Raw genomic sequence first — 115,343 nt, 5'->3', positions numbered from 1 at the left:
GGACCTCGACCGTGACCTCCTGGCCGACCTCGACGACCTCGGAGGGGTGGTCGATGTGCTTCCAGGACAGCTCGGAGACGTGGACCAGGCCATCGACGCCGCCGAGGTCCACGAAGGCGCCGAAGTTGACGATGGAGGAGACGACGCCGGAGCGCACCTGGCCCTTCTGGAGGGTGGTGAGGAAGGTCTGGCGGACCTCGCTCTGGGTCTGCTCCAGCCAGGCACGACGGGAGAGGACCACGTTGTTGCGGTTCTTGTCCAGCTCGATGATCTTGGCCTCGAGCTCCTTGCCGACGTACGGCTGGAGATCGCGGACGCGGCGCATCTCGACCAGGGAAGCGGGGAGGAAGCCGCGGAGGCCGATGTCGAGGATGAGACCACCCTTGACGACCTCGATGACGGTACCGGTGACGATGCCGTCCTCTTCCTTGATCTTCTCGATGGTGCCCCAGGCGCGCTCGTACTGGGCACGCTTCTTCGAGAGGATCAGCCGCCCTTCCTTGTCCTCCTTCTGGAGGACGAGGGCCTCGATCTCGTCGCCGACGGCGACGACCTCGTTCGGGTCGACGTCGTGCTTGATCGACAGCTCGCGCGAGGGGATGACGCCCTCGGTCTTGTAGCCGATGTCGAGCAGGACCTCGTCCCGGTCGACCTTCACGATGACGCCGTCGACGATGTCGCCGTCGTTGAAGTACTTGATCGTCTCGTCGATCGCGGCGAGGAAGGCTTCCTCGGAACCGATGTCGTTAACCGCAACCTGCGGAGTGGTCACGGTGGCTTCGGTGCTGCTCGTCATGTGGAAAAGGGCTCCGGTACGGACATTGAGTCGTAGGTACTGCTACGCCGAGAGCCCGTATCGCACCGCATGCAAGCCAGCCGGACAGCCGAGGAAGAACCCGTGCACCGAGGGGACATACAACAGATGCGAGCGCAACCTGCTCCGTCTGAGGTGCGCAGGCCCGCAGCGCACCTTGTAGCATACGGGCGCCGCGGGGCATGGTCAATTGCGCGAAGGGGGCACCCACGACCTAACGGGCCAACCCGGCACGTCCTCGCGCGACCAGGGCGCATACCCCGTCACGGACTCCTCCGCGGACCGCCGCGGAGCACCGGACACCGGGTACGCACAGGACGACGGACCGACGGCGGGCACGATGATCCCGGAGGAAGAACCGGAGGCGACACGCCGCAGCACGGGCGCCGCCGAGAGCAACCGCGCCAGCCGCCACTGGTGGGACCGGAACGCCGACACCTACCAGAGCGAGCACGGCGGGTTCCTCGGCGACCGCGGATTCGTCTGGGGTCCCGAGGGGCTCGACGAGGCGGAGGCTCAGCTGCTGGGACCGGCACGGGCGCTGCGCGACCGCGCGGTGCTGGAGGTCGGCGCCGGCGCCGCCCAGTGCTCCCGCTGGCTGGCCGAACAGGGTGCGCGGCCGGTTGCCCTGGACCTGTCGCACCGGCAGCTCCAGCACGCGCTGCGGATCGGCCAGGAACCGGGCCAGGAGCTCGGCGCGCGGATTCCTCTCGTGCAGGGCGACGCCGCGGCGCTGCCGTTCGGCGACGCGACCTTCGACCTCGCCTGCTCGGCCTACGGGGCGCTGCCCTTCACCGCCGACCCGGCCGGCGTGCTGGGTGAGGTGCGACGGGTCCTGCGGCCCGGTGGACGGTTCGTGTTCTCCGTGACGCACCCGGTGCGCTGGGCGTTCCCCGACGAGCCGGGGCCGGAGGGCCTCACCGCCGTCGCCTCCTACTTCGACCGCACGCCGTACGTCGAGGAGGACGACGCGGGGCGGGCCGTGTACGTCGAGCACCACCGGACGGTCGGCGACCGGGTGCGCGACGTGGTGGCCGCCGGGTTCCGCCTGACCGATCTCGTCGAACCCGAGTGGCCGGCGTGGAACGACCGGGAGTGGGGCGGCTGGTCGCCGCTGCGCGGGCGCCTGCTCCCCGGCACCGCGATCTTCGTCTGCGACGTCCCGCATCCGCCGCGGAACGGGCCCCGGGTCCGGTGAAAGACTGGGACGGTGCTGCGAACCGACGCCCTGGAGCGCCTGCCCGTCCTCGGCTCCCTGCCCGCGCTCTCCCGCGCCCTCGACACGCGCGGCACCGCGGTGCTGTGCGCACCGCCGGGCACCGGCAAGACAACCCTGGTGCCGCTGCACCTCGCCGCCCTCACGGAGGCCGGCTCCGGGCCCCCGCGGCGGGTGCTGGTCGCCGAACCGCGTCGGTTGGCGGCGCGCTCCGCCGCGCGACGCATGGCGTGGCTGCTGGGCGAGGAGCCCGGCGACACGGTCGGTTTCTCGGTGCGCGGCGAGCGGCGCACCGGACCCCGCACCCGCGTCGAGGTGGTGACGACGGGCGTCCTGCTGCAGCGCCTCCAGCGCGACCAGGAACTGCCCGGCGTCGACGTCGTGATGCTGGACGAGTGCCACGAGCGGCACCTGGACGCCGACACGGCACTCGCCTTCCTGCTCGACGTGCGCGCCACGCTCCGCCCGGAGCTCCGGGTCGTCGCCGCGTCCGCCACCCAGGACAGCGACGCCTGGGCGCGTCTCCTCTCCCGTCACGACACCACCGACACTGCCGCGCCCGTGGTGCGCGGCAGCGGCAGCGCGTACGCGGTGGAGGTGCGGCACGCCCCGCCGCCCGGCGGCACGAGGCCGCCGCACGGCACCTGGGTCGATCCGGCACTGCTGCGGCACGTGGCGGACACGGTCCGGAAGGCCCTTGCGGAGGCGGCCGAGGGGGATGTGCTCTGCTTCCTGCCCGGAGCCGGCGAGATCAGCCGGGTGGCGGGCCTGCTGGACGGCTGCGGCGCGACGCTCCTGCAGCTCCACGGCCGGGCTCCGGCAGCCGTGCAGGAGGCGGTGCTCGGCGGGCCGCGGCCCGGTGAACGGCGCGTGGTCCTCAGCACCTCGGTCGCGGAGTCGAGCCTGACCGTGCCGGGGGTGCGCATCGTGGTGGACGCGGGTCTGGCGAGGGAACCCCGCACGGACCACGCCCGAGGACTGGGCTCACTGACCACCGTGAGCGTGTCCCGTGCGGCAGCGGCCCAGCGGCAGGGGCGCGCCGGACGTGAGGGACCGGGCGTCGTCCACCGCTGCTGGTCCCCCGCCGAGGACGGCGCGCGGCCGGCCTGGCCGTCTCCGGAGATCGCGGTGGCGGACCTGACACCGTTCGCCCTGCAGGTGGCAGCCTGGGGCGACCCGGAAGCCTCGGGACTGGCGCTGCTGGACCCGCCGCCCGCGGGAGCGATGGCGGCTGCGGGCGACACGCTGCGGGCGCTGGAGGCCGTCGACGCGCGGGGCCGTGTCACCGGCCGCGGCGGGCGGATGGCGCGGCTCGGACTGCATCCCCGTGCGGCGCGGGCGTTGCTCGACGCGGCGCCCGTCGTCGGTGACCGCCCGGCCGCCGAGGCGGTGGCACTGCTCAGCGAGGAGCCGCCGCGGGAGTTCGGCGACGACCTCGCGGACGCGCTGCGTGCGGCACGCCGCGGCAACGACGCCTACGGGGCGCGCTGGTCGCGGGAGGTGCGCCGGCTGCGGGCCGTCCTGCGGTCGGCGGGGCAGGCAGGGGATGCCGGTCCCGGCGCGGCTCCCCGCGGCGCGGCGGACGCCGTGGGGCTGGTCGCCGCGCTCGCGTATCCGGAGCGCGTGGCGCGCGGGCGCGGCGGGACGAACTGGCTGATGGTGAACGGCACCCGGGCCGCGGCCGGGGAGGCCTCACCGCTGCGGGACGCACCGTGGCTGGCCGTCGCGACCGCCGACCGGCCCGCCCGCTCGCCCGCGGCACGCATTCGGCAGGCAGCGGTCGTCGACGAGCGAACGGCCCTGGCTGCGGCCTCGGCCTTCCGCACCACGACGCGGGAGGTCCGCTGGGACACGGACCGGGGCGATGTCGTCACGGCGGAGTCGCAGCGGATCGGCGCCGTCGAACTGTCCTCGCGGCCCCTGGCGGACCCCGACCCGGACCTGGTGCGCGCGGCGGTGCTGGACGGGCTGCGCACCGAGGGCACGGGCCTGCTGCGCTGGACGCGGGACGCCGAGGCGCTGCGGGAGCGCCTCGCGTTCCTGCACCGGGAGTCGGGGGAGCCCTGGCCGGACGTGTCGGAGGACGCCCTGCTCGAGCGTGCGGAGGAATGGCTCGGTGGGGCACGGTGCCGGGCCGATCTGGCCGGCACGGACGCCGGAGAGGTGCTGCGCGGGCTGCTGCCCTGGGCCGCCGGTGAGGCGGCGAGGCTGGACGAACTGGCGCCGGAACGGGTGCGGGTGCCGTCGGGCTCGCGGATCCGGGTGGACTACGGCGGCGAGCAGCCGGTGCTCGCCGTGAAGCTGCAGGAACTGTTCGGCTGGGACCGTACCCCGCGGGTGGCCGACGGGCGGGTGCCGCTGCTGCTCCACCTGCTCTCCCCCGCCGGGCGTCCGGCAGCGGTCACGGCGGACCTGGCCGGTTTCTGGCAGGACGGCTACCGGGCCGTCCGCGCCGAGTTGCGCGGACGCTACCCGCGCCACCCGTGGCCCGAGGACCCGACGTCCGCGGAGCCCACCCGGCGCACGAACACGCGCCGGTGAGGCGGTGCTCCGGGCCCCGGCGCGGACCGTGGGCCCGGCCGGGCGCCGGTCAGGAGGCCGAGGGGGACGGAGAGGTCGTCGGCTCGGTGGTGGTGCTCTCCGACGAGGTGGCGGAGGGCGAGCTCGTGGACGCCGCGGAGGTCGTGCTCGTCGGCGACGGCTCGGTGGGGCTCGGTGAGGCCGTGGGGCTGGACGAGGTCACCGTCGGGCTGGGCGCGGGGCTGGACGAGGTCGCGGTCGGGCTGGGTGCGGGGCTGGATTCCGAGGTGCCCTCTTCGGCGACCTCGACGTCCAGCATCAGCTCCCCGCCGTCCTCGGTGGTCACGCGCAGCGTGTAGAAGCCGGTCCCGCTCCCCGCGTGCAGGTCGGGGAGGGCGGCCTCGCCGTTCTCCTGCGTAACGGTCTTGGCCTCGCGGGCGTGCGAGTCGTCCCTGCCCAGGAAGTACGGCCCGGTGCCCGGCTCCTCCAGGTGCTCGCCCTCCTCGTCGAGCACGGTCACCGTGACGGGGACGTCCTCGACGGTGAGGCCCTCGCTGCCGTACGCGGCACGGACCCGGATGCCGGAGAGCGTCCCTTCCTCGGGGACGGTGAGAGGTTCCTCTTCGTCGATGCGTTCGAGGGCCGCGCGGGCCGTCGTCACCGTGAAGTCGACGGCGGACACCTCCTGGTGGCCCGGCACGGTCGCCCGCACCGTGACCGTGGCCTCCCGCTCGCCGGCGAGCAGCTCCGGTGCGGTGGCCCTTCCGCCGGTTCCGGTCGTGACGACGGGCCGGGCCTCGTCGCCGGCGAAGCGGACCTCCGCGGCGTCGCCCGGGGCCAGCACCTCGTACCTGACCTCGGCTCCGGGCACCGCGGCGCCGGAGTCGGTCAGCACCTTCACGCCGAAACCGCCGTCGAGCGCGCCGCCGAGCGGGATCGCCACCGGTTCCTGTTGCGTGCGGTGCAGGGTGGCGGGGCCGGCTTCGGCAGGGTCGGACGTGTCCTCGTCGGAGGACGATTCGTCGTCCGAGGGGGTCGAACCGCCGTCGGAGGAGCCGTCGCCGTGTCCGCCGCTGTCGCCTCCCTTCGAACCGGACGGGTCACCGGTCCGCCCGGGACCGCCCGTGCCCGAGCTCCCGGCCGGGTCTCGGTGCCCCCCGCCCGGCCCGCCGGCCCCGGGGGACGTGGGCAACGCCCCGGTGCCGTCGGGCACCTCGTGGACGCCGTCTCGGTAGTACTCCAGCCACGCCAGGACGGTGTCGAGGTAGTCCTGCGAATGGTTGTAGCTGAGGACCGCCCGGTCGAGGTCGGCCTTGACCGCCAGGTTCCGTTCGCCGTGGCACAGGTAGGCACCGGCCGCGAGAGCAGCGTCGAAGACGTTGTTGGGATCCTTGCGCCCGTCGCCGTTGCCGTCGGCGCCCCAGTCGGCCCACGTGGAGGGGATGAACTGCATGGGGCCCACGGCTCGGTCGAAGCGGGTGTCCCCGTCGTACGCGCCGCCGTCGGTGTCACCGATGTGCGCGAATCCGTCGCCGTCCAGGACGGGTCCCAGGATCGGCGCGTGCGTCGTCCCGTTCGCGTCGACCGCGCCCCCACGAGCCTGGCCGGATTCCACCTTGCCGATTGCGGCGAGCAGTTCCCACGGCAGGTTGCAGCCCGGATCGGTCCGTGCCAGGGAGCTCTCCGCGTTCCTGTAGGCGGAGAGAACCGTCGCGGGGATGCCCGACTCGTCGCCGACGCCGCCGGCTCCGTTCCCGCCGCCGGGGGTGGGCGAACCCCTCCCGGGCGGGGCCGGGGTGCGCAGCGGGGGGAGTTCAGTGTGGTAGGAGTCGTCGCCGGGAGGAAGGTCCGGAAGCGATTCGGCCGAGCCCTCGTCCTCCCCGCCGGGCTGCACAATCTGGACGCCGGGAGCCTGGGAGGCGGTGAGGGCGGCCATCGCCGCCGCGGCGACGGCGGCGCTGCTGACGCCTCGACGCAGTCGCCCCGAGACGAACTCGGTGGTTCTGTCGGCTGCGTGCCGTCCGCGGTATCGCCCCATGATCCGGACTGCCCCTCTCCCGGCGCCTCACGTCGAGAGGTGACCATACGACATCCCCGCGCCCGAAGTCAGCGGGGTCCCGGCCACGTTCGGGCCCGTGGCGGAAGCCGGGCCCCGCCACGGGTTCGCCGACGAGCGATCAGTGGGCCGCGGACTCCCAGTCCGGTCCGGACCCGACGGAGACGGCCAGCGGGGCCCGCAGTTCGACGGCACCGGTCATCTCGCGCCGTACCAGCTCCTCGCAGGCGTCCCGTTCACCCGGTGCCACTTCGAGCACGATCTCGTCGTGCACCTGGAGCAGCATGCGCGAGGACAGTCCTTCCGTACGGAGCGCCCGGTCCACGCGCAGCATCGCCACTTTCACGATGTCCGCGGCGGTGCCCTGGATCGGCGCGTTGAGGGCCATCCGTTCCGCCATCTCGCGCCGTTGCCGGTTGTCGCTGGTCAGGTCCGGGAGGTACCGGCGCCGCCCCATGATCGTCTCCGTGTAGCCGGTGGCGCGTGCCTCGTCGACGACCCGGCGCAGGTAGTCGCGCACCCCGCCGAACCGTTCGAAGTAGTTGTCCATCAGCTTGCGTGCCTCGTCGGCGCCGATGCCCAGTTGCTGCGAGAGACCGAAGGCGGACAGGCCGTACGCCAGGCCGTACGACATGGCCTTGATCTTGCGGCGCATCTCCGGATCCACCTGTTCCGCCGGCACCGCGAACACGTGGGAGGCTACGGTGTCGTGGAGGTCCTCGCCGCCGGTGATCGCCTCGATGAGACCGTCGTCCTCCGACAGGTGGGCCATCACACGGAGCTCGATCTGGCTGTAGTCGGCCGTCAGCAGCGACTCGTACCCCTCACCGACGCGGAATCCCCGTCGGATGGCGCGGCCCTCGTCGGTCCGGACGGGGATGTTCTGCAGGTTGGGGTCGGTCGAGGAGAGCCGCCCCGTGGCGGCGACCGTCTGGTTGTAGGTGGTGTGGATGCGGCCGTCCGGCGAGATCGTCTTGATGAGGCCCTCGACGGTGCTGCGCAGCTTCTGCTGCTCGCGGTACCGCAGCATCTGCCCCGGGAGGTCGTGCTCGGTCTGGGTCGCGAGCCAGGCGAGGGCGTCGGCGTCCGTCGTCCAGCCGGTCTTGGTCTTCTTCGTCTTCGGCAGGCCGAGCTCTCCGAACAGGACCTCCTGGAGCTGCTTGGGCGAGCCGAGGTTGAACTCGTGCCCGACCGAGGCGTGCGCCTCGCGCACGGCCCGGTCCACGGCGTCGGCGAACTGCTGCTCCAGGTTCGAGAGCCAGGTGCGGTCGGCGCACACCCCGGCACGCTCCATGCGTGCCAGCAGTTCGGAGGTGGGCAGTTCGAGGTCGCGCAGCAGTTCGGCGGCGCCGACCTCGTCCAGCCGCTGCTGCAGTGCTTCGCCGAGGTCGAGGACGGTCCGCGCCGTGACCATGAGCACGTCGGCCTCGGCCTGCTCGTCCGCGCCGAAGGCGAGCTGACCGCCGTCCTCCGCCGCCGCGGGTTCCAGTTCCCGGCCCAGGTACTCGACCGAGAGGCCGTCCAGGGCGAACGAACGGCGCCCCGGGGTGACCAGGTATGCGGCCAGTTGGGTGTCCATGGTGACGCCGCGGATCGTCCAGCCGTGCTCGGCGAAGACCCGCATCGCCGACTTGGCGTCGTGGAGCACCTTGGGGCGCGAGGCGTCGGAGAGCCATGCCGCGAACGCCTTCTCGTCGCCCTCGTCCAGGCGTGCCGGGTCGAACCAGGCCGCCGGACCGTCCGAGGCGGCCAGCGCGATCTCGCCGACACTGCCCTGCCCCAGCTTCCAGACCGCGACGGTCGCGATGCCCAGCGGTGCGTCGGAGCCGTGCTCGGTGAGCCAGCCGGCCAGTTCGCCGTCGCCCAGCACCACGCCGTCGACCGACACGCCCTCGGCGGGGGCGGACTCCTCGACCGCGGCCCCCGGGTCCACGGCGAACAGCCGCTCGCGAAAATTGGGGTTGCGGAACTCCAGGGCGTCCAGCACGACCTGCAGGGCGTCACGGTCGTAGGGTTCGCGTGCCAGCTCGGCGGGGCCGTGGTCGAGGTCGACGTCGCGCACCATCTCCGTCAGTCGACGATTGCGCTTCACCGACTCCAGGTGGTCGCGGAGGTTCTGCCCGGCCTTGCCCTTCACCTCCCCCACCCGTTCGACGAGTTCCGCGAAGGAGCCGAACTGGTTGATCCACTTGGTGGCGGTCTTCTCGCCCACGCCGGGGATGCCCGGCAGGTTGTCGGACGGGTCGCCGCGCAGCGCTGCGAAGTCCGGGTACTGGCTGGGCGAGAGTCCGTACTTCTCCTGGACCTTCTCCGGCGTGAACCGCGTCAGCTCGGACACGCCCTTCGTGGGGTACAGCACCGTCACGTCGTCCGACACCAGTTGGAGGCAGTCCCGGTCCCCGGTGACGATGGAGACGCGGAAGCCCTCCTCGCGGGCGCGGGTCGCCAGTGTGGCGATCACGTCGTCGGCCTCGAAGCCGTCGACCGCGAAGCGTTTGACCCGCATCGCGTCCAGCAGCTCGCCGATCAGCTCGACCTGGCCCCGGAACTCGTCCGGCGTTTTGGAGCGGTTGGCCTTGTACTCCGCGAACTCCTCGGAACGCCAGGTCTTCCGCGAGACGTCGAAGGCGACCGCGAAGTGCGTGGGCGCCTCGTCGCGCAGCGTGTTCGCCAGCATCGAGGTGAATCCGTAGATCGCATTGGTCTGCTGGCCGGTGGTGGTGGAGAAGTTCTCCGCGGGCAGCGCGTAGAACGCGCGGTAGGCGAGCGAGTGCCCGTCCATGAGGAGCAGGCGCGGTGCGGTGTCTTCAGGTGCTGTCTTGGCCACGCCCCCGATCCTGCCACGCCGGGGCGACAGCCCACTCCGGACGTGCCGTGCCGCCCCGCTGTCACGGAGGCAGTCCCTCCCACCCCCGCAGCCCGGCCGGTGGCCACCGGTGATAGGAACGTGCGGTAAGCAGAGCGCGGCCGGCCGGACACGGAGCGGCCACGGGTGATCGGAGCCGTTGAACCATGGGCGAGCAGACCACGACGAAGTTCCCGCCGGAGATCATCGAGCAGTGGAGCGGTGTCGGCGTCGATCTGCCGTCCCTGTTCTCCGCGGGACACCTGGGCGAGCGCATGGGGCTGACGATCCTGGAGGCCGCCCCGGACAGGATCGTCGGCACGCTGCCCGTGGAGGGCAACACCCAGCCGTACGGCCTGCTGCACGGCGGGGCGTCGGCCGTGCTGGCCGAGACCCTCGGCTCGGTGGGCGCCATGCTGCACGGGGGCCCGGACAAGGTCGCGGTGGGTGTGGACCTGAACTGCACGCACCACCGGGGCGTGCGGTCCGGCGTCATCACCGGAACCGCGACACCCGTGCACCGTGGGCGGACCACCACCAGTTACGAGGTCGTCATCACCGAGGAGTCCGGCAAGCGGGTGTGCAGCGCACGTCTGACCTGCCTGCTGCGCGATGCGGAACCGTCCTCGTCCCACGGCTGAGCACCGGGGAGGCTTGACACCGCGTCACCTGCCGCGACTGCGGCCCCGGGCGAGCGCCCCGGCCCGGGACCGGCGGGGCTCGTCGCGACCGCCGCGCCCCGGCGGACCTCGACGGCACCTCCCCGGAGCCACCCCACCCGTTGTCACGGAGGGTGACCATCGGCACGGCGGCGGCCCGCCTCGCTGCCGCCCGTAGCACACCCGCCGCGGCCCGACGGAACCATCCCGCCGACTCGCCGGCCCCTACGCGCGACGGCCGCTCCGGACAGCCGGAGGATCAGCGCATTCATCGTCCCGGTCGCACCCGCCCCCCGCGAGACGGGCACGCGCAGCACACCGAACCACGCGCATCGTGACTCACGTCATAACAAGACAGTCACATCATCCTCGTGACCACTCCCCGGCCGCCGGACCGCGCCTTAGAGTCACGCCCAGTCACCGCGCCGCCGGGCGCGAACTGCCGACACGGATCGAGTACCACCCCAGTACGGCCCGGCGCGCTACACGGCCGCTCGCCTGAGCGCGCCGCGCCAGGGGAAAGGACTGATCGTGCGCCAGCGATCCTTGCTCATGCTCACCACTGCGGTCACCACCAGCGCTCTGATGCTGACCGCCTGCGGTTCCCGCGACGCCTCCGGCGGAGGCAGCGAGGGCGGCGGCGACCGGGTCGTGGAAATCGGCCTCGACGCCCCGCTCACCGGCAACCTGTCGGCCATCGGCATCGGCATCAAGAACTCCGCCGAGCTCGCGGTCAAGACCGCCAACAAGAAGAACGTCGTCGACGGCGTCACCTTCAAGCTCGTCTCCTCCGACGACAACGCACAGCCCGCACAGGGCCAGCAGAACGCCAGTGAGTTCATCGGCAACACGAACATGGTCGGCGCCGTCGGCCCGCTCAACTCCGACGTCGGCCAGTCCATGGCTCCCGTCTTCGACAAGGCGGACATGGTCCAGGTGTCCCCGGCCAACACCAACCCCTCGCTCACGCAGGGCGTCGACTGGCAGAAGGGCAAGAAGGAGCGCCCGAACCACACCTACTTCCGGACCTCCACGACCGATGCCGTGCAGGGCCCGTACGCAGCCGAGTACGCGTACAACGAGCTGAAGCTCAAGAAGGTCTACGTCATCGACGACAAGAAGACCTACGGCGCGGGCCTCGCCGGCACCTTCGAGGACCACTTCAAGAAGATCGGCGGCAAGGTCGCCGGAACCGACCACGTGAACCCGGAGGACAAGGACTTCACGGCGATCGCCACGAAGGTCTCCAACTCCGACGCCGAGTTCGTCTACTACGGCGGCGAGTACCCGGCAGGCGCTCCGCTGACCGACCAGATCAAGCGCGCCGGCGCGGACATCCCGGTCATCGGCGGCGACGCCCTCTTCAGCGCGGAGTACGTCAAGATCGCCGGCAAGAACGCGGAGGGCGACCTCGCCAGCTCCGTCGGCGCTCCCATCGAGGACCTCGACACCGCCAAGGAATTCATCGCGAACTACGACAAGGCGGGCTACAAGCAGGCCTACGGCCCGTACGGCGGCTACGCCTACGACAGCACCTGGGCGATCATCCTCGCGGTGAAGGCCGTCGCCGAGGACAACGACGGCACGTTCCCGGAGAACGTCGAAGACGCCCGTGGCCCCGTCACCGAGGCCATGCAGGACGTGTCCTTCGAGGGGGTCACCGGAGAGGTCGGCTTCGACGAGTTCGGTGACAACACCAACCGTCAGCTGTCCATCTACGAGGTGAAGGACGGCAAGCACGTCCCGGTGGAGACCGGCACCTTCGAGGGCTGATCACCGCCGCACCAGGGCGTCACCGCCCGTCCCTGCACACGTCCCACCTGGCTCCGCGGGGGCGCCACGCGCCCCCGCGGAGTCGTCTCTGACACCCCATCCCCTCCGGAGGCCCCGCGGTGAACGATCTGCCGCAGCAACTCGCCAACGGCCTGCTACTGGGCGGGCTGTACGGACTCATCGCAGTCGGTTACACGATGGTCTACGGCATCATCCAGCTCCTCAATTTCGCCCACGGCGAGATATTCATGATCGGCGGGTTCGGCGCACTCACCGCCTGGCTCTGGCTGCCCGAGGGCACGAGCCTGCTGATCGCACTCCCCATCATGCTCCTGGCCGCCATGGCCTGCTCCGTGCTCGTCGGTATCGGCGCCGAACGCTTCGCCTACCGGCCCCTCCGCGGCGGACCGCGCCTCTCCTACCTCATCACCGCGATCGGCCTGTCCATCGCGCTGCAGCAGGCCGTCTGGGCCTTCTACCCCGACGCCCAGAAGTCGCGGTCGTTCCCGCAGTTCGACGGCGGCTTCGAGGTCGCCGGCGTCAACTTCGGCGGCGCCGACGTCTACGTCCTCGTCGCGGCGCCGATCAGCATGGTCGCCCTCGGTCTCTTCGTCTCCAAGACCCGCAGCGGCCGAGCCATGCAGGCCACCTCGCAGGATCCCGACACGGCCAAGCTCATGGGCATCAACACCGACCGGATCATCGTCACCGCCTTCGCGATCGGTTCGGCGTTCGCGGCCATCGCCGCCATCGCACACGGCCTCAAGTACGGCGAAGTGAACTTCAAGATGGGCTTCATCGCCGGTCTGAAGGCCTTCACCGCGGCCGTCCTCGGAGGCATCGGCAACATCTACGGAGCCATGATCGGCGGCCTCGTCCTGGGCGTCGCCGAAGCACTGGCCACCGCCTACATCGAACTCCTCCCCGGCATGTCCTCGTTCGGCAGCGGCTGGAAGGACGTCTGGGCCTTCGTCCTGCTCATCCTCGTCCTGCTGCTCCGCCCCCAGGGTCTGCTGGGCGAACGCGTCGCGGATCGGGCGTGATCACCATGACGACCACCACACCTCCTCAGGCACCCCGCAAGGCCGACACCGGCGGGGCCACCACCGGCACCGTTCCCATGCCCGCGGGCACGGCCCGGATCATCACCGCCGCCGGCTCCGTGGCAACCCTCGCCAGCACCTTCCTGGCCTGGACCTGGACCCGGTCGTTCCCCGGGGACCTCACCGTCTACGGCTACCCCGGCGGCCTCCAGGTCCTCACGCTGACCGGGGCACTCCTCACCCTCGCCCTCCTCGTCTCCGGAGCAGGCGTCAAGGGCCTGCGCTGGCTCACCCCGGGCGGCAGGAACAGCGCCGTCCTGCTCCTGGCACTGGGAACCTTCGCCGTCACCTGGTACGCGGTCGGGGCGATCGCCGTCACCCTGGGCGGCCTGGTCAACCTGGAGCCGGGCGGCATGATCGCCGCCCTGGCCAGCCTGACCGCCCTGGTCGGTGCTCTCGGCCTCCCGGCGGACACGCCCCACGCCGGCGAGAAGGCCCCCACGCGTGCTCTCGACCGGCTGCTGCACAGCACGAAGGCTCCCGCACCCACCCCGGCGAAGCCGCTGCCTGCCTGGACGGAGATCCTCGCGATCTCCGGAGCCGTCGCCATCGGCCTGTGGGTCTTCTCCTACGGTGTCGCAACTCCCTACGGCGAACTCTTCGTCGGCTTCCTGCTGCTCGGGGCCGCCGGGATCGCCGCCGCCAACCGGGCAGGTCTGAACCGGCGACTCGCCGCCGTCACCGCGAAGCACCGCACCGTCACCGTGACGGCCGCCTTCGTCGCCGCGTTCGTCTTCCCCATGACACAGACCAGCGAGGCCTACACCACGCTCGGCGCCTACATTCTGATCTTCGCCACCGTCGCGCTCGGACTGAACATCGTCGTCGGGCTGGCGGGGCTCCTGGACCTCGGGTACGTGGCGTTCCTCGGCGTCGGCGCCTACGCGGCAGCGCTGGTGTCGGGCACTCCGTACTCACCGTTCGACGTGCACTTCCCGTTCTGGCTGGCCGTCCTCACCGGGATCACCGCATCCCTGGTCTTCGGCGTCCTCATCGGTGCGCCCACGCTCCGGCTGCGCGGCGACTACCTGGCGATCGTCACGCTCGGGTTCGGGGAGATCTTCCGTATCGGCATGCAGAACCTGGACGGCACCTCCGGCCCCGACATCACCAACGGGCCCTCCGGCATCCCCGCGATCCCGGACCTGGAGATCCTCGGCTTCAACCTCGGCGAGGAGCACACCTTCCTGGGATTCGAGTTCGGCCGGTTCTCCAACTACTACCTGCTGATGCTGATCTTCACGGTCATCGTCGTGATGGTCTTCAAGCGCTCCGACCACTCGCGCATCGGGCGGGCCTGGGTCGCCATCCGGGAGGACGAGACGGCGGCGAAGGCCATGGGCATCAACACCTTCCGCACCAAGCTGGTGGCCTTCGCGCTCGGTGCCGCCCTGGCGGGCATGGCCGGAACCGTGCAGGCGCACGTCACCTACACCGTCACTCCGACGCAGTACAAGTTCGTCGAGGCGGTACCGCCCAACTCCGCCTTCCTGCTCGCCGCCGTCATCCTCGGCGGCATGGGCACCGTGAGCGGTCCCCTCATCGGCGCGGCGCTCCTCTACCTCATCCCGGAGAAGCTCGCGTTCATGGCCGACTACCAGCTGCTGCTGTTCGGTCTGGCGCTCATTCTCCTCATGCGGTTCCGCCCCGAGGGCCTGGTCGCCGACCGGCGCAAGAAGCTCGAGTTCCACGACACCGGCCAGCTCGACATCCCGAAGCAGACCGGCCTCAGCAAGGCGGAGGCGACACCATGACCACCACCACGACCGCACCCCGGCCCGCCGACTCCGTCACCGGTGAAACCGTCCTCCACGCCTCCGGCGTCACCATGCGCTTCGGCGGCCTGACCGCTGTCCGCGACGTGGAGCTCACCGTGAACAGCGGCGAGATCGTGGGACTCATCGGCCCCAACGGCGCGGGGAAGACCACTTTCTTCAACTGCCTCACCGGGCTCTACATCCCGACCCAGGGCACCGTGTCCTACAAGGGGCGCGTGCTCCCGCCGAAGTCCCACCTGGTGACCAAGGCCGGGGTGGCGCGCACCTTCCAGAACATCCGCCTCTTCGCCAACATGACAGTGCTGGAGAACGTGCTCGTCGGCCGGCACACCCGCACCCGCGAAGGACTCTGGTCCGCCCTGCTGCGCGGGCCGGGTTTCCGGAAGGCGGAGCAGGAGTCCGAGGACCGTGCCATGGACCTCCTGGAGTTCACCGGACTCGCCGCCAAGCGCGATCATCTGGCACGCAACCTGTCCTACGGTGAGCAGCGCAAGCTCGAGATCGCACGCGCGCTGGCGTCCGAGCCGGGGCTGCTGCTCCTCGACGAGCCCACCGCGGGAATGAACCCGCAGGAGACGCAGGCGACCCAGGAGCTCGTCTTCGCCGTCCGCGACCAGGGGATCGCGGTGCTCGTCATCGAGCACGACATGCGGTTCATCTTCAACATGTGCGACCGCGTGGCCGTCCTCGTACAGGGAGAGAAACTCGTCGAGGGCACGCCGTCGCAGGTGCAGAGCGACGAGCGGGTCGTCGCCGCCTACCTCGGCACACCCTTCGAGGGCGAACCGGGCGAGGCGGAGGCACAGGAGGTCGCGGCCGCCGAGGAACACGCCCATTCGACCCCCGGGGACGCGGAACCGGACGCGGGTGCCGCGGACAGCTCCGGCCCGGCGCGGGAGGAGACCGCCGACGCCGCACAGGCGGAGACGGGCGCCGGCGACGGCGCTCAGGAGAAGGAAGAAGGTGGAACCGCGTGACCGCGCTCCTCGAGGTCGAGGACCTCCACGTCGCCTACGGAAAGATCGAAGCCGTCAAGGGCATCTCGTTCTCGGTCGAGGCCGGACAGGTGGTCACCCTGATCGGCACGAACGGGGCGGGCAAGACCACGACGCTGCGCACCCTGTCCGGGCTTCTCAAGCCCGCGGCCGGGAAGGTCCTCTTCGACGGAGAGGCCATCGACGGCGTGGGCGCGCACAAGATCGTCGCCAAGGGCATCGCCCACTCCCCCGAGGGGCGCCGGCTCTTCCCGCGGCTCACCATCGCCGAGAACCTGCAGCTCGGGGCGTTCCTGCGCCGGGACGGCGCGGCCGTCGAGAAGGACATGCAGCGGGTCTACGAGCTCTTCCCCATCCTGGGAGAGCGGCGCAGGCAGGCGTCGGGCACGCTGTCCGGCGGGGAGCAGCAGATGCTCGCCATGGGCCGCGCCCTGATGTCCCGGCCCAAACTGCTGATGCTCGACGAGCCCTCCATGGGGCTCTCGCCGATCATGATGCAGAAGATCATGGAGACCATCACCGAGCTCAAGAACGAGGGCACCACGATCCTGCTCGTGGAGCAGAACGCCCAGGCGGCCCTGTCGCTGGCCGACCACGGCCACGTGATGGAGGTCGGCTCGATCGTGCTCTCGGGCAGCGGCGAAACGCTCATGCACGACGAGTCGGTCCGCAAGGCCTACCTCGGCGAGGACTGACGGCGCAGCGGAACGGGAGGAGCCCGCCACCGGCTTCCGGTGGCGGGCTCCTCGCTACTCGGGGCTGCTACGGCTGCTGCCGCTTCCTCTCCTCGCCGTCCTCGATCACGGCTTCGGCCACCTGGCGCATCGAGAGGCGCCGATCCATCGACGTCTTCTGTATCCAGCGGAACGCTGCGGGCTCGGACAGTCCGTACTGCGTCTGCAGGACGCTCTTCGCACGGTCCACCAGCTTGCGCGTCTCCAGGCGTCCCTCGAGGTCGGCGACCTCCTTGCTCAGCACCCGCAGTTCCGTGAAGCGGGACACCGCCATCTCGATGGCCGGCACGATGTCGCTCTTGCTGAAGGGCTTGACCAGGTAGGCCATGGCGCCCGCGTCACGTGCCCGTTCGACCAGCTCGCGCTGGGAGAAGGCCGTGAGCATCAGCACCGGGGCGATGGTCTCCTCCGCGATCCTCTCCGCTGCGGAGATGCCGTCGAGGATCGGCATCTTCACGTCCAGGATGCACAGGTCCGGCCGGTGCTCGCGGGCCATGTCGACGGCCGTCTGCCCGTCTCCGGCCTCGCCGACGACCGTGTACCCCTCCTCCTCCAGCATTTCCTTGAGGTCCATCCGGATCAGCGCCTCGTCCTCCGCGATGACCACACGCGTCGTCTGCGGCGGCACGTGGGACTCGGCGTCGGCGGTGCCTGCGTTCTCGGGGTCGGTGGGCTCGGGGGCGTCCGCGGTGCTCACTGGGCTCCTCGTTTCCGCACGGTGGGGCCCCGAGCCTATCGGTGTCCTGTAGGGTAGGGGCACAGCGGGTGGGCAACACCCTTGCATTCGAAGGATGCCCCGGTAGCCCAGCGGTAGAGGCCATGGATTCAAAACCCATTCAGCGTCGGTTCGAATCCGACCCGGGGCACTTCTCCTTCCTTTCCAAGAAAGATCTTCACGTCGAGTGAGCGGCTCCGACCGCATCCGCCCCGTCCGGACCGGCGCATCGTGCCGCTCGCACACGACTCCGTGAACCCTTCCCCTCCCCGGCCCGGACCGCATTCGCCGGCACCGGGATTCTCCTTCACCCGTCCGGGGGCGGCGGAGTGCCTCGGGAAGGCCGCCGAGTGGCCGGAATGCGGAAACCTGGAATACTCCCGCCTCCATTCTCCACCGGGAGACCCGCAGACGTGACGGATTCCTTCACCGGCAGGGCGTGAAAACTGTTCGGAAGACTCCGGAAACCTGTTCGTGACACCACCGCGCGCGCCCTCGCCGCCCCCCGGTGAGCCCCCGCAGCACCCCCCGGCGCGCCCGGCGCGCCGACCGACCGTTTCCGGCCCCGCTGGCACCGGGTGTCACCAGGAGAAACACGCCCCGGAACGGGGTCGGCGAGGCCCTGCTCGACCCCCTCCGGAGCGCGGTTTCACCCGGGTGCCGAACCCACCCGCCTGACGCCTTGACAAGGCTGGAATCCCAGCCTCACAGTGGGCCGTGCGTACAGCGCACTCCACAGCGTTATATGCGAGTTCCCAAGATCCCGCAGTTTTCGCATGGGGCTCCCATGCGCCGTTTTTTCATCAGCCCGTCGAGGGCTCGTTCCGCGCGCCTCGACGAACGAGAAAGTCTCGCCTTTCCTTGCACAGCTCCGGCTCCCGAGGAAGGCACCACAGTAATTGACGGACAGGTGCATCCTGCGCGCCTGCTCCGCTATCGGTGACTGGAAAGGGTGAGTTCCGCATGACGCAGATTTCCGTTGAGCCTCCGCAGACTGCCGCCGGCCATGCACCTTTCATGCGGATCACCTGGAGCGATGATCGAACACCGGCACGCGGCTTCGTCGTGATCGACCGCCTGGTCACGGGCATCGCCACCGGAGGGCTGCGGATGCGCCCTGGCTGCACCGTCGACGAGGTCGGCGAGCTCGCACGGGAGATGACCCTGAAGATGGGCGCCTTCGGCATCCACGTCGGCGGCGCCAAGGGCGGCATCGACTTCGATCCGGCCGACCCGCGCGCCGGCGAGGTCCGGGAGCGCTTCGTCCAGGGAGTCCGGCCGCTGCTCGAGCGCTACTGGGTGACGGCCGGCGACCTGGGCACGCAGCAGGAACGACTGGACGAGGCCTTCGCCCGCGTAGGGCTCGGCGAGACCTCCTTCCACGCCGCCATGGTGCGCGCCCCCGACGAGGCGGAGACCCGTTCCCGCGTGCGCCGCGCGTTCACCGCGGAGACCGAAGGCCTGAAGCTGTCCGAACTGGTCGGCGGCTACGGAGTCGCGGAGGCCGCTCTTGCCGCCCTGGAGTACCGGGGGCTGCCCGCCGCCGAGTCGAGCGCGGTCGTCCAGGGATTCGGTGCGATGGGCGGCTCCACCGCGCTGTACCTCGCCCGGGCCGGTGTGAAGGTCGCCGGAGTGGCGGATGCCCGCGGGCTGATCACCAACACCACCCGCGGCCTCGACGTACAGGCGCTGCTGGCGGCGCGGACGGCATCGGGTGTCATCGACCGCTCCGTGCTGCGGGAGGACGACGAGGAGCGGCCGGGCGAGGACTGGCTGGCGCTGGACGTGGACGTGCTGGTGCCTGCGGCGGTGTCCTACACCATCACCGCGGCGAACTGCGACCGCATCCGCGGACGGTTCGTGGTGGAGGCGGCGAACGTGCCGACCACTCCCGAGGCGGAGGAGCGGCTGTGGGAGCGGGGCGTCACGGTCGTGCCCGACTTCATCGCCAACACGGGTGCCGCGGCCGGCGCCTGGTGGGTGATCCTCGGCGAGGTCGTGAGCCCCACAGGCGCCTGCAGCCGCCTGTCGTCGCAGATCCGCCCGCTGGTGCGCGACCTGCTGGCACGAGCGGCCGAGACGGGTGTCTCGATGCGTTCCGCGGCCGTCCGCTTCGCGCGGGAGAACGTGGAGCGGCTCTCGGTGGAGTACGGCGGCGTGGTCGCCACGCGGGACCTGTACCCCGTCGTCGGCGAGGACCATTTCGTCGACGAGGAGGTCGAGCCCGCCTGGGGGCTGGTGAGCGACGCGGAGCTGGTGCCGGTGCGCGCGTTCCCGCTGCCGGCCGGCGCCGACCTGGCCCCGGCGGAGCTGCCGGACACCAGCCCGGACGTACCGGGTGCCCCGGTCGGTCTCGCGGCGGAGCGGGTCGAGGTCACCGCTTCCCTCGCACCGGAGGCCGACCGTTCCGGCGAGCGCTGCCCCGCCTGCTCCGGCAGCAGCTACCGGGAGGCGCGGCCGGGCGGCATGGGCGAATCCTCCTGACGCCTGGACTGTATCCGCACGGCGCGGGCCACCCGAGGACCCCCGGGGGGCCCGCGCTGCGGCGCGCGGCGGCGGTCGTGCGGTGAAAGGTACGTGCACCGGGAACACCGGTTGCGGCAGCATGGCGACCATGTCCCCTTTGACGCGCGACGAGGCGCAGCACAGAGCCCGGTTCCTTCACGTGCACGAGTACACCGTCGACCTCGACCTCAGCGGCGGGGAGGAGGTGTTCGGCTCCTCGTCGACCGTGCGGTTCACGGCCAGGACCGGCGGTGACTCCTTCGTGGACGTGCGGCCGGTGAAGCTGCACCGGGCCGTGCTGGACGGCGTGGAGCTCGACGCCGGGGACCTGGTGGACGGCCGGCTGCCGCTGCGGGGGCTGGCAGCGGGCGAGCACGAGCTCCGGGTCGAGGCGGAGATGCCGTACTCGCGGGTCGGCGAGGGCATGCACCGGTTCACCGATCCGGCTGACGGCCGCACGTACCTGTACTCGCAGTGCTTCCTCGACGACGCGCCCCGGGTCTTCGCCTGCTTCGACCAGCCCGACCTCAAGGCCGTGTTCCGGGTGTCGGTGACGGCACCGGCGGACTGGACGGTACTGGGCAACGGCGTCGCCGAGCGGATCGGCGACGGACGCTGGGTGTGCGCGCCGACACCTCCGATCAGCACCTATCTCGTGGCGGTGGTCGCGGGGCCGTATCACTCGGTGCGGAGCGAGCACGCCGGACTGCCGTTCGGCCTTCACGTGCGCGCCTCCCTGGCGGAGCACCTGGACCGGGACGCCGAGGAACTGCTGGACGTCACCCGGCGGTGCTTCGACAGGTACCACGAGATCTTCGACGAGCCGTACCCGTTCGACTCCTACGACCAGGCGTTCGTGCCGGAGTTCAATGCCGGGGCGATGGAGAATCCGGGTCTGGTGACCCTGCGGGACGAGAAGATCTTCCGTTCGGCGGCCACGGAGACCGAGGTGCAGGACCGTGCGGTGACGGTGGCGCACGAGATGGCGCACATGTGGTTCGGGGACCTCGTCACGCTGCGCTGGTGGGACGACGTGTGGCTCAACGAGTCCTTCGCGGACTACATGGGCTACCAGGTGCTCTCCGAGGCGACCCGCCACGGCGAGGCGTGGACGGAGTTCACCTCCGCCCGCACCGGGTGGGGGTCGGACGCGGACCAGCGCGGCTCCACCCATCCCGTCGCTCCGGATGCGCACGCGGTACCGGACACCGCCACAGCGCTGCTCAACTTCGACGGCATCAGCTACGCCAAGGGCGCGTGCGCGCTGCGGCAACTGGTCGCGTGGCTCGGCGAGACGACCTTCCTGGCAGGGGTCAACGACCACTTCTCCCGTCACCGCTTCGGGAACGCCACGCTGGCGGACTTCGTGGACTCGCTCGCCCGGGCGTCCACCGACCGGGACGTTCACGGCTGGGCGGCGGCCTGGCTGCGGACCACCGGCCTGGACACCCTCTCGGCACGGGTGGCCGACGACGGGGCCGGCGGCTGGCTGGCCGAGGTGGAGCACCTGGGCTCGCGGCCCCACAGGATCGCGGTGGGGCTGTACGACCGGTCGCCGGAGGACCGGAACCGTCTGGTGCTCCGGGAGCGGCTCGACCGCGACCTGGCCGCCGACGGCGGCGGGCTGTCCCTGAAGGGGCAGGCTCCCCGCCCCGATCTGGTGCTGCTGAACGACGGCGCTCTCACCTACGCCAAGGTCCGGCTGGACGAGGTGTCCTGGGAAGCCGCGCGGGGCGCGCTGTCGGGCCTGCCGGACGGCCTCTCCCGCGCCGTGGCGTGGAACGCCGCACGCGAGATGGTGCGTGACGGGGAGCTGCCGCCCGAGGCGTACCTGGAGGCGGTGCGCGCGCATGTCCCGCTGGAGCGGGACGAATCGGTGGTGCAGGCCGTGCTGGCGTTCGCCCGCCGGCAGGTGGCGGACCGCTTCCTGTCGGGCAGGACACGGGCGGGCGCCCTGGAGGTGCTGGTGGGAGCCTGCCGGGCGCTGCTGGACCGCACCGACGGCGGAACGGAACCCGGGGTGCGGCTCACGGCCCTCCGGTGCCTGCTGGAGAGTTCCACCGACACCGACGAGCTGCTCGCCTGGCGGACGGGGACCGTACCCGGCGGCCCGGTGCTCGACGCCGAGCTGCGGTGGCTGCTGCTGCTGCGGCTGTCGGTGCTGGGCGCGGTCGGCGAGGACGCGATCGCCGAGGCGCTCGCCGAGGACCGCAGTGCCGCGGGCGAGCAGGGAGCCGCCCGGTGCCGGGCGGCGCTGCCGGACGCGGGGGCGAAGGAGCGTGCGTGGGAGGCGATGTTCGGCGACGCGGACACGCTGTCGAACCGGATCTTCGTCGCGACGGCACAGGGATTCTGGCAGCCGGAGCAGGAGGACCTGCTGGAGCCGTACGCGTCGCGGTTCTTCGACGCGGCGGTGCAGGTCTCCCGGCGCCGCGGGGCGGCCATCGCGCAGGGCACCGCCCGCTGGGCGTTCCCGCACGCAGTGGCGGGTTGCGCGGGCGACGAGGTGCTCACGCTCGGCGAACAGTGCCTGCAATCGGGGGCTCCGGTGCCCGCACTGGCCCGCGGCCTGGCCGACCAGCTGGACGACCTGCGCCGCGTGCTGGCCGTACGGGGCGCGGGCTGACCGCAGGACTCCCGCCTGCCGGGCCGCCGACGCGCGGCCCGGCACGGTCGTCCCTCCTTCGGGGGAAAGATCGCCCTCCGCTGTCGCGTGCTGACGCAGCGCGCATAGGTTAGGTCCACCTAACCCGCTGCTCCGAGGGAAAGAGTGCCTCCGATGCCCGTGCCTGTCGCCGACTCCAGCCTGCTCTCGGGCGGTTCCGGAGGGCCTGCCGCACTGCGCCCACTGGTGACCGCCGTGCTCGACGCGCTGGAACAGGGAGCGGGGGACCGCTCCGGCCCCCTGCCGCGAGGCGGCCCGGAAGCCGTCGCGGCCGGGTTGCGCGCGGCGGTGGGCGAGGTGCTGCCGGAGGAAGGCGCCGGGCCGCACGAAGCACTGACCACGGTCGTACGGGCGGTGGCCCGGGGCGGGGCGGACCCCGCCGACCCCCACTGCGCCGCACACCTCCACTGCCCGCCCCTGGCCGTGGCCGCCGCCGCGGATCTCGCGGCGAGCGCACTGAACCCTTCGATGGACTCCTGGGACCAGGCCCCGGCGGCCTCGGAGCTGGAGGCACTGGTGTGCGCCGGCATCGCCCGCACGGTCTTCGGGAACACCCGCGGGGTGCAGCCCGACGCCCTGGTGACCACCGGCGGCACCGAGTCGAACCAGCTGGGGCTGCTGACGGCACGGGAACGTCTCGGACCCGCCCTCCGGGTGGTCTGCGGAGAGAACGCCCACCACAGCGTGCACCGGTCCGCCTGGCTGCTGGGGCTTCCCGCGCCCGTCGTGGTGGCGGCACCGCGAGGAGTCCTCGACCCCCGGGCGGTCGCGGAGGAACTGGCACGCCCCGGCGCCCCGGCACTCCTGGTGGCAACTGCCGGGACCACCGACGCGGGCGCGGTGGACCCGCTTCCCGAGCTGGCCCCGGTGGCCGCCCGGTACGGCGCCCGGTTCCACGTCGACGCCGCCTACGGCGGGCCGCTGCTCTTCAGCGACAGGCTGCGTTCCCGACTCGCCGGCATCGAACGGGCCCACTCGGTGACGCTCGACCTGCACAAGCTCGGCTGGCAGCCGGTGGCGGCAGGACTGTTCGCGGTACCGGACGCCGCGGACCTCCGTGTCCTGGACCACCGGGCCGACTACCTCAACGCGGACGACGACGCCGAGGCCGGGCTGCCGGATCTGCTGGGGCGCTCGCTGCGCACCACGCGACGCCCGGACGTGCTGAAGGTGGCGGTGACGCTGCGGGCACTCGGTCGGCGCGGCGTCGCGGAGCTGGTGGAGCGCACCTGTGCGGCGGCCGGGATCCTGGCGGGACTGGTCCGGGAGGATCCCGCGCTGGAGCTGCGAGGCCGGCCGGAGTTGTCGACAGTGCTGTTCCGACCCGCCGGTGCGCCGGACAGGGCCGTCGCAGACGTGCGGAGACTGCTGCTCACCGAGGGCCGCGCGGTCCTGGGCCGGGCCGCACTGGACGGGCGGCTGTGGTGGAAGGTGACCCTGCTGAACCCGCACGTGGGAGGTGGCGAGATGGCCGCGCTGCTCAAGCTGGTGCGGGACACCGTGCCCCAGGTCTCGGTGCCGCAGGGCCGCACCGGAGCGGCCGCACCGCCGGCGGACGCGCACGACGGGGACGCGCAGGCATGACGGGACGGGAACGCGGGGCGGGGCCCGCGGAGCCGGCGAGTCCGCTCGATGTCGCGGGCGTGGGGATCGGGCCGTTCAACCTGTCGCTGGCGGCGCTTGCGGACAGCGTGCCGGGACTGCGGTGGGCGCACTTCGAGCAGCGTCCCGGATTTTCGTGGCACCCGGGGGTGATGGTGGAGGGAGCCACGCTCCAGGTGCCGTTCCTGGCGGACCTCGTCTCGCTGGCGGACCCGGCGAACCCCTGGTCGTTCCTGCGGTACCTGCGGGCGCACGAGCGGCTTTTCCCCTTCTACTTCGCGGAAAGGTTCCACATCGAGCGGGCGGAGTACGACCGCTACTGCCGCTGGGTGTGCGAAGGCCTCTCGGCGGACGGCGACGGCAGTGGACTCCGATTCGGGCACCAGGTGGACGTCGTCCGCTGGAACGCCGAACGGTCCCTCTTCGAGGTGGACTTCACCCGGCTGGACGAGGCGGGTGACGCCGTGGCCCTGGGGCGGGCGCTTGCGCGCCACGTGGTGCTCGGCATCGGAACCGCCCCCCACGTGCCCCAGCCGCTGCGGCCGTTGGCGGCGGCGCCGGCGGTGCCGGTGCTGCACTCCGCGGACTACCTGTCGCACCGTGAGGAACTGCTGGCGGCGGACCGGGTGACGGTGGTCGGCTCGGGCCAGTCCGGCGCCGAGGTGTTCCTCGACCTGCTGCGGAACCGGCCCGAGGGACGTGAGCGGCTGACCTGGCTGACCCGCTCCCCGGGGTTCGCCCCCATGGAGTACAGCAAGCTGGGCCTGGAGCACTTCACACCGGACTACGCCCGCTACTTCCACGACCTGTCCGAGCCGGTGCGCGACGCGCTGGTGCCGCGGCAGTGGCAGCTCCACAAGGCCGTCGACCACGAGACACTCGCGGCTGTGCACGACGAGTTGTACCGTCGCGCGGTGCGGACGGGCTGGCCGGACGTGGTACTCACTCCGGGGGTCGCGGTGCGGACTGCCGGGCGGCTCGGGTCCTCGCAACTGGAACTGCACCTGGAGCACGCGGAACAGGGCCGCAGATCCAGGCTGGTAACGGACGCCGTGGTGCTGGCTACGGGTTACCGGGAGCGCCCCTCGGAAGGACTGCTGGCCCCGCTCGAGCCGTACGTGCGCAGGGACGCCGCAGGGCGACCCCGGATCGACGCGGGCCACCGGATGGTGCTGGACCGCTCGGTCACCGGCAGGGTGTACGTGCAGAATGCCGAGCATCACGCGCTGGGTGTGGGGGCGCCGGACCTGGGCCTGGCGGCCCATCGCAGCGCAGCCATCCTCAACGACGTGACGGGGAAGGAGCCGTACCCCCTCCCGCAGCGCACGGCCTTCACCTCGTTCGGGCTGACCACCTCCGACCGGCGGACGGCGGAAGGAGGCGGAGTGCGGGAAGCCGGGGGCGTACCGGTCCCCTCGCCCGAGGAACCCGGGCAGGCCGGCGACCGTGCGGTCCGCCGGGTGCGCTAGGAGCGGGCGATGGTCTCGTGGTGGCGGATGACCTCGGCGATGATGAAGTTCAGCAGCTTCTCCGCGAACGCCGGGTCCAGCTTGGCGCTGCTCGCCAGCTCCCGCAGGCGTGCGATCTGGCGGGCCTCGCGCGCCGGGTCCGCGGGAGGAAGCTGATGGGCTGCCTTGAGCCGCCCGACGCGCTGGGTGCACTTGAAGCGCTCGGCGAGCATGTGCACCACGGCCGCGTCGATGTTGTCGATGCTGTCCCGCAACTCGGCCAGCTGTGCGGCCACGGACTCGTCGGTCGCGTCGGTCTCGTTCATGATCCCTCCAGCCTACGGCGGGGGCGCCCCCGCGCGCATGGAGTGCCCGCATGCCGGTCACCCGTGCCGGAGCAGGCCGACGGCGACCGCCGGTGGGACCATGGAGGAAGGGTGAGGGCATGGGAGCGCCGAAGGGCCGGGCCGCGGACCCGGTTGAGCACGGTTTTCCCCATCTGGCGACCGTGCGGGCCGCGATCACGGCCCTGTACAGGCGGCTCTCCCCCGACACCGTCGCCGGCTTCGAGGCGAGCGTGCTCCCGGTCGAGGTGGCGTTCGGAGAGGACGACGACCTGCATCTGGGAGCCCAGCGCGTGGCGGGTGCACTGGTGCGGCACCTGCGGCTGCCGGACGCGCGGATCGTGGTGAGCTTCCGTGCCATGGAGCACGCGGCGAGCGTGGAACTGGAGGCCGGCCCGGAGTACTTCGTCGAACTGAACGACCGCTTCCGCACCCACCGCAGGGACGTCGGTGCCGCGCTGGCGCACGAGATCATGCACGTCTACCTGCACCGCCTGGACCTGTCGTTCCCCGGCATCCCGGCGAACGAGGTGCTCACCGACACCGCGGCGGCGTATCTGGGGTCGGGCTGGCTGCTGCTGGACGCCTTCCGCCAGGACGGTGTGTCCTCGCAGAAGCTGGGGTACCTCACGCCCGAGGAGTTCGGCTATGTGCTGGCCGCGCGCGCCGAGGTGTTCGGGGAGGATCCGTCACCGTGGTTCACCAGCGCGCAGGCGTACGAGGCCTACCTGACGGGCAGGGAACGGGCCCGGCGCGACCGGGAGCAGCCGCCGCTGGCGGCCGCCGACCGTGCCGCGCGGCGCCGGTACGCGCGCGACCGGCGGTGGGCGGAACGGTGGCGGGAGACCGTCGGCGAGGAGGAGAACGGGCGGACCTATTCCCTCGAACCGGGGTCGGACGGGCTGCGGGTGTCGTTCCCGTGCCCGACGTGCCACCAGCGCATCCGGGTACCGGTGCGGGGGCGGGTCACCGTGCGCTGCGGTCTGTGCAGGTCGGAATGGGACTGCGACACCTGAGGCGGGCGCGCCGGGTGACGTCCGCCGGGCACCGGGCCCCTAGGCTCGCGGCATGACTCCTTCTGTGGCGACGAACACCCGTGTCGAACGCGACGAACTGCTGGAGTTCCTGCGGCCGAGGCACCGCGCTCTGCTGATCACCCGGCGGGCCGACGGAACCCCGCAGGCGTCTCCGGTCTCCTCCGGCGTGGACGACGCGGGCCGGATCGTGGTGTCGACCTACCCGGAGCGTGCGAAGACGCGCAATGCCCGGCGCGACCCCGCGGTGAGCGTGGTGGTGCTCTCGGACGACTGGAACGGCCCCTGGGTGCAGGTGGACGGCGACGCGGAGGTGATCGACGCACCGGACGCGGTCGAGCCGCTCGTGGAGTACTTCCGCAGCATCTCGGGCGAGCATCCGGACTGGGACGAGTACCGGGCCGCGATGCTGCGGCAGGGCAAGTCGCTGCTGCGGGTGACGCCGCGCCGCTGGGGCCCGGTGGCGACGGGCGGCTTCCCTGCCCGCTCGGCGGACTCCGCCGGCTGACTCGGGTCGTCGCGGCTGTGCCGCTGTGCCACCGGGCCGGGGGCAAGGGGAGAGGCGCCCGTCTCCCGGTCGGGGGTGGGAGACGGGCGCCCGGTGTCCGCACGACGCTGTGCGGGACAGACAGGGACGGGCCGTTACACCGTCAGGGCGCGGTCCGTCGGCTTGACGGGCGCCGGGAGGGCGCTCGCGGTGCCGGTGAGGTAGTGGTCGACGCCGCGGGCCGCGGAACGGCCCTCGGCGATGGCCCAGACGATCAGGGACTGCCCGCGCCCCGCGTCGCCGGCGACGAACACGCCGTCCACGTCGGTGGCGTAGTCCGCGTCGCGGGCGACGTTGCCCCGCTCGTCGAGGCCGACGCCGAACTGCTCGACCAGTCCGTTGGTGCGGTCGATGCCGGTGAAGCCCATCGCGAGGGTGACGAGTTGCGCCGGGATCCTGCGTTCCGTGCCCGGCTTCTGTTCGAGCTTTCCGTCCTTCATCTCCACTTCGACGAGATGCAGCCACTGGACGTTGCCGTCCGAGTCGCCCTCGAAGTGCGTGGTGGAGACGGAGTAGATCCGCTCGCCGCCCTCCTCATGGGCGGTGGTCACCTTGTACAGCATGGGGAAGGTGGGCCAGGGCTGGTGCGGGGCGCGCTCCTCGCCGGGCCGGGGCATGATCTCCAGCTGGGTGACGGAGGCGGCGCCCTGCCGGTGGGCGGTGCCGACGCAGTCCGCACCGGTGTCGCCGCCGCCGATGACGACGACGTGCTTGCCCTCGGCCGAGATCGGCGAGACCGTCAGGTCGCCCTCCTGCACCTTGTTCGCGAGGGGCAGGTACTCCATGGCCTGGTGGATGCCGTGGAGTTCGCGTCCGGGTACCGGCAGGTCCCGGGCGGTCGTGGAGCCGGCGGCGATGACGACGGCGTCGTACCGCTTGCGCAGTTTCGCGGCATCGATGTCGACACCGATCTCCGTCTCGGTGCGGAACTTGGTCCCCTCCGCGCGCATCTGCTCGATGCGGCGGTTGATGTGCCGCTTCTCCATCTTGAACTCGGGGATGCCGTACCGCAGCAGTCCGCCGATGCGGTCCGCGCGTTCGTAGACGGCGACGGTGTGGCCGGCGCGGGTCAGCTGCTGCGCGGCCGCCAGGCCCGCGGGGCCCGACCCGATGACGGCGACGGTCTTCCCGGACAGCCGCTCGGGCGGCTGCGGGGTGACGTCCCCGTTGTCCCAGGCCTTGTCGATGATCGAGACCTCGACGTTCTTGATGGTCACCGCCGGCTGGTTGATGGCCAGTACGCACGCCGACTCGCAGGGGGCGGGGCACAGCCTGCCGGTGAACTCGGGGAAGTTGTTCGTGGCGTGGAGGCGTTCGCTCGCGGCCTGCCAGTCCTCGCGGTAGGCGTAGTCGTTCCACTCGGGGATGAGGTTCCCCAGCGGGCAGCCGTTGTGGCAGAACGGGATGCCGCAGTCCATGCAGCGGCCCGCCTGCTTGCTGATGATCGGCAGCAGCGAGCCGGGGACGTAGACCTCGTTCCAGTCCTGCACGCGTTCCGGGACGGGGCGGGTCTCGGCACCCTCGCGGTCGGTGGTCAGGAAGCCCTTCGGGTCAGCCATGGGTCGCCGCCTCCATCATCTTCTCGTGGGTCTCGGACTCGGAGAGTCCCGCTCGCTCGGCGGCTTCCTTGGCGGCGAGCACTGCCTGGTACTGCGGGGGAACGATCTTGGTGAAGCGGGCTGCGGCCGCGCCCCAGTCGGCGAGGAGCTTCTCCGCGACGGTGGAGCCCGTCTCCTGCCGGTGACGCTGCACGACGTCGTGCAGCCACTCCCGGTCCGCGTCGTCGAGTTCCCGGATCGCCGACCGCAGCGCACCGTTGACCTGCTGCGGGTCGAGGTCGATCACGTAGGCGAAGCCGCCGGACATTCCGGCGCCGAAGTTCCGTCCGGTCTCCCCCAGGACGACGGCCGCTCCGCCCGTCATGTATTCGCAGCCGTGGTCGCCGACACCCTCGGAGACCACAGTGGCTCCGGAGTTGCGGACGCAGAAGCGTTCGCCGACGCGGCCGCGCAGGAACATCTCGCCGCCGGTCGCACCGTAGGCGAGCGTGTTCCCCGCGATGGTCGAGTACTCGGCCAGGTGGTCGGCGCCGCGTTCGGGGCGCACGACCACCCGCCCACCGGAAAGGCCCTTGGCGACGTAGTCGTTGGCGTCTCCCTCGAGCCGGAGAGTGACGCCGCGCGGCAGGAAGGCGCCGAAGGACTGGCCCGCGGAGCCGGTGAAGGTGATGTCGATGGTGTCCTCGGGCAGACCCGCGCCGCCGAACCTCCGGGTGACCTCGTGGCCGAGCATGGTGCCCACGGTCCGGTTGATGTTGCGGATCTCCAACTGCCCCCGGACGGGGCGGGCGTCCTCCGGTGATGCGGCGTTCAGAGCGTCGGAGGCGAGCTTGATCAGTTCGTTGTCCAGCGCCTTGCCGAGCCCGTGGTCCTGCTCGACGACCTGGTGCCGGGCGGCGTCCTGGGCCAGTTCGGGCACGTGCAGCAGCGGTCCGAGGTCCAGTCCTGCGGCCTTCCAGTGGTCCACGGCGCGGCTGACGTCGAGGAGTTCGGCATGGCCGATGGCCTCGTCCAGGCTGCGGAAGCCGAGTTCGGCGAGCAGCTCGCGGACCTCTTCGGCGATGAACTCGAAGAAGTTCACCACGAATTCGGCCTTGCCGTTGTAGCGCTCGCGCAGCAGCGGGTTCTGCGTCGCGATGCCCACCGGGCAGGTGTCGAGGTGGCAGACGCGCATCATCACGCAACCGGACACGACGAGCGGCGCGGTCGCGAAGCCGTACTCCTCGGCGCCGAGGAGGGCGGCGATCAGGACGTCGCGGCCGGTCTTCAGCTGTCCGTCGGTCTGCACCACGATGCGGTCGCGCAGGCCGTTGAGGAGCAGGGTCTGCTGCGTCTCCGCCAGGCCGAGCTCCCAGGGCCCGCCGGCGTGCTTGAGCGAGGTCAGCGGCGAGGCGCCGGTGCCGCCGTCGTGGCCGGAGATCAGCACCACGTCGGCATGGGCCTTGGAGACGCCCGCCGCCACCGTGCCGACGCCGACCTCGGAGACCAGCTTGACGTGGATGCGCGCCCCCGGGTTGGCGTTCTTGAGGTCGTGGATGAGCTGGGCGAGGTCCTCGATCGAGTAGATGTCGTGGTGGGGCGGCGGCGAGATGAGGCCCACCCCGGGCGTCGAGTGCCGGGTCCTGGCCACCCACGGGTACACCTTGTGGCCGGGCAGCTGGCCGCCCTCCCCCGGCTTCGCCCCCTGCGCCATCTTGATCTGGATGTCGTCGGCGTTGACCAGGTACTCGCTGGTCACGCCGAACCGGCCGGAGGCGACCTGCTTGATGGCGGAGCGGCGTTCGGGGTCGTACAGCCGCTCCGGGTCCTCACCGCCCTCGCCGGTGTTGGACTTGCCACCGAGCCGGTTCATGGCGACGGCGAGCGTCTCGTGGGCCTCCTGGGAGATCGAACCGTAGGACATGGCCCCGGTGGAGAAGCGCTTGACGATCTCGGACACCGGCTCGACCTCGTCGATCGGCACCGGCTGCCGCTCGCCCTCCTTGAGGCGGAAGAGGCCGCGCAGGGTCATCAGGCGTTCGGACTGCTCGTCGACGCGGTGCGTGTACTGCTTGAAGATGTCGTACCGGCGGGAGCGCGTGGAGTGCTGCAGCCGGAAGACGGTGTCGGGGTCGAAGAGGTGCGGTTCGCCCTCGCGGCGCCACTGGTACTCGCCGCCGATGTCGAGGGCGCGGTGCGCCGGGGCGATGCCGGAGGCCGGGTAGGCCTTGGCATGGCGGGCGGCGACCTCCTTGGCGACGACGTCCAGCCCTGCGCCGCCGATCTTGGTCGTGGTGCCGTGGAAGTAGGTGTCGACGAAGGACTCGTCGAGGCCGACGGCTTCGAAGACCTGCGCACCGCGGTAGGAGGCGACGGTGGAGATGCCCATCTTGGACATCACCTTCAGGACGCCCTTGCCCAGCGCCTTGATGAGGTTGCGGATCGCCTCCTCGGGGGCCAGTTCGTCCACCCCGGGCAGGAACGTTCCCGCGCGGACCAGGTCCTCCACCGACTCCATGGCCAGGTAGGGGTTGACCGCGGCGGCGCCGTAGCCGATCAGCAGGGCGACGTGGTGGACCTCGCGCACGTCCCCCGCCTCGACGAGCAGGCCGACCTGGGTGCGCTGCTTGGTGCGAATCAGGTGGTGGTGCACCGCGGAGGTCAGCAGCAGTGACGGGATCGGCGCGTGCTCGGCGTCGGAGTGCCGGTCGGAGAGCACGATGAGGCGGGCGCCGGAGGCGATCGCCGCGTCGGCCTCGTCGCAGATCTCCTTGATGCGCGCGGCCAGGCCCTCCGCCTCCTCGTGGACGCGGTACAGGCCGGAGAGCGTGGTGGCCTTGAAGCCGGGCAGGTCGCCGTCGGCATTGACATGGACGAGTTTGGCGAGCTCGTCGTTGTCGATCACCGGGAACGGGAGCGTCACGCTGCGGCAGGACGCCGCGGAGGGCTCCAGGAGGTTGCCCTGCGGCCCCAGCGGCGACCCGAGAGAGGTGACGAGCTCCTCACGGATCGCGTCCAGCGGCGGGTTGGTGACCTGCGCGAACAGCTGGGTGAAGTAGTCGAAGACGAGCCGCGGCCTGCTGGAGAGGGCGGCGATGGGCGAGTCGGTCCCCATCGAACCGATCGGCTCGGCCCCGGTCCGCGCCATCGGCGCGACCAGGACCCGCAGTTCCTCCTCGGTGTACCCGAAGGTCTGCTGACGCCGGGTCACCGAGGCGTGGGTGTGCACGACGTGCTCGCGCTCCGGCAGGTCGGCGAGTTCGATCAGGCCGGCCTCCAGCCATTCCTCGTACGGCTGCTCGGCTGCCAGCGAGGACTTGATCTCGTCGTCCTCGATGATGCGGTGCTCGGCGGTGTCGACGAGGAACATACGTCCCGGCCGCAGACGCCCCTTGCGCACCACGCGCGAGGGATCGATGTCGAGGACGCCCACCTCGGACCCCAGGACGACCAGGCCGTCGTCGGTGACCCAGTAGCGGCCGGGGCGCAGGCCGTTCCGGTCCAGGACGGCGCCGACCTGGGTGCCGTCGGTGAAGGTGACGCAGGCGGGGCCGTCCCAGGGCTCCATCATCGTCGAGTGGTACTGGTAGAAGGCGCGACGGGCCGGGTCCATGGAGTCGTGGTTCTCCCACGCCTCGGGCACCATCATCAGCACCGAGTGCGGCAGCGACCGCCCGCCGAGGTGCAGCAGTTCCAGTACCTCGTCGAAGGTGGCGGAGTCGGACGCGCCGGGGGTGCAGACGGGGAAGATCCGGTCGAGGGCCTGGTCCGGACCGCCCTCCCGCCCGGCGGCGGCGAACAGGTCGGAGGCCAGCTGCGACTCCCGGGCCCGCATCCAGTTCCGGTTGCCCTGCACGGTGTTGATCTCGCCGTTGTGGGCGACGAACCGGTAGGGGTGGGCCAGCGGCCAGGAGGGGAAGGTGTTCGTGGAGAACCGGGAGTGGACCAGCGCCACCGCGCTGACCAGTCCGCGGTCGGACAGGTCGGGGAAGAAGGGCTCCAGCTGACCGGTGGTGAGCATGCCCTTGTAGACCAGCGTCCGGGCGGACAGCGAAGGGAAGTAGACGCCCACCTCGCGCTCGACCCGCTTGCGCAGCACGAAGGCGAGCCGGTCGAGGTCGATGCCGGTGCGGCCACCGGCCTCGTCCGCGACGAACAACTGCTTGAAGGTCGGCATGGTGGCGCGGGCGCCCTCACCGAGCAGCTCGGGAGCGACCGGAACCTCGCGCCAGCCGAGGACGGTGAGCCCCTCCTCCTCGGCGAGCGCGGTGATGCGGTGCACCGCCTCGGCCTCCTCCTCGGCGTCGGCCGGGAGGAAGGCGAGCCCCACCGCGTAGGCACCGGCCGACGGCAGGTCGAAGGCGACGGTCTCGCGGAGGAAGGCGTCGGGCACCTGGAGGAGGATTCCGGCACCGTCGCCGGTGTCCGGGTCGGAACCGGTGGCACCCCGGTGTTCGAGGTTGCGCAGCACGGTAAGGGCCTGTTCGACCAGTTCGTGGCTGGGGACGCCGGTGAGTGTGGCTACGAAGCCGACACCGCAGGCATCGTGCTCGTACCTGGGGTCGTACATCCCCTGCTTCGCAGGGTGGGCCGCCTCGAGTGCCGCACGCATCGGCTCTCCCGTCGTCGTCGTGGCATGTGCAGGCGCCGAGGGACGACGTTGGCCCTGGCTGAACAAATTTTCGTGCAGGTTACAGGATGGCGCATCTTCCCAAGGGATGGATGCGCCGTTCCACCATGCGGACGCGCCTTCGGTGGCACCCGGCGCGCGGGAAGGGCCGCTGGGGCCGGGAACACGCAGGCCGACGCGGGCATCGTTGCTCGCGGGCTCCCCAGCTTGTGCCCCGAACGCCCCCTCCCGAAACCGCCGAGTAACACAAGGATGGGGAGGACTCGGGGAGCGGCTCAGGAGACCGCGACGCCGAAGACGGTGCCCAGGGCGTACGTCACCCCGGCCGCGGCACCGCCGAGCAGCATCTGCCGCAGCCCGCTGTACCACCAGGAGCGCGCGGTCACCTTCGCCACGACCGCGCCGCACAGGAAGAGCCCCAGCAGTGCCAGCACGACCGCGGGCCACAGGGCAGCCGCCCCCAGCAGGTACGGCAGCACGGGGACCGCGGCGCCGACGGAGAACGCCCCGAACGAGGAGACCGCGGCGACGGTGGGCGAGGGGAGGTCGCCCGGGTCGACCCCGAGCTCCTCGCGGGCGTGCGACTCCAGGGCCCGCTCGGGGTCCTTCGAGATCTGCCGCGCCACCTGGAGGGCCAGGCGCGGTTCCACTCCCCGCGCCTCGTAGATCGCGGCCAGTTCGCGCAGCTCGTCACCCGGGTTCCGCTGCAGTTCGCGCCGCTCGACCTCCAGCTCGGCCTGGACCAGTTCGCGCTGCGAGGCGACCGAGGTGTACTCCCCCGCAGCCATGGAGAAGGCCCCGGCCGCCAACCCGGCCAGTCCGGCGATCACGATCGTCTGCTGGGATGCGGAGCTCCCGGCGACGCCGGTCATCAGACCGAGGTTGGAGACGAGTCCGTCCATCGCACCGAACACGGCGGGACGCAACCATCCGCCGTTGACGTCGCGGTGGCTGTGGTGGGCCTCCGCACGGTGCTCGGCGTCGGACTCGACGGCGCTGGTCATGGATCGGGTGTCCCTTCCCTCGAAGCGGCATCTGCTTCGACGGTAGGCACGACAGCACGCCGTCCGCCAGCAAGGAAGGCCAAACTTACCTCGCTGACCAGGCACTTCGTGGAAGCGCGGGTGCGGTGGTGGGGGCGGAGTGCGTCAGGCGGGTCGCCCGGGGTCGTCCCCGGTGGCGGAGCGCGCGGAACCGGCAGCAGAGGAACGCTCGGCGGTGGCGGGCCCGTCCGTGCCTTCCGGGGCGCCTCCGTCGGTGTCACGGCCGTCGCCGGAGTCGCCGCCGGCCGCCGTGTCGTCGCCGCCGGAGTCGGACGCTCCGGGTTCGACGACCTCCTCACGGCCCGGCGAGACCCGCGAGGAGACGAGGATGTACAGGATCGCCAGCAGGAACACCCCGAGGGCGGTCCAGTCGTTCAGCCGCAGGCCGAGGACGTGGTGCGCGTCGTCGATGCGCAGGTACTCGATCCAGAACCGCCCCGCCGTGTAGGCCGCGACGTACAGCGCGAAGGCACGGCCGTGGCCCAGCGTGAAGCGGCGGTCCGCCCAGATGACAAGCAGCGCCACGCCCACGCACCACAGGGACTCGTACAGGAAGGTCGGGTGGTAGGTGCCCACGTCGAGGAACTCGACCGGCCGGTGGGCGCGGTCGATCTCGACCGCCCACGGCAGATCCGTCGGGCGGCCGAAGAGTTCCTGGTTGAACCAGTTCCCCCAGCGCCCGACGGCCTGCGCCAATGCGATGCCGGGTGCCACGGCGTCGGCGTAGGCGGGCATCGGGATGCCGCGCCTGCGGCATCCGATCCACGCTCCGAGCGCGCCCAGGGCGATCGCGCCCCAGATACCGAGGCCGCCGTCCCACACGCGGAAGGCGTCGACCCAGTTGCGTCCCTCACCGAAGTACAGCTGGTAGTCGGTGATGACGTGGTAGAGACGGCCGCCGAGCAGCCCGAACGGCACCGCCCAGACGGCGATGTCGGCGACCGTGCCCGGACGTCCGCCGCGGGCGACCCAACGCCGGTTTCCGAGCCAGACGGCCAGGAAGACGCCGATGATGATGCAGAAGGCATAGCCGCGCAGCGGTACCGGGCCGAGGTGGATCTCGCCGACCGAGGGGCTGGGGATGAAGGCAAGGGTGTTCATGGCTCCCCCGACGCTACCCTGTCGGCCGCCGGCAGGTGCCGACGCCCGCGACAACGGCTGCATAACGCCGGGCGACCGGGCGCGGAAGCGGCCGTGGCTGCCGCCGGCCGGGCGGGCCGGCGGCAGCCACGGGTGTCGGGAGAACGACCTGAGCGGTCAGGCCGCCTTCCGGGCGACCAGCTGCCGCAGCTTGTCCGGCGTCAGCGGGTCTGCGGGGTCGTCGAACGCCCGCTCGCCGTCGACCAGCACGGTCGGCGTCTGGTTGTACCCGGTCTCGAGGAAGGCCTGCTGCGACCGCTCGACCCGCTCGCCCTTCACGCCGTCCCGGACGCATGTCTCGAACGCATCGGTGGACAGGCCGTCCACCCGGCCGGCGAGCCGCAGCAGGTACCCGCGGTCGGCGAAGGCGTCCTTCTGCTCCGGCGGCTGGTTCCGGTACAGCAGGTCGTGGTACTCCACGAACTTCCCTGCGTCAGCCGCGCACAGCGCCGCCTCGGCGGCCCGGCGGGAGCCCTCCCCGGCGAGGTTGCCGTCGATCAGCGTGACGAGGTGGTACTCCACCCGCAGGTCCCCCGCCTCCCGCAGCTCGTTCACCGTCTCGCGGAAACCGTCCTCGAACGCCTTGCAGCCGGGGCACCGGAAGTCCTCGTACACGGTCATCGTGACGGGAGCGGCGGCGGATCCGGTCCCGACCGGACGGGCCCGGGCCGAGGCGTCCTCCTCTCCTCCCGCCGCCGAGACACCCACGGCGATCAGCGCGGCCACACCCAGTACGAGGACCACCGCGCCGGCCATCTTCAGCGTCCGCAGCCGGCGAACGCTGCGCTGCTCACGTTCCCGCTCCGCGCGCAGACGCTCCCGGGCTCGCCCGGTGCCCGAGCGGCGCCGCTCGTCGGTCAACACACTCTCGCGATCCATCTGACTCGTCACGCCCTGCCGCAACGAGACAATCCCGCCGGGGCGTGCGCCTCACGGCGGGATTTCACCCGAAGGGGTCCCCGCGGCCCGCGGGGACCCCTTCCGTCGACGTCAGGCGTCGCGGCGCACGCCGGCGGCGAGCTCGCCCGCCAGTGCCCGTACTCCGGCCGCTCCCGCCTCGGGGTCTTCCACCGAAGCGAGCAGTCGCTTGACGAACGCGGACCCCACGATCACCCCGTCCGCGAAGGCGGCGACCTCTGCGGCCTGCCGCGCGTCGGAGACACCGAGGCCGACGCACACCGGCAGTTCGGTGCCGGCACGGGTGCGGCGGACGAGGTCCCGCGCCTCCTCGCCGACGGACTCGCGGGTGCCGGTGACCCCCATGAGCGAGGCGGCGTAGACGAAGCCGCTGCCCGCCGCCGTGATCCGCGCCAGCCGCTCGTCCCTGCTGGAGGGAGCGACGACGAAGACGGTGGCCAGGGAATGCTGCTCGGCCGCCTTCCGCCAGGCTTCCGCCTCCTCGACCGGCAGGTCCGGAAGGATGCACCCCGCTCCGCCGGCCTCGGCGAGCTCCGCCGCGAAACGCTCCACGCCGTACCGATCGACGGGGTTCCAGTACGTCATGCACAGCACCGGAGCCCCCGTCGCGGCGTGTGCCTCGCGCACGGTGCGGATCACGTCGGCGATGCGGACCCCGCCGCGCAGCGCGATGTCGTCGGCGGTCTGGATCACGGGCCCGTCGAGCACGGGGTCGCTGTGCGGCAGCCCCACCTCCACGACGTCGCAGCCCCCCTCGATCAGCGCCGTGCACGCCCGGATGCCGCCCTCGACGGAGGGGAATCCGGCGGGAAGGTACCCGATCAGGGCCGCTCGGTTCTCGCTCCGTGCCCGGGCGAGCGTGACGTTCAGCAGTTCGATGTTCCCGCTCACCGGGCCGTCCTCTCGCTCTGTGCGTCCTGCTCGGGCTGCTCGGGCTGCTCGGGCTGCTCGGGCTGCTCGTCGTACAGCCCGAAGTAGCGGGCCGCGGTGTCCATGTCCTTGTCACCCCGGCCGGAGAGGTTCACCAGCACGAGACCGTCCGGCCCCAGTTCCCGTCCGACATCGAGCGCCCCGGCGAGTGCGTGGGCGCTCTCGATGGCCGGGATGATGCCCTCCGTCTCGGACAGCAGGCGGAGCGCCTGCATGGCCTCGTCGTCGGTCACCGGCCGGTATTCGCCGCGCCCGCTCTCCTTGAGGTACGCGTGCTCCGGGCCGATACCCGGATAGTCCAGACCCGCCGAAATCGAGTACGGCTCGGTGATCTGCCCCTCGTCGTCCTGGAGCAGGTAACTGCGGGACCCGTGCAGAATGCCGGGCTCGCCGGCGGAGAGCGTCGCGGCGTGCTCCCCGGAGGCGACCCCGTGACCGGCCGCCTCGCAGCCGACGAGCCGGACCGCGGTGTCGTCGAGGAAGGCGTGGAACAGCCCGATGGCGTTGGAGCCGCCGCCGACACAGGCCACGGCGGCATCGGGCAGGCGTCCGGTCCGTTCCCTCATCTGCCGCCGGGCCTCCACGCCGATGACCCGGTGGAAGTCCCTCACCAGTGCCGGGAAGGGATGGGGCCCGGCCGCGGTACCGAACAGGTAGTGGGTGCGGTCGACGTTGGCGACCCAGTCGCGGAACGCCTCGTTGATGGCGTCCTTGAGGGTACGGCTGCCGGAGGTCACCGGCACGACCTCGGCCCCGAGCATCCGCATGCGGGCCACGTTGAGCGCCTGACGGCGGGTGTCGACCTCCCCCATGTAGATCGTGCACTCGAGACCGAACAGCGCGCAGGCGGTCGCCGTGGCCACACCGTGCTGCCCGGCCCCCGTCTCGGCGATCACACGGGTCTTGCCCATCCGCTTGGTCAGCAGCGCCTGGCCGAGCACGTTGTTGATCTTGTGTGAACCGGTGTGGTTGAGGTCCTCGCGCTTGAGGAAGATCCGGGCGCCGCCGGCCCGCTCCGCGAAGCGCGGAACCTCCGTCAGCGCGCTGGGACGGCCGGTGTAGTGCACCAGCAGATCCTCGAGTTCGGCGGTGAAGGCCGGATCCGCCTTGGCCTTCTCGTACTCGGCGGCGACCTCGTCGACGGCGGCGACCAGCGCCTCCGGGATGAACTTGCCGCCGAAGCTCCCGAAGTACCCCTCGGGGGTGGGCACCCGGCCCTCGGGATCGGGGATGAAGAAGCGGGACATCGTACGTGCTCCTCGCGATGCGGTATGTGCTCTGCGGTCGTGCGCGATGGGGGCCTGCCTGCGGCGACGGCTCCGGAACGGGTGCAGCGGCCCCGGGCCCCAGCGTGCCGCCGCGGTCGGGTCGACCGCGGCGCGACGCGCCGCCGCTCCGGTGTCCGTGCCTCCCTCCCGTCCTCGCCTGCGGCGCACTCGCCGCGACCGCCGGAACGGCAGCGTGGACCGGTCACCGGCCGGACGCGTCCGGCCGGTGACCGGTCGGAAAACCGCCGCGCCGGGCAGTCACGGAGGCCGCGGGAACCACGGAGGAGGTGAGGAGAGGGGTCGGGATCAGGCCGCCGCCGGGGCGGCCTGCCATCGGCGGCCGTCGACCTGTCCGGGCTCGCAGCCGATGTGGTAGCGCACGCGCCGGCCGTGCACCCGCCTCGCGGGCGCGCGGCATCCGCGCGGTCGGCAGCCGCGGCGCAATGCCGCGTACGGATCGCGCGCAGCGCTGCCGGACACCGCGGGGAGCGGTGACTGGGCCTCGTGCGGTCGGGCCACGGGTCAGCCCCGGCCGTGCCGCAGCGCGGGGTGGGCCCCGGCGGCCACCAGGTCCGACACGGCGGTCCGGGGGTCCTTGCCGGTCACCAGGGACTCGCCGACGAGGACCGCGTCGGCGCCCTCGTTGGCGTAGGCGATCAGGTCGTGGGGCCCGCGCACACCGGACTCCGCCACCTTCACGACGTCGGCGGGGAGCCGCGGGGCGACCCGCTCGAAGTTGCCGCGGTCGACCTCGAGCGTCTTCAGGTTGCGGGCGTTCACGCCGACCACCCGCGCACCCGCGTCCAGCGCGCGCACCGCCTCCTCCTCGTCGTGCACCTCGACCAGGGGAGTGAGTCCCAGGGACTCGGCGCGTTCGACGAGCGACACCAGCGCGGGCTGCTCCAGCGCGGCCACGATCAGCAGCACGACGTCTGCGCCGTGGGCGCGAGCCTCCCACAGCTGGTAGGAGGTGACCACGAAGTCCTTGCGGAGCACCGGAACGTCGACCTTCGCCCGCACGGCCTCCAGGTCGGCCAGGGAACCGCCGAAGCGCCGCTGCTCGGTGAGCACGGAAATGACCGAGGCGCCTCCCGCCTCGTAATCGGCGGCGAGGCCTGCGGGGTCGGCGATGGCGGCCAGCGCTCCCTTGGAAGGGCTGGAACGCTTCACCTCGCAGATGACCCGGACACCGTCACCCTTGAGGGCGCTGAAGCCGTCCTTGGCCGGCGGGGCCGCTGCCGCGCGCTGCTTGAGGTCGTCGAGGCTGATCCGCGCCTGCCGCTCGGCCAGGTCTTCGCGGACGCCTTCGATGATCTCGTCGAGCACACTCACGCGGGCGGCTCCCTTTCGTGGTCGTCATGGCTGAAGGAATGCGGTGATCGAACACTGCGATGGTATCCGGAGACGTGCACGGGAACCGCACCGGTGGGCATCAAACGCGCATTCGGGGACGGAGGAGACCCGCTGTCAAGGGGCGAGCACCGCTCCGAACGGCAGGTTCCGGACAACCGTGAACGCCACCACCGGGGCGGCGAGGAACCACAGGTGGACGGTGCGCAGCGGCACGTTCACCGGGCGCGCCCGCATCACCCGGACGGTCCAGCCGACCCAGAGAACGGCGAAGGCGAGGGCACCGACCGGAACCAGCAGGTTGGACCCGAGGGCGGCCGGCAGGTCGCCGTGGACCAGGTCGTGTACCGCACGGAGGCCGCCGCAGCCCGGGCAGAACAGTCCCGTGAACGTCAGCAGCGGGCAGGCCGGATAGTGGCCCGGCCGGTGAGGATCGTGCACCCCCACATAGGCGGTGGCGACGACCACCGCGGCCATCGCGGCGAGGGGCGCGGCGAGGCGGGGCACCACGGAGGTGCGCAGTGCGCGGGCGCGGATCATCGTCCCAGCCTCCCCGCAACGACCCGGCACCGCCAGCAGGCCTCGCCCGGAGGGACGACCGCCGGCGCGGCGGTCGGTGCGCCACGCCGGTCGGGAGTGCGTGTCAGTGGGAGCCCTTCTCCTCGTGGCCGAACCCGGCCGCGCGCATCGCCATTCCCGCGACGCCGCCGAGGGCGACCACGACGAGCCCCGCCACGACGCCGAGCGGCTGGGCCATCACGGTGAAGGCTCCACCGACGCAGAAGCCGATGAACGCGATGATGACGCCGGTCCAGGCCGCCGGGCTGTTTCCGTGGTGGTAGTGCTTCGCCATTTGCTGCTGCTCCTCGTCTCTTCCCTCGATGGGCGGGCACGCCGCCCGGACCATTGTGGCCGTAGGCCCCCGTGCTCCTGTCAGGGGGTTCCGTGAGTGGGGTCCTCGCCCCGGTCGAGGGCCTTCCACAGGTCCTCCGGCCGGTCGGGGTCGACGGCAGGGCGAGCGGTGTCCCGGCGCGGGCCGCGCTGGTTGCGTTCGTACCTGCTGCCGGAGGCCATCGACGGCCAGTGCCGACCCTGCGCCAGGGCGAGAACGCCCGCGACCAGCAGCAGGAGGCCTCCCACCGCGGAGACGTACGGCCACGCGCTGACGTGCACGGCGTCCACGGCCCCGTCGGCGAGTCCGCCCGCGCGGGAGGCGCTCTCCCTCAGGGCGTCCCGGTCGCCGGCACCGGCCAGTGCTGCGACCAGGGTGCCGATGCCCGACAGGGCGAGCAGCGCCGCGACCACGGCCCGCAGTGTGCGCCGTACGGCGAAGACCGCCACCAGTGCGGCCAGGCCGACCAGGGCGAGGGCGCCGGGGAGCCCCGTGACCTCGCTGCCGGTGACCGACACCGGCAGGGTGCCGCCGGCGAAGGAGGTGGTGCCGTTGCTCCACACCTGTCCGGCGGCGACGAGGGCGAGAGCCGCGCCCACGGCGCCGCAGAGCAGAGCGAGCGCGAGGGCGCGCCGCGGCGCGCGGGCGGAGCGAGGAGGAGGCGCGGAAGTCACCCGACCACGCTACCTCCCCCGGATCCGCCGCCCTGTGCGGTGCCCCGCAGGTTTTCGGCGGTGTGGACCGCCCTCAGAACGGCTGCGGCCTTGTTCCGGCACTCGGTGTCCTCCGCCGCCGGGTCGGAGTCGGCGACGACGCCCGCTCCCGCCTGGACGTAGGCGGTGCCGTCCCGCAGCAGGGCGGTGCGGATGGCGATGGCGGTGTCGGCGTCCCCCGCGAAGTCGAGGTATCCGACGCACCCTCCGTACACCCCGCGGCGTGTGGGCTCCAGCTCCTCGATGATCCGCAGCGCGCGCGGCTTGGGGGCTCCGGAGAGGGTTCCGGCGGGGAAGCACGCGGTCAGCGCGTCGAAGGCCGTGCGGTCCTCGGCGAGCCGTCCGGTGACCGTGGAGACGATGTGCATGACGTGGCTGTAGCGCTCGACGGACATGAAGTCGACGACCTCGACGCTGCCCGGCTCGCAGACGCGTCCGAGGTCGTTGCGGCCGAGATCGACCAGCATGAGGTGCTCCGCGCGCTCCTTGGGGTCACCGAGGAGTTCCTCGGCGAGCGCCGCGTCCTCCTGGGGAGTGGCGCCCCGCGGGCGGGTCCCCGCGATGGGGTGCAGCATGGCCCGGCCGTCCTCGACCTTCACCAGGGCCTCCGGGCTGGACCCGACGACGTCGAACCCGGAGGAGTCCCCGTCGCCCTCGAACCGGAAGAGGTACATGTACGGGCTCGGGTTGGTGGTGCGCAGCGCCCGGTACACGTCGAGGCCCGTGGCGCCGCAGGGGGTCTCGAAGCGTTGCGACGGCACGACCTGGAAGGCCTCGCCGGAGCGGATGCGCTCCTTGATGTCCTCCACCGCCGCCCGGTAGGCCGCCCCGCCGGAACGGGCCACGTGGTCGGGGAGGACCGAGGGCGGGATGACGGACGCCGTGGAGGGCGCGGGCCGGTCCAGGTCGGCGGCCATCGCGTCGAGCCGGGCGACGGCGTCCTGGTGGGCCTCGTCGACGCCCGTCTCCAGGTCGTTGTGGTTGATGGCGTTGGCGATGAGCAGCACCGTGCCGTCGCGGTGGTCGAGCACCGCGAGGTCGGAGGCGAGCTGCATGGTGAGTTCGGGGAGCCGCAGGTCGTCCTCGGTGCTGTCGCCGATCCGCTCCAGCCGGCGCACGACGTCGTAGCCGAGGTAGCCGACCATGCCCCCGGTGAACGGCGGCAGTTCGCTGCTCTCGTGGAGGTCGCGCGGCGTGTGCAGGGCGTCCACGGTGGCGCGCAGCGCGGCCAGCGGGTCGCCGTCCACGGGGACCCCGGCCGGAGGGGTGCCGAGCCAGTGTGCCTGCCCGTCGCGGACGGTCAGGGTCGCGGCGCTGCGGACGCCGACGAAGGAGTACCGGGACCAGGTACGGCCGTTCTCGGCGGACTCCAGGAGGAAGGTGCCGGGGCGTTCGCCGGCGAGTTTCCGGTACAGCGCGATCGGCGTGTCGCCGTCCGCGAGGAGGCGGCGGGTGACCGGGATGACCCGCCGGTCCTTGGCGAGCCGGCGGAAGGTGTCGAGATCCGGAGTGGTCATGAGAGGTGGCCCTGGGTCCTGTTCCTGTGAGTCCGGTGCGTGCGGTACTGGCGGCGGCCCGGCGCGGCAGGCAGGGTGCCGGGACGGGGCGGGTGGGGCGGTGCGACGGTCAGTGGTCGCCGGTGAGGGGCAGCGGCGCGGCGTCGAAGCAGGTGCGGTCCCCGGTGTGGCAGGCGGCCCCGGTCTGGTCGACCTTCACCAGGACCGTGTCGCCGTCGCAGTCCAGCGCGACCGACTTGACGTGCTGGACGTGGCCGGAGGTGTCGCCCTTGACCCAGTACTCCCCGCGGCTGCGCGACCAGTAGGTGCAGCGGCCGCTGGTGAGGGTGCGGTGCAGCGCCTCGTCGTCCATCCAGCCGAGCATGAGCACCTCGCCGGTGTCGTACTGCTGGGCGATGGCGGGGACGAGTCCGTCGGCGTTGCGTCGCAGGCGGGCGGCGACCGCGGGGTCGAGGGCGGAGGGGGGAGTGCCGGTCATGTACCCATGATGCCGTCGCGCGGGCGGGCCGTGAAACCCGTACCCGGCGCGTCCCTCGTGCCGCGGCTCCCGGCCCGTTCGGCAACCTCCCCCGGCGGAGGGGGTGTCGGGTCGATGCGGCATCCTTGCGCCCATGACTCTTCCTCCACCGCCGCAGGATCCGAGGGAAGTCCACGGGGGAGGTTTCGGCCCGCCGCAGGGCTACGGTCCGCCGGGGCAGCCGACCGGGCCGACGGGCGGCTTCGGGCCTCCGGGGGGCGCTCCGGGAGGACCACCGCCGGAGGGGTTCGGTCCGGGCCCCTACGGCGCTCCGCCCGGGTATCCGGGAGGACCGGCGCCGTACCCGATGGGCCCTCCCCCGCCGGGAGGCGGCAACCGCGGCACCCGGGTGGCCGCGATCGTGGTGGGTTCCGTACTGGTCGCGGCTCTGGCTGTGGGGGGTGTGGTGCTCTGGGCCGGCGGGGGCGGCGGCGAGCGGGACACCGAGGCGGTGCCGGGAGGCTCCGCCGGGACCAGCCCGTCCCCGGACGCCGGGGACGGGAGTGCCGAGCCGAGCGGGGCCCCCGGGAGCGAGGAGGCCGTCCCCGAGGGGTCGCCGGACCCCGGTGAGGTGTCGCCGGCACCGTCGAGCGGGCGCAGGGTGCCGTACGTGGTGCTGGAACCCGGGGAGTGCTTCGACCATCCGGGACTGAGCAGCGACGTCACCGTGGTGGAGACGCGTTCCTGCGAGGTGCCGCACAACGGCGAGGTGATAGCGAACGAGACCCTCACGGGCTCCTTCGCCGACGCGTCCGAGCTGCGGACGAAGGTGCTCGCGCTGTGCAGGGACGACGCGAAGGACCGGCTGCGCTCGATGCCCCGGGACGGCAGGACGTACTACTACTACGCCATCTTCCCGTCGCTGACGACGTACCGGACGCGGGGCGACGACACGATCTCCTGCGCCCTGACCCTGAGCAACACCATGGACGGCACGAAACTCACCGCTCCGCTCCGGGACTGAGCGGCACCGTGGGACTACGCTGGCGACATGTCGACCCATGCCAAGCGCGAACGTCTGCTCCTCGCAGACATCCTGGAGAGCGCCGGACCGCAGGCCCCGACCCTGTGCGAGGGCTGGACCACGCGTGACCTGGCGGCGCACGTGGTGGTGCGCGAGCGCCGCGCGGACGCGGCGACGGGCGCCTGGATCAAACCGCTGGCGGCCCGTCTGGAGCGGGTGCAGGCGGAGTTCGCGGCGAAGCCGTACGAGGAACTCCTCCAGCTGATCCGTACCGGCCCGCCGAAGTTCTCACCGCTCTCCCTCAAGCAGGTGGACGAGGCGGCGAACACGGTCGAGTTCTACGTGCACACCGAGGACGTCCGCCGGGCCCGCCCCGACTGGACGCCGCGGGAACTCGACCCGGTGTTCTCGGATGCGCTGTGGCGGCGGCTGGACGGCATCGCCCGGCTCTGCGGCCGCCGCGCGCCGGTCGGGCTCGTGCTCCGACGGCCGAACGGGCAGACCGTGGTGGCCCACAAGGGCACCCCGGTCGTCACCGTGACGGGCGAGCCGTCGGAACTGCTGATGTTCGCCTACGGCAGGCAGGACGCAGCCCGGGTGGAGCTGGACGGCGACAAGGACGCGGTCACCCGCGTCCTGGGGGCGAAGCTGGGTCTGGGAGACTCCTGAGCGTGGACGACGCAGCAGGAATACCCCGGGTACTGGTGGTGCAGAACGGGCCGGACGGCGGTCCGGGCCGGTTCGGCGCATGGCTGGTCGAGGAGGGCCTCGCGCTGGACGTGGTGCACGGCTACGACGACTCCTCCCCGGGGGTCCCGGAGCGCCTCACCCATCAGGCCCTCCTGGTGCTGGGCGGCGGTTTCCTCCCCGACGAGGACGACCGCGCCCCCTGGCTGGCGCCGACCCGGAAGCTGGCTGCGCAGGCACTGGCGTCGGGCGTGCCGTACTTCGGGATCTGCCTGGGCGGGCAGTTGCTGGCGCATGTCGCGGGCGGCACGGTGCGGGGTGAGCACGGCGCCCCGGAGGTCGGCAGCACGACACTGTCGATGCGGGAGGAAGCCGCTTCGGACCACCTGTTCGGTGGGCTGCCCGAGCAGGTCACCGCCATCCAGAACCACGTCGACACGATCACTGCCCTGCCGTCCGGCTCGCCGTGGCTGATGCAGAGCGAACGGTGCCCCTACCAGGCGTTCCGGGTCGGGCAGCGCGCCTGGGGCGTGCAGTTCCACCCGGAGGCCGCCGCGGCGCAGACACGCCGCTGGACGGCGGAGCGGCTGCACCGGCTGGGCTTCGAGCCGCAGGAGGTGCACCGCCGGGCCGAGGCCGACGAGCCCGCGGCGGCGGCGGTGTGGCGGGAAGTCGCACGCCGCTTCGCCGGAGTCGTGCACGGGGCCGCCGGAGCGGCATAGGCGGAGCCGGGCGGGAGAGCGCCGGTCCTCGTCGCCGCGTCGAGCGGCACCTGTTCCACACTTTTCGATCCCCGGGCATCACTTGTGCGATCTCGGGCAGTTGAGGTGTGTCCGGCCTTGCGGGCATGCCCACGCCCCCGGGTGGACGAGGAACCGGATGCGGAACAGCACAACAGTGAGGACCGACCCGTGAAGCGTCACGCCCCGTTCTTCAGCAGCGCTCGGCTGCCCCACCGGGAGGAAACGGCGACGGGAGGCGGGACGACCGCCGCCCTTCCGGCGTTCCCTCCCGACCCCGGCGACAGGCGGGGGGCTCCCCGGCGGGCCGCACCCGGACCGCCGGCCGGGACCGTCGCCGCCCCTTCCGGCGCCTGAGCCGGGGAGGGCAGAAGATGACGTTCCCCGCCTTCCTCGCGGACAACTGGCCCACCGTCGTGGACGCCACCCTGGCCCACGCACTGCTGGTGCTGCAGGGCCTGGGCCTGGCGGTCCTGGTCGGGGTGCCGGTCGCGGTCCTCACCTACCGCAGCGGTCTTCCGCGCACCGTCGTGCTCGGCACCGCCGGTGTCCTGCTGACCATTCCTTCCTACGCTCTCTTCGGCCTGCTCATCACGCCGCTGGGACTCGGTGACGGGCCGTCGATCGTGGCCCTGACGCTGTACGCCCTGCTGCCGGTGATCCGCAACACCATCGTCGGCCTGCGCAGCCTGGACCCGGCCGTCGTGGAGTCCGCACGCGCGATGGGCATGGGCCGCTTCCATGCCCTCACCACCGTCGAACTGCCCCTGGCCTGGCCGGTGATGCTCTCCGGCCTGAGAGTCGCCACCCAGCTGCTGCTGGGCATCGCCGCCATCGCTGCGGCGGTCAACGGGCCGGGGCTGGGGAATCTGATCCTCGACGGTCTGGCCACGGCCGGTACGCCGTTCGCCGTCTACCTGACGCTGGAGGGGGCCCTGGGCATCGTGGTGCTCGCCGTCCTCTTCGACCTGACATACGCAGCCGTGAACCGGCTGACGACTCCCCGAGGGCTGGGTGCCTGACATGACCGACAACACCTCGCACACTTCCCGGACGCCGGCGACGCACGACCGGACGATGATCGAGCTGGACTCGGTGACCAAGAGGTATCCCGGCCAGCGTCAGGCGGCCGTGGACAACCTGAGCCTGGAGATACCGGCCGGACGCATCGTCACCTTCGTGGGCCCCTCCGGCTGCGGGAAGACCACGACGATGAAGCTGATCAATCGGCTCATCGAACCCACTTCGGGGCACATCCGCCTGGACGGGAACGACGTCACCGCGATGCCGCCGCACCTGCTGCGGCGGAGTATCGGCTACACCATCCAGCAGGGCGGCCTTTTCCCCCACCGCACGATCGCCGAGAACATCGCCACCGTCCCGAAACTGCTCGGCTGGGACAAGCAGCGCGTCGCGGCGCGGGTGGACGAACTGCTGGAGCTGGTCGGCCTGGACCCCGACACCTACCGCGCACGCCGGCCCAAGCAGCTCTCCGGCGGTCAGCAGCAGCGGGTGGGAGTGGCCCGGGCGCTGGGCGGCGATCCGGAGGTGATGCTCATGGACGAGCCCTTCGGCGCCATCGACCCGCTCAACCGGGAAGCCCTGCAGAACGAATTCCTGCGCATCCAGGCCGAGGTGCGCAAGACGATCGTCTTCGTCACCCACGACATCGACGAGGCCGTGAAGATGGGCGACCGCATCGCCCTCTTCGGCGACGGCGGAGTCGTGCACCAGTACGACACCCCGGAGCGGGTCCTGGCCGACCCCGCGGACGACTTCGTCGCCGACTTCATCGGGGCCGGAGCCTCGGTCCGACGCCTGTCCCTCTCCCGGCTGGGAGACCTCCCTGTCCCCGGCTGGCCCACCGTCCCCCGCGGTGCCGACGGCCGGGAACGTGCGGCTGCGGCCCGACGCAGCGACCGGAGCCACGTGCTGGTCCTGGACGACGAGCGGCGTCCCACCGGATGGCTGGAGGTCCGCGACGACCGCACTCCCGGCGAGGAGTTGCCGCTCGTCACCCCCCTGGGCCCGGCCGCGACGCTCTTCGAGGCACTCGACCACATGCTCACCGCCAACGCCACGGCCCTGGCCGTCGTCGACGCGGACGGCCGCCACCGGGGTGTGGTCGACATGGACGCGGTCCGGACGCTGATGAACGGCGTCCCCGCGGAGTCCGGCAGGAACGGAACCGACGCGCTGCAGGAGGTGTGAGGCTCCGTGCGTTCCCTGATCCGCTACGGCACCACACCCCTCGCGCTGGGTGCCGCGCTGCTGCTGCTGGCGCTGTACGTCTCCTCGCAGCCGCAGGACCTGATCGTGCAGCGCAGCCTCAACACCGGCTACCTGGTGAGCCGTACGGTCCAGCACCTGGAACTCCTGGGCGTGGTGACCGTGTTGATCCTGTGCATCGCCGTCCCGGCGGGCGTGCTGCTGACCCGGCCGCGGGCACGGCGCCTGACCGGCCCCGTCCTGGCGGTGGCGAACGTGGGGCAGGCTCTGCCGTCGCTCGGGCTGATCGTGCTGCTCGCCGTGACCTTCGTCAGCCTGGGCGTCGACCAGATCGCCGTGGCCGCCTTCGTCGCCTACGGCATTCTTCCGGTGCTGCGCAACACGATCACGGGACTGCAGCAGGTGGACCGCTCCGTGATCGAATCCGCCCTGGGAATGGGCATGACACCCCGGGCGGTGCTGTACCGCATCGAGTTGCCGCTGGCCGTGCCGGTGGTGCTCGCCGGAGTCCGCACGGCTCTGGTCATCACCGTCGGAACGGTCGCACTGGCCACCTTCATCGGCGCGGGCGGGCTCGGTGACGTCATCTCCAACGGCATCGCCTCCCAGCGCAACGTCGTGCTGGTCACCGGCAGCGTGCTCGTCGCCGTACTCGCTCTGGCCGTGGACTGGCTCGCCGGCATCGCCGAGGACCTGCTGCGCCCCCGCGGGCTGTGACCGCGCACTTCCCCTCACGAGAGAAAGGCAGATCACCCGTGCGACGCACCGCCCGCGCCACGCGTGGCGCGACCCGACCGCTCGCCGCACTCCTCGCTCTGGCCGCGCTCGCCCTCACGGGCTGCACGCAGTCCGCGGCGCAGGGAACGACCGTCGGTGAGAAGGAGCTGCGCGGCGGCTCTCTCGCCGCCGACTTCGACCTCTCGGGAGAGCAGTTCACCGTCGGATCGAAGGAGTTCACCGAGCAGAAGATCCTCGGCAGCATCACGCTGTACGCCCTCCGCGCCGCGGGGGCCCGCGTGAAGGACCAGACGGGCCTGAGCGGTTCCACGATCGTCCGCAGCGCGCTCGAGAACGACGAGATCGACATGTACTGGGAGTACTCCGGTACCGGCTGGACGCAGTACCTCGGACACGACCGGCCGGTGGAGGGGGCCCCGGAGCAGTTCCGCAGAACCTCCACCGAGGACCTGCGGAAGAACGGCGTCGCCTGGCTCGGTCCGGCACGGTTCGGCAACCAGTACGCGCTGGCACGCGCGGGCGACGCGGGCGGTGACCTGGCGGAGGTCGACACCCTCAGCGACCTGCGGAAGTACGGCGCCGAACACCCGGACCGCATGACGCTGTGCGGCGCCGCCGAGTTCCTGGACCGGGAACTGAAGCCGATCCAGCAGACGTACGGCATTGCGTTCCCGCCGCCGCAGGTCTACCAGAACGCCCTGGCGCTGAACTACGTCAATGTCGCCAAGGGCAGTCCGTGCACCTTCGCAGAGGTGTTCACCACCGACGCCCGCATCCGCTCGCTGGACCTGAAGGTCCTCGAGGACGACAAGTACCACTTCACCACCGAACTGGTGGCGCTGACGGTACGGGAGAAAACGTTGGCGGAGCATCCGGAACTCCGCGGGCTCGCGGAGAGCCTCGGCCGGAAACTCACCAGGAGGACCATGATCGAACTGAACGCCATGGTCGACCTCGAAGGACGCTCCGCCGAGGAGGCGGCGCGGTACTTCCTGCGGAAGAACGGCTTCATCGGCCGGTAGCGGCCTGCACCCCCCGCTGTTCGTCCTGGGCCGCGGCCATGCGGTCCAGGTACTCGTCCGCCGCGTCGTCGACGAGGTCCGATGCCTCGGTCAGGGTGAGCGTGACGGGGAACGGTTCCATCGCCAGTCCGGTGCGCTCCTCGATGACGGCCGCCAACTCGGTGAGGGACAGCGAGTCCATCTCGAGCTCGGCGAAGGTGGCGTCGGGGTGCAGGTTGCGCTTCGGCAGGCCGAAGATCTCCATGAGCACCTGCATCAGCAGGCTGAAGGCCACGGTCACGGCGTCCTCCCGGTGCCTTGAGACGACCGGTGCCCGGCCGTGGACGGCCGGGACCCTCCCCCCACACTGACGCCCGCCGCCCCGCACGGTGGGCATCGTCCTCGTCCCCGGCCGCCTGCTTCACCCTCGTGGGCCAGCGCCGACAGCGACGGGCCGGGGACCTGCGCATGGAACGGCTCCGGCGGGACACTCGTGCCTCCGTCGAGTCCAGCGAGGGAACGGAGGGCCGGACATGCGCATCGGCAGGCTGCCCGCCGACGTGGGAGTGGGGCTCGCGGCAGGGCTCGCCGGCACCGCGGCGATGACGGTGAGCAGCACCGCCGAGATGAAGCTGCGCCACCGCGGCGCGAGCGACGCCCCGGCCCGGGCGGCGGCGAAGGTGCTCGGCGTGGAGCCCGGTGGACAGAGGGAGGCGGCCCGGTTCGGTGCCCTGGTGCACTGGGCGTACGGCACGGGCTGGGGTGCGGCCCGCGGCGTGCTGGCGTTCCTCGGCCTGCGGGGTGCAGCTGCGGCCGGGGCGCACTTCGGCCTGGTGTGGGGCAGCGAGCAGGCGATGCTGCCCGCCCTGGGAGTGGCACCGCCGGCGACCGAGTGGGGCGCGGGAGAAGTGGCGATCGACGTCTGGCACCACTTGGTCTACGCGGCCGCGGCCGGCGCTGCGTACGGTTTCCTGGACGCCTCACGCTGATCGCGCCTCCGCGCCGTAGGAGGCGCCGTGGGGTGAGGCGCGGTTCTGCGGGACGACCTCTGGTTCGCCGCGGCCCGTCGTGCGAGGGTGTCGCGGTGACGACGACAGACCGTGCCCCCGCAGGCGAGCTCCCCTTCGACGCGGTGCTCTGCGACATCGACAACGTGATCCGCTTCTACGACCACACGGAGCTGACGCGCCGTGAGACGGCCGCCGGACTGCCCGCGGGCACGACGGCACGGGTCGCGTTCTCGGAGGGAGTGGACCCGGGCCTGCTGACCGGCCTGAAGAGCAGGCGGGAGTGGCTGGATGACGTCAGGCGCGACCTGTGTGCCCGGATGCCGGAGGAGACGGCCCGCCACCTCACCGAGGCGTTCGCGTCCTCGCCGACCCGTGCCGACGAGGACGTGCTGGAACTGCTGCTCGCGGCACAGCGGTGTGTGCCGGTGGTGCTGGTGACCAACGCCAGCACGGATCTGGACGCCGAACTGGAACCACTGGGGTTCGCCGAGCACTTCGCGGGACGCATCGTCAACAGTGCCCGCGTCGGGGTCGCCAAACCGGATCCGGAGATCTACACGCTGGCGGCCGGGGTCGCGGGAGTCGCGGCGGACCGCTGCCTGTTCGTCGACGACCGGCGGGAGAACGTCGACGCGGCCGTCGCGCTCGGTATGACGGGCGTCCACTACCGGGTGCCGGACGATCTGCGCACCGCGCTCACTCCGGTGCTCGACCCGGTGCGCCGCTGACGGCGCACCGGGTGCGCGCGCCGGAACGTCACCGCACGGGGTGGCCGGCCTCGCGCAGTGTGTCCTTGACCTGGGCGATGCGCAGGTCGCCGAAGTGGAAGACGGAGGCCGCCAGCACGGCGTCGGCACCCGCGTCGACCGCGGGCGCGAAGTGGTCGAGCCGCCCGGCGCCGCCGCTGGCGATGACGGGGACGGACACGTGCCGTCGTACCGCCTCGATCATCTCGGTGTCGTAGCCGTCCTTCGTGCCGTCGGCGTCCATGGAGTTGAGCAGGATCTCCCCCGCGCCGAGGTCGGCCGCACGGCTGGCCCACTCGACGGCGTCGACGCCCGTGCCGCGGCGGCCTCCGTGCGTGGTGACCTCGAAGCCCGAGCCCGTACCGTCGTCGTCCGTGCCGGTGCGGCGCGCGTCGACGGACAGTACGAGCACCTGACGGCCGAATCGTTCGGCGATCTCCCGGATCAGTTCCGGGCGCGCCAGGGCCGCGGTGTTGACACCCACCTTGTCGGCACCCGCGCGCAGCAGCCGGTCGACGTCCTCGGGGCTGCGGACCCCGCCTCCGACGGTGAGGGGGATGAAGACCTGTTCCGCGGTGCGGCGCACCACGTCGTAGGTGGTCCCGCGGTCCGAGGAGGACGCCGTGATGTCGAGGAAGGTGAGCTCGTCGGCGCCCTCGGCGTCGTAGATCTTCGCCATCTCCACGGGGTCGCCCGCGTCGCGGAGGTTCCGGAAGTTGACGCCCTTCACGACCCTTCCGGCGTCCACGTCCAGGCAGGGAATGACTCGTACGGCGAGGGTCATGCGGGTTCGTGCTCCATCATCGCGGGGTTCGCAGGGCTTCCACTTCGACTTCGACCAGCACCCGGGAATCGACGAACCCGGAGACGACGACCAGGGTCGCCGCCGGGCGGACCGCCCCGAACACCTCCCGGTGCGCGCGGCCGACGTCGTCCACGTCCCGTGCGTGGGTGAGGTACATCCGGGTCCGCAGGACGGCCTCCGGGCCGAGGTCGAACTCCGCCAGCGCGGCCAGGGCGTTGCCGAAGGCCGCCTTCGCCTGCTCGTACGGGTCGCCCTCACCCTGCAGGACGCCTCCGACCAGTGGCATGGTGCCGGACACCAGGACCCGGTCGCCGGCGGCGACGGCCCGCGCGAAACCGATGCTGTCCTCCCAGGGGCTGTCGGTCTGCACGCGCTCGACGCGCCGGCCGGTGCTCATGACGCAACCGCCTCCAGGGCCTCTTCCAGGGTGAAGGCCTTCGCGTAGAGGGCCTTCCCGACGATGGCGCCCTCCACGCCGTCCGGGACCAGGCCGGCGATCGCCCGCAGGTCGTCGAGGGAGGAGACGCCTCCGGAGGCGACGACCGGCCGGTCGGTGGCGCCGCAGACGTTGCGGAGCAGGTCCAGGTTGGGGCCCTGCAGGGTGCCGTCCTTGTTGATGTCGGTGACGACGTAGCGGGCGCAGCCCTCGGAGTCGAGGCGCTCCAGAGTCTCGTACAGGTCGCCGCCGTCGCGGGTCCAGCCCCGGCCCCGGAGGGTGGTGCCGCGGACGTCCAGTCCGACGGCGATGCGGTCGCCGTGCTCGGCGATGACCTTGGCGACCCATTCGGGTGCCTCCAGAGCGGCCGTGCCGAGGTTCACGCGGGTGCAGCCGGTGGCGAGGGCCGCGGCGAGGGTGTCGTCGTCCCGGATACCGCCGGACAGTTCGACCTTGAGATCCATCGCGCGGGTGACCTCGGCGATGCGGTCGCGGTTGTCGCCGGTACCGAAGGCGGCGTCGAGGTCGACCAGGTGCAGCCACTCGGCACCGGCACGCTGCCAGGAGAGTGCGGCTTCCAGCGGATCGCCGTAGGAGGTCTCGGAGCCGGATTCGCCGTGGACCAGGCGGACGGCCCGGCCGTCGCGGACGTCGACGGCGGGGAGGAGTTCGAGCTTCGGCGCGTCGGGCATCACAGGGTATCGATCCAGTTGGTGAGCAGGTGGGCTCCGGCGTCGCCGGACTTCTCGGGGTGGAACTGGGTGGCGCACAGCGGGCCGTTCTCCACGGCGGCGACGAACGGGCTGCCGTGGGTGGTCCAGCTGACGACCGGGGCGCGCACGGCGGCGTGCGTGACCCGCAACTCCCAGTCGTGCACCGCATAGGAGTGCACGAAGTAGTAGCGGGCGTCGGCATCCAGGCCGGCGAAGAGCCGGGAGCCGTCTCCGGCCTCCACCGTGTTCCATCCCATGTGGGGGACGGTGTGCTCGGCGTCGGCCTTCAGCGGTCCGACGGTGCCGGGCCACTCGTCCAGACCGTCGGCCTCCGTGCCGTGCTCGATGCCGCGGCCGAACAGGATCTGCATGCCCACGCAGATGCCGAGGACGGGCCGGCCGCCCGCCAGCCGGCGTTCGACGACCCAGTCGCCGCGTGCCTGCCGCAGGCCGGCCATGCAGGAGGCGAAGGCCCCGACTCCGGGGACGAGGAGGCCGTCGGCGTTCATCGCGGCGTCGTAGTCGCGGGTGATCTCCACCTCGGCACCGGCGCGCGCAACGGCACGTTCGGCGGACCGGACGTTGCCGAAACCGTAGTCGAAGACGACGACCTTCTTGGACGTCCTCGGAGCCCCGGATGCCGTGGGGGTTCCCTCCGGTGCGGCCGCCATCACAGCTCCAGTCGCAGGATTCCGGCGGCGAGCGCCAGGGCCGACCCCAGCCCGAGGACGATCACGACCCCCTTGGGCAGCCGCTGCCGCCAGAAGGAGATCGCGCCGCCGAGCAGGAAGAGCCCGAGGAAGATGAAGAGCGTGGACGTCCCGTTCACAGCGCGCCCTTCGTCGACGGGATCCCGTTCTGACGCGGGTCGATCCCGGACGCCGCCCGCAACGCGCGCGCGAGCGCCTTGAACTGGCACTCCACGATGTGGTGCGCGTTGCGCCCGTACGGCACGTGCACGTGGAGGGCGACCTGCGCCTGGGCCACGAACGACTCCAGGATGTGCCGCGTCATCGTGGTGTCGTAATCGGGGCCGATCATCGGCGCCATGCCCTCGGGTTCGCTGTGCACCAGGTAGGGGCGGCCGGACAGGTCGACGGTCACCCGGGCCAGCGACTCGTCCAGCGGCACGGCGGCGTCGGCGAAGCGCACGATGCCCCGCTTGTCGCCGAGGGCCTGCCGGAACGCCGCGCCGAGGGCGAGGGAGGTGTCCTCCATCGTGTGGTGGCTGTCGATGTGGAGGTCGCCCTCGGTCCTGACGCTCAGGTCGAACAGCCCGTGCCGGCCGAGCTGGTCGAGCATGTGGTCGTAGAAGCCCACGCCGGTCGAGACGTCGACGTCGCCGGTGCCGTCGAGGTCGATCTCGACGACGACCGTGGTCTCCTTGGTGGTGCGTTCCACTCGGCCGGTGCGGCCAGGGCGGGTCATCAGGCGTTCTCCTTCATCAGCTTGCGTACGGCGTCGAGGAACGCGTCGTTCTCGGCGGGCGTGCCCGCGGTGACCCGGAGGCGCCCGGGCACACCGTTGTCGCGGACCAGGACGCCCTCGTCCAGCAGGCGCCGCCAGAAGGCGTGCGCGTCCTCGAAGCGCCCGAACTGCACGAAGTTCGCATCCGAGTCGGTCACCTCGCAGCCGGCGGAGCGGAGCTCCGTCACCAGGCGGTCTCGTTCGGTCTTGAGCTGCTCCACGTACCCCAGCAGCGTATCCGTGTACTCCAGCGCGGCGAGCGCCGTGGCCTGGGTGACGGCCGAGAGGTGGTACGGCAGGCGCACGAGCTGCACCGCGTCGACCACGGCCGGATCGGCGGCCAGGTATCCCAGGCGGAGGCCCGCGGCACCGAAGGCCTTCGACATGGTGCGGGAGACGACGAGGTTCGGGCGGCCCTCGACGAGCGGAAGCAGCGACGGGCGGTGACTGAACTCCCCGTACGCCTCGTCGACGATCACCATGGACGGCTTGGCCGCTTGTGCGGCCTCGTACAGCGCGAGAACGGTGTCGGCGTCCACGGCGGTACCGGTGGGATTGTTCGGCGAGCAGACGAACACCACGTCGGGGCGGTGGGTCGCGATCGTCCCGACCGCCGCGTCCACGTCGATCCGGAAGTCCTCGGTGCGCGGACCGGCCAGCCAGTCGGTGCCGGTGCCGCGGGCGAGCAGGGCGTGCATGGAGTACGACGGTTCGAAGCCCAGCGCGGTGCGGCCCGGTCCTCCGAAGGTCTGGAGGAGCTGCTGCAGCACCTCGTTGGAGCCGTTGGCGGCCCACACCTGTGTGGAGTCGACCTCCAGCCCGCAGGTCCGGGTCAGATACCGCGCCAGCTCGGTACGCAGCTCGACCGCATCCCGGTCCGGGTAGCGGTTGAGATCGCGGGCCGCGGCGGCGACCCGCTCCGCGATTCGCCGGACCAGCGGCTCCGGCAGCGGATAGGGGTTCTCGTTCGTGTTGAGCCGGACCGGTACGTCGAGCTGCGGCGCCCCGTACGGGGACTTGCCGCGCAGCTCCTCGCGAACGGGCAGCGGGGGCCGGTCCGTGTCCTGGCCGCGGCCGGTGGTCTGACCGGTCACTTAGCTGGGTCCCTCTCGTCCGCCGGGCTGCGTTGCGTCCTCGTCCTCGAAGCGCGCCGTCACCGCCTCCCCGTGGGCAGGCAGGTCCTCGGCCTCCGCGAGGGCCACCACGTGCGGCGCGACGTCCGCCAGCGCCTCCCGCGAGTAGTCCACGACGTGGATGCCGCGCAGGAAGGACTGCACGGACAGTCCCGAGGAGTGGCACGCGCAGCCGCCGGTGGGCAGTACGTGGTTGGAGCCGGCGCAGTAGTCGCCGAGGGAGACCGGCGCGTAGGGGCCGACGAAGACCGCTCCGGCGTTGCGGACCCGTGCGGCCCACCGCGCGGCATCGGCGGTCTGGATCTCCAGGTGTTCGGCGGCGTAGGCGTCGACGACGGCGAGCCCGTGCGCGAGGTCGTCCACGAGCACGATGCCGGACTGCCTGCCCGCCAGCGCCTCCGTGATGCGTTCGCGGTGCCGGGTGGCCGCGACGCGGACCTTCAGTTCACGCTCCACGGCCTCGGCCAGCGTTTCCGAGGGCGTGACGAGGACAGCGGCGGCCACCACGTCGTGCTCGGCCTGCGAGATGAGGTCCACGGCGAGGTGCGCGGGATCCGCGGTGTCGTCGGCCAGGATCGCGATCTCGGTGGGACCGGCCTCCGAGTCGATGCCGATACGCCCCTTGAGCAGGCGCTTCGCGGCGGCGACGTAGATGTTGCCGGGGCCGGTGACCATCTGCGCGGGGCGGCACTCCTCGGTGCCGTGGGCGAACATGGCGACTGCCTGGGCGCCGCCCGCTGCGTGGACCTCGTCCACCCCGAGCAGGGCGCAGGCGGCGAGGATGGTGGGGTGCGGCAGTCCGCCGAACCCGGCCTGCGGCGGCGAGGCGACCGCGAGCGACTCGACGCCCGCCTCCTGGGCGGGCACCACGTTCATGACCACGGAGGACGGGTAGACAGCGCGGCCACCGGGGACGTACAGCCCGACCCGTTCGACCGGAACCCAGCGCTCGGTGACGCTGCCGCCGGGCACCACCTGCACGGTGGAGTCGGTGCGGCGCTGGTCGCGGTGGACCAGCCGGGCACGGCGGACGGCCTCCTCCAGGGCAGCACGGACGGCCGGGTCCAGCTCCTCCAGAGCTCTCGCCAGCGCCTCTGCGGGCACCCGGACCCGGTCCAGCGTGCAGCCGTCGAACCGCTGCGCGCAGTCGATCAGCGCAGCGGTACCGCGATGCTGCACGTCCTCGCAGAGCGGCCGCACCGTCTCCAGGGCGGCCTCGACGTCGAGCTCGGCACGGGGCAGCAGGCCGGGATCGATCCCGGAGCCGGGTGCACCGGTCGGGACGGATCCGCGCAGGTCGATTCGGGAGATCACGGGCCCATTCTCGCAGACGGCAGCCTCGGGAACGGCAACCGTACCGAGGCGTGATACACCTCGGCGGGTGCGCGTCGCACAGTGCGTCCGCGCCGTCACCAGGGGGTAGGTGTCGGGGTGACAGGGGGAAGGGGCAGGACCGATGAGTCAGCCTTCGGCCGGGGGCGAGCCGCCCGGCGATCTGACGGCGACCGAGATGTGGATGTGGCAGGCGTTCCGCAACGGCAGCGTTCTGGACCTTCGGCGCGGCGAACCGGAACTGGACGACCCCGACGGCGAGCACGACTGGGGACCCGAACGCACCGTGCGTGCCCGCGTGATCGCCCGTCTCCTGCTCGGGGACGAGGCGACGCCGCTGCCCGGCCGCGTCGCCTCCCTGCACCTCACCGGCGCGCACGTCACAGGCCTGCTGCGGCTGTCCGGCGGCGAGATCGACACCTTCGTGGAGCTGCGGGACTGCCGGTTCGACGAGGAGGTGCGGTTCACCGAGGCCCATCTGCGCACCGCCCGGCTGATCGGGTGCCGTCTGCCCCGCCTGGAAGCGGCGCGGGTGCACGTCGAGGGTGACCTCCACCTCGCACGATGCGTCGTCCCCGGAGGCATCCGGCTCACGGACGCCACGGTCGGCACGGACCTCCTCATGAACGAGGCACGCCTCGGCAGCGACGACCGTTCGCACGCCCTTGCCGCTGACGGCCTCTCCGTCTCGCAGGAGATGCAGGCCAGCCTGCTGACGGCGGACGGCGAGCTCGGCCTGCGCGGAGCACGGATCGGCGGGTCGCTGTTCATGTACGGCAGCGTGCTGAGCAACACCCACGGACGGTACGCCCTGCACGCCCCGCAGCTGCGCGTCGAGCAATCGGCGCACTTCGCGGACCCCAAACGGGAGAACGCGCGGCTGATCCGGGGCACGGCGACCCCGCCGCAGGGCACCATGGGCCCGTTCGACCACCCCCAAGCACCGCTCTCCCGGTCCCGGCCGCAGCACTTCACCTGCACCGGCGGGATGAAACTGGACGACGCCTGGTTCGGCGGTTCCCTGGTGCTCGACAACGTGCGCTTCACCCTGGAGCGGGACCAGGAGGTCTCGCTGCGGCGGATCACCACGCCCGAGCTGTGCTTCACCTCCCCGGCACCGGAACGCGGCCTGGTGGTGCTCTCGGGTGCGACGGTGGAGAACCTGGTCGACAAGGTGTCCAGCTGGCCGAGGGACGAGCGGCTGTGGATGGCCGGCTTCACCTACCAGCGCCTGATCCATCGCGGCCACTTCTCGCTGCAGCAACGCCTGGACTGGCTGGCGACGGCCACCCCCGAGTACTCCCCCGGCCCCTACGAGCAGCTGGCCTCGGTCTTCCGGGCCGGCGGCGAGGACGCGGACGCCCGGCTGGTGCTGCTGGAGAAGCAGCGACGCCGCAGGGAGACACTGCCGCTCGCGGGGAAGCTCTGGGGGCTGGTGCAGGACTGGACGGTCGCCTACGGATACCGGCCCGGCAGGGCGGCACTGTGGATGGCCGTCCTGTGGCTGGCAGGCTTCGCCCTGTTCGCCCGGCACCAGCCTCCGCCGTTGAAGCCGGAGGAGTCGCCGGCCTGGGACCCGGCGCTGTACACCCTGGACCTGCTGCTGCCGGTGATCAGCTTCGGCCAGGACCAGGCGTGGGCGCCCGAGGGCGGCTACCAGTGGGTGGCAGCGGCGATGATCCTCCTCGGGTGGATCCTGGCCACGACCGTCGCGGCCGGCGCGACCCGGCTGCTGCGGCGGCAGTGACGCCCTTCCGGACAGCGGCCGGAGACGCTTCCCGCCACGCGGAACGGGACGCGGGCGGCCTCCGGCACCGCCCTGCCAGGTCGTAGGCTTACCAGTCGTGACAACCCCGCTCCCGCTCTTCCCGCTCAACTCGGTGCTGTTTCCCGGCCTGGTACTGCCGCTGAACATCTTCGAGCCGCGGTACCGCGCGCTGATGCGCGACCTGCTGGCGGTTCCGGAGGACCAGCGGCGCTTCGGCGTCGTCGCCATCCGCGACGGCCGCGAGGTGGCCCCGACAGCACTCGGCATGCCCGAGGACGCTCCCCCGCCCGGCGCGGACCCCTCCGCCGGCTTCGGCCCGGACCCGCTCGCGTCCTTCCACGCCGTCGGATGCGTGGCCGACGCCACCACGATCCGCCGCCGGAATCCCGGCGGCGAGCAGGAGGAGGATGCCGACGGGGCGGCCGGGGACGACAGCGCCGGGTACGAGGTGCTGGCAACCGGCACCACCCGGTTCCGGCTGCTGTCGGTCGACACCGGCGGCCCGTACCTGACGGCGGAGGTCGAGGACCTCCCCGAGGAGGACGGCGAAGGTGCGGGCGCCCTCGCGTCCGGCGTGCTGCGCGCGTTCCGCACCTACCAGAAGAGACTGGCGGGCGCCCGGGAACGGACGTTGGCCGCGGACCAGGAACTCCCCGACGACCCGACGGTCGTGTCGTACCTCGTGGCAGCCGCGACCGTGCTGGACATCCCGGCCCGGCAGCGGCTGCTCCAGGCACCGGACACCGCGTCCCGGCTCGCCGAGGAACTGCGCGTGCTGCGCCGCGAATCGGCCGTCATCGGACACCTCCCCTCACTGCCCGCGGCGGATCTCACCCGCCGGCCGACCAGCTCCAACTGAGGCCATGGCGAAGAAGAAGCAGAAGGCCAAGCAGCAGTCCGGGGCAACCCCCGCCACGCTGGCGGCGGCCCGTGCCGGCGTCGCGTTCACGACCCACACCTACGACCACGACCCGGCTTCGCCCTCGTACGGCGAGGAAGCCGCGGAGGCGCTCGGCGTGGCCCCGGAGCGGGTGTTCAAGACCCTGGTCGCGGACGTCGACGGCACCCTGACGGTCGCCGTGGTGCCGGTGTCCGCGTCCCTGGACCTGAAGGCACTGGCCGCCGCGGTAGGCGGCAAACGCGCGGCGATGGCCGACCCGGCGGCGGCCGAACGGAGCACCGGATACGTACGGGGCGGCATCTCGCCGCTGGGGCAGCGCAAACGGCTGCCGACGGTCGTCGACGCCTCCGCGTCGGCGCACGCGACGGTGTGCGTGTCCGCCGGTCGCCGCGGGTGGGAGATCGAGCTCGCGCCGGCCGCGCTCGTGGAACTCACGGCCGCGACGACGGCCCCGCTCGCGCGGCAGGGCGCCTGACCTGCCTCACTGCGCGGGCCGGGAGCCCCCGGGAGCCGGGGGCTCGTGAGGTGCGGACCCGTGGGACGAGGTCTCGTCCGGCGGGGGCTCCGGGGCGTCCCGGGTGCCGAGCGAGGTGCACAGCAGGTGGGTCACCAAGGCTCCGAAGGGATAGGCGAGCAGGGCGCCCTTGGCCTTGAGTTCCAGCGGCCCGTCGAAGACGGCGCCCTTGCCCGCGGCGCGGGCGTGCGCGGCGAGATCGGACGTGGGGCCCAGCCAGACACCGATCCGCCAGGCGGCGAGCGCACCCAGCAGGCATCCCACGGTCAGGCCGACCACCAGGCCGACACCGCCCTTGCGGTGCAGCAGGAACACGACCAGGCCGACGAGGGCCCCGACGGCGAGGCCGAGCAGCACGAAGGTGCCGTCGGAACCGATGGCCTCCTCGCCCTCGGGACGGTCGAGGTAGACGGCGCTGCCATCCGACACCAGCGGCACACGCGGGGCCAGCCACAGCCAGGCAAGGCCCAGGACGACACCGAGCAGCACCGCGATTCCCGCGGCCGGCGCCCCCTCCCGCAGTTCCCTGGGATACGACATTGGTTCCTCGTCCGCCGCCTCCGGAATGTGCGTCCAAGCGCCCCCGCCCGAGGAGGCGCCGTCCGAACCGTCCGCCCGGGCAGCGGTTCCGGCGGGCGGTCGCGGTCCTGCCGACGGAGGAGTCGACCACGGGTCGTGGCGCGGGCGGTCGCTTCCGGAGGAGGGAGGTGTCGGTGCCGTCACACCGCCATCGTGCCAGGTGCCGGAGCCCCCGGACGCACGGGGACACTGCTCGGGGTGTCCCCCGCGTCCGGATCGTGGCCGACGCGTCAGCGCACCGCCGCCCGCCGGTACGCCCACGTCGCCGCGGTCAGCGAGAGCACGCCGACCGCGGCGCAGACACCGAGGTCGAGGAGGACGCCTCCCCAGCCGGGCCGGACGGCGAACGTGCCCGCGAGCGCCTCCACGCCGTAGGTGGACGGCAGCAGGTCACGCAGCCACTGCAGGGGGCCCGGGAGGCGTCCCGCGGGCAGGACCCCCAGCAGCAGCGCCGCCGACATGCCGAGCTGCCCGCACACCGTGGCGAGCTCCGCACGCGGTGCGAGCAGGCCCAGAGCCGCTCCCAGTCCTGCGAGGGCCGCCCCGGCCAGGGGGATCACCGCGGCCAGTACCCACAGGCCGCCCAGCGGAAGCCCGTACAGCAGGCACCCGGTGACGGCCGTGACGATCACCCCGGGAACCGTGAAGGACGCGTACGCCCCGGCCGCGCCGAGCACGACGGCCGCCGCGGGAACCGGGAGGGTCGCGTAGTGGTCGAGTCCGCCGCTGGCCCGCAACCGGCCGAAGTACTGCGCGAGAAGGTTGAGGGCCACGAAGGCGACGACCAGGACACTCGCCCCGGCGACGACGGCGCGGGCCTCTGCACCGCCCTCGACGACACCGCGCATCAGGACCATGATCCCCAGTGACTGGAAGGTGGCCACGAACAGCAACGGGATGCGCGCGACCCGTGCCCGCGACAGCTGGGCACGGTAGACCGCGACCAGGGCGGGCCAGGTGCGTGCCCGGGGGGCGAGCGGTGCCGGGCCGGCGGTGGAGGCCGGAGAGGCGGATGCGGCATCCGGCGACAGGGGCGCGGCGACGCCGCTGCGGGCTGCTGTGGTGCTCACCGGATGCTGCTCCTCGCCTCGCCGTACGCGCTCACGACTTCACCAGACCCTGGGTGCGCCCTCCGAGGGCCAGGTAGACATCCTCCAGGCTGGGAGTGGCCAGCGTGAAATCGTCGAGGGCCGCGAAGGCGGGACCGGTGGTGACGGCGGTGACCGCGGCCCGCGCGGCGGGCGGCGTCATGCGCAGCGTCCACCGGCGGCCGGAGACCGCGGCGTCGCGCTGCAGGGCCGCGACCTCCGGGACCGCCAGCGGGGGACGGTCCCGCCACACCAGTTCGAGCCGTACATCGTCGCCGACGAGAGCCTTCAACCCTCCCGGGGTGTCACAGGCGATCACGCGGCCCCGCTCCAGCACGGCCACCCGGTCCAGCACCGTCTCGGCCTCGATGACGTTGTGCGTGACGAGCACCACCGTGGTGCCGCGCTCGGCCCGGCGACGGTCCACCGCGGACCAGACGGCCCGGCGTGCCACCGGGTCCATGCCAGTGGTCGGTTCGTCGAGCACCAGGAGGGCACGCTCACCGATGAGGGCGGCCGCGACGCACGCCAGCCTGCGCTGGCCGCCGGACAACTTGCTCAGCGGCCTTCCGGCAAGCGGGCCGAGCCCCAACTCGTCCAGGACGGCGTCCCGGCTGCGGCGCGCCTGTACGGCGCCCATGCCGCGCAACCGTCCGGTGGTCTCCACCGCAAGGGCGACCGTCAGCTCGTCCAGGGCCGTGGAGTGCTGACTGAGGTAGGCGAGGAGCCGCGCCGCCCGCCCCGGATGGCGGACCAGGTCGTGTCCCAGCACCTCGACAACGCCGCCGTCGGGTCGCAGGAGCCCGGTCAGCTGACGGACCAGCGTGGACTTGCCGGCGCCGTTGGGGCCGAGGAGTCCGAAGATCTCGCCGCGTCCGACCGTGAGGTCGACGCCGTCGGTCGCCCGCACCTCGGGCGTCGCGGGCGCCCCGCGGCGCGCTCTGGCCGCGGGGTAGGTCTTGACCAGTCCGGTCGTCCGCACAGCAGGGGGTGCGCCGCCCGCCGTACTGCTCGTCGCCCGCTGGGTGCCCGATTCCACGAATCACGAGGGTACGCGCCTCCGCACCGGGTTCCCGAACCCCCCCTTCCCGAGAGCCCCGGGCGGCTCAGGTCTCCGGAGCTGCCGGCCTGTCCTCGGGATGGGGACGCTCGGTACCGGTCCGGGAGTCGATCTCCCGCCAGAAGCCGGCACGGATCGCGTAGCGGTCGTGCTCGTCGATCTGGTCGTCCTTGTGCGCCAGTAGGCCGAAGCGTGCCGCGTAGCGGAGGAGTTCGCCGTCGATGCGGTGCGGAATGCGGGGGTACTCCCCCGACAGCTGGTGCAGGTGGACGGTGGTGACCAGGCGCTCCGCCCAGCGGCGGGCGAAGACCTGCCCCACTTCGAAGGGGTCGCCGCTGACGGCGGTGATGTCCTCCTCGCGGTCGGCCCAGCGCTGTTCGGCGGTGGTGAGCTGCGCCAGCATCGGCAGCGCGGCGACCTCCGGCGGCTCGGCAGGCTGGCTGCCACGCTCGACCCACCCCCGGTCGGAGGTCCAGCGCAGCGTCGCATTGGCGGACTGTCCGGGAGGGGGTGCGGGGCGTCCGAGCCCCGCGAGGTCCTTGGGGGTGGGGATGCCCTTGCCCGAGCCCGTTGCGGCGGGGGGCGCGGCGGACGGTCTCTCCGGATGGTCGCGCTCCGGCTCGGGAGCCGGGGCGTTACGGGTACGGCCGGCCGACCCCTGTGCCGGACCACCGCCGTTCTTGGCGGAATCAGGAAGGGGCGCGGAAAGGATCGCGGCGATCTCGGGGCGGGGCGCCGCCGTCGGCGCGCAACCACCGGAGAGGTCCTTGGCCCGGACGGCCCGGGTGATCCAGGCCCGGTCCAGGACCCGGCGTTCGTCGGCCTCCGCGACGAGATCCTCGGACTGGTTGTAGTCGCCGTCGGCGGCCTGGACTGCCCAGAGATGGACGGCTACGCCGTGCTCCTTCGCGGACATGAGACCGGGCAGCAGGTCGCCGTCGCCGGTGACCAGAACGATGTCGGAACAGGCGCGGTTGCGGGCGAGTTCGGTGAGCTCGGCATGCATCGCAGCATCGACGCCCTTCTGCGCCCAGCGCCCCTCGCTGCGGGTGAGGGCGCCCAGGCGCACGGTCACCCGAGGCATGACCCGCAGGCGACGGTGCTCGGGCTGCGGAACGCGGTCGGGAGCGCCGTCGAACCAGTAGATGCGCAGCAGCGGCTGTTCGGTCTCGGTCTCTGCCCGTTCCCGCAACGCCTGGATCAGCGCAGCGTGGTCCACGGTGATGCGGGAACGCGTGGGCTCCCCCGCCAGGAGGCTCGCGGCCGCGCCCAGCAGGTACCCGGCGTCCACCAGGACGACGCAGCGATCCACGTTCCACCTTCTCTCGCAGCACGTTCACCCCCGAGTCTGCCCGACGCCGCAGATGTTGACAGCCCCGGCCGGATCATCGGCGTGGCGGGAGCGGGTATCGGACCCACTGCCCGTGATGACCCGACGTGCACGTTTCGTCCCCCCGTGCAACGCTGATTTCCGGCCTTACCCCACGGATCACCTGGAGGCGATCATGGCCAAGCAGAAGCGGCAGGACCGGAACCGGCAGAAGGCGGGCAGCGCCGAACGCGCCCAGGAGCAGCCCCGGAAGGACGCCCCGGAGGGGCGTGGCGGAACGGGCTCGCCGGCGGACGTGGCACGGAGGGGCAAGAAGCCCTCGTTCGGCCACAACTGACCGCTCCCGCGACACGGCCGGTCGCGCCGAGCACGGCAGGCGGAGGGCGCACCCGAGGAGGGTGCGCCCTCCCGTCGAGGAGCCGGCGCCCACTCCGCGTGCGGACCGGCGTCAGGATGCCCCGGGTTCGGCCCCGTCCGCTGCGCTCCGCCGTTCCGACATGCGCAGCAGCACCAGCCACAGGGGGACGGAGAGCAGCGTGACCACGGCGAGGATCAGCATCACGGTGGCGAACCCGTGGGACACCGCAGCGGCTGCGCCCTCCCGTACCGCTTCCTGCTGCGCGCTGCCCAGCCCCTCGTCGACCTCGGACAGCCGCTCGCCGACGCCGGTGAGCAGCCGGTCCACGTGGGCGTCGTCCTGCCGGGGAACGTCCGCCGCGTCCAGATGGGCGTTCAGCCGTCCGGTTCCGGAGGCGAGGAAGACCAGGGAGCCCAGGGACACCACCAGTGCGGCCGCCAGGTAGCGCACGACGTTGATGAGCCCCGCGCCCTCGCCCGCGTTGCCCGGCCGCAGCACCCGCAGTCCGGCTGCGGAGGGAGCCGACAGTGTGATGCCGACGCCCAGACCGATGACGGTCGTTCCCGGCCAGAGCGCCGCATAGCCCGAGGCCGCGTCGACGCGGGCCAGCAGGAGGGCCCCGATCCCGGCGCAGACGAGCCCGAGTGCCACGGGGCGGCGGAAGCCGATCCGGTCGCAGAGGGGTCCGACGAGCAGCGAGGTCGCGAACACCCCGGCACCGTAGGGCAGGAGCGCGATGCTCGCGGTGAGGGCGGAGTAGTCGAGGGTGGCCTGCGCCTGGGTGTAGATGTTGAAGAAGTACGAGAGACCGATCAGGAACAGCGCGTTGATTCCGGTCGCCAGGCAGGCGGCGACGAGCGCCGGTTCCAGGAGCAGCCGCAGGTGCAGCAGCGGGTTGCGACGGCGCGACTCGACGAGTACGAGCAGGACCAGTCCTGCCACCGCTGCCGCGAACGCACCGAGGACCGCCGCGGATCCGGCGCCCCACAGGGGGATCTGCTGGCAGGCCAGAACCAGGGCGAAAAGCCCCAGGGCGAGGAGCAGGATGCCCGGGACGTCGAGTCCGGTCCAGGGCTCCCGTCCGGGCAGTTCCCGGAGGGTGAACTGCGCGACGGCGGCGACCGCCAGGGCCCACACGAGGCTCGCCCACCACACCCAGCGCCAGGAGAGTTCGTCCGTCAGCAGCCCGCCGACGAGGGGGCCGACGGCGAAGGCCACACCCCCGACGGCACCCCAGATCCCCTGGGCGAAGCCCTGCCGTTCAGGTGGATACGCCAGCCGCAGCACCGCGGTCGTCGACGGCATGGTCAGCATGGCCCCCAGGCCCTGGACGAAGCGTCCGAGGAGCAGCAGGAAGGCCGAGTCCGCAACAGCGACGAGAGCGGCGCCGGCCGCGAAGGTGAGCAGTCCGGCGGTCATCACGGCCCGCTGCCCCAGCATGTCGCCCAGTCGCCCGCCGAGGACCACCAGGGCGGCCACCATCAGCATGTAGATGCCGACCGTCCATCCGAGCGCGGTGGCGCCGAGCCCCAGGTCGGCGGCGATGGCGGGCAGGGCGGAGTTCACCGCGGTCGTGTTGACGCCGAGCAGGAAGAGTGCCGCACACCCGGTACTCAGTACCGCCAGCGGCGGGACGGCGGTGGTGGAGGGCCGGTGTCCCCCGGGAGGGCTTCCGACGAGATGCGGCACGTGCAGCAGGCCCGCGCTGCGGACGCGTCCGACGTTCATGCAAGCCACGCTAGGTGGGTGGGGCCCGCTCCAGGCCGCCTTGCGCACCTGGGCGGTCCGCGCTCACCCTTGTGGCGCATGCGTGGAAGAGGGTTCCCGGTGCTGGAGCAACAGGCAGCGCGGGCCGGGCCGGCGCGACCGCTCAGCCGGCTCAACCCGCCAGACAGGCCGGACCCAGCAGTTGCTTCAGGTCGCCGAAGAGCGCCGGGTCGACGTTCACGCGGTGGCGGTCCAGGCGCAGCACCGTCGTCCTGCGGGCGCCCTGGAGCCTCACCCGCACCTCGGTGTTGCCCCGGTGGTGGTTCAGCACCTCGCCGAGCTTCTCGATCAGCGGCGGAGTGATCTTGACGGTGGGGATGGTGAGGGTGACCGGAGCGTTCGCCGAAGCCTCGCTCAGATCGGGGATCATGAGTTCCATGGCGACGAGCCGCGGCACGTCCTCCCGCTTGTCCAGTCGTCCCTTGACGAAGACCACGGCGTCCTCGACGAGTTGTGTGGAGACCAACTGGTAGGTGGCGGGGAAGAACATGCAGTCGATGGAGCCGGCCAGGTCCTCCACGGTGGCGATGGCCCAGGCGTTGCCCTGCTTGGTCATCTTCCGCTGGAGCCCGGAGATGATACCGCCGATGGTGACGATGGAGCCGTCGGAGTAGTCCCCGCCGGTGAGTTGCTGGATGGCGGCGTCGGCCTTGTCGTTGAGGACGTGCTCGAGTCCGAAGAGCGGGTGGTCCGAGACGTACAGGCCGAGCATCTCCCGCTCCTGGGCGAGCAGGTAGGTCTTGTCCCATTCGACGTCGGAGAACTCCACGTCCAGACCGAACGCGGGGGTGTCGTCCTCGGCCTCGTCGCCCATTCCGCCGAACAGGTCGAACTGGCCCTCGGCCTCCTTGCGCTTGACCTGCACCACGTTGTCGATCATGGTCTCGAAGTGCGCGGTGAGGCCCTTGCGGGTGTGGCGCAGTTCGTCGAAGGCACCGGCCTTGATGAGGGACTCCACGGTGCGCTTGTTGCAGACCACGGCCTCGACCTTGTCGAGGAAGTCGGGGAAGGAGGAGTACTTCCCCTTCGACTTGCGGCAGCGCACGATCGAGTCCACCACGTTCTGCCCCACGTTCCGTACCGCGGTGAGGCCGAAGACGATGGTGTCATCGCCCTGGGGAGTGAAGTTGGCATCGGACTCGTTGACGTCCGGCGGGAGTACCTTGATGCCCATCTTCCGGCACTCGTTCAGATAGACCGCCGACTTGTCCTTGTCGTCGCGGACCGAGGTGAGCAGGGCGGCCATGTACTCGGCGGGATAGTTGGCCTTGAGGTACGCCGTCCAGTAGGTGACCAGTCCGTAGGCCGAGGAGTGGGCCTTGTTGAAGGCGTATCCGGCGAACGGGACGAGCACGTCCCACACCGCCTGGATGGCCTCGTCCGAGTACCCCTTCTCGCTGGCGCCCTTCTGGAAGTTGACGAACTCGGCGTCCAGGACCTCCTGCTTCTTCTTGCCCATGGCACGCCGCAGCAGGTCGGCCTGGCCGAGCGAGTATCCGGCGAGGACCTGGGCCGCCTTCTGCACCTGCTCCTGATAGACGATGAGGCCGTAAGTGATCCCCAGGACGTCCTTGAGCGGCTCCTCCAGCTCGGGGTGGATCGGGGTGATCTCCTGCTGGCCGTTCTTGCGGAGCGCGTAGTTGATGTGCGAGTTCATGCCCATCGGGCCGGGCCGGTAGAGGGCCGAGACCGCGGAAATGTCCTCGAAGTTGTCCGGCTTCATCATGCGCAGCAGGGAGCGCATGGGGCCGCCGTCGAACTGGAAGACGCCGAGTGTGTCGCCGCGGCAGAGCAGTTCGAAGGTCTTGGGGTCGTCCAGCGAGAGGTCGAGCAGGCTGAGGTCGACGCCCTTGTTCTTCTTGATGAGCTTGACCGCGTCGTCCATGATCGTGAGGTTGCGCAGGCCCAGGAAGTCCATCTTGAGCAGGCCCAGCGCCTCACAGCTGGGATAGTCCCACTGGGTGACCACGGTTCCGTCGTTCTTCGGCGAGAACACCGGCACGTGGTCGATCAGCTTCTCGCTGGACATGATGACGCCGGCGGCGTGCACGCCCATCTGCCGGACGAGGCCCTCGATACCCATGGCGGCGTCGATCACCTTCGTGACGTCCGGCTCGTTCTCGTACATCGAGCGGACCTCGCCGGCCTCGCTGTAGCGCGGGTGGTCCTTGTCGGTGATGCCGGACAGCGAAATGCCCTTGCCGAGTACGTCGCCGGGCATGGCCTTGGTGATGCGGTCGCCCATCGCGTACGGGTAGCCCAGCACGCGGGAGGCATCCTTGATGGCGGCCTTCGCCTTGATGGTGCCGTACGTGCCGATCATCGACACCTTGTCGGCGCCGTACTTCTCGGTGACGTAGCGGATGACGTCGCCCCGCCGACGCTCGTCGAAGTCGATGTCGACGTCGGGCATGGTGACACGTTCGGGGTTCAGGAACCGTTCGAAGATCAGACCGTGGTCGATCGGGTCGAGGTCGGTGATACCCATCGCGTAGGACACGATCGAACCGGCGGCGGAACCGCGCCCCGGGCCGACGGCGATGCCGTTGTTCTTCGCCCACATGATGAAGTCGGCGACCACGAGGAAGTACCCGGGGAAGCCCATATCGATGATGATCTTCATCTCGTAGTCGGCCTGGGCCTGCCGATCCTCGGGAATGCCGCCGGGGTAGCGGCGGCTCATGCCCCGGCGGACCTCCTCCTGGAACCAGGAGACCTCGTCGTACCCCGGGGGCACGTCGAAGCGCGGCATCAGGTCGCGCTTCTCGAACATGCCGGTGGTGTCAACGCGGTCGGCGATCAGCCGCTGCGTGTTGAGGCAGCCCTGCTGCCAGGCGTCCGAGTTGTCGATCGCGTACATCTCGGCGGCCGACTTCAGGTAGTACCCGGCGCCGTCGAACCGGAACCGGTCCGGGTCCGTCAGGTTGCTGCCGGTCTGGATGCACAGCAGGGTGTCGTGGGCCGACGCCTCGTTCTCGTAGGTGTAGTGCGAGTCGTTGGTGACCACGAACGGCGCGTTGATCTTGCGGGCGATCTCCTCCAGCCCGGCACGCGCCCGCTTGTCGATGTCGATGCCGTGGTCCATCAGCTCGACGAAGAAGTTGTCCCTGCCGAAGATGTCCTGGAACTCTCCGGCGGCCTTCAGCGCCTCGTCCATCTGCCCCAGCCGGATGCGGGTGCTGACCTCTCCCGAGGGGCAGCCGGTGGTCGCCATCATCCCTTCCGCATACTCCGAGAGCAGTTCCCGGTCCATCCGCGGTTTGCGGAAGAAACCCTCCAGTCCGGCGCGGGACTGGGCACGGAAGAGGTTGTAGAGGCCGGTGCTGTTGCGCGCCCACATGGTCATGTGGGTGTAGGCGCCGTTACCGGAGACGTCGTCCCGCTTCTGGTGCGGGGTGCCCCACTTCACAGGCCGGGTGTTCCGCCGCGACTCGGGGGCGACGTACGCCTCGATCCCCATGACCGGGGTGATACCGGCGGCCTGGGCCTGGTGGAAGAAGTCGTAGGCGCCGTGCAGATTTCCGTGGTCGGTGATGGCGACGTGCGACATGTTCATCTCGTCACAGGCCTTGAACATGTCCTTCAGGCGGGCCGCGCCGTCCAGCAGCGAGTACTGCGTGTGCACATGCAGATGGGTGAACGGCTGCTCTGACACGGGCGGGCCACCTCTCGGCGCGGCTGTACAAGGGGCGAGTGAGGAGTCTACGGGCCGGCACCGACAGCGCCCGCGGCGACGCGGACGGAGGGCGCCCGGACCGGAACCGGACGCGGAGGCGCGGGTACCGAGTGCACCGACCCTCCGCGGGTAGGCGGGTGCCGGACGGGGGCACTCGCGGCCGGGCCCGCACGTTGGCACGGGTGGCCCGAGAACGAGCACCGGAGGAGGAACTTTTCATGACGGCTGGGCAGAGCGAGTCCGACGAGGCCCGGGGCGGAAGGATCCTGGAGGTCTTCGACGCCGCCTTCGGCGAGCTCCTCGCCGCGGACCCCGCAGCCTTCCGGGTCAAGTTCCGGAAGATGGCCGCCTCCGCCTTCGCCTTCTACCGCGGCACCGCATGCCTGTTCTACGCGGACCTGGCCGCCCGGGACGGCCGCTTCGCCGGGAACCCCGGCAACGACCCGTTCCTGGACGACCGCACCAACCGGGTGTGGATCCACGGCGATCTGCACGCAGAGAACTTCGGCACCTACATGGACGCCGACGGCCGCCTGGTGTTCAACGTCAACGACTTCGACGAGGCCTACGTCGGCCCCTTCACCTGGGACGTGAAGCGCTTCGCGGCCTCCGTCGCGCTGCTGGGGCACGCCAAGGCCCTCAGCGACCACCAGATCACCGAAGCCGTCCGCACCTACGCCGGCGCCTACCGCGAACGCATCGGCGCTCTCGCGACCGGCGTGGAGGACGACAGCGTGCGCCCCCTGACGCTCGACACCGCGGAGGGGCCGGTGCTGGCGGCACTGCACGCGGCACGCTCCACCACCCGGTTCGGACTGCTGGAGGGCATGACCGAGATCCGCGACGTGGAACGCCGGTTCTCCTCCGGCGGCGGCGCGATCGACCTGGACCCGGCCACCCGTCGCAAGGTGCTGGAGGCGTTCGAGGCCTACCTGGAGACGCTTCCGCCGGACAGGCACGTCCGCCCCGGCGCCTACCGTGTGAAGGACGTGGTCGGCCGGCGCGGCATCGGGATCGGAAGCGCGGGGCTCCCGTCGTACAACGTGCTCCTCGAGGGCCACAGCGACGCGCTGGAGAACGATCTGGTCATCTACATGAAGCAGGCGCAGACACCGGCGGTCTCCCGGCACATCGACGACCCGGGGATCCGGGAGTACTTCCGGCACGAGGGCCACCGCACGGTCATCTCGCAGCGGGCCCTCCAGGCCCACTCCGACCCCTGGCTGGGCTGGACGGAGCTGGACGGCGCCGGGCAACTGGTCGCCGAGGTCTCGCCGTACGCGGTGGACCTGGACTGGTCGGATCTCGACTCCCCGGAGGAGATCGAGCAGGTCGTCGCCGACCTCGGCCGCGCCACCGCCACCATGCACGCGGCAGCCGACATGGCCGAGAGTGGACACTCCCTGGTCCCCTTCTCCACGGAACGCGCCATCGATGCGGCGCTCGCGAAGGACGAGGACCGCTTCACCAGCATGCTGGTCGACTTCGCCCACGACTACGGCGCACAGGCCCGGCGCGACCACCGGATCTTCGTGGACCTGTTCCGGAACGGGCGGATCCCGGGCCTGTCGTAGCGCCCGAACCGGACCGGAGCGCTGCTTTACCCTCGCTTTACGCGGAGGCGTGGCAGACTCGGGCGGCGATGGAGATGGCAGTGACAGGCGTGAGGGGCCTGCGGGCGGCGGTGTTCACCGCCGTCTGCGTCACGCTGTCCAGCGGCGCCCACATCCTGCTCTCCGGCACACCCGTCCCTCCCACCACTCTCGCGGTGGTCGGCGGAGCGGTGTTCCTCATCGCCTTCGCCCTCGCCGACCGCGAACGCGGGTTCGGCCGCATCGCCTCCCTGCTCGTACCGCTGGAACTGTTCGCCGACACCGTGTTCACCAGCGGCCAGCACGCCTGCTACGGACCCGGCGGCGGCCCGGTGACCGGTCCGCTGCGCTCCGTGGGCCTCGACGTGCTCTGCGCCGGCGGCCACGCAGGCATGCCGCTCGCACGGATGGCGCCTGCCCCCGGCGTCGGGCAGAACCTGCCGGGGCTGTCTCCGTGGCTGCTGCTGGCCGCGCACCTCGGCGTCGGCCTGCTCGCCGCCGTCTGGCTGCGCCGGGGCGAGGCGGCAGCCGCCCGGCTGCTGGGCGCCGCAGCGGCCACGGCCTTCCGGCCGCTGCGGCTGGCGGTGCGGGGCTGCCCGGCTCCCACCGGGACGTTCCGGCGCCCGCCCCGCCCCGCCCCGGCCACCGCACCACGGCGCCTGCCACCGGTCGCCCACCCCGTGCTGCGCCGCGGACCGCCGTGCGAAACGGCCCTCGCGGTCTGACCGCACCCCCCCCCCCCCGGGCCCGATCCGCCACGTCCGCAGCACACCACCAGCACAGGCACGGAGAGAACCAGCATGAGCAAGCGCAACAGCCAGGAAGCCAAGCGCGCGGCCCGCGAACGGCTGCGCATCGAACGGGAGAAGCAGGCCAAGAAGGAGAAGCTGCGCCGCCAACTCGCCATCGGTGGCGGGATCGTCGCGGTCCTCGCCCTCGCCGGCGGCGTCGGATTCGCGGTGACCACTCTCTCCGGCGGCGGGGACGACGCCGACCACTGGGAGACGGCCGCCAAGGTCGCCGAGAAGGGATCCGGCGGCTCGATCGACGGCGTGAAGTACCAGGCCCCCGCCAACACCTCGGGGAAGAACGGCACCGAGATCGTCATCGGCGACAGGAACGCCGACCACACCCTCGCCATCTACGAGGACATGCGCTGCCCCGTCTGCGCCGCCTTCGAGCAGAACGTCGGAAAGACGGTGCAGAAGGACATCGACGCCGGGGAGTTCAAGGCCAGCTACACCTTCGGTACCTTCATCGACGACAACCCCACACTGGCAGGCACCGGCTCCAAGAACGCCCTCAGCGCCCTCGGCGCTGCCCTGAACGTCGGTCCGGACGCCTTCGTGGGCTACAAGGAGGTGCTGTTCTCCCAGAAGAACCACCCGGAGGAGAGCGAGGACAAGTTCGCCGACGACGCGTACCTCGTCGACATCGCCCAGGAGGTCGACGCCCTCAAGGGCAACACGGAGTTCGAGAAGGCCGTCAAGGACGGCACCTACGACGCGTGGGCGATGAACGTCTCGAAGAAGTTCGACGACGCCGGGATCCAGGGCACACCCACGCTCAAGCTGGACGGCACTCAGCTGAAGGCAACACCGCAGGGCAACCCGCCCATGACACCGGAGCAGTTCACCACGCTGATGGACCAGCAGCTCGGTGGTGGCAAGGCCGGCCAGGACGGTTCGAAGGACCAGCAGCAGCAGTGAGCACGGCGGTTCGCCGGGCCCGACCCGGGCTCGGCGAACCGGGGGCGAACGGGCGGCCAACTTCCTGCGGACTCCTGCCCGTTCGCCCTACCGGCCCGTAACATCTGCGGACGTGACTGACGCAGAGGGCACTTCCCGCAGACCTGTATCCCTGCTTCCCGGCGCACCGCGGCGCCGCACGGTCGTCGCCGCAGCGGCGACCTCGACCGCGCTGCTCCCCCTCGGCCTCGGTGCCACCGGTGCCCGAGCCGCCGAGAGCCCGGCCTTTCTGCACGGCGTGGCGTCGGGCGATCCGCTGCCCGACGGCATCCTCCTGTGGACCCGGATCACCCCCACCGCCGACGCGACACCGGGCTCCGGACTCGGACCGACCACAGACGTGCACTGGCAGGTGGCGCGCGACGACGCGTTCGACACCGTGGTGGCCGAGGGCCGCACGACGGCCACCGCCGCCGGGGACCACACCGTCAAGGTGGACGTGCGAGGGCTGGCCCCCGCCACCGACTACTGGTTCCGCTTCACCGCCCCCGGCGTGACCTCTCCCCTCGGGCACACCCGCACCGCGCCCGCCTCGGACGCGGCGTCCGACAACCTCCGGTTCGGAGTGGTCTCCTGCGCGAACTGGGAGAGCGGCTGGTTCGCCTCCTACCGGCACCTGGCCGGACGTACCGACCTGGACGCCGTTCTCCACCTCGGCGACTACCTCTACGAGTACGGCACCGGCGAGTACCCGCTCGAAGGCGGGACCGTCCGGGAGGTCAGCCCCTCCCACGAGATCCTGACACTCGCCGACTACCGCGCTCGCCACGGCCACTACAGGACGGACGCCGACCTGCAGGCCCTGCACGCCGCGCACCCGCTCATCGCGATCTGGGACGACCACGAGTTCGCCAACGACGCGTGGTCCGGCGGAGCGGAGAACCACACCCCGGAAACCGAAGGCTCCTGGGCCGCCCGGGTCCGTGCCGCCCGGCAGGCGTACTTCGAGTGGATGCCGGTGCGCCCCGCCGTCGAGGGCACCACCTACCGCCGGCTCCGCTTCGGAACCCTCGCCGACCTGCACCTGCTGGACCTGCGGTCGTTCCGTGACGAGCAGCCGCGGATCGGCGACGGCGACGCCATCGACGACCCGGACCGCACGCTCACCGGCCGCCGCCAACTGGACTGGCTGAAGTCCGGCCTGTCGGCCGCGCAGGCCACCTGGCGGATGATCGGCACCTCGGTGATGATCTCGCCCATCGCCTTCGGTTCGGTACCGGCGTACCTGCTGGCTCCGCTGGCGGAGCTGCTCGGGGTTCCCGAGGGCGGGCTGGCGGTGAACGTCGACCAGTGGGACGGCTACACGGACGACCGTCGCGAACTTCTCACGCACCTGCGCGACAACGGCATCGACGGCGCCGTGTTCCTCACCGGCGACATCCACATGCACTACGCCAACGACGTCCCCGTCCGGGCCGCCACCTACCCGTGGGACGACCCGGTGGCCGCCGAGTTCGTGGTCTCCTCGGTGACCTCGGACAACCTGGACGACATCCTGCGCGTCGAGCCGTACACGGTCTCCGCGGCGGCGGAATTGGCGGTGTGCACCACCAACCGGCACGTGCGCTGGGTCGACATGGACTCGCACGGGTACGGAGTCCTGGACCTCACCGCCGAGCGGGTCCAGATGGACTATTACGCCGTGGCGGACAAGACCGACCGCGCCACCACGTCACGGCACCTGCGCAGTTACCGCCGCAACGCCGGTGCGAGCCGGCTGGAGCGCGCGGACGGCCCGGTGGCCTGAGCTCCCCGGCGCCCCCGGCTCACGCCGGGGAGCCGACGGGCGCCACCTCGTCGAGGAATCCCAGCGCCGTACGCCACGCAGCTGCCGCCGCCTCGGCGTCGTGGTCGGCCAGTTCGGCATCCGTGAAGAGGTGCCCGGCCCCGTGGTAGCGGAAGACCTCCACGTCCGCGCCGGCCCGCCCCATCCGCAGATACCAGGCGTTCAGCCAGTCGTGGGGTTCGAACGGGTCGGGGTCGGCCACGTGCAGTTGCACGGGGAGGTCGTCGACAGCGGCCTCGTCCGCGACGTCGGACGTGCCGTGCAGCAGGAGGAGTCCCCGCGCCCGGGAGTCGGCCAGGGCGAGGTTCTGCGCGAGCGCGCCGCCGAGCGAGAACCCGGCGTAGACGAGCCCGGTCTCGGAGTACGGCGCCGCCGCGGCGACCGCGCGCCGCAGCAGCTCCTCGTGGCCGATCCCGTCCTGGATCTCCATGCCCTCCTCGACGGTCACGGCCGTCCTGCCGTCGAAGAGATCGGGGACGTGCACCGTGTGACCGGCCTCACGCAGCCGGTCGGCGGCCGCTCGGACGGCGGGGCGCAGTCCGTAGGCGGAGTGGAACAGCAGGACGGTGGCCACGATGGTGTCTCTTCCCACACGGTTGCAATTTCGTACATTCTCATCCTGCCAGTTAGCGTTTCGGGCGTCTGCACGCAGGCCCCGGGCCCGCCGTCCGCACCCGGGACGGCGCGCAGCTGGGAAGGAGCTGGTTCGTCCATGCAGGATCTGCTGCGCCCGCTGATCGTCCTCGGCGCGACGGTCGGCGTCACCCTGCTCGTGGGGTGGGCCGCCGACCGGATGCTGCGCGCCGCCGACCGCCGCCACCCGGAGACCCCGCTGTGGGGGCACCTCAGGCGCTGCCAGATGCCGCTCCAGGTCGTGCTCGCCTCCGGTGCGATCCAGGCATCGTACGACTGCTCCGGCGTCGACATCCCGCACCGCGGGGTCGTCCTCAAGTGCGTGGCCCTCGTCACGGTCGCCTCCACGATCTGGCTCATGGTGCGCATGGCCTCGGCCATCGCGGAGACCTCCCTCGCACGCTTCGCCGCGACCACCCGGGATCCCCGGCGGGTGCGGCGCTTCCGGACCCAGCTGGCGATGATCCAGCGGATCGCCGCCTTCCTGCTGGCGACCGTCGCCGCGGCGGTGGCGATCCTGGTGCTGTTCCCCGAGCTGCGGACGCTCGGCGCCTCGATCCTCGCCTCGGCGGGCGTCCTCGGTGTGGTCGCCGGTGTCGCCGCGCAGTCGATGCTGGGCAACCTGTTCGCCGGCCTGCAGATCGCCTTCGGCTCCTCGGTGAAGATCGGCGACACGGTGGTGGTCGAAGGAGAGTGGGGTGTGGTCGAGGAGATCACGCTGGCCTTCCTGACCATCCGCATCTGGGACGACCGGCGGCTGACGATGCCGGTCTCCTACTTCAACAGCCAGCCGTACGAGAACTGGTCGCGCGGCGGGACGGAACTCACCGGCACCGTCACCCTGCACCTGGACCACGCCACGCCCGTGCCGGAGATGCGGGCGCAGCTGCGGGAACTGCTGGAGTACCGCAAGGACTGGGACCGCCGCTCGTGGAGCCTGGTGGTGACCGATTCCACCCCCACCACCATCCAGGTCCGGGCCGCCATGTCGGCGAAGGACACGGACGACTGGTGGACGCTGCAGTGCGGCGTCCGCGAGGAGCTGCTGACCTGGCTGCGGAGGGAGCACCCGTACGCCCTGCCCCGCGTGGCCACGGCTCCCGCTCCGGTGGCGCCGGACGGCCGGGGCGTTCGGATGATCCCGCAGCAGGACGACGACCCGGCCTGACCGGTTTCCGGCACGCGACGGGCCGCCGCTGCGGCAGCGCGGCCCCGGCTCAGTTGCTGTCCGCGCGGACGGTGTCCAGCGCGTACGTCAGGTCGGCGGGGTAGTCGCTGACGAACTCGACCCGGCGGCCGTCCGCCGGGTGGGAGAAGCCGAGCCGGACCGCGTGCAGCCACTGCCGCTCGAGTCGCAGCCGCTTGGCGAGTGTGGGATCGGCGCCGTAGGTGAGGTCTCCCGCGCAGGGGTGGCGGTGCGCCGCCATGTGGACGCGGATCTGGTGCGTCCGGCCGGTCTCCAGCTTGATGTCGAGGAGGCTCGCGGCGCGGAACGCCTCGATCAGGTCGTAGTGCGTGACCGAGGGCTTGCCCTCGGCGGTGACCGCCCACTTGTAGTCGTGCTGCGGGTGACGCCCGATCGGTGCGTCGATGGTGCCGCTCAGCGGGTCGGGGTGCCCCTGCACGAGGGCGTGGTAGCGCTTGTCGACCGTGCGTTCCCGGAACTGCTGCTTGAGCAGCGTGTAGGCACGCTCGGACTTGGCGACGGCCATGAGGCCGGAGGTGCCGACGTCGAGCCGGTGGACGATGCCCTGCCGCTCGGCGGCGCCGGAGGTGGTGATGGCGAACCCGGCTGCTGCCAGTCCTCCGATGACGGTCGGCCCCGACCAGCCGGGGCTCGGGTGCGCGGCGACCCCCACGGGCTTGGAGACGACGACGACGTGGTCGTCGTCGTGCACGATTTCCATGCCCTCGACGGGCTCGGCGACCACCCGGACGGGCGCGGGAGGCGCGGGCATCTCCACCTCGAGCCAGGCACCGCCGTTCACACGGTCGGACTTGCCCGCCTCCGAACCGTCCAGCCGCACCTTTCCACCGGCCGCGAGCTCGGCGGCCTTGGTGCGGGAGAACCCGAACATGCGGGCCAGGGCGGCATCGACGCGCTCGCCCTCGAGGCCGTCGGGTACGGGCAGGGTGCGGATCTCGGGAAGCGTACTCACCCGATCGAGTATGCCGGACCGGCTTCCCGTCGCTGCCCGGCGCCTCACCCGCGCGGCCCTTCCGGGCATGCGGAGCAGGCACCTCCCCGTAAGCGTGTGACTACGTCCGGATCACACGTCCCGGGAGGAGCACCGCCATGCCCGCAGCGGTCGGTCACCGACGGATACCCGGCAGCCGCGGCATCGCTGGGGCCACCGCCACCGCCCTGACGGCCGTGATCGTGGCCCTGGCACCGCAACCGGGATCCGCGGCGGCACCGGCCGTCTCCGGGGACTGCACGCTCACCGCCTCCGACGGCTTCAGCGAGGGGCCGACGGGGACCGAGTTCATCCGCCCGACCGGGCACCGCACAGCAATCATGATCATGGTCGACTTCCCCGACCTGCCCTCGGTCACCCCTGCCCGTGACCGCGCGTCCTTCTTCGCCGACTACGGGGACCGGTACCTGGAGCTGGCCTCCTACGGTTCCTACCGACTGGACCTGGAGCCGACCCGCGGCTGGGTCCGCATGCCGAAACGCTGGGCGTCCTACGGCATCGAGCGCGGCATCAGCTCCGAGGTGATGCGGGCCTACGTGCAGGACGCGGTGGACGCCGCCGTCGCCGAGGGCACGGACTTCTCCGGCACCGACTTCGTCTACGTGGTGGCGGACGACAACGTGCCGGCCAAACCGACCGTCTCCCAGGCCAACACCTTCGACGGCCTGCACGCGGGCGGGCACCCCCTCCGGGCCGCCGCGCTGGTGTTCGGCCGCGGCGCGGACTCCGCGATATGGCAGCGCGGGAACTTCGTGCACGAGGCGAACCACCTCTACGGGCTCCCTGACCTGTACAACGTGGAGCGCGGCGCGTCCGTGGAGTACGCCGGTGGTTGGGACACCATGAGCATGGCAGGCATCTCCGATCTCCTCGGCTGGCACAAGTGGAAGTTCGGCTGGATTCCCGACAGCCGGGTGTCCTGCGTGACCGGCGGTACGAGCCGCCGCACCCTCGTACCGGTCGGCTCACCGGACGGAGCGACCCTGGCCGTCGTGAAGACCTCGGACCACTCGGCGGTCGTGGCGGAGGCACGTACCCGCATCGGCCTCGACAGCAGCATCTGCACCGAGGGAGTCCTGCTGTACACCGTGGACTCGTCGGTGCCCACCGGGCGCGGCCCGGTCCGCGTGGTCGACACCGCCCCGCACAGCGGCGGCGGACGGGCCTGCCGGGACCGCTCGCCGGACGAGCTCGCGGAGCTGGGTGACGCGCCGCTGCAGCCGGGCGGGAGCCACACGTTCGCCGACGGGGTGCGGGTCGCCGTCACGGGCGAGCACCGGGGGCACTACCGGGTGGCGGTGACTGCCCCCTGACGCGCGGCGGTCAGTCCCGATGGACGGTGCCGTCGGGGTCGATGCCCCGGAACGAGAGGAGCACGATCAGGACCCCGCCGCAGACGATGGCGGAATCGGCGAGGTTGAAGACGGCGAAGTACCGGGGGGCGATGAAGTCGACGACCTCGCCGCGGAACACCCCGGGAGACCGGAACAGGCGATCGGTGAGGTTGCCGAACGCGCCGCCGAGCAGCAGCCCGAGAGCGACCGCCCACGGCGCGCTGCAGAGCTTGCGGGCGATCCGGAGGATCACCACGATCACGGCGACGGCGATCACGGTGAGCACCACGGTCAAGGTCTCACCGAACCCGAAGGCCGCGCCGGGGTTGCGGACGACCTCCAGTCGGAGCCAGGGCCCGAGCAGGGCGATCTCCTCCCGGCCCTCGAGCGAGTGCACCACGATCAGCTTGCTGATCAGGTCCAACGCATAAGCCAGGCCCGCGACGCCGAGCAGTACGGCGATGCGCCGATGCCCCCGGCCCGGTTCCCGCTGCGGCTCCGACCGTTCCCCGGCGTTCCGGTCCTCGTCAGGGGTCTCGATCGCCCGCTCCACCTCAGTCACGTGACGAGGGTACGACACCCCGGTGCACGGCCCGGACGGCCCCGAAGGTCCTTCGGGGCGTCACCGCCGTTCCTGCTTCTGCTTGCACTCCACGCACAGGGTGGCGCGCGGGAACGCCTGCATCCGGGCCTTGCCGATGGGCCTTCCGCAGTTCTCGCAGAGTCCGTAGGTGCCCGCCTCGATGCGTTCGAGTGCCCGGCCGGTCTGGTAGAGCATCTCGCGGGCGTTGGCGGCCAGGGCCATCTCGTGCTCGCGTGTGATGTTCCTGGTCCCGGTGTCCGCGTCGTCGTCGCCCGCGGTGTCGCCGGAATCACGCATCAGTCCGGACAGCGCCTCCTCGGAGGCGTCGATCTCGCCCCGCAGCTGTTCCGACTCCTCCCGGAGAGCCAACCGCGCCTCCTCGACCTCCTCCGGGGTCCACGGGTCCTCGCCCGGCCGCACCGGGAGTTCGCCCGGTTTCGCGGGTGCCGACTGGGCCGAACGGGCGGTCGGGAACTCCGGGGCCTCGGCCGCCGGCGTCTTCTTCGCAGCCACCTTGCGGGCTCCTGTCTTCTTGGGTGTCGTACGGACGGACGACGCGGTCGCGGGGGACGTGCCGCCCGCGGCTCTCCTCGGCCGTGCCGTGGAGGCAGCCGCCTTCCTCGCCACGGTCTTCTTCGCCACGGTCTTCTTCGGCGTGGTCTTCTTCGCAGTGGTCTTCTTGACCGGCGCCTTCTTCGCCGCAGCCTTCGTCGGCGGAGTCTTACCGTCCGGCGCCTTCTTCGCTGCGGCCCTCTTGGCGGAGGGCCTCTTCGCCGCCGTCGGCGCGGCCTTCTTCGCCGGGGTCTTCTTCGCCGCCGGTGTCTCGCCGGACGCGGCTTTCCGCGCCGGCGTGCGCTTCGCCGCGGGCTTCTTCGGAGAAGCCTGCTTCGCGGCGCTCTTCCTCGCCACCATGGCCGCGGCCCCTTCACATATTGTGATCTTGCTCGCGAATCGTGACCGGAACGATAAATCGACTTCAGAGGGGCGGCAACGGGACGCGCCGCCCGACGCGAGGTCACGTCCGGGCACTCTCGCGCACCCGCACACCCCGCCAAGGCGTTGTGCCCGGCTCGGCGGCGCGAAAACCGGTCCGCACCCTCCGTCGCGGGCCCGTACACTGGGCCCAGCGAAAGGTGTGGATGGGGACGAGTAGCGTCGTCGAGCAGCCCGGAGCGACCCGGGGACGGTGAGAGCCCGGGGGCGAGCGCGATGCGAAGATCACCCCGGAGCCGCCGGAAGAACGCTTGCGGAGCGAGTCAGTAGACCCGGCAGCGCGACCCCAATGAGGGGGTGGCGGGAGACGTTCCCGCCACCAAGGAGGGTGGTACCGCGGGAGACCGCCGCGACAGCGGTTCTCGTCCCTCCGACGGAAGCTCGCTTGTCCGCCGGAGGAAGACGACCCCGATGAGTCCGCAGTCGAAACCCCTGTACCACCAGGTGCCCGCCCAGATCGACCTGCCCGCCCTCGAGCATGCCGTGCTCGACTTCTGGCAGGAGCACAAGGTGTTCGCCCGCACCCTGGAGCAGTCCGAGGGACGCCCCGAATGGGTGTTCTACGAGGGCCCGCCCACCGCCAACGGCATGCCCGGTGCCCACCACATCGAGGCCCGTGTCTTCAAGGACGTCTTCCCGCGTTTCCGCACCATGCGCGGCTACCACGTGGCACGGAAGGCAGGCTGGGACTGCCACGGCCTGCCGGTGGAGCTGGCCGTGGAGAAGGAACTCGGCTTCAGCGGCAAACAGGACATCGAGAACTTCGGCATCGCGGAGTTCAACGCCAAGTGCCGCGAGTCGGTGACCCGGCACACGGACGCGTTCGCCGAACTGACCACCCGCATGGGCTACTGGGTGGACCTCGACGACGCCTACCGCACCATGGACCCCGAGTACGTGCAGTCCGTGTGGTGGTCGCTGCAGCAGATCCACGACAAGGGCCTGCTCGTGCAGGACCATCGCGTGGCTCCCTGGTGCCCGCGCTGCGGCACGGGCCTTTCGGACCACGAGCTGGCGCAGGGGTACGAGACCGTCGTCGACCCCTCGGTCTACGTCCGCTTCCCCCTCACCTCGGGCCCGCTGGCGGGAGAGGCCTCGCTGCTGGTCTGGACGACGACACCGTGGACCCTGGTGTCCAACGTGGCGGTCGCCGCGCACCCCGACGTGACGTACGTGGTCGCCACGGACGGCACGGAGCAGCTCGTGGTCGCGGAACCGCTCCTCGAGAAGGCGCTCGGCGAGGGGTGGACCACCACGGGCCGTTCCTTCACCGGCGCCGAGCTGGAGCGCTGGAGCTACGAACGCCCCTTCTCGCTGGTGGAACTGGCGGACGCCAACTTCGTGGTGAACGCCGAGTACGTGACCACCGAGGACGGCACCGGTCTGGTGCATCAGGCCCCCGCCTTCGGTGAGGACGACCTGTTGACGTGCCGTCGCTACGGCCTGCCGGTCATCAACCCGGTGCTGGCCGACGGGACCTTCCGGGAGGACATCGGCCTGGTCGGCGGGCAGTTCTTCAAGAAGGCCGACGAGAAGCTGGTGGCCGACCTCGAGCAGCGCGGCCGGCTCTTCCGCCACGTCGCCTACGAGCACAGCTACCCGCACTGCTGGCGCTGCCACACGGCACTGCTCTACTACGCCCAGCCGTCCTGGTACATCCGCACCACGCAGATCAAGGACGCGCTGCTGCGGGAGAACGAGAACACCCACTGGCACCCGGATTCGGTCAAGCACGGTCGATTCGGCGACTGGCTCACCAACAACGTCGACTGGGCCCTGTCCCGCAACCGCTACTGGGGTACGCCGCTGCCGATCTGGCGCTGCGAGGAGGAGCACACGATCTGCGTGGGGTCGCTGGCAGAGCTGAGTGAACTGACCGGCACGGACCAGTCGTCGCTGGATCCCCACCGCCCCTTCATCGACGAGATCGTCTTCCCCTGCCCGACGTGCGGCGCGACGGCCACCCGGGTGCCGGAGGTCATCGACGCCTGGTACGACTCGGGTTCGATGCCCTTCGCCCAGTGGGGCTACCCGTACAGGAACAAGGACGTCTTCGAGAAGCGCTACCCGGCGCAGTTCATCTCGGAGGCCATCGACCAGACCCGCGGCTGGTTCTACACGCTGATGGCCGTCGGCACGCTGGTCTTCGACAAGTCCTCGTACGAGAACGTCGTGTGTCTCGGCCACATCCTGGCCGAGGACGGCCGGAAGATGTCCAAGCACCTGGGCAACATCCTGGAGCCCATCCCGCTGATGGACGCTCACGGTGCCGACGCCGTGCGGTGGTTCATGGCTGCCGGCGGTTCCCCGTGGTCGGCCCGCCGCGTCGGTCACGGCACCATCCAGGAGGTCGTCCGCAAGACCCTCCTCACCTACTGGAACACCGTCGCCTTCCAGGCGCTGTACGCCCGCACCGCCGAGTGGGCGCCCGGCGAGGCCGATCCGGCCCCGGGGGACCGGCCGCTGCTGGACCGCTGGCTCCTCAGTGAACTGCACGCGCTGACCGAGCAGGTCACCGCGGCGATGGACAGCTACGACACCCAGCGGGCGGGGAAGCTGCTGTCGACGTTCGTCGACGACCTGTCGAACTGGTACGTGCGCCGCTCGCGGCGCCGGTTCTGGCAGGGGGACGCCGCGGCGCTGCGGACCCTGCACGACACGTTGGAGACCGTCACCCGGCTCATGGCCCCCCTCGTGCCGTTCATCACCGAGCGGGTGTGGCAGGACCTGGTGGTACCCGTCACTCCGGGGGCGGCGGATTCGGTGCACCTGACGAGCTGGCCGGAGGCCGACACCGACGCGATCGACGCCGAACTGTCCGGGGACATGCTCCTCGTGCGCCGCCTGGTGGAGCTGGGACGGGCGACGCGCGCCGAATCGGGCGTGAAGACCCGGCAGCCGCTCTCGCGCGCCCTGGTCGCCGCACAGGGGTTCTCGACGCTGTCACCTGATCTGCGGCGCCAGATCACCGAGGAGCTGAACGTCTACGAGATCGCCACCCTGGCGGACGTCGGGGGATCGCTGGTGGACACCAGCGCCAAGGCGAACTTCCGGGCGCTGGGCAGGCGCTTCGGGAAGACGACGCAGGCCGTGGCGAAGGCGATCGCCGCTGCCGACGCCGCCGCGCTCTCCGTGGCACTGCGCGAGGGCACTGCGTCGGTCGAGGTCGACGGCGAAACCGTGAGCCTTTCCCCGGAGGAGGTCATCATCACCGAGACACCTCGCGAAGGCTGGTCCGTCGCCTCCGACTCGGGAGCGACCGTGGCGCTGGACCTGGAGATCGGCCCGGAGCTCCGCCGCGCGGGTCTGGCCCGGGACGCGATCCGGCTCATCCAGGAGGCGCGGAAGAAGTCCGGGCTCGACGTGGCGGACCGCATCGCGCTGCGCTGGACCGCCGAGGACGCCGAGGTGCGGCAGGCCCTCGCGGACCACGCGGATCTGATCGCCGAGGAAGTACTGGCGACGAGCTTCAGCGACTCCGCGGCAGACACGACCTTCGGCGAGGTCTTCGCGGACCACTCGCTGGGGCTGTCCTTCCGGCTCCGGCGGTCCTGACCGCACGTTCTCCGGCTCGTGGCGCCGCCCGGAGCGGCGCCACGAGCCGGAGACTCCCCTGCTGCGAGTGCCACGACGAAACCGGCGGTGGGCCGGCGAAGCGGATCGCTTCGCCGGCCCACCGCCGGTTCGCTGCTACCTCGGAACCGAGGTCAGCTGTCGTCCTCGTCGATCAGGAAGCCCCGCATCGGCGAGGGCGCCGACTGCTGTCCGCCCTGTGGACGGACGGGCGCCATCGGCTGCGTCATGGCGGGCGACATCTGCTGCTGCCCGCCTCCGTAGCCCTGGCCACCGCCCTGGGTGTGACCGCCGTGGCCGGACGGACCGCCGGGTCCACCCATGCCCTGGCCGCCGCCCATCGACTGGCCGTTGCCGCCCATCGTCTGGTGGCCGCCCATCGTGCCGCCGCCGGGCGCTCCGGCCATCGACGGAGGCGAGGAGGGCAGCGACGGGGCCGACGGCGTCCGCGAGGGCGCCAGCGAGTCGTCGGTCTGGTTCTCCAGTTGACGCAGCTGGCTCTCCAGGTACGACTTCAGTCGCGTGCGGTACTCGCGCTCGAAGCCGCGCAGGTCCTCGACCTTGCGCTCCAGCGTGGCCCGCGCGGACTCCAGGGAGCCCATCGCCACGCGGTGCTTCTCCTGGGCGTCCCGCTCCAGGGCGTCGGCCTTGGCACGGGCGTCGCGCTCCAGACCCTCGGCGCGGCTGCGGGCCTCGCCGACGATCTTGTTGGCCTCGGACCGGGCCTCCGCGATGGCCTGATCGGCGGTCTGCTGGGCGAGCGAGAGCACGCGGGCAGCGCTGTCGTTGTTCTGGCCACCGCCGCCGGGCAGCTGCGGGCCACCGGGACCCATGAGTCCGCCAGGCCCCTGGGGGCCGCCCTGCGGGCCGCCCGGACCCTGCGGACCACCGTGACCCTGCGGCGGACCGCCCTGCGGACCACCCGGACCCATGGGGCCGCCCTGCGGGCCGCCCGGACCGCCCGGACCGGCCGGCAGCTGCGGCGGACCGCCCTGCGGACCGCCCTGCGGACCGCCGGGCCCCTGGGGGCCGCCCTGCGGGCCGCCCGGACCCTGCGGACCACCGTGACCCTGCGGCGGACCACCCTGCGGACCACCCGGACCTTGCGGGCCGCCCGGCCCCTGCTGTCCCGGGGGAACGGGCTGCGGACCGGATATGGCGGCGGGCACAGGGGGGCCGCCGGGACGCTCCTGCCCCTCCGGAGGCTTGCGGTTCTGCTGCTGGCTCTGCTGTGCGGCACGCGTCGCTGCCGCCAGCTTGGCGCGCAGATCCTCGTTCTCACGGAGCAGCCGGGTCAGCTCGGCTTCGACCTCGTCGAGGAAGGCGTCGACCTCGTCTTCGTCATAGCCTTCTCGCAGACGGACGGTCGTGAACTGCTTGTTCCGCACGTCCTCGGGGGTCAGTGGCATCTCTTCACCTCAACGTGTTCGTCGGCATATCGGCAAGACCATATGGATCGTTCACAGCCTGGCCACGACGTTGATCAGGATGTAGACGATGATCATGAGAACGAAGAAGGACAGATCGAGCGCCACGCCCCCGAAGCGCAGCGGCGGAATGAACCGCCGCAGGAGCTTGAGTGGCGGATCAGTGACAGTGTAGGTGGCCTCCAGAACCACCACCATTGCCTTGCCGGGCTGCCATGAGCGGGCGAACTGGAACACGTAGTCCATGACGAGCCGGAAGATCAGCACGAGCATGAAGCACCACAAGGCGATGTAGATCACCTGCTGCCAGACGGCCATCTCCTTGCGCCTCTCCCCTTGGCTCGTGCGGCCCTCCCGGCCGCGTCGCGGTCTGTGTCTCAGCTCTGGTTGAAGAACCCGCCCTCTGCGATGCGGGCCTTGTCCTCCGCCGTTACATCGACGTTAGCAGGAGACAGCAGGAAGACCTTCTGCGTCACCCGTTCGATGCTGCCGTGCAGACCGAACACCAGACCCGCCGCAAAGTCGACAAGTCGCTTCGCGTCGGTGTCGTCCATCTCCGTGAGATTCATGATCACCGGGGTGCCCTCACGGAAGTGTTCCCCGATGGTACGGGCCTCGTTGTAGGTCCGTGGGTGCAGTGTGGTGATCCGGTACGGCTCCCGTTCGGACACGACCTTGGGCATGATCACCGGCGCGCTCTTCTCCTGGTTCTGGCGGTCAGGTGTGATGGATGACACGGGAGCAATCCTCCCGCCTCGTCCGCTTTCGGCGGCGGCCGGGGCCACGGAGGAAGGTTCGGGCTCGCGCTGGGTGGGCGGATGCGGGACCCGCGCCGGCTCCTCCGGCTCGGCCTTCTCCAGGGAGTGTCTCGACACGGGATACTGGGGAGGGTCGTGCCGCCGACGCTCGCGCTCGGGCTCCGGCTCGGGCTCGAACTCGTCGTCGGGGTCGAACCCCGGGCCGTCGTACCCATCGTCCTCCACGAGGCCGAGGTAGACCGCCATCTTGCGCATCGCGCCGGCCATTGACTGCTTCCTCCGCTCTGTGGTGGGCCCCTTCCCCCGCCCCTTCGACGAGGAGGCCCCACGACTCCGTCACCGGTGAATCCGGCCCCACGGAAAGCGGCCGCTTGACGGCCTGTCCGTTTTGACGGTAATGACCATATATTCTGCTGTGGTCCGACTTTTGTGGCGACGTTACCGGAGCCGTGGTCGGAGTCCGAGTACCGCGCTGCCGACGCGGACATGTGTCGCACCGGCTGCCACCGCCTCCTCGAGATCCGCACTCATGCCTGCCGACACCATGGTTGCAGCAGGATGGTCCGCCTGCAGGCGTGTTGAGATTTCCCGCAGCCGGGCGAAGGCCTCCGAGGGCCTGCCCGCATACGGTCCGGTGAGCGGCGCGACCGCCATCAGACCCGCCAGGCGCAGTCCTTGGGCGTTCGCGACCGCCGCTGCCAGCGCGGGCACCTCGTCCGGCGCCGCGCCGCCCCGTTGCCCGGCATCCTCCGCACCCTCCTCCAGGCCGACCTGGACGAGGCAGCCGACCTCCCGGCCGTGCTGCTGCGCAGCCGCGGAGAGACTGTTCACCAGTCGGAGCCGGTCGACCGAGTGGACGAAGCCGGCATAGCCCGTCACCGAACGCGCCTTGTTGGTCTGCAGTTGCCCCACGAAGTGCCAGGTGACCGGGAGGTCCGAACAGGCCTCCGCCTTCGGGGCCGCCTCCTGGTCGCGGTTCTCCGCGAACTCGGTCACGCCCAGTTCCGCGAGCAGACGGACGTCGCTCGCCGGACGGGTCTTGGTGACCACCACGAGCGTCACCTCCTCGCGGGACCGGCCCGCGGCCGCGCAGGCACGGGCGATGCGCTGCTCCACCGTCGCGAGTCCGGTGGCGAGTTCGGCCCTGCGGTCCGCTTCGGACAGCCCTGAGCGGGGGTCGTCGTTCATGATGTGATCTTTCCCTCAGTGGTCCCGGCCCCGGTGGTGCGTGCGCTCAGTCGTCCAGCCACACGTAGCTGCCCAGCCGACCGGTCCCCCGCTCCCGACGGTAGGAGAAATGGTCCCCCGACTCGAGCGTGCACACCGCCGACTGCTCCAGGTCCGTGACTCCGGCCGCCGCCAGCTGCGCACGCACCCCGGCAGCAACGTCCACCGCCGCTGTACCCCAGGACGTCTCGGCCCATGCTTCGGGAACGGCCGCAGCCACCTCGGCGCGCATCTCCTCGGGCACCTCGTAGCAGTGCCCGCAGACCGCGGGTCCGGTGCGTGCCACGGTCCGGGCCGGGTCGGCGCCGAGCCGCACCATCGCCGCCACCGTCTCGGGGACGACCCCGGCGACGAGCCCGGGGCGGCCGGCGTGCGCGGCACCCACCACACCGGCGACCGGGTCGGCGAGAAGGACAGGGGTGCAGTCGGCGGTGAGCACCGCGAGCACCGGTCCGCGGCGCGCGGAGACGATCCCGTCGACCCCGGGGACGGACTCGCCCGTCCCCTGCCAGGGCCCGTCGACCACTGCCACCTCGCGGCCGTGCACCTGGTTCATCCAGACGACCGTGCCGGGATCGATGCCGAGTGCCTCGGCCACGCGCGCCCTGTTCTCCCGCACGGCGGCCGGCTCGTCACCGACGGCACCGCCGAGATTGAGCGTGTCACGAGGGGCGGCGCTCACCCCGCCCCACCGGTCGGTGAAGGCGAAGTGAGCGCCGCCCCGGGTGTCGTGCAGACCTATCACTTCAGGAAGTCCGGCACGTCCAGCTCCTCGGCCTGACTGTCCTGGTACGGACGGGCCGGCGGCACCTGCGGCGCGGACGGTGGAGGAACCTCCGCGCTCGGCTCCGGCGCGGGAGCGGGGGCGGGGGTCTCGTCCTCCCGCGGAGTGAGGACGCCCAGCGCCGGCCGGTCCCCTGCCTCGTCGGGGGAGGACACGGAGGTGGACTCCTCCCGGGAGCCGTAGGCGCCCAGCACCTTGTCACGGTTCTTCGACGGGGGCTGGCCGCCGTCGAAGCCCGCCGCGATGACCGTCACCCGCACTTCGTCGCCGAGTGCGTCGTCGATCACCGCACCGAAGATGATGTTGGCCTCCGGGTGTGCGGCCTCACTCACCAGCTGGGCGGCCTCGTTGATCTCGAAGAGACCGAGGTCGGAGCCGCCGGAGATGGACAGCAGCACTCCCCGGGCTCCGTCGATGGACGCCTCGAGCAGGGGTGAGGAGATCGCCATCTCCGCGGCGGCGACCGCCCGGTCGTCGCCCCGGGCGGAACCGATGCCCATGAGCGCCGAACCAGCCTCCGACATCACGGACTTCACGTCGGCGAAGTCGAGGTTGATCAGACCCGGTGTCGTGATGAGATCCGTGATGCCCTGGACGCCGGACAGCAGGACCTGGTCCGCCGACTTGAAGGCGTCGAGCACGCTCACCTGGCGGTCCGAGATCGACAGCAGCCGGTCGTTCGGAATCACGATGAGGGTGTCGACCTCGTCACGCAGACCGGCGATCCCGTCCTCTGCCTGGTTGGCCCTGCGCCGCCCCTCGAAGGTGAACGGGCGCGTCACCACTCCGATGGTGAGGGCGCCCAGGGAGCGCGCGATGTTCGCCACCACCGGAGCGCCCCCGGTGCCGGTACCGCCGCCCTCGCCCGCCGTGACGAAGACCATGTCCGCGCCCTTGAGGACCTCTTCGATCTCCTCGCGGTGGTCCTCGGCCGCCTTGCGGCCGACGTCCGGGTTGGCTCCGGCGCCGAGCCCCCGGGTGAGTTCCCTGCCCACGTCGAGTTTGACGTCGGCGTCGCTCATCAACAGGGCCTGTGCATCGGTGTTGATCGCGATGAACTCGACGCCCTTGAGACCGACCTCGATCATCCGGTTGATGGCATTCACGCCACCGCCGCCGATACCGACGACCTTGATGACTGCGAGGTAGTTCTGCGGTGCTGCCACGTCGAAGGCCTCTCGCCTCGAGTTTCGTATCCCTGCTGGGGCGGTCCGTTCGCCGACCCGGACCCCGGACCCGAAGTCTAGGGTCAACCGTGCTGGTAGTTCGTCGGACTCTCCGCAACGGACACTAAGTCGACACGTGCTGAGTGTTCAACGAACACGCCGAACCCCCCGTTTTTCTTTTCACCCTATGTGATCAGGCCGTGCGGTGGTCATCCAGGGTGCTGGCCTGCATGTATGCCCGTCAACTCGCCTACTGCGGGAGGGCGCAGGCACGGCGTCAGGCACCCGAAGCCGCGGGAGCCCGGGGGGCGGTCACGTCGAATCGACCGGCCCCGGGCGACGCCTTCATCACGGCTGCGAGTGCTTCGGCCTTGAGGGCGCCCCCTTCCGGGGCGCCCCACTCGACAGTGCGCTTCCCGGTCAACTCGATCGCGACCCGGTCGTAGGACCGGATGCGCACCGACCGGACGTCCTTCCGCACCAGAGCGGGGAGGGCGGTGACCACCCGGGCTCCGGCCCGCCGGAGTGCGCGCGGCCCGAAAGCCTCCGCCGACGGGGTGTCCCCGGCACCCTCCACCCGGAGGCGGGGAACACCCCTCGGGGGTTTCCGGACGGTCGCGAAGCGCACTCCCTCCGCGTCCACTTCCGCGTACCGCCCACCGCTCCCGCTGCGGCCGTCACCCGTGTGCACCACCAGGACCGGTCGGCGTTCGGTGACGCGGACGTCGATGCCGTGCGGCCAGGCGCGCGTCACACGGACGTGCTCGACGCGGCGGAGCCGGTCGCGCACGCGGCGCTCCGCGGCCTGCGTGTCCAGCGAGGCCAACGGGACGCCGAGCGGCACGTCCGCCACGTCCCGGACCTGACCCGCGGTCAGCACCCGGGTACCGGACACCGAGACCTCCTCCACCCGCAGCCATGCGGACCCGTAGAGCGCCCAGACGCCGAAGGCTCCCAGAACGACCGTCAGAACCCCGGCCGCGAGCGCCGAGCGGCGGCCGGGCCGCCGGAACCGCCACCGGGCCGACGGTGGGAAGGAGGTTCCCCCGCCTTCTCCCGGCGGTTCCGGTTCCGCTGTGTGCCGTTCGACGGTCCCGGTGGGTCCGGCCACGCTCCCTGCCCTTTCTCCCGCCGAAGGTTGCCCGTGGCACCCGCTGCGGGCGTCCTACGACCGACGGCCCGCCGCGATCGCCTCGTGCACCATGCCGACCAGCAGCTCGTCGGCGTGCGGCCTGCCGAAGTCGGCCGCCGCGCGCGCCATGGCGTGCAGCCGATGCGGTTCTGCGAGGACCGGCTGCACGTTCTCCAGGATCCAGTCCGCGGACAGGTCGGCGTCGTCGACGAGCAGTCCACCCCCCGCCTTGACGACGGGCTGGGCGTTGAGCCGCTGTTCGCCGTTGCCGATCGGCAGCGGTACGTACGCCGCCGGCAGTCCCACCGCGGACAGCTCCGCAACGGTCATCGCCCCCGCCCGGCAGAGCATCATGTCCGCCGCCGCGTACGCGAGGTCCATGCGGTCCACATACGGTACCGGCACATACGGGGGCATCCCCGGCATCTCGTCGACCTGCGGGAGTTCGTTCTTGGGGCCGACCGCGTGCAGCACCTGGACTCCGGAGCGCTGCAGCTGCGGTACGACCGCCTGCACCACCTCGTTGAGGCGACGAGCGCCCTGCGATCCCCCGGAGACCAGGAGCGTCGGCAGGTTCGGAGCCAGCCCGAAGGCCGCACGAGCCTCCGGGCGTGCGGCCGCGCGGTCCAGGGTCGCCACGGACCGGCGCAGCGGAATGCCGATGTACCGCGCATGCCGCAGTTTGCTGTCCGGCGTCGAGACGGCGACGTATTCCGTGTACCGGGAGCCGATCTTGTTGGCCAGCCCGGGACGGGCGTTGGCCTCGTGGACCACGATGGGGATGCCGAGCCGCTTGGCCGCGAGGTAGCCGGGCAGAGCCACGTATCCCCCGAAACCGACGACGCAGTCGGCCTTGGTCCGCTCGAGAATCTGCTCGGCCGCCTTGATCGTGCCGCGCAGCCGCCCGGGTACGGTGATCAACTCGGGCGTCGGCTTGCGGGGCAGCGGCACGGCGGGAATGAGCCCCAGCTCGTAGCCGCGCTCCGGCACCAGCCGGGTCTCGAGTCCGCGCTCCGTGCCGAGGGCCGTGATGCCCACGGTCGGATCCTGCCTGCGCAGGGCGTCCGCCAGGGCGAGCGCGGGCTCGATGTGGCCGGCGGTGCCTCCGCCGGCGAGTACGACATGCACCGAAATTCACCGCTCTCCGGACGACGGGCCGCCTGCCCGTCGTCGCATCGTCTTTCCTTGTCCCCGAGCCCGGCCCCGGCGAAGGATGCCTCCGAGGACGGGCTGCCGCGCGGCGAGCGCCGCCCGCGCTGCCGGGTCGCTGCGCGCGAAGGCGAGCAGCAGCCCGACCGCGAACATCGTCGGCAGCAGGGCGGACCCTCCGTAGGAGAACAGCGGGAGGGGCACGCCGGCGATGGGCAGCAGCCCGAGCACCGCACCGATGTTGATCCCGGCCTGCACCGAGATCCAGGTGGTGACACCTCCCGCGGCGTACCTGACGAAGGGGTCCTCCGTGCGTCCGGCCACGCGGATACCCGCATAGCCTAGAGCCGCGAAGAGACCGAGCACCGACAGCGTCCCCGCCAGTCCGAGTTCCTCCCCGGTCACGGCGAAGATGAAGTCGGTGTGAGGTTCGGGTAGTTGACCCCATTTCTCCACGCTGGCCCCCAGCCCGGAGCCGAAGAGCCCGCCGGAGGCGAGCGCGTAGAGGCCGTGCACGGCCTGCCAGCACGGGTCGGTGGCGCCCGCGCTGGGGTCGGTGACCCCCAGGCACTGCAGCCGCGACATCCGGTTCGGACTGCCATGGATGAGGAGTGCCGCCAGGGCGGCTGCCACACCCGACACGGTGGCGAACAGGCGGGTCGGTGCTCCGGCGAGCCACAGGAGCCCGAAGGCGATGGCGGCGACGATCACCGCGGTGCCCATGTCGCCCCCCAGCATGATCAGTCCGAGCAGAAGAAGGGTCACCGGCACCAGGGGGATCAGCAGGTGCCGCCATTGAGTCATCAGTCCGCGTTCGCGCTTGCGGGCGAGCAGGTCCGCTCCCCACAGGACCAGCGCGAGCTTGCCGAACTCGCTCGGCTGGAGCTGGAACGGCCCGCCGAGGTGGATCCAGTTCTGATTGCCCTTCACCGCCACCCCTATGCCGGGTACCTGCACCAGGCACATGAGGAAGACCGAGCCGGCCAGGAGCGGGTAGGCGAGGGCGCGGTGCAACGCGACGGGCATGCGCGTCGCGGCCAGCAGCACCCCCGCGCCCAGTACCGCGACGAGCAGCTGCTTGCGGAAATAGTACGTGGACGCCAGGTCGTACCGCAGCGCCTGGATCTGCGAGGCGGAGAAGACCATCACGAGGCCGAGGACCGTGATGAAGAGACCGGCACCGAGAATCACGTAGTAGGCGGTGAGCGGCCGGTCCCAGGCCCGGCGTGCCCGGCGGAACACCCGGGCAGCGGTGCTGCCGGCAGCGGAGGGGCGGCGGCGTGCCGGTCCGGGAGGACCGGCTGCGCGCGATGCCGCAGGGGCGCGGTCCTCGGGGACGCCGGGGCGCCTCCCGGCGGCGGACCGGGCGGCGGAGGGCTGCGCGGCGGAGCGCCTCGGAGCGACTGCGCTCCGGCCGGAGCGGGCGGGGGCCCGCGGCGGCGTCTGGGTGCGCCTGCGCGCCTGTTCGGCCGTCATCGCCGTCGTCCCCTCCGTCTCACCCGGGCCGCCGGCCCGGGTGAGGGCCGGCGGCTCAACCGTCGGCGGTGCCGCCGGAGGGCAGTGCGCGGACCGCCTCGGCGAACGCCTCGCCGCGTCTGTTGTAGTTCGTGAACATGTCCATCGAGGCACAGGCCGGCGCCATGAGCACGGTATCGCCCGGCCGGGCCAGACGTGCGGCTTCTTCGACGGCAGCGGCCATCGCCCCAGTGTCCGTCCGCTCGAGGTCGACCACCGGGACATCGGGGGCGTGTCGCGCGAGGGCGTCGGCGACCAGCGCCCGGTCGGCGCCGATCAGCACCGCGGCGCGCAGCCGGTCCGCCGCACCGGCGACCAGGTCGTCGAAGGTGGCTCCCTTCGCGAGTCCGCCCGCGATCCAGACGATGGAGTCGTAGGACGCGAGCGAGGCCTGTGCCGCGTGCGTGTTGGTGGCCTTCGAGTCGTCGACGTAGGACACGCCCCCGACCTCGGCGACGTGCTCGATGCGGTGGGCCTCCGGGCGGAAGGAGCGCAGGCCGTCGCGCACCGCCCCGGGGGGAACGCCCCAGGCTCGGGCGAGGGCCGCAGCGGCCAGTGCGTTGGCGATGTTGTGCGGGGCGGCAGGGGTGACGTCGGAGACCTCGGCGAGCTCCTGGGCATTGCGCTGACGGTCCGCCACGAACGCGCGGTCCACCAGGATGCCGTCGACCACGCCGAACTCGGAGGGGCGGGGGCTGCCGAGCGTGAAGCCGACGGCGCGGCAGCCCTCGACCACGTCGGCCTTCCTCACCAGGTCCTCCGTGGCGGGGTCGGCGGCGTTGTAGACGCACGCGACCTCGTTGCCCTCGTAGATCCGCCCCTTGTCGGCGGCGTACGCCTCCATCGAGCCGTGCCAGTCGAGATGGTCGGGCGCGAGGTTGAGCACGGCCGCGGAGTGCGCGCGGACGCCGGGCGCCCAGTGCAGCTGGTAGCTGGACAGCTCGACGGCGAGGACGTCGTACGGCTCGTCGGAGAGGACCACGTCCAGCAGCGGGGTGCCGATGTTCCCGACCGCGGCGGTGCGCAGGCCCGCGGCCGCGAGGACGGCGGCGAGCATGCGGACGGTGGTCGTCTTGCCGTTGGTGCCGGTGACCGCCAGCCACGGGGCCCCGTGGCGGCCGGGACCGCGGCGGAGCCGCCACGCCAGTTCGACGTCGCCCCACACCGGTACGTCGGCGGCGGCTGCCGCGGCGAAGAGCGGGCTGTCGGGCTTCCACCCCGGCGACGTGACGACGAGGTCCGTTCCGGGAGGGAGGGTGTCGCCGTCCCCGAGTCGGACGGCGATGCCCTCCGCCTCGAGTTCGCCGGCGCGGGCGCGCTGTGCCTCGGCGTCGCCGCCGTCGACCACGGTGACCTCGGCGCCGAGCCCGGCCAGCACCCTGGCGGCGCTGACTCCGCTGACGCCGAGCCCGGCCACGGCGACGGCGCGGCCCGAGAAGTCCTCCGCAGGGTCCCGTGCCGTCACTCGGCGGCCGCCCAGGCTGCGAAGAAGATGCCCACACCGACGATGGCGCACATGCCCTGGATGATCCAGAAGCGGACGACGACCAGGACTTCGGACCACCCCTTGAGTTCGAAGTGGTGCTGGAGCGGGGCCATCTTGAAGACCCGTTTCCCGGTGAGGCGGAACGATCCGACCTGGATCACCACGGACATCGTGATCAGGACGAACAGGCCTCCGAGTACGGCCAGCAGAAGTTCGGTGCGCGAGCAGATGGCGAGACCGGCCAGTGCACCGCCCAGGGCCAGGGATCCGGTGTCCCCCATGAAGATCTTGGCGGGCGAGGTGTTCCACCACAGGAAGCCGAAGCAGGCTCCCATCAGGGCGGCGGCGACGACGGCGAGGTCGAGCGGATCGCGCACCTCGTAGCATCCGGGGCCGGCGGTCGCCAGGTTGGCGCAGGACTCCTGGTACTCCCACACCCCGATGAAGGTGTAGGCGCCGAAGACCATCACGGAGGCGCCGGTGGCGAGACCGTCGAGTCCGTCGGTGAGGTTCACGCCGTTCGACATCGCGAGGATCATGAACAGCGCCCAGACCACGAACAGCACGGGGCCGATGGACCAGCCGAAGTCCTGGACGAAGGAAAGTTTCGTCGAGGCGGGCGAGAGTCCGCGTGCGTCGGGGAAGTTGAGGGCCAGCACGGCGAAGCCGATGCCGACGATGAGCTGCCCCGCCATCTTTGCCTTGGCTCTGAGGCCCAGGCTCCGCTGCTTGACGATCTTGATGTAGTCGTCGAGGAAGCCGACCAGGCCCATGCCGGCGAACAGGAAGAGCACCAGGACGCCGGAGAAGGTCGGCTCGCTGCCCGTCATGAGCTTGGTCAGCCAGTACGCGGCGAGCGTGGCCAGGATGAACGCGATGCCGCCCATCGTGGGCGTTCCGCGCTTGCTGTGGTGGTTCTGCGGGCCGTCGTCGCGGATGAACTGGCCGTATCCGCGGGAGGCGAGCAGTTTGATCAGGAGAGGGGTGCCGATGAGGGACAGGAAAAGCCCGATGACCCCGGAGAACAGGATCTGCCTCATCGACCGGCGCCCTTCCCGCTGCCCTCGGCGGACATGCCCTCGAGCAGCCCGAGCGCGACGCGCTCCAGACCGACCGAACGGGAAGCCTTCACGAGCACCACATCCCCCGGACGCAACTCCTTGTGCAGCAGCTCGACAGCCGCCTGAGCGTCGGATACGTGCACCGACTCCTCACCCCACGAACCCTCGTTCTTGGCGCCCATGTCGAGCCAGGCGGCCTCCCGGCCGCCCACCGCCACGAGCTTGTGGACGTTGAGCCGGACGGCGAGCCGTCCGACCGCGTCGTGCTCGGCGAGTGCCTGGTCGCCGAGCTCGGCCATCTCGCCGAGGACAGCCCAGGTCCGCCGCTCCCTTCCCATGGCGGCGAGCGCGCGGAGCGCTGCCCTCATGGAGTCCGGGCTGGCGTTGTAGGCGTCGTTGACGACCGTGACACCGTCGGCGCGCTCGCTGACCTCCATCCGCCAGCGCGACAGCGTGCCCGCTGTCCCGAGCGCCACGGCGATCCCGGAAGCAGGCATGCCCAACTCGTGGGCCACGGCCGCCGCGGCGAGCGCGTTCGACACGTGGTGCTCACCGTACAGGCGGAGGGTCACGTCGCCGCACCCGGTGGGTGTGTGAAGCGTGAACGAGGGTCTTCCGTCGGCCTCCAGGCGCACGTTCTCGGCCCGTACGTCCGCTTCCTCCGATTCCCCGAAGAGCAGGACGCGGGCGCGGGTGCGGCCGGCCATGGCGCGGACCAGCGGGTCGTCGGCGTTGAGTACGGCGACGCCGCCTTCCGCGGCGTCGGGCAGCGACTCGACGAGTTCGCCCTTCGCCAGCGCGATCTGCTCGCGGCTGCCGAACTCGCCGAGGTGGGCCGTGCCGACGTTGAGCACCACACCGATGCGCGGCGGGGTGAGCCCGGCGAGATACCGGATGTGGCCCACACCCCGGGCTCCCATCTCGAGGACGAGGTGCCGGGTCCTGTCGTCGGCGCGCAGGGCGGTGAGCGGCAGCCCGATCTCGTTGTTCAGGTTGCCGGCCGGGTAGACCGTGGGGGCGATCCGCTCGAGCAACTGGGCGATCAGGTCCTTGGTGCTCGTCTTCCCCGCGGAGCCGGTGAGGGCGACGATCTCGGTGCCCAGGGTCCGCGTGGTGTGGCGGGCCAGCGCTCCCAGCGCCGCGGTCACGTCGTCGACGACGATGGCGGGCACCCCCACCGGCCGGGTGGCGAGCACCGCGGCGGCACCGTCGGCCACCGCGCCCCGGGCGAACTCGTGGCCGTCGACCCGCTCGCCGGCGAACGCGGCGAAGAGGCAGCCGGCGGTCACGTCACGGGAGTCCTTGACCACGGGTCCTGTGACACGGACCTCGGGGTCCGGTATGTCGCACTGCTGTCCGGAGACGACAGCGGCGATCTCGGCGAGAGAGAGGGGGATCATGGCTACTGCTTGTCTGTCCCGGATGTCGGGGTGCGTTCGGAGGCCTTCTCGATGGCCTCCCGCAGCACCTGCGTGTCGTCGAACGGGCGTACCACTCCGGCGATGTCCTGGCCGAGTTCGTGGCCCTTCCCCAGAACCAGCACCGCGTCCCCGGGCCCGGCGTGGGACACCACGGAGGCGATCGCTGCGGCGCGGTCCTCCTCGACCAGGACGGTGCCGCGCTCGTACGCGGGCACCTCGGCGGCGCCGGCGAGCATGGTGGCGAGGATCGCCAGCGGGTCCTCGGTGCGGGGGTTGTCGGAGGTCAGCACCGCGGTGTCGCAGAGCCGGGCCAGCGCTGCCCCCATGGCGAGTCGCTTGTGCGGGTCGCGGTCCCCGCCGCACCCCAGGACGGCGTGTACCTTGCCCTCGGTGACCTTGCGGATCGCGTAGAGGACCGATTCCACCGCGTCCGGCTTGTGGGCGTAGTCCACGACCGCCAGGTAGTCCTGTCCGGCGTCGACGCGCTCCAGCCGGCCCGGGACGCCGGGAACGGCGGCGACTCCCTCGGCGGCCGTCTGCGGGTCGATGCCGGCCGCCACCAGCGCGGCGATGGCCGCCAGCGCGTTCGCGACGTTGAACGGCCCGGGAATGGGCGCGGCAGCCTCGACGAGCACACCGTCGGGTCCGTGGACGGTGAAGGTGGACCCGAACGGCCCCACTTCGACGTCGGAGGCCCGCCAGTCGGCGTCCGGGTGCCCCTCGGCGGAGAAAGTGGTGACCGGTACCTCCGACTCCTGGATGAGGCGGAAGCCGTACTCGTCGTCGAAGTTGACGACACCGGCCCGGGAGCGGGCCCTGGTGAACAGCTGCCGCTTCGCCTGGAAGTAGTCCTCCATGTCGGGGTGGAAGTCCAGGTGCTCGGGGCTCAGGTTGTTGAACACCCCGATGTCGAAGACGCAGCCGTCGACGCGGCCGAGCACCAGGGCGTGCGAGGAGACCTCCATGGCCACCGAGGTGACGCCGCGCTCGCGCATCACCGCGAACAGTGCCTGGAGGTCGGTCGCCTCGGGCGTGGTGCGCTCGGACTTCAGCCGCTCGTCCCCGATCCGCGATTCCACGGTGCCGATCAGGCCCGTCAGACCGCCGAGCTTCTCGGCGGCCCGCCGCAGTCCGCCCTCGATCAGGTAGGCGGTGGTGGTCTTTCCGGAGGTGCCGGTGATGCCGATCTGGAGCAGGTCCTGGCCCGGGTTGCCGTAGATCGAGGCCGCCAGGGCTCCCATCCGGGCGCGCGGGTCGGGCACCGTCAGCACGGGAAGCCCTGCGGCGGCGGCACGTTCGGTGCCCGTGGGGTCCGTGAGGACCGCCACGGCACCGAGACGGGCGGCCTGGACGGCGAAGTCCGCGCCGTGGAAGCGGGCGCCCGCCAGTGCTGCGTACACGTCGCCGGGGAGCACCGCGCGGGAGTCGTGGGTGATACCGGTCGCCGTCGCCTCGGATGCGGGCGCGTCGATACCGAGCTGCCGGGCGAGCTCGCCGAGCGGCACGGGGCTCAGCTGGGCCGGGCGGGGCGGTGCGGAGGGGGTCTGATCAGCTTGTGGCACGGCCGTGAGCGTACCCGGCGGGCGGCTGTCGCGGCCAAGCGAGGGGTTTCCGGGACGGGGCGAGCGGGCGTTTCCCGGATCGTCGGTGATCGTGTCCACGTGGAGCTCCGGTCAGTAGTGTCGAGGGGCCTGGTGTCCGCCCCGGGCCGTTCCCCCCGGTTCGCCTATTCCTCCTCACCGTCCTTCCCCTCCCGGGTACCGCCGTGGTGCTTCGCCGCGTCGGGGTCGAAGGTGACCGGGAGCCGCGCGGGCTCCCCGCCCGTCGGCGGCACCCCGAGGGTCTTCAGGGAGAACGACATGACCTCCTTGAAGACCGGTCCGCACACCTCGCTGCCGAAATAGCTTCCCTTCCTGGGGTTCTGTACCGCGCAGTAGACGGTGATCCGCGGCTTGTCGGCGGGAGCGAACCCCGCGAAGGACGAGGTGTACCCGTGGTAGCGGCCCGTCTCGGGATCCACCCGGTTGGACGTACCGGTCTTCCCCGCGACGAGGTAGCCGGGGATGCGCGCGGTGGTCCCCGTCGCCCGGTCGTCGGACACCGCCGTCTCCAGCATCGCGGCGAGGGTGCCGGCGGTCTTCCCGCTGATCACCCGTCGGGTGGGCGGGGCGTCCGCGGGGGTGAAGACGCCGTCCTCGCCGGTGGTGCCGCGGACCAGCGAGGGCTGGACCCGCACCCCGCCGTTGGCGATCGTGGAGTAGACCGACGCGAGCTGGACCGCGTTGAGCGACACGCCCTGACCGAAGGCGATGGTGTAGGGCTGCGAGGCAGACCAGTCCTGCGGCTCGGCCAGCAGTCCGGAGGTCTCGCCGGGGAAGCCGAGGCCGCTCTCCTGCCCGAGCCCGAACCTTCGCAGGTAGCGGTACATGGTCCGGTTCGCTTCGGCCCGCGAGTCGCCGAGCTGCTCGGTGGCCAGGATGGTGCCGATGTTGCTGGACTTGGCGAGCACGCCGTTCAGGGTGAGGTGCCAGGTCGGGTGGTCGATGTCGTCGGCGAAGGCATGGTCGGCGCGCGGCAGCCGGTTCGGGACGGTGACGTGGGTGCGGGGGGAGGCGACGCCCTCCTCGAGCACTGCGGCCATCGAGATCGCCTTCAGTGTCGACCCGGGTTCGTAGGCGTGCTGGATCGCGCCGTTCCCCAGACTGTCGGGGTCCGCCCAGCCGAGGTCGTTCGGATCGAAGGTCGGAGCGTCGGCCAGGGCGAGGATCTCGCCGCTGCGGACGTCCTGCACCACCACGTAGCCGCTGTCCGCGCGGGACGCCTCGACCTGCGCCGCGATGGCGCGCTGCGCGGCCCACTGGATGTCCCGGTCGAGGGTGAGTTCGACGTCGCTCCCGGGGACCGCCGGGTTCTCGTCGGCCCCTGCGGTGGGGATGCGCCTGCCGCTCGACTGAGCGTAGGTGATCTTCCCGTCGGTCCCGGAGAGGGTGCGGTCCAGCCGAGCTTCGAGTCCGCCGCCGCCCTCCCCCGCGGCGTTGACGAACCCCAGCACTCCTGCGGCCAGCTCACCACCAGGGTAGACCCGCTTCGCGTGCTCCTCCGCGAACACGCCGGCGAGCACGTTGACCTCGTCGCGCTCGGCGGCCTTCGCGGCCATGCGGTCCTTCAGCCTGCTGACCCGCCGCCAGTCCTGCGGGGTGCGCTTGCGGGCCAGCAGCACGTAGCGGGTGTTGTCGCGCGAGAGCTTCTCGGTGAGTTCCTCCTCGTCCTCGTGGAGGACGGGTGCGAGCAGCGCTGCGGCGCGGGCGGGCGCGTCGGGAAGGTCGGTCCGGCCGGGGGTGAACATGTAGGGGTCCGCGGTGATGTCGTACGCGTCCACGGTGGACGCCAGCGGAACGCCGTCGCGGTCGGTCATGGCGCCCCGCTCGGCGGCGAGCGGCACGGTCACGTAGCGGTTGACGGCCGCGGCCTCCGCATAGCTCCCGGCATCGACCGCCTGGACCTGGAGAAGCCGTACGGCGAAGACGAGCACCACCAAGGTGATGACGAAGCCGACGAGCCGCAGCCGCGGCAGCGGGCCGGCGAGCCGGAGCGGCCGGGCCGGGCCGGGCCGGGCCGCCCCCGGCCGCGGGCGCGGCGGCGGCCCTGCGGGGGGTCGCGCTCCGGACTTCCCGCCGCGCGCGGTCTGCCGGGAGGCTGGCTTGCGGGCGGCTTCCCTGCGGGCGCCCGCCCCGGGGGCGGACCGTGTGCCGCCCGCCTGCTGCCGGGGCGGGGGCTTGCGGGGCCCGGCCCGCCCGTTGCCGGCTGCGGGGCGCGGGCCGCGGCGCCGCGGCTCCTGGCGTTCGGTCACCGGCCCTCCTGCGGCGTGTGCTGGGACTGCTCGGGATCGGCCGGCTCCTCGGGCCGCACGCGCGGCTGCGGCTCCCGCGGTGCTCCGGTACCGGCGGACGGGCTCGCCTCCGCCGGGCTGTCCCCGGCCCCGTCCACCGGTTCCGTCTCCTCCTGCGAGGGCTCGGGTTCCGGGAGGGCGGTGGCGGGCGCGGGAGAACCGTGGACCGTGCCGTCGGGAGCGAGGAAGGCAGGCGGGCCCCCGGGCACCATGCCCAGTTCGCGCGCCCGATCCCGCAATGCTTCGGGGTCGGAGTGGGAGGCGACCCGCTGCTCCAGCGCCTGCTCCTGCTCCGTCAGTTCCTTGGCCCGCTCCTGCAGCCGGCTCACGCGGAAGGAGCCCTGGTTCAGCGAAGCGTTGAGCAGCAGGAGGACCAGCAGCCCGGACCCCAGGAGCACCACGAGCAGCAGCACGAACGGGGTACGGGCCGCGGTGGAGCCGCGGCCCGCCACGGCGACGCGGGTGAGGCGGGCGAGGCCCTGTCGGCGGTTCACCGCTGGACCTCGCGGATGCGCTGCGCCGCACGCAACCGCGCGGGGGCGGCCCGGCGGTTCTCCGCCACCTCGTCCTCCCCGGGCAGTTCCGCGCCGCGCGTGAGGAGTTTCAGGCGGGGCTGGTAGCGCTCGGGGACGACGGGAAGCCCGGCGGGGGCGGTGCTGGTGGCTCCCGCTGCCAGCACCTTCTTCACCAGCCGGTCCTCCAGCGAGTGGTACGAGAGCACCGCGATGCGGCCCCCCACCGCCAGGGCGTCCACGGCGGCGGGAATCGCACGTTCCAGGACGGCCAGTTCTCCGTTGACCTCCATGCGGAGCGCCTGGAAGGTCCGCTTGGCCGGATTGCCGCCGGTGCGCTTCGCCGCCTGCGGCAGCGCCGCGCGGATGACGTCGACCAGGCGGCCGCTGCGGTCGAACGGCTCCCTCTCCCGTTCGCGGACGACCGCCTCGACGATTCGTCTGGCCTGCTTCTCCTCGCCGTAGGCGCGCAGGATCCGTACGAGTTCGCCGGGCGGATAGGTGTTGAGGACCTCGGCCGCGCTCATGCCGCGCGTCTGGTCCATGCGCATGTCGAGCGGGGCGTCCTGGGCGTAGGCGAAGCCCCGGTCGGCCTCGTCGAGCTGGAGCGAGGACACACCGAGGTCGAAGAGGACGCCCTGCACCCGGGGAGTCCCCAGCCGGTCCAGGACCTCGGGGATCTCGTCGTACACGGCGTGGACGAGGGTGGCGCGGTCGGCGTAGGGAGCGAGCCGTTCGCCGGCGATGTCGAGCGCCTGCGGATCCCGGTCCAGGCCGATCAGACGCGCGGCGGGAAAGGTCGCGAGCAGCGCCTCACTGTGGCCGCCCATGCCGAGGGTGCAATCCACGACGGTTGCCCCGGGCTCGGCGAGAGCGGGTGCGAGGAGGTCCAGGCAGCGTCGCAGCATGACCGGGAGATGGCGCTCGTTCGCGTTCATGGGCCCTCTCGTGTTCGGCGGCACCCGCGCAACGTGCACATGCTCCTCGGCCCCCGCCCGTTCGTGACCGGATGCGGCCTGCCGGCGCCGGGGAAGGGGCGTCGGCCTGCCCGGGAGCGGGAGGAGGCCGAGTCGCACGCACCCTGCGCACGCGGGGATTCCGGAATCCGGGGAGTGTCGCACCTCCCGCTGCGCGTCACTCTAGTCCACGGTTCATCCCGGTCAATCAACTGGTCAGGCGCGTCCCACGCCCCTGCGGGGCAGGGCCCCCGCAGGGTGCTCCGGCCGGTGTGGCTACTGTCGTCGGCATGTCTGTCTCCCCTTCCGACGGCGCGGTGACCGACCGGATCGTCGCCGCCAACGCCCGCTACGCCGACTCCTTCGACGACCCCGGGCTCGACGCACGTCCCGCCCAGCAGGTGGCCGTGGTCACCTGCATGGATGCCCGTCTGGACCTGAACGCCTCGCTGGGGCTGGAGGTCGGCGACCACCACACCATCAGGAACGCGGGCGGAGTCGTCACCGAGGACGTCATGCGGTCACTCACCATCAGCCAGCGGGCCCTGGGCACCCGTTCGGTGGTACTCGTCCACCACACGCGCTGCGGCCTGCTCACCCTGACCGAGGACTACCGCAACGAGCTGGCCCGTGAGGTCGGACAGCGCCCGTCCTGGGCGGTCGAGTCCTTCCCCGACCTCGACGAGGACGTCCGCCAGTCGATCGAGCGGGTGCGGACCTCGCCCTTCCTCCTCCACACGGACGACGTGCGCGGCTTCGTGCTGGACGTGGACACCGGCCGGCTCCGCGAGGTCCCGGCCTGACCCGTACCGGCTCCGGCGGGGACGGTTCGGCCCCGGGCCGCCCCCGGTTCCGGCCGGGGCCGTGACGGAATCGGCCCGTTCGATGAAGAATGGGCCGCGTGACGACGTATGACGAACACGTGAATCTCAGTGACCTGGCCTCCACGGCCGACGACGTACGCCGTTCGGTGGAGAGCGTGCTCGAGGGCAAGCCGGAGGTGGTGCGGCTGTCGCTCACCGTGCTGCTCGCGGAGGGGCACCTGCTGATCGAGGACGTGCCGGGTGTGGGAAAGACCCTGCTCGCCAAGGCACTGGCGAGGTCGATCGACTGTTCGGTACGCCGCATCCAGTTCACTCCGGACCTGCTGCCCTCGGACATCACGGGAGTGAGCGTCTACGACCAGCAGCGCCGGGAGTTCGAGTTCAAGCCGGGTGCGATCTTCGCCCAGATCGTCATCGGGGACGAGATCAACCGGGCCTCGCCCAAGACCCAGTCCGCGCTGCTGGAGTCCATGGAGGAGCGGCAGGTCACCATCGACGGGCGGACGTACCGGCTGCCGGACCCGTTCATGGTGATCGCCACGCAGAACCCCGTCGAGATGGAGGGGACCTACCCGCTGCCGGAGGCCCAGCGGGACCGCTTCATGGCCCGGGTGTCCATCGGCTACCCCAGTCCTGCCGCCGAGCTCGAAATGCTCGACGTCCACGGGGGCGTGTCACCGCTGGAGGATCTCCAGCCGGTGGCACACGCCCACGAGATGGTCAAGCTGGTGGAGGCGGTGCGCAGCGTCCACGTGGCCGATCCGGTGCGCGCCTACGCCGTGGAGCTCGTCGCCGCAACCCGGTCGCACCCCGAACTGCGGCTGGGCGCCTCGCCCCGGGCGACCCTGCAGCTCCTGCGGGCCGCGAAGGCGTCCGCTGCGCTGAGCGGTCGGGGCTACGTACTGCCGGACGACGTGCAGGACCTGTCGGTGCCGGTGCTGGCCCACCGGTTGCTGCCCACGGCCCAGGCGCAGCTCGGCAGACGCACGGCGGAGCAGGTGGTCGCCGAGATCGTCCGGCAGACGACGGTGCCGACGGCGGTTTCGCCCGGCCCCGGAGGCTTCGGAACCGGTTCGCGGGGCCTGTGATGCCGGCCGGCTCCCTCCACGGTCGCCCTCCGGTCCGGAGGGACGGCGCGGAGGGCTCGCTGCGCACCTCGCTCGGTGGCCTGACGACCCGCGGCCGCTCCTTCCTGGCGGCAGGCACGGCTTCGGCGGTCTGCGCGTTCGTACTGGGCCAGGCCGACCTGCTGCGCGTCGGCCTGCTGCTGGCGGCGCTGCCGCTGGTCTGCGTCCTGGTGCTGCACCGCACCCGGTACCGGGTCTCCGCCTCGCGCCGCCTCTCCCCCGCCCAGGTGCCGGCCCGTTCCGAAGCGGGAGTGCACCTGCGCATCGACAACGTCTCCCGCATACCCTCGGGTCTTCTCATGCTCCAGGACCGGGTGCCCTACGTCCTCGGGCCGCGGCCCCGGTTCGTACTGGACCGGTTGGAGCCGGGGGGCCGGCGTGAGGTGTCCTACCGGGTCCGTTCCGAACTGCGCGGGCGCTACTCCCTGGGGCCGCTGCAACTGCGGCTCACGGACCCCTTCGGAATGTGCGAGCTGATCCGCTCGTTCAGCGCGCGCGACACCCTGACCGTCGTGCCGCGGGTGGAGCCGCTGCCGCCGGTACGGCTCTCCGGCACCGCAGGCGGCTACGGCGACCGGCGGCAGCGGGCCCTCGCCCTGGCCGGCGACGACGACGTGATCCCCCGCGGCTACCGGCACGGCGACGACCTGCGGCGGGTCCACTGGCGCTCGACGGCGCGGCACGGCGAACTGATGGTGCGCCGTGAGGAGCAGCCGCAGCGCGTCCGCTGCACGGTGCTGCTGGACACACGGCGAGCCGCGTACACCGGCTCCGGCCCCGGCTCGCCCTTCGAGTGGGCGGTCTCGGGAGCCGCATCGGTCGGCATGCACCTCCTCGAACGCGGATTCTCCGTCCGTCTGCTGACGGATGCGGGGATGCCTGCCGGGAGTCCGGACGGTGGCGGTTTCGACAGCGACTCCGCCGAGGTCGCCGCCGCACTGCTGGACGCCCTCGCGGTGATCGAGCAGTCGGAGGCGGGAGGACTGGCCCACGCCTACGACGTGATGCGCGGCGGGGCCGGAGGGGGCGCACGGGAGGGTCTGCTGATCGCCTTTCTCGGAGCGCTGGACCCCGACGAGGCTTCCCTCCTGGCCCGGATGAGGCAGCGGACCCACCGGGCCCTCGCGTTCACCGCGCAGAACGGCGGCGGCGAGGGCTCCTCGCAGGCGGCACTCAGGGAAGCGGGCTGGACGGTGGTGCCCGGCGGGCCGGGGGCCGAATTGGCACGGCTGTGGCAGGAGGCCCACGAGGGGCTCGGAGAGGGGCTGAAGCGATGACGGGACGCGGACGGCTGGCCTGGTGCGCCGCGGTGGCCACCGGGGCGTCGGCATGCGCGCTGCTGCCGCTGGTGGCGACGCTGTCCTGGCTGGTGCCGGCGGCGCTGATCGTCGGCGCGCAGGTGCTGGTGGGCATCGGCGCGCGCCGGGTGCCGCTGGCCCGCGCCCTGACGGTCCTCGCCCAGGTCGCCGTCGCGGTCGTGCTGCTCACCCTGCTCTTCGCCCGCAGCGAGGCGGTGTTCGGTCTGCTGCCGGGGCCCGACGCCTTCGCACGGTTCGGGCACCTCTTCGCCGAGGGCGGCACGGACGTGCAGCGGTTCTCCATACCGGCTCCCGTGACCGACGGCATCCGCCTGATCCTGCTGACCGGCGTGGCCGGTACCGCGCTCCTCGTGGACGTCGTCGCCGTCACCTACCGCAGTGCGGCCGCAGCCGGCCTGCCGCTGCTGGCCCTCTACTCGGTGGCTGCCGGGCTCTACAACGGCGCGGCGGGCTGGCTGTGGTTCCTCTGCGCCGCGGGCGGCTTCCTCCTTCTGCTGCTGGCGGAGGGACGCGAGCGGCTGTCGCAGTGGGGACGCATCTTCGGCAACCACCGGCGTCCGGGGGCGCAGTACCACGACCCGGGTTCCGTCGAGGGCACACCGAGGGCCCCGGTGCGGACCGGCCGCCGGATCGGGGCGACGGCACTGGGCGTCGCTCTCCTCGTCCCCGCGGCACTGCCCGCCCTGGACGGCGGGCTGCTGGACTCCCTCGGCGGCACCGGCGGGGGCCTCGACGCGCCGAACGGCACGATTACGGCGGTCGACCCGCTGGTGGCCCTCCAGGACAGCCTCAACCAGCCGCAGAACCAGACGGTCCTCGTCTACCAGACGGACAGCCGGGACATCTCGGACCTGTATCTGCGGATCGTCGCGCTCGACGAGTTCGACGGTGAGGCGTGGCAGGCGTCCGAACGGCCCGCCCTGCTGAAACCCGCCGACGGGTTCCCCCGGCCCCAGGGCCTGTCGCCGGACGTGGAGACCGAGCAGATCACCACGAAGGTTACGGCGGCGGACTGGTACGCGCAGAAGCGGTTGCCGCTGCCTTACCCCGCCCGGGATGTCGAGGTCGACGGGACGTGGCGCCTCGAGCCGTACAGCCTGTCTCTGGTGGGCGCGAAGGGGCAGGACGCGCGAGGTGCCTCGTACACCGTGAAGAGCCTGCTCGTGAGGCCCACCGCGCAGCAGCTGGCACGCGCCGGCGCACCGCCCGCGGCGATGGAGCGGTACACCCGCGTCCCGGACTCGTTGCCGGACGTCGTCGGCAGGCAGGCCCGCCGGGTGACACGCGGCGCGGAGAACAGCTACGAGCAGGCGGTTCGCCTGCAGGAGTGGTTCGCCTCCGCCGGGGGGTTCACCTACGACACCGAGGTGGAGGCCGGGAGCGGAACCACCGCCATCGCCGGTTTCCTGGAGGACAAGGAGGGCTTCTGCGTCCACTTCGCCTTCACCATGGCCGCGATGGCCCGCACACTGGGCATTCCGGCACGGGTGTCGGTGGGCTTCACCCCCGGGCAGCAACTCACCGACGGCCGGGTCGAAGTGGGGCTGCAGGACGCCCACGCCTGGCCGGAGCTGTACTTCGAGGGCGTGGGCTGGACCCGGTTCGAACCGACTCCGACCCGCGGCAGCGCTCCGGTGTACGCACTGCCGGACAGCGCGCCCGGCAGCGACGAGGAGGGCGGCGCCATGGATCCCGCCCGGCCGAACACCGGGGAGGACCCGGCCCCGCAGCCGTCGGGGTCGCCGCAGTGCAGTCCTGCGGAACGGCGGCTCGACGCCACCTGCGGGAAGATCGCCGCGGGCACCGGCGGCGGAGGCGACGGGGGCATCCCGTGGGGAACGGTGCTCCCGGTCTCCGGCGGGGTACTGCTGGCCCTGCTGCCGCCGCTGCTCCCCATGCTCTGGCGGACCCGGGTCCGCGCCCGTCGGCTGAGCGGCGGCGCCGGCGTGCTGAGTGCCTGGCAGGAGCTGCTGGACAGCGCCTGGGATCTCGGGATCGTGCCCGACGAGGCTGCCACTCCCCGCCGCACGGCCGAGCGGCTGGTGGAGGAGGGGCACCTGGGAGCGGAGAGCACGGCCGCCGTGCGGCGGGTGGCACACGCGGTGGAACGGCACCTGTACGCCCCCGGGGCGCCCGGGTCGGACGGGGTGTCCGGGGACGTGCGCCGGGTGCGTGCCGAACTGACGGGCCACGCGTCGCGGCGCCGGCGGGTTCGGGCCCGGTGGTGGCCCCGCTCGGCCGTTCGGCTGGTCCGGGCTGCCGCGGAATACCGCTGGGCGCTGGGCGCCCGTCTGCGGGCGGCCAGCCCGCTGCGGAGTGCGCGACAGCCCAGGCGCCCGTGAGGGGGGCCGGTCGGCCAGGACAGGCCGGGCAGCACGACACGGCGGGGTCACCGCACGGTGGCCCCGCCGTGGTGCTCGGAGGTCTTCAGCCGCGTTCGTCGCGCCGGCGCTGCCAGCGCTCCTCGATGCGGTTCATCATCGACCGGCGGGGGCGGGCGCCACGGCGCGGCTGCGGGCCGGCTGCGGCCTTCGCCCCGGTATCGCCCGAGGACTGCTCCTCTCCCTGCTTGGGGCCCTTCCGCCAGCTGGTCACGGCCAGCACGGCGCACCCCAGCATGACGAGGAACCCGACAACGCTCACCCAGATCTGCTGCGCGACCATCCCGGCCATGAGGAGCGCAATACCCACCAGGAAGCCAGCGACCGCCTGGTACACCCGCTTCCGGGTGTACGAGCGCAGCTCGCTTCCCTCGAGCGCTGTCGCGAACTTGGGATCTTCGGCGTACAGCGCTCGCTCCATCTGCTCGAGCATGCGCTGCTCGTGCTCAGAGAGCGGCACGGAGTCCTCCTACTCGTCGGTCGCGGGGAGCGACCGGATGCGGCCCTTCAAGGATAGGCAGGGAATCGCCCCTGTGAAACCCGCCCTCTGTGCCCATTGCTCCCACCGGCCCCGGGTTTCCGGGCAGGTGTGGTGGACGGTGCAATCCGTGCATTCCCTCACCGCCTTTCCGTCATGCCGGACGGCGTGTCTCGATCATACGGCGCCCGCGGCCGTCACGGTTCGGCTGTGAACGGCCACACCCGCGCGGGCACGGCTCAGCCGTCGGTGGCGGGCACCTCGGCCAGCACGTGGAGCTGCGTGGCGACGGACCGGAACGCCGGCAGATCCGCCGCGGCGGCCTCCAGCCGGGCCAGGGCCTCCAACGCGTCGGGTTCGGTGTCCACCAGTGCTCCGGGTACCAGATCGGCGAAGACCCGAACCCCGTGAAGTGCGGCCACCCCGAGACCGGCGTCCGTCACCAGGCTCTCGAGCTGCTCGGCGGTGAAGCGGCGCGGCATCGGATCGCCCTCGCCCCACCGGCCGTCCGGTGCGGACAGCGCCTCCCGGGCCTCCGTGAAGTGACCGGCCAGTGCCCGGGCCAGGACCGCTCCGCCGGTGCCGGCGGCCAGCAGGCTCAACACCCCGCCCGTGGGGCGCAGCGCAGCCGTCGCGTTCCGCAGGGCCTCCGCCGGGTCGTCCACGTACTCCAGCACTCCGTGGAACAGCACGGCGTCGTATCCGGCACGCTCGGCCACGTCGAAAAGGCCGCGGGCGTCGCCCTGGACACCGCGCACCAGGCCCGCCACGTCCGCCTCGGCGGCCCGGCGCTCCAGCCCGAAGAGGGCGTCGGGGCTCGGGTCCACCACCGTGACGCGATGGCCCAGGCGTGCGACGGGCACCGCGAAGTTCCCCGTGCCGCCCCCGGTGTCGAGGACGTCCAGGGATGCCCGTCCGGTGGCCGCGACGCGCTCGTCGAGCGCGTCCCGGAGCACCTCCCAGACCACGGCGTTGCGGAGTGAAGCGCTGGGGCGGGACATGCGGTGCTCCTCGGCGGCTGCGGTGCTGGCGGCCACCCAGCCTAATGGGCCCGCCGATCCCCTCGACGGGCCCGTGGGGACCGGAGTTCGGGAGCCGGGAACCGGTCAGCCGGCCCGCGGCTCGTCGGCCGGCGCCACCCGGGGCTGCGGCAGGGCGGGCTGCGCGACCAGCATCCGCTCCACCAGGCGCAGGAACACGCCCACCTCGCGCAGCAGGTCGTCCGCCTCCCTGTTGGTGACGGCGCCGGGGATACCGGCCTCCGCGCGCGCACGCCGCCGCGCTCCGGAGGCGAACAGGGCGCTCCACTCGGTCAGCTCCGGGGCGACCTCGGGAAGCACTTCCCAAGCACTGCGTATCCGCGCCCGGCGGCGTGGCGCGGTCTCGGGGCGGCCGCGTACGGCCAGCACCGCGGCCGCCGTGCGGAGCGCGGCGAGATGCGCTGCGGCGAACCGCTCGTTGGGGGTCCTCGAAGCGGCCGCCTCCTGGAGGGCGGAGTCGGCCTGGGCGAGCAGGTCGAGGGCTGCCGGGGGCGCCGCGGTGCGGCGCAGTACGGGATGGACGTCGTTCGGGGGCCCGTGCATGGCGAACCTCCTGTCGTCGGACGGCGGTCGGCCCGGACCGCCGTGTCCTCCCCATGCTCGACCCCGCCACTGACAACGGCGCCGGCCTGCACGAACAGGGGCGCGGCACCCCGGGACCCCTTCCCCGGGAACGACGGCGTATCTTCTGTACTGACCAGTCAGTACAGAAGTAGGGAGCCCACGTGGCGGGGCAACGGACCGGCGTCGGCGTGACAGCGGAGCAGCTGGGCGTGGACGGCCCGCGGGGAGCGGTGTTCTCGGACGTCTCGGTCCGGGCGGAGCCCGGCTCGCTCCTCGCGCTGCGGGGCCCCTCGGGCTCGGGGCGCACCGCGCTGCTCCTCACCCTCACCGGACGCATGCGGCCCACCACGGGCACCGCGGAGGTCGGCGGACAGTCCCTCCCTCGCCGGGCCGCAGCCGTCCGGCGTTTCGCCGCACTCGGCCCGGTCCCCGGGATCACGGACCCCGAGCCGTCCCTGTCCGTGGCGGAGACCCTGCGGGAACGGGCCCTGCTGCTCCACCGCTTCGGCGGCTCGCTCCCCCCGCTGCGTCAGCGGCGCGGGCGCAACGGGGACGCACCCGCTGAGCGGCGGGCCGAGGCCCTCGCGACCGCCGGGCTCGACCTCCGGGACCTGCCCTCCGGGCCCCGCACCCGGATACGGGAGCTGGGACGGCCGCAGGAGTTCCGGCTGGGCGTGGCCCTCGCCCTCCTCGGCCGCCCCCGGCTGCTCGCCGTGGACGACGTGGGCCTGAAACTCGACGCCGCCGAGGAGGCACGGATGTGGACGCTGCTCAGTGAGGTCGCCGCCACGGGCGTGACCGTCGTCGCCGTGGGCGATCCCCCGCCCTCGTCCACCGGCGACGGGATCACCCTGGTCACGATCGGAGCGGGGAGGGACGCCTGATGCGCGCTCCTCGACTCGCCGCCCTGGAACTGCGGCGCTTCGGCAGGGGAAGGCTGCCCCGCGCCGCCCTCGCCGCCGTGCTCCTCCTGCCGCTGCTCTACGGAGCGCTGTACCTGTGGTCCTTCTGGGACCCCTACGACCGCCTCGACCGGGTCCCGGTGGCACTGGTGAACCGTGACCGCGGAGCCACCGTCGAGGGGGAACGGCTGGACGCGGGCGGCGACCTCGTCCGCGGGTTGCGGAGGAGCAGCACCTTCGACTGGCAGGAGGTGGGGAAGAGGGAAGCCCGACAGGGTGTCGCGGACGGCCGCTACTTCCTGTCGCTGACCGTCCCCGCCGACTTCAGCGAACGACTCGCCTCCGCCTCCGGCGACGACCCGGCGACGAGCGCCCTGCGGGTACGGACGGACGACTCCAACAACTACCTCGTCGGCCAGATCTCCCGCACCGTGTTCGCCGAGGTGCGCGCCGCCGCGTCCAGCAAGGCCTCGCGCCGCTTCTACGACCGGATCTTCGTCTCCTTCTCGACGCTCCACGACCGCACACAGGACGCCGCCGACGGTGCCGACCGCCTGAAGAACGGCATCGGTCGCGCCGGAAAGGGCGCTTCCGACCTGGCGTCAGGCCTGGAGCAGGCCTCGCGCGGCAGCGGAGACCTGGAGAGCGGCGCCTCCACGCTGCACTCCGGCGCGGGCGAGCTGGAGAAGGGATCGAAAAAGGTGGCGAACGGCACCCGGAAACTCTCCCGGAAGGTCCACCGCTTCGCCGACACCGCCCAGCCCCTGCTCTCCGAGCACGAGGACGAGATCGCGGAGGCGGCACGCACGGTCGCGCAGACTGCCGGTGACCTCCACGACCGTCTCGACGACCTCCCCGCAGCCGCACGGCGCGCGAAGAACGATGCGCGCCGTGCCGCCGACGCGCTGGCCGGCCTCCACTCCTCGCTGTGCGAGGAACCGGTGCTCGACCTGACCGGCGACGGGCCGGGGACAGCCGCCGGGGACTGCCCACAGCTGAAGCAGGCCCGGGACGCGGCCGAGCGCGCCGCGGATGTCGCGGAGGACACCGACGGCCTGGTCCGGGAACACAGGAAACTGGACGATCTGGGGGACCGTCTCGACGACCTGGAGCATGCCGCGAACCGGATCGCCCTGGCCGCCCCCGGACTCGACGACGACCTCGACCGCGCCGTCCGCAGCATCGACAAGCTCGACGCCGGCGCGCACAAGGTGGCCGACGGGGCGAAGAAGCTCCACTCCGGGCTCGGCACCGCGCAGCAGGCCGCGAGCAGGCTCGACGACGGCCTCGGGCAGCTGTCGAGCGGCGCGGACTCTCTCGACAGCGGCATGTACCGCCTCGCCGACGGCTCCCGGAAACTCTCCAGCGGCCTGCACGACGGCGCCGACCGGATACCCGACTACGACGACGCCGAGCGCGACGCGCGCACCGCCGTCATGGCGGATCCCGTGGACCTGGCGACGACCGACCTGCACGACGCCCCCGACTACGGCACGGGTTTCGCCCCCTACTTCGTCCCGCTGTCGCTGTGGGTGGGCGCCATGGTCGCCTACATGCTGCTGCCGCCGCTCAACCGGCGGGCCCTGGCCGTCGGCGCCCCCGCGTGGCGGGTGGCCCTCGCAGGCTGGCTGCCGGTCGCAGCGATCGGCGCCGCCCAGACCGCGGTGCTGCTGAGCGTGCTGCACTGGGGCCTGGGTCTGCAGATGGCGCACGGCGCGGGGACCGCGGCGTTCCTCCTGCTGGTGACCGTCTGCTTCACGGCACTCGTGCAGTTCCTCGGAGCACGCTTCGGACCCGCGGGAAGGATCCTCGTCCTCGCGCTGCTGATGCTCCAGCTGACGTCCTCCGGGGGCACGTATCCGGTCCAGACGAGTCCGGACTTCTTCAACGCACTGCACCCGCTGCTGCCGATGTCGTACGTCGTGGACGGGCTGCGCCGGCTCATCAGCGGCGGTGGGCTGCAACCGGTCTGGGAGGCGTGCGGCGTCCTGGCGGTCTTCACCTGTGCGGCGCTCGCACTCACCGCATGGACCGCACGCCGCAGCCAGGTGTGGACCGTCGAACGCCTGCACCCGGAACTCGGCCTGTGACGCTCGCCGGTCCCGGTCTGTGAGAATCCCCGACATGCACGAGACCCGCAGCAGGCGCCGGAACACGACGCGGCAGAAGCTCTACGAGGCGGCAGTCACGCTCATCGCCGAACAGGGCTTCTCCTCCACCACTGTCGAGGAGATCGCCGAGCGTGCGGGCGTCGCGAAGGGCACGGTCTACTACAACTTCGCCAGCAAGACGGAGCTCTTCGAGGAGCTGATGCGGCACGGCGTGACGATGCTGCGCGGCGACCTCCAGGAGGCCGCGCAGACGGTGGAGGGCGCCGGCGGCTCCCGGGTGGACGCCCTGGACGCCATGATCCGGGCCGGGCTGCTGTTCATCGACCGGTACCCGGCCTTCACCCAGCTCTACGTGGCGGAACTGTGGCGGACCAACCGGGCCTGGCGCAGCACCCTGACCGTGATGCGGCGGGAGGTCGTGGGCGTCGTCGAGCACGTTCTGCGGAACGGAGTCGCCGAGGGCGAGCTGAGCGAGGACATCGACGTGCCGCTGACCGCGGCGTCACTCGTGGGGATGGTCCTCGTCGCGGCGCTCGACTGGCAGTCCTTCCAGCCCGAGCGCTCCCTGGACGACGTGCACGGCGCCCTGTCCCTGCTCCTCCAGGGACGCGGGGGGGGGGGGGGGGGGGGGGGGGGGCCCCCCCCCCCCCCCCCCCCCCCCCCCCCCCCCCCCCCCCCCCCCCCCCCCCCCCCCCCCCCCCGCCCGCCCCCCCCCGGCGGGCGGCGGGGGGGGGGGGGGGGGGGTCGGGGGCCGCGGGGGCGGGGGGGCCCCCCGCCCGGGGCGGGGGGGGGGGGCCCCCCCGCTACTCGGGGCTGCTACGGC

The 115,343-nt window shown here is 71.9% G+C and carries 97 protein-coding genes, 1 tRNA gene and 1 pseudogene (1 of these 99 running past the window's edge); 42 read left to right on the top strand and 57 right to left on the bottom strand.

Annotated features, from left to right (window positions below; translation table 11 throughout):
• Window positions 1-796: the 5' portion of a 30S ribosomal protein S1 gene (gene rpsA, locus ACL06G_RS12010; protein ID WP_412787212.1), read on the bottom strand. The gene continues 722 nt to the left of window position 1, outside the view; 796 of the gene's 1,518 nt are visible here — the first part of the coding sequence; its start codon is at window positions 794-796; the stop codon falls past the left edge of the window.
• A 358-nt stretch (window positions 797-1,154) separates the two neighbouring features.
• On the opposite strand from rpsA, the gene ACL06G_RS12005 reads away from it, so the two are divergent.
• The gene (locus ACL06G_RS12005; protein ID WP_412835860.1) at window positions 1,155-2,012 is read left to right on the top strand and encodes a class I SAM-dependent methyltransferase; all 858 of its coding nucleotides are present in this window, start codon (window positions 1,155-1,157) and stop codon (window positions 2,010-2,012) included.
• A gap of 12 nt (window positions 2,013-2,024) precedes the next feature.
• The gene (gene hrpB, locus ACL06G_RS12000) at window positions 2,025-4,571 is read left to right on the top strand and encodes an ATP-dependent helicase HrpB (RefSeq protein WP_412835859.1); all 2,547 of its coding nucleotides are present in this window, start codon (window positions 2,025-2,027) and stop codon (window positions 4,569-4,571) included.
• A gap of 49 nt (window positions 4,572-4,620) precedes the next feature.
• Here hrpB and ACL06G_RS11995 read toward each other — a convergent pair whose 3' ends face one another.
• The gene (locus tag ACL06G_RS11995) at window positions 4,621-6,588 is read right to left on the bottom strand and encodes a lytic murein transglycosylase (protein WP_412835858.1); all 1,968 of its coding nucleotides are present in this window, start codon (window positions 6,586-6,588) and stop codon (window positions 4,621-4,623) included.
• 139 nt (window positions 6,589-6,727) lie between these two features.
• Complete coding sequence (gene polA / locus ACL06G_RS11990) at window positions 6,728-9,388, bottom strand: DNA polymerase I (RefSeq protein WP_412835887.1); 2,661 nt, start codon at window positions 9,386-9,388, stop codon at window positions 6,728-6,730.
• Window positions 9,389-9,618: 230 nt separating this feature from the next.
• Between polA and ACL06G_RS11985 the strand changes: the two genes are divergently transcribed.
• From ACL06G_RS11985 to ACL06G_RS11960, 6 genes are all read left to right on the top strand, one after another.
• A complete protein-coding gene (locus ACL06G_RS11985; protein ID WP_412835857.1) occupies window positions 9,619-10,092 on the top strand; it encodes a PaaI family thioesterase in 474 nt (157 codons plus the stop codon).
• 549 nt (window positions 10,093-10,641) lie between these two features.
• Window positions 10,642-11,883, top strand: a complete 1,242-nt coding sequence (locus ACL06G_RS11980) for a branched-chain amino acid ABC transporter substrate-binding protein (RefSeq protein WP_412787217.1) — start codon at window positions 10,642-10,644, stop codon at window positions 11,881-11,883.
• Window positions 11,884-12,002: 119 nt separating this feature from the next.
• On the top strand, window positions 12,003-12,926 hold the full coding sequence (locus ACL06G_RS11975; protein WP_412787218.1) for a branched-chain amino acid ABC transporter permease: 924 nt from the start codon (window positions 12,003-12,005) through the stop codon (window positions 12,924-12,926).
• 5 nt (window positions 12,927-12,931) lie between these two features.
• A complete protein-coding gene (locus tag ACL06G_RS11970; RefSeq protein WP_412835886.1) occupies window positions 12,932-14,740 on the top strand; it encodes a branched-chain amino acid ABC transporter permease in 1,809 nt (602 codons plus the stop codon).
• Entirely contained in the window at window positions 14,737-15,741 is a 1,005-nt protein-coding gene (locus ACL06G_RS11965) for an ABC transporter ATP-binding protein (protein ID WP_412787219.1), read from the top strand. Before ACL06G_RS11970 ends, ACL06G_RS11965 begins: the two co-directional genes overlap by 4 nt.
• On the top strand, window positions 15,738-16,454 hold the full coding sequence (locus tag ACL06G_RS11960) for an ABC transporter ATP-binding protein (RefSeq protein ID WP_412787220.1): 717 nt from the start codon (window positions 15,738-15,740) through the stop codon (window positions 16,452-16,454). The genes ACL06G_RS11965 and ACL06G_RS11960 overlap by 4 nt, the downstream gene beginning before the upstream one ends.
• Before the next feature lie 67 nt (window positions 16,455-16,521).
• Here the strand turns inward: ACL06G_RS11960 and ACL06G_RS11955 are convergent, their stop codons facing one another.
• Window positions 16,522-17,190 carry an ANTAR domain-containing response regulator gene (locus tag ACL06G_RS11955; protein WP_412787221.1) on the bottom strand — a complete coding sequence of 223 codons (669 nt, stop codon included), beginning with the start codon at window positions 17,188-17,190 and terminating at the stop codon, window positions 16,522-16,524.
• Between the two features lie 96 nt (window positions 17,191-17,286).
• Here ACL06G_RS11955 and ACL06G_RS11950 point away from each other — a divergent pair.
• From ACL06G_RS11950 to ACL06G_RS11930, 5 genes are all read left to right on the top strand, one after another.
• Window positions 17,287-17,359 (top strand) — tRNA-Leu (locus ACL06G_RS11950).
• 866 nt (window positions 17,360-18,225) lie between these two features.
• Complete coding sequence (locus ACL06G_RS11945) at window positions 18,226-19,692, top strand: Glu/Leu/Phe/Val dehydrogenase dimerization domain-containing protein (protein WP_412787222.1); 1,467 nt, start codon at window positions 18,226-18,228, stop codon at window positions 19,690-19,692.
• Window positions 19,693-19,822: 130 nt separating this feature from the next.
• Window positions 19,823-22,339, top strand: coding sequence for an aminopeptidase N (gene pepN, locus ACL06G_RS11940; protein ID WP_412835856.1), 2,517 nt, complete (start codon window positions 19,823-19,825; stop codon window positions 22,337-22,339).
• Between the two features lie 153 nt (window positions 22,340-22,492).
• A complete protein-coding gene (locus ACL06G_RS11935) occupies window positions 22,493-23,962 on the top strand; it encodes a pyridoxal phosphate-dependent decarboxylase family protein (protein WP_412835855.1) in 1,470 nt (489 codons plus the stop codon).
• Window positions 23,959-25,449 carry a lysine N(6)-hydroxylase/L-ornithine N(5)-oxygenase family protein gene (locus ACL06G_RS11930; RefSeq protein ID WP_412787225.1) on the top strand — a complete coding sequence of 497 codons (1,491 nt, stop codon included), beginning with the start codon at window positions 23,959-23,961 and terminating at the stop codon, window positions 25,447-25,449. The genes ACL06G_RS11935 and ACL06G_RS11930 overlap by 4 nt, the downstream gene beginning before the upstream one ends.
• Here the strand turns inward: ACL06G_RS11930 and ACL06G_RS11925 are convergent.
• Window positions 25,446-25,754: a chorismate mutase gene (locus tag ACL06G_RS11925; RefSeq protein WP_412787226.1), complete on the bottom strand. Its 309-nt coding sequence runs from the start codon at window positions 25,752-25,754 to the stop codon at window positions 25,446-25,448. The genes ACL06G_RS11930 and ACL06G_RS11925 overlap by 4 nt on opposite strands.
• A 119-nt stretch (window positions 25,755-25,873) precedes the next feature.
• Between ACL06G_RS11925 and ACL06G_RS11920 the strand changes: the two genes are divergently transcribed.
• Together ACL06G_RS11920 and ACL06G_RS11915 are read left to right on the top strand one after the other, a co-directional pair.
• Window positions 25,874-26,788, top strand: a complete 915-nt coding sequence (locus ACL06G_RS11920; protein ID WP_412787227.1) for a hypothetical protein — start codon at window positions 25,874-25,876, stop codon at window positions 26,786-26,788.
• A gap of 52 nt (window positions 26,789-26,840) precedes the next feature.
• Complete coding sequence (locus tag ACL06G_RS11915) at window positions 26,841-27,314, top strand: PPOX class F420-dependent oxidoreductase (protein WP_412787228.1); 474 nt, start codon at window positions 26,841-26,843, stop codon at window positions 27,312-27,314.
• 134 nt (window positions 27,315-27,448) lie between these two features.
• On the opposite strand, the gene ACL06G_RS11910 is transcribed toward ACL06G_RS11915, so the two are convergent.
• The 14 genes from ACL06G_RS11910 to hisI all read right to left on the bottom strand — a co-directional run bounded on the left by ACL06G_RS11910 (window position 27,449) and on the right by hisI (window position 43,770).
• Entirely contained in the window at window positions 27,449-28,912 is a 1,464-nt protein-coding gene (locus ACL06G_RS11910; protein ID WP_412787229.1) for a glutamate synthase subunit beta, read from the bottom strand.
• Window positions 28,905-33,461, bottom strand: a complete 4,557-nt coding sequence (gltB, locus tag ACL06G_RS11905; RefSeq protein WP_503167847.1) for a glutamate synthase large subunit — start codon at window positions 33,459-33,461, stop codon at window positions 28,905-28,907. The genes ACL06G_RS11910 and gltB overlap by 8 nt, the downstream gene beginning before the upstream one ends.
• Window positions 33,462-33,796: 335 nt before the next feature.
• Window positions 33,797-34,525, bottom strand: a complete 729-nt coding sequence (locus ACL06G_RS11900; protein ID WP_412787231.1) for a VIT1/CCC1 transporter family protein — start codon at window positions 34,523-34,525, stop codon at window positions 33,797-33,799.
• Window positions 34,526-34,669: 144 nt separating this feature from the next.
• Window positions 34,670-35,665, bottom strand: a complete 996-nt coding sequence (gene lgt / locus ACL06G_RS11895; protein WP_412835853.1) for a prolipoprotein diacylglyceryl transferase — start codon at window positions 35,663-35,665, stop codon at window positions 34,670-34,672.
• A 156-nt stretch (window positions 35,666-35,821) separates the two neighbouring features.
• Window positions 35,822-36,583, bottom strand: coding sequence for a DsbA family protein (locus ACL06G_RS11890; RefSeq protein ID WP_412787604.1), 762 nt, complete (start codon window positions 36,581-36,583; stop codon window positions 35,822-35,824).
• 111 nt (window positions 36,584-36,694) lie between these two features.
• Entirely contained in the window at window positions 36,695-37,513 is an 819-nt protein-coding gene (gene trpA, locus ACL06G_RS11885; protein WP_412787603.1) for a tryptophan synthase subunit alpha, read from the bottom strand.
• Window positions 37,510-38,799, bottom strand: a complete 1,290-nt coding sequence (trpB, locus tag ACL06G_RS11880) for a tryptophan synthase subunit beta (RefSeq protein WP_412835852.1) — start codon at window positions 38,797-38,799, stop codon at window positions 37,510-37,512. The genes trpA and trpB overlap by 4 nt, the downstream gene beginning before the upstream one ends.
• Before the next feature lie 327 nt (window positions 38,800-39,126).
• On the bottom strand, window positions 39,127-39,300 hold the full coding sequence (trpM, locus tag ACL06G_RS11875) for a tryptophan biosynthesis modulator TrpM (protein WP_412787608.1): 174 nt from the start codon (window positions 39,298-39,300) through the stop codon (window positions 39,127-39,129).
• A 42-nt stretch (window positions 39,301-39,342) separates the two neighbouring features.
• Window positions 39,343-40,152: an indole-3-glycerol phosphate synthase TrpC gene (gene trpC, locus ACL06G_RS11870; protein ID WP_412787601.1), complete on the bottom strand. Its 810-nt coding sequence runs from the start codon at window positions 40,150-40,152 to the stop codon at window positions 39,343-39,345.
• A 135-nt stretch (window positions 40,153-40,287) separates the two neighbouring features.
• Window positions 40,288-40,710: a DUF2752 domain-containing protein gene (locus ACL06G_RS11865; protein WP_412787600.1), complete on the bottom strand. Its 423-nt coding sequence runs from the start codon at window positions 40,708-40,710 to the stop codon at window positions 40,288-40,290.
• Window positions 40,711-40,813: 103 nt separating this feature from the next.
• Window positions 40,814-41,023: an HGxxPAAW family protein gene (locus ACL06G_RS11860; RefSeq protein ID WP_412787599.1), complete on the bottom strand. Its 210-nt coding sequence runs from the start codon at window positions 41,021-41,023 to the stop codon at window positions 40,814-40,816.
• Window positions 41,024-41,103: 80 nt separating this feature from the next.
• Window positions 41,104-41,736: a TIGR02234 family membrane protein gene (locus ACL06G_RS11855; protein ID WP_412787598.1), complete on the bottom strand. Its 633-nt coding sequence runs from the start codon at window positions 41,734-41,736 to the stop codon at window positions 41,104-41,106.
• Window positions 41,733-43,292, bottom strand: a complete 1,560-nt coding sequence (locus tag ACL06G_RS11850; RefSeq protein ID WP_412787597.1) for an anthranilate synthase component I — start codon at window positions 43,290-43,292, stop codon at window positions 41,733-41,735. The genes ACL06G_RS11855 and ACL06G_RS11850 overlap by 4 nt, the downstream gene beginning before the upstream one ends.
• A 109-nt stretch (window positions 43,293-43,401) precedes the next feature.
• Complete coding sequence (gene hisI, locus ACL06G_RS11845) at window positions 43,402-43,770, bottom strand: phosphoribosyl-AMP cyclohydrolase (RefSeq protein ID WP_412787596.1); 369 nt, start codon at window positions 43,768-43,770, stop codon at window positions 43,402-43,404.
• A gap of 346 nt (window positions 43,771-44,116) precedes the next feature.
• Between hisI and ACL06G_RS11840 the strand changes: the two genes are divergently transcribed.
• The 7 genes from ACL06G_RS11840 to ACL06G_RS11810 all read left to right on the top strand — a co-directional run bounded on the left by ACL06G_RS11840 (window position 44,117) and on the right by ACL06G_RS11810 (window position 50,189).
• Window positions 44,117-44,773 carry a hypothetical protein gene (locus ACL06G_RS11840; RefSeq protein WP_412835851.1) on the top strand — a complete coding sequence of 219 codons (657 nt, stop codon included), beginning with the start codon at window positions 44,117-44,119 and terminating at the stop codon, window positions 44,771-44,773.
• A 27-nt stretch (window positions 44,774-44,800) separates the two neighbouring features.
• Window positions 44,801-45,442 (top strand): TIGR03085 family metal-binding protein, encoded by a 642-nt coding sequence (locus ACL06G_RS11835; protein ID WP_412787594.1) that lies wholly within the window; start codon window positions 44,801-44,803, stop codon window positions 45,440-45,442.
• Window positions 45,443-45,462: 20 nt separating this feature from the next.
• The gene (locus ACL06G_RS11830) at window positions 45,463-46,182 is read left to right on the top strand and encodes a type 1 glutamine amidotransferase (protein WP_412787607.1); all 720 of its coding nucleotides are present in this window, start codon (window positions 45,463-45,465) and stop codon (window positions 46,180-46,182) included.
• A gap of 392 nt (window positions 46,183-46,574) precedes the next feature.
• Complete coding sequence (locus ACL06G_RS11825) at window positions 46,575-47,222, top strand: ABC transporter permease (protein WP_412787593.1); 648 nt, start codon at window positions 46,575-46,577, stop codon at window positions 47,220-47,222.
• Window position 47,223: 1 nt separating this feature from the next.
• Complete coding sequence (locus ACL06G_RS11820; RefSeq protein WP_412835850.1) at window positions 47,224-48,411, top strand: ABC transporter ATP-binding protein; 1,188 nt, start codon at window positions 47,224-47,226, stop codon at window positions 48,409-48,411.
• 6 nt (window positions 48,412-48,417) lie between these two features.
• Window positions 48,418-49,146, top strand: coding sequence for an ABC transporter permease (locus ACL06G_RS11815; RefSeq protein WP_412835849.1), 729 nt, complete (start codon window positions 48,418-48,420; stop codon window positions 49,144-49,146).
• A gap of 38 nt (window positions 49,147-49,184) precedes the next feature.
• Window positions 49,185-50,189 carry a glycine betaine ABC transporter substrate-binding protein gene (locus ACL06G_RS11810; protein ID WP_412787590.1) on the top strand — a complete coding sequence of 335 codons (1,005 nt, stop codon included), beginning with the start codon at window positions 49,185-49,187 and terminating at the stop codon, window positions 50,187-50,189.
• Here ACL06G_RS11810 and ACL06G_RS11805 read toward each other — a convergent pair.
• Complete coding sequence (locus tag ACL06G_RS11805; protein ID WP_412787589.1) at window positions 50,176-50,469, bottom strand: acyl carrier protein; 294 nt, start codon at window positions 50,467-50,469, stop codon at window positions 50,176-50,178. The two genes, ACL06G_RS11810 and ACL06G_RS11805, sit on opposite strands and share 14 nt — an antisense overlap.
• Window positions 50,470-50,701: 232 nt before the next feature.
• On the opposite strand from ACL06G_RS11805, the gene ACL06G_RS11800 reads away from it, so the two are divergent.
• Together ACL06G_RS11800 and ACL06G_RS11795 are read left to right on the top strand one after the other, a co-directional pair.
• Entirely contained in the window at window positions 50,702-51,157 is a 456-nt protein-coding gene (locus ACL06G_RS11800) for a hypothetical protein (protein ID WP_412787588.1), read from the top strand.
• A 95-nt stretch (window positions 51,158-51,252) separates the two neighbouring features.
• Window positions 51,253-51,906, top strand: a complete 654-nt coding sequence (locus tag ACL06G_RS11795; protein WP_412787587.1) for an HAD-IA family hydrolase — start codon at window positions 51,253-51,255, stop codon at window positions 51,904-51,906.
• A 28-nt stretch (window positions 51,907-51,934) separates the two neighbouring features.
• Here ACL06G_RS11795 and hisF read toward each other — a convergent pair whose 3' ends face one another.
• Genes hisF through hisD form a run of 8 tightly spaced genes read right to left on the bottom strand, consistent with a single transcriptional unit; the run spans window position 51,935 to window position 57,792 of the window.
• Complete coding sequence (gene hisF / locus ACL06G_RS11790) at window positions 51,935-52,708, bottom strand: imidazole glycerol phosphate synthase subunit HisF (RefSeq protein WP_412787586.1); 774 nt, start codon at window positions 52,706-52,708, stop codon at window positions 51,935-51,937.
• Between the two features lie 16 nt (window positions 52,709-52,724).
• Entirely contained in the window at window positions 52,725-53,126 is a 402-nt protein-coding gene (locus ACL06G_RS11785; protein ID WP_412787585.1) for a RidA family protein, read from the bottom strand.
• A complete protein-coding gene (priA, locus tag ACL06G_RS11780) occupies window positions 53,123-53,857 on the bottom strand; it encodes a bifunctional 1-(5-phosphoribosyl)-5-((5-phosphoribosylamino)methylideneamino)imidazole-4-carboxamide isomerase/phosphoribosylanthranilate isomerase PriA (RefSeq protein ID WP_412787584.1) in 735 nt (244 codons plus the stop codon). The genes ACL06G_RS11785 and priA overlap by 4 nt, the downstream gene beginning before the upstream one ends.
• Window positions 53,857-54,549, bottom strand: coding sequence for an imidazole glycerol phosphate synthase subunit HisH (gene hisH / locus ACL06G_RS11775; RefSeq protein ID WP_412787583.1), 693 nt, complete (start codon window positions 54,547-54,549; stop codon window positions 53,857-53,859). The genes priA and hisH overlap by 1 nt, the downstream gene beginning before the upstream one ends.
• A complete protein-coding gene (locus ACL06G_RS11770) occupies window positions 54,549-54,707 on the bottom strand; it encodes a CG2302 family histidine operon protein (protein WP_412787582.1) in 159 nt (52 codons plus the stop codon). Before ACL06G_RS11770 ends, hisH begins: the two co-directional genes overlap by 1 nt.
• Window positions 54,704-55,306, bottom strand: coding sequence for an imidazoleglycerol-phosphate dehydratase HisB (hisB, locus tag ACL06G_RS11765; protein WP_412787581.1), 603 nt, complete (start codon window positions 55,304-55,306; stop codon window positions 54,704-54,706). The genes ACL06G_RS11770 and hisB overlap by 4 nt, the downstream gene beginning before the upstream one ends.
• Window positions 55,306-56,439: a histidinol-phosphate transaminase gene (locus tag ACL06G_RS11760; protein WP_412787580.1), complete on the bottom strand. Its 1,134-nt coding sequence runs from the start codon at window positions 56,437-56,439 to the stop codon at window positions 55,306-55,308. Before ACL06G_RS11760 ends, hisB begins: the two co-directional genes overlap by 1 nt.
• A complete protein-coding gene (gene hisD / locus ACL06G_RS11755) occupies window positions 56,440-57,792 on the bottom strand; it encodes a histidinol dehydrogenase (RefSeq protein WP_412787579.1) in 1,353 nt (450 codons plus the stop codon).
• Between the two features lie 142 nt (window positions 57,793-57,934).
• Here hisD and ACL06G_RS11750 point away from each other — a divergent pair, with 142 nt between their 5' ends.
• The 3 genes from ACL06G_RS11750 (at window position 57,935) to ybaK (ending at window position 60,954) form a co-directional block, all read left to right on the top strand.
• Entirely contained in the window at window positions 57,935-59,557 is a 1,623-nt protein-coding gene (locus tag ACL06G_RS11750; protein ID WP_412787578.1) for an oxidoreductase, read from the top strand.
• A gap of 97 nt (window positions 59,558-59,654) precedes the next feature.
• The gene (locus ACL06G_RS11745) at window positions 59,655-60,437 is read left to right on the top strand and encodes an LON peptidase substrate-binding domain-containing protein (protein ID WP_412787577.1); all 783 of its coding nucleotides are present in this window, start codon (window positions 59,655-59,657) and stop codon (window positions 60,435-60,437) included.
• A gap of 4 nt (window positions 60,438-60,441) precedes the next feature.
• Complete coding sequence (gene ybaK / locus ACL06G_RS11740) at window positions 60,442-60,954, top strand: Cys-tRNA(Pro) deacylase (RefSeq protein WP_412787576.1); 513 nt, start codon at window positions 60,442-60,444, stop codon at window positions 60,952-60,954.
• A 6-nt stretch (window positions 60,955-60,960) separates the two neighbouring features.
• On the opposite strand, the gene ACL06G_RS11735 is transcribed toward ybaK, so the two are convergent.
• The 4 genes from ACL06G_RS11735 to ACL06G_RS11720 form a co-directional block, all read right to left on the bottom strand.
• Window positions 60,961-61,533, bottom strand: a complete 573-nt coding sequence (locus ACL06G_RS11735) for an ABC transporter permease (protein WP_412787575.1) — start codon at window positions 61,531-61,533, stop codon at window positions 60,961-60,963.
• A gap of 269 nt (window positions 61,534-61,802) precedes the next feature.
• Entirely contained in the window at window positions 61,803-62,603 is an 801-nt protein-coding gene (locus ACL06G_RS11730; RefSeq protein ID WP_412787606.1) for an ABC transporter permease, read from the bottom strand.
• Between the two features lie 70 nt (window positions 62,604-62,673).
• On the bottom strand, window positions 62,674-63,699 hold the full coding sequence (locus ACL06G_RS11725) for an ABC transporter ATP-binding protein (RefSeq protein ID WP_412787574.1): 1,026 nt from the start codon (window positions 63,697-63,699) through the stop codon (window positions 62,674-62,676).
• A 67-nt stretch (window positions 63,700-63,766) separates the two neighbouring features.
• Window positions 63,767-65,032 (bottom strand): NYN domain-containing protein, encoded by a 1,266-nt coding sequence (locus ACL06G_RS11720; RefSeq protein WP_412787573.1) that lies wholly within the window; start codon window positions 65,030-65,032, stop codon window positions 63,767-63,769.
• A gap of 193 nt (window positions 65,033-65,225) precedes the next feature.
• Here ACL06G_RS11720 and ACL06G_RS11715 point away from each other — a divergent pair, with 193 nt between their 5' ends.
• Window positions 65,226-65,387 carry a hypothetical protein gene (locus tag ACL06G_RS11715; RefSeq protein ID WP_412787572.1) on the top strand — a complete coding sequence of 54 codons (162 nt, stop codon included), beginning with the start codon at window positions 65,226-65,228 and terminating at the stop codon, window positions 65,385-65,387.
• A gap of 111 nt (window positions 65,388-65,498) precedes the next feature.
• Here the strand turns inward: ACL06G_RS11715 and ACL06G_RS11710 are convergent, their stop codons facing one another.
• Both ACL06G_RS11710 and dnaE read right to left on the bottom strand, forming a co-directional pair.
• Complete coding sequence (locus ACL06G_RS11710) at window positions 65,499-67,136, bottom strand: MFS transporter (RefSeq protein ID WP_412787571.1); 1,638 nt, start codon at window positions 67,134-67,136, stop codon at window positions 65,499-65,501.
• Window positions 67,137-67,287: 151 nt separating this feature from the next.
• On the bottom strand, window positions 67,288-70,830 hold the full coding sequence (gene dnaE, locus ACL06G_RS11705) for a DNA polymerase III subunit alpha (protein ID WP_412787570.1): 3,543 nt from the start codon (window positions 70,828-70,830) through the stop codon (window positions 67,288-67,290).
• A 239-nt stretch (window positions 70,831-71,069) separates the two neighbouring features.
• Between dnaE and ACL06G_RS11700 the strand changes: the two genes are divergently transcribed.
• The 4 genes from ACL06G_RS11700 to ACL06G_RS11685 all read left to right on the top strand — a co-directional run bounded on the left by ACL06G_RS11700 (window position 71,070) and on the right by ACL06G_RS11685 (window position 75,938).
• A complete protein-coding gene (locus tag ACL06G_RS11700) occupies window positions 71,070-72,425 on the top strand; it encodes a DUF2252 domain-containing protein (RefSeq protein WP_412787569.1) in 1,356 nt (451 codons plus the stop codon).
• A gap of 68 nt (window positions 72,426-72,493) precedes the next feature.
• On the top strand, window positions 72,494-73,168 hold the full coding sequence (locus tag ACL06G_RS11695) for a hypothetical protein (protein WP_412835848.1): 675 nt from the start codon (window positions 72,494-72,496) through the stop codon (window positions 73,166-73,168).
• Window positions 73,169-73,243: 75 nt separating this feature from the next.
• Window positions 73,244-74,152, top strand: a complete 909-nt coding sequence (locus ACL06G_RS11690; protein ID WP_412835847.1) for a DsbA family protein — start codon at window positions 73,244-73,246, stop codon at window positions 74,150-74,152.
• A 112-nt stretch (window positions 74,153-74,264) separates the two neighbouring features.
• Window positions 74,265-75,938 carry an alkaline phosphatase D family protein gene (locus ACL06G_RS11685; protein WP_412835846.1) on the top strand — a complete coding sequence of 558 codons (1,674 nt, stop codon included), beginning with the start codon at window positions 74,265-74,267 and terminating at the stop codon, window positions 75,936-75,938.
• Between the two features lie 19 nt (window positions 75,939-75,957).
• Here ACL06G_RS11685 and ACL06G_RS11680 read toward each other — a convergent pair whose 3' ends face one another.
• Complete coding sequence (locus tag ACL06G_RS11680; RefSeq protein WP_412787565.1) at window positions 75,958-76,551, bottom strand: dienelactone hydrolase family protein; 594 nt, start codon at window positions 76,549-76,551, stop codon at window positions 75,958-75,960.
• Window positions 76,552-76,689: 138 nt separating this feature from the next.
• Here ACL06G_RS11680 and ACL06G_RS11675 point away from each other — a divergent pair, with 138 nt between their 5' ends.
• Window positions 76,690-77,778: a mechanosensitive ion channel family protein gene (locus tag ACL06G_RS11675; RefSeq protein ID WP_412835845.1), complete on the top strand. Its 1,089-nt coding sequence runs from the start codon at window positions 76,690-76,692 to the stop codon at window positions 77,776-77,778.
• 49 nt (window positions 77,779-77,827) lie between these two features.
• Here the strand turns inward: ACL06G_RS11675 and ACL06G_RS11670 are convergent, their stop codons facing one another.
• Complete coding sequence (locus ACL06G_RS11670; RefSeq protein ID WP_412835844.1) at window positions 77,828-78,769, bottom strand: RluA family pseudouridine synthase; 942 nt, start codon at window positions 78,767-78,769, stop codon at window positions 77,828-77,830.
• A 137-nt stretch (window positions 78,770-78,906) separates the two neighbouring features.
• On the opposite strand from ACL06G_RS11670, the gene ACL06G_RS11665 reads away from it, so the two are divergent.
• Window positions 78,907-80,121 carry a metallopeptidase domain-containing protein gene (locus ACL06G_RS11665; RefSeq protein ID WP_412787562.1) on the top strand — a complete coding sequence of 405 codons (1,215 nt, stop codon included), beginning with the start codon at window positions 78,907-78,909 and terminating at the stop codon, window positions 80,119-80,121.
• A 10-nt stretch (window positions 80,122-80,131) separates the two neighbouring features.
• Here ACL06G_RS11665 and lspA read toward each other — a convergent pair whose 3' ends face one another.
• Both lspA and ACL06G_RS11655 read right to left on the bottom strand, forming a co-directional pair.
• Window positions 80,132-80,704: a signal peptidase II gene (lspA, locus tag ACL06G_RS11660; protein ID WP_412787561.1), complete on the bottom strand. Its 573-nt coding sequence runs from the start codon at window positions 80,702-80,704 to the stop codon at window positions 80,132-80,134.
• Window positions 80,705-80,764: 60 nt separating this feature from the next.
• Window positions 80,765-81,637: a TraR/DksA family transcriptional regulator gene (locus ACL06G_RS11655; protein WP_412835843.1), complete on the bottom strand. Its 873-nt coding sequence runs from the start codon at window positions 81,635-81,637 to the stop codon at window positions 80,765-80,767.
• Between the two features lie 492 nt (window positions 81,638-82,129).
• Here ACL06G_RS11655 and ileS point away from each other — a divergent pair, with 492 nt between their 5' ends.
• Window positions 82,130-85,273 (top strand): isoleucine--tRNA ligase, encoded by a 3,144-nt coding sequence (gene ileS / locus ACL06G_RS11650; RefSeq protein ID WP_412835842.1) that lies wholly within the window; start codon window positions 82,130-82,132, stop codon window positions 85,271-85,273.
• A 152-nt stretch (window positions 85,274-85,425) separates the two neighbouring features.
• Here the strand turns inward: ileS and ACL06G_RS11645 are convergent, their stop codons facing one another.
• From ACL06G_RS11645 to rsmH, 16 genes are all read right to left on the bottom strand, one after another.
• Window positions 85,426-86,700 carry a DivIVA domain-containing protein gene (locus tag ACL06G_RS11645; protein ID WP_412787558.1) on the bottom strand — a complete coding sequence of 425 codons (1,275 nt, stop codon included), beginning with the start codon at window positions 86,698-86,700 and terminating at the stop codon, window positions 85,426-85,428.
• A gap of 51 nt (window positions 86,701-86,751) precedes the next feature.
• On the bottom strand, window positions 86,752-87,036 hold the full coding sequence (locus ACL06G_RS11640) for a YggT family protein (RefSeq protein ID WP_027762541.1): 285 nt from the start codon (window positions 87,034-87,036) through the stop codon (window positions 86,752-86,754).
• A gap of 59 nt (window positions 87,037-87,095) precedes the next feature.
• On the bottom strand, window positions 87,096-87,743 hold the full coding sequence (locus tag ACL06G_RS11635) for a cell division protein SepF (protein ID WP_412787557.1): 648 nt from the start codon (window positions 87,741-87,743) through the stop codon (window positions 87,096-87,098).
• A 171-nt stretch (window positions 87,744-87,914) separates the two neighbouring features.
• Window positions 87,915-88,664 (bottom strand): YggS family pyridoxal phosphate-dependent enzyme, encoded by a 750-nt coding sequence (locus ACL06G_RS11630; RefSeq protein ID WP_412835841.1) that lies wholly within the window; start codon window positions 88,662-88,664, stop codon window positions 87,915-87,917.
• A gap of 46 nt (window positions 88,665-88,710) precedes the next feature.
• Window positions 88,711-89,448 carry a peptidoglycan editing factor PgeF gene (pgeF, locus tag ACL06G_RS11625; RefSeq protein WP_412787555.1) on the bottom strand — a complete coding sequence of 246 codons (738 nt, stop codon included), beginning with the start codon at window positions 89,446-89,448 and terminating at the stop codon, window positions 88,711-88,713.
• A complete protein-coding gene (gene ftsZ, locus ACL06G_RS11620) occupies window positions 89,445-90,653 on the bottom strand; it encodes a cell division protein FtsZ (RefSeq protein ID WP_412787554.1) in 1,209 nt (402 codons plus the stop codon). Before ftsZ ends, pgeF begins: the two co-directional genes overlap by 4 nt.
• A gap of 277 nt (window positions 90,654-90,930) precedes the next feature.
• The gene (locus tag ACL06G_RS11615) at window positions 90,931-91,764 is read right to left on the bottom strand and encodes a cell division protein FtsQ/DivIB (RefSeq protein WP_412835840.1); all 834 of its coding nucleotides are present in this window, start codon (window positions 91,762-91,764) and stop codon (window positions 90,931-90,933) included.
• 54 nt (window positions 91,765-91,818) lie between these two features.
• Complete coding sequence (gene murG / locus ACL06G_RS11610) at window positions 91,819-92,913, bottom strand: undecaprenyldiphospho-muramoylpentapeptide beta-N-acetylglucosaminyltransferase (RefSeq protein ID WP_412787552.1); 1,095 nt, start codon at window positions 92,911-92,913, stop codon at window positions 91,819-91,821.
• 6 nt (window positions 92,914-92,919) lie between these two features.
• Window positions 92,920-94,410 carry a putative lipid II flippase FtsW gene (gene ftsW, locus ACL06G_RS11605; RefSeq protein ID WP_412835839.1) on the bottom strand — a complete coding sequence of 497 codons (1,491 nt, stop codon included), beginning with the start codon at window positions 94,408-94,410 and terminating at the stop codon, window positions 92,920-92,922.
• Between the two features lie 55 nt (window positions 94,411-94,465).
• The gene (gene murD, locus ACL06G_RS11600; protein WP_412835838.1) at window positions 94,466-95,914 is read right to left on the bottom strand and encodes a UDP-N-acetylmuramoyl-L-alanine--D-glutamate ligase; all 1,449 of its coding nucleotides are present in this window, start codon (window positions 95,912-95,914) and stop codon (window positions 94,466-94,468) included.
• Window positions 95,911-96,975, bottom strand: coding sequence for a phospho-N-acetylmuramoyl-pentapeptide-transferase (gene mraY / locus ACL06G_RS11595; protein ID WP_412787549.1), 1,065 nt, complete (start codon window positions 96,973-96,975; stop codon window positions 95,911-95,913). Before mraY ends, murD begins: the two co-directional genes overlap by 4 nt.
• Entirely contained in the window at window positions 96,972-98,396 is a 1,425-nt protein-coding gene (locus tag ACL06G_RS11590) for a UDP-N-acetylmuramoyl-tripeptide--D-alanyl-D-alanine ligase (RefSeq protein ID WP_412787548.1), read from the bottom strand. Before ACL06G_RS11590 ends, mraY begins: the two co-directional genes overlap by 4 nt.
• A 2-nt stretch (window positions 98,397-98,398) precedes the next feature.
• The gene (locus tag ACL06G_RS11585) at window positions 98,399-100,078 is read right to left on the bottom strand and encodes a UDP-N-acetylmuramoyl-L-alanyl-D-glutamate--2,6-diaminopimelate ligase (RefSeq protein ID WP_412787547.1); all 1,680 of its coding nucleotides are present in this window, start codon (window positions 100,076-100,078) and stop codon (window positions 98,399-98,401) included.
• A 65-nt stretch (window positions 100,079-100,143) separates the two neighbouring features.
• On the bottom strand, window positions 100,144-102,267 hold the full coding sequence (locus tag ACL06G_RS11580; protein ID WP_412835837.1) for a peptidoglycan D,D-transpeptidase FtsI family protein: 2,124 nt from the start codon (window positions 102,265-102,267) through the stop codon (window positions 100,144-100,146).
• The gene (gene ftsL, locus ACL06G_RS11575; protein WP_412787545.1) at window positions 102,264-102,800 is read right to left on the bottom strand and encodes a cell division protein FtsL; all 537 of its coding nucleotides are present in this window, start codon (window positions 102,798-102,800) and stop codon (window positions 102,264-102,266) included. Before ftsL ends, ACL06G_RS11580 begins: the two co-directional genes overlap by 4 nt.
• A complete protein-coding gene (gene rsmH / locus ACL06G_RS11570; protein ID WP_412835836.1) occupies window positions 102,797-103,756 on the bottom strand; it encodes a 16S rRNA (cytosine(1402)-N(4))-methyltransferase RsmH in 960 nt (319 codons plus the stop codon). The genes ftsL and rsmH overlap by 4 nt, the downstream gene beginning before the upstream one ends.
• Before the next feature lie 308 nt (window positions 103,757-104,064).
• Here rsmH and ACL06G_RS11565 point away from each other — a divergent pair, with 308 nt between their 5' ends.
• The 4 genes from ACL06G_RS11565 to ACL06G_RS11550 all read left to right on the top strand — a co-directional run bounded on the left by ACL06G_RS11565 (window position 104,065) and on the right by ACL06G_RS11550 (window position 109,386).
• Window positions 104,065-104,577: a beta-class carbonic anhydrase gene (locus ACL06G_RS11565; protein ID WP_412787543.1), complete on the top strand. Its 513-nt coding sequence runs from the start codon at window positions 104,065-104,067 to the stop codon at window positions 104,575-104,577.
• A 98-nt stretch (window positions 104,578-104,675) separates the two neighbouring features.
• On the top strand, window positions 104,676-105,686 hold the full coding sequence (locus ACL06G_RS11560) for an AAA family ATPase (RefSeq protein ID WP_412787542.1): 1,011 nt from the start codon (window positions 104,676-104,678) through the stop codon (window positions 105,684-105,686).
• Window positions 105,686-107,002, top strand: a complete 1,317-nt coding sequence (locus tag ACL06G_RS11555; protein WP_412835835.1) for a DUF58 domain-containing protein — start codon at window positions 105,686-105,688, stop codon at window positions 107,000-107,002. Before ACL06G_RS11560 ends, ACL06G_RS11555 begins: the two co-directional genes overlap by 1 nt.
• Window positions 106,999-109,386: a transglutaminase TgpA family protein gene (locus tag ACL06G_RS11550; protein WP_412835834.1), complete on the top strand. Its 2,388-nt coding sequence runs from the start codon at window positions 106,999-107,001 to the stop codon at window positions 109,384-109,386. The genes ACL06G_RS11555 and ACL06G_RS11550 overlap by 4 nt, the downstream gene beginning before the upstream one ends.
• Before the next feature lie 85 nt (window positions 109,387-109,471).
• On the opposite strand, the gene ACL06G_RS11545 is transcribed toward ACL06G_RS11550, so the two are convergent.
• From ACL06G_RS11545 to ACL06G_RS11535, 3 genes are all read right to left on the bottom strand, one after another.
• Window positions 109,472-109,885: an SCO2097 family morphological protein gene (locus tag ACL06G_RS11545; RefSeq protein WP_412787539.1), complete on the bottom strand. Its 414-nt coding sequence runs from the start codon at window positions 109,883-109,885 to the stop codon at window positions 109,472-109,474.
• 257 nt (window positions 109,886-110,142) lie between these two features.
• Window positions 110,143-110,904, bottom strand: coding sequence for a methyltransferase domain-containing protein (locus ACL06G_RS11540; RefSeq protein ID WP_412787538.1), 762 nt, complete (start codon window positions 110,902-110,904; stop codon window positions 110,143-110,145).
• Between the two features lie 105 nt (window positions 110,905-111,009).
• On the bottom strand, window positions 111,010-111,486 hold the full coding sequence (locus ACL06G_RS11535) for an SAV_6107 family HEPN domain-containing protein (RefSeq protein ID WP_412787537.1): 477 nt from the start codon (window positions 111,484-111,486) through the stop codon (window positions 111,010-111,012).
• A 182-nt stretch (window positions 111,487-111,668) separates the two neighbouring features.
• Between ACL06G_RS11535 and ACL06G_RS11530 the strand changes: the two genes are divergently transcribed.
• From ACL06G_RS11530 to ACL06G_RS11520, 3 genes and pseudogenes are all read left to right on the top strand, one after another.
• On the top strand, window positions 111,669-112,391 hold the full coding sequence (locus tag ACL06G_RS11530) for an ATP-binding cassette domain-containing protein (protein WP_412787536.1): 723 nt from the start codon (window positions 111,669-111,671) through the stop codon (window positions 112,389-112,391).
• Window positions 112,391-114,499, top strand: a complete 2,109-nt coding sequence (locus ACL06G_RS11525; RefSeq protein WP_412787535.1) for a YhgE/Pip family protein — start codon at window positions 112,391-112,393, stop codon at window positions 114,497-114,499. Before ACL06G_RS11530 ends, ACL06G_RS11525 begins: the two co-directional genes overlap by 1 nt.
• A gap of 34 nt (window positions 114,500-114,533) precedes the next feature.
• Window positions 114,534-115,139 (top strand): annotated as a pseudogene (locus tag ACL06G_RS11520) (TetR/AcrR family transcriptional regulator); the annotation flags it as partial.
• Window positions 115,140-115,343 lie beyond the last annotated feature (204 nt).

This window comes from Streptomyces callyspongiae, assembly GCF_047200695.1.
GTDB lineage: Bacteria > Actinomycetota > Actinomycetes > Streptomycetales > Streptomycetaceae > Streptomyces.
The sequence above is the reverse complement of the archived record's forward strand: the minus strand, read 5'-3'. Positions and strand labels throughout refer to the sequence as shown.

What these genes read in the sequence shown, in the direction of transcription:
- ACL06G_RS11920 (WP_412787227.1), top strand. Translation starts at nt 25,874, where the DNA reads ATGGGAGCGCCGAAGGGCCGGGCCGCGGACCCGGTTGAGCACGGTTTT.
- ACL06G_RS11945 (WP_412787222.1), top strand. Translation starts at nt 18,226, where the DNA reads ATGCGGATCACCTGGAGCGATGATCGAACACCGGCACGCGGCTTCGTC.
- ACL06G_RS11860 (WP_412787599.1), bottom strand. Translation starts at nt 41,023, where the DNA reads ATGGCGAAGCACTACCACCACGGAAACAGCCCGGCGGCCTGGACCGGC.
- ACL06G_RS11635 (WP_412787557.1), bottom strand. Translation starts at nt 87,743, where the DNA reads ATGGCCGGCGCGATGCGCAAGATGGCGGTCTACCTCGGCCTCGTGGAG.
- ACL06G_RS11710 (WP_412787571.1), bottom strand. Translation starts at nt 67,136, where the DNA reads ATGAACGTCGGACGCGTCCGCAGCGCGGGCCTGCTGCACGTGCCGCAT.
- hisH (WP_412787583.1), bottom strand. Translation starts at nt 54,549, where the DNA reads ATGGCGGCCGCACCGGAGGGAACCCCCACGGCATCCGGGGCTCCGAGG.
- ACL06G_RS11555 (WP_412835835.1), top strand. Translation starts at nt 105,686, where the DNA reads ATGCCGGCCGGCTCCCTCCACGGTCGCCCTCCGGTCCGGAGGGACGGC.
- ACL06G_RS11995 (WP_412835858.1), bottom strand. Translation starts at nt 6,588, where the DNA reads ATGGGGCGATACCGCGGACGGCACGCAGCCGACAGAACCACCGAGTTC.
- hisB (WP_412787581.1), bottom strand. Translation starts at nt 55,306, where the DNA reads ATGACCCGCCCTGGCCGCACCGGCCGAGTGGAACGCACCACCAAGGAG.
- ACL06G_RS11735 (WP_412787575.1), bottom strand. Translation starts at nt 61,533, where the DNA reads ATGTCGTATCCCAGGGAACTGCGGGAGGGGGCGCCGGCCGCGGGAATC.
- ACL06G_RS11835 (WP_412787594.1), top strand. Translation starts at nt 44,801, where the DNA reads ATGTCGACCCATGCCAAGCGCGAACGTCTGCTCCTCGCAGACATCCTG.
- ACL06G_RS11565 (WP_412787543.1), top strand. Translation starts at nt 104,065, where the DNA reads ATGTCTGTCTCCCCTTCCGACGGCGCGGTGACCGACCGGATCGTCGCC.
- polA (WP_412835887.1), bottom strand. Translation starts at nt 9,388, where the DNA reads ATGGACGGGCACTCGCTCGCCTACCGCGCGTTCTACGCGCTGCCCGCG.
- lgt (WP_412835853.1), bottom strand. Translation starts at nt 35,665, where the DNA reads ATGAACACCCTTGCCTTCATCCCCAGCCCCTCGGTCGGCGAGATCCAC.
- ACL06G_RS11965 (WP_412787219.1), top strand. Translation starts at nt 14,737, where the DNA reads ATGACCACCACCACGACCGCACCCCGGCCCGCCGACTCCGTCACCGGT.
- ACL06G_RS11535 (WP_412787537.1), bottom strand. Translation starts at nt 111,486, where the DNA reads ATGCACGGGCCCCCGAACGACGTCCATCCCGTACTGCGCCGCACCGCG.
- ACL06G_RS11655 (WP_412835843.1), bottom strand. Translation starts at nt 81,637, where the DNA reads ATGGTGGCGAGGAAGAGCGCCGCGAAGCAGGCTTCTCCGAAGAAGCCC.
- hisI (WP_412787596.1), bottom strand. Translation starts at nt 43,770, where the DNA reads ATGACCGGCACTCCCCCCTCCGCCCTCGACCCCGCGGTCGCCGCCCGC.
- gltB (WP_503167847.1), bottom strand. Translation starts at nt 33,461, where the DNA reads ATGTACGACCCCAGGTACGAGCACGATGCCTGCGGTGTCGGCTTCGTA.
- ACL06G_RS11825 (WP_412787593.1), top strand. Translation starts at nt 46,575, where the DNA reads ATGACGTTCCCCGCCTTCCTCGCGGACAACTGGCCCACCGTCGTGGAC.
- ACL06G_RS11985 (WP_412835857.1), top strand. Translation starts at nt 9,619, where the DNA reads ATGGGCGAGCAGACCACGACGAAGTTCCCGCCGGAGATCATCGAGCAG.
- ACL06G_RS11700 (WP_412787569.1), top strand. Translation starts at nt 71,070, where the DNA reads ATGACGGCTGGGCAGAGCGAGTCCGACGAGGCCCGGGGCGGAAGGATC.
- ACL06G_RS11865 (WP_412787600.1), bottom strand. Translation starts at nt 40,710, where the DNA reads ATGATCCGCGCCCGCGCACTGCGCACCTCCGTGGTGCCCCGCCTCGCC.
- ACL06G_RS11525 (WP_412787535.1), top strand. Translation starts at nt 112,391, where the DNA reads ATGCGCGCTCCTCGACTCGCCGCCCTGGAACTGCGGCGCTTCGGCAGG.
- ACL06G_RS11900 (WP_412787231.1), bottom strand. Translation starts at nt 34,525, where the DNA reads ATGACCAGCGCCGTCGAGTCCGACGCCGAGCACCGTGCGGAGGCCCAC.
- ACL06G_RS11715 (WP_412787572.1), top strand. Translation starts at nt 65,226, where the DNA reads ATGGCCAAGCAGAAGCGGCAGGACCGGAACCGGCAGAAGGCGGGCAGC.
- ACL06G_RS11665 (WP_412787562.1), top strand. Translation starts at nt 78,907, where the DNA reads ATGCCCGCAGCGGTCGGTCACCGACGGATACCCGGCAGCCGCGGCATC.
- ACL06G_RS11930 (WP_412787225.1), top strand. Translation starts at nt 23,959, where the DNA reads ATGACGGGACGGGAACGCGGGGCGGGGCCCGCGGAGCCGGCGAGTCCG.
- ACL06G_RS11540 (WP_412787538.1), bottom strand. Translation starts at nt 110,904, where the DNA reads ATGTCCCGCCCCAGCGCTTCACTCCGCAACGCCGTGGTCTGGGAGGTG.
- ybaK (WP_412787576.1), top strand. Translation starts at nt 60,442, where the DNA reads ATGGCGAAGAAGAAGCAGAAGGCCAAGCAGCAGTCCGGGGCAACCCCC.
- trpB (WP_412835852.1), bottom strand. Translation starts at nt 38,799, where the DNA reads ATGTCCCGCTTCTTCATCCCCGATCCCGAGGGCCGGGTGCCCACCCCC.
- ACL06G_RS12005 (WP_412835860.1), top strand. Translation starts at nt 1,155, where the DNA reads ATGATCCCGGAGGAAGAACCGGAGGCGACACGCCGCAGCACGGGCGCC.
- ACL06G_RS11800 (WP_412787588.1), top strand. Translation starts at nt 50,702, where the DNA reads ATGCGCATCGGCAGGCTGCCCGCCGACGTGGGAGTGGGGCTCGCGGCA.
- ACL06G_RS11840 (WP_412835851.1), top strand. Translation starts at nt 44,117, where the DNA reads ATGGGCCCTCCCCCGCCGGGAGGCGGCAACCGCGGCACCCGGGTGGCC.
- ACL06G_RS11915 (WP_412787228.1), top strand. Translation starts at nt 26,841, where the DNA reads ATGACTCCTTCTGTGGCGACGAACACCCGTGTCGAACGCGACGAACTG.
- ACL06G_RS11690 (WP_412835847.1), top strand. Translation starts at nt 73,244, where the DNA reads ATGAGCAAGCGCAACAGCCAGGAAGCCAAGCGCGCGGCCCGCGAACGG.
- ACL06G_RS11850 (WP_412787597.1), bottom strand. Translation starts at nt 43,292, where the DNA reads ATGACCACTCCGGATCTCGACACCTTCCGCCGGCTCGCCAAGGACCGG.
- ftsW (WP_412835839.1), bottom strand. Translation starts at nt 94,410, where the DNA reads ATGACGGCCGAACAGGCGCGCAGGCGCACCCAGACGCCGCCGCGGGCC.
- ACL06G_RS11935 (WP_412835855.1), top strand. Translation starts at nt 22,493, where the DNA reads ATGCCCGTGCCTGTCGCCGACTCCAGCCTGCTCTCGGGCGGTTCCGGA.
- ACL06G_RS11695 (WP_412835848.1), top strand. Translation starts at nt 72,494, where the DNA reads ATGGAGATGGCAGTGACAGGCGTGAGGGGCCTGCGGGCGGCGGTGTTC.
- ACL06G_RS11630 (WP_412835841.1), bottom strand. Translation starts at nt 88,664, where the DNA reads ATGAACGACGACCCCCGCTCAGGGCTGTCCGAAGCGGACCGCAGGGCC.
- ACL06G_RS11820 (WP_412835850.1), top strand. Translation starts at nt 47,224, where the DNA reads ATGACCGACAACACCTCGCACACTTCCCGGACGCCGGCGACGCACGAC.
- ACL06G_RS11550 (WP_412835834.1), top strand. Translation starts at nt 106,999, where the DNA reads ATGACGGGACGCGGACGGCTGGCCTGGTGCGCCGCGGTGGCCACCGGG.
- ACL06G_RS11590 (WP_412787548.1), bottom strand. Translation starts at nt 98,396, where the DNA reads ATGATCCCCCTCTCTCTCGCCGAGATCGCCGCTGTCGTCTCCGGACAG.
- ACL06G_RS11890 (WP_412787604.1), bottom strand. Translation starts at nt 36,583, where the DNA reads ATGGATCGCGAGAGTGTGTTGACCGACGAGCGGCGCCGCTCGGGCACC.
- priA (WP_412787584.1), bottom strand. Translation starts at nt 53,857, where the DNA reads ATGCCCGACGCGCCGAAGCTCGAACTCCTCCCCGCCGTCGACGTCCGC.
- pepN (WP_412835856.1), top strand. Translation starts at nt 19,823, where the DNA reads ATGTCCCCTTTGACGCGCGACGAGGCGCAGCACAGAGCCCGGTTCCTT.
- ACL06G_RS11675 (WP_412835845.1), top strand. Translation starts at nt 76,690, where the DNA reads ATGCAGGATCTGCTGCGCCCGCTGATCGTCCTCGGCGCGACGGTCGGC.
- ileS (WP_412835842.1), top strand. Translation starts at nt 82,130, where the DNA reads ATGAGTCCGCAGTCGAAACCCCTGTACCACCAGGTGCCCGCCCAGATC.
- ACL06G_RS11785 (WP_412787585.1), bottom strand. Translation starts at nt 53,126, where the DNA reads ATGAGCACCGGCCGGCGCGTCGAGCGCGTGCAGACCGACAGCCCCTGG.
- ACL06G_RS11645 (WP_412787558.1), bottom strand. Translation starts at nt 86,700, where the DNA reads ATGCCACTGACCCCCGAGGACGTGCGGAACAAGCAGTTCACGACCGTC.
- ACL06G_RS11925 (WP_412787226.1), bottom strand. Translation starts at nt 25,754, where the DNA reads ATGAACGAGACCGACGCGACCGACGAGTCCGTGGCCGCACAGCTGGCC.
- ACL06G_RS11750 (WP_412787578.1), top strand. Translation starts at nt 57,935, where the DNA reads ATGAGTCAGCCTTCGGCCGGGGGCGAGCCGCCCGGCGATCTGACGGCG.
- ACL06G_RS11910 (WP_412787229.1), bottom strand. Translation starts at nt 28,912, where the DNA reads ATGGCTGACCCGAAGGGCTTCCTGACCACCGACCGCGAGGGTGCCGAG.
- hisF (WP_412787586.1), bottom strand. Translation starts at nt 52,708, where the DNA reads ATGACCCTCGCCGTACGAGTCATTCCCTGCCTGGACGTGGACGCCGGA.
- ACL06G_RS11970 (WP_412835886.1), top strand. Translation starts at nt 12,932, where the DNA reads ATGACGACCACCACACCTCCTCAGGCACCCCGCAAGGCCGACACCGGC.
- mraY (WP_412787549.1), bottom strand. Translation starts at nt 96,975, where the DNA reads ATGAGGCAGATCCTGTTCTCCGGGGTCATCGGGCTTTTCCTGTCCCTC.
- ACL06G_RS11640 (WP_027762541.1), bottom strand. Translation starts at nt 87,036, where the DNA reads ATGGCCGTCTGGCAGCAGGTGATCTACATCGCCTTGTGGTGCTTCATG.
- rsmH (WP_412835836.1), bottom strand. Translation starts at nt 103,756, where the DNA reads ATGAACGCGAACGAGCGCCATCTCCCGGTCATGCTGCGACGCTGCCTG.